Here is a 107,905-nt window from a genome sequence, read left to right as displayed (position 1 = left end):
TGATGGTGATTTTGATGATGCAGGAGAATTGGTTGGTACCAGCCCGGTTATTAACGGGGATGGAGTAGGTACTTTGAATGTATCGATACCAGCTAATCTCACTGCTGATAATTATGGGGTTCTCCGGGTAATTGTGCAGGAAACAGCGAATGCCGGGGATGTAGCGCCCTGCGGGGCTTATGGTAAGGGACAAACGCAGGATTACCGCCTACGTTTTTCCATTCGCTCGAATGATGTAGGGGTAACCACCATTACGGCACCCTATGGTACTGGCTGTGCCAATGCCACACAGTATGTAACTGTACGGTTGAAGAACTTTGGCGCCAGTGCCAAATCCAATATTACATTAGCAGGTACTGTGAAAGAGGGCGCTAATCTAATAACTACCTTATCGGGTACTTATGCACCCACGCTGAATACGGCAGGTGAAGCGGAATATACTTTTCCTGGAACCTTTGCCTCTGCTGCCGGCAAAACGTATACGATCAATGTGAAAGCGGTTATTGCAGGTGATCAGCAAACGGATAATGATGAGCAAACGATAACGCTGGCGGTGAAAGCAGCGCCGGCCAATCCGATTGCGCAGGCAGAGATCTGCAATAATGAGCAGGTATTCTTTAATGCTACGAATGCGGGAACGGATCTCCTGTTGTGGTATGAAACGGGCATCAGTGAAAAATCAATTGCAACAGGAAGCCCCACCAGCAGTACGGTCATCAGGGCCGATAAAACCTATTATGTAGGCAAGAATGATCAGGCTGGAAAGGCAGGGCCTGCCACGAGGGATGAGCTGGGTGCGGGCGGTTATAATTCCTTTGTAAATAATTTTGTCAAGTTTACCAACCTAGTGCCACTAACGATCGACAGGGCGCGATTGTATATAGGGGCCCCTGGTAAGATAGAATTTACGTTAGCGGATCTGGGCACTGTTACCGGTACCCAATATACGTATAACCCCCTCTATACCACCACGATTAATGTGTATGCAACAGGCACTTCACCCACAGATGACCCGGGGGCTGTATTTGCTCTAAACATACCGGTACCGGTTGCTGGCGATCATATCATCATTATCCGTTGCCTGGAAGGAGCAACCATTTACAGGAACAATAGCGGTACGCAAAGCAACCCTTATCCTTATCCATTTACAATACCCAATGTATTTTCGATCACGGGCAACAATGCGGTTGATAATAGTACTACGCCGGATCCCAATTACTATCAAAGATTCTATTATTTCTTCTATGATATGCGGGTTAGCCTGGATGGCTGTCCCAGCAGCAGGGTGCCTGTTGTGGCTACGATACCGGTTACGCCGGTGATCATTTTGAATGACAATGTTTTCACCAGCAATGTAGCCAGCGGCAACCAATGGTACGTAGATGGTACGCTGATACCTGGCGCTACGGGGCAAACGCATACTGCAACGGTTAGCGGCAAATACCAAAGTATCATCCCCTCGGCGCTGGGCTGCCAAAGCCGTTCCAACGAAATTAATTTTGCGGTAACGGGTATACCGAATATTGACCCTTCGGAGATTGGCTTGAAGGTGATGCCCAATCCGAACGATGGGCGTTTTATGCTTGACTTTTCTGTGAGCAAGAAAGCCGATCTGGCTATTATGATAGTAAATGCCATCGGTCAAAGGGTATTCACCAGCCGTACACCGGGCTTTATTGGCCGTTATACCAGGCCGGTAGATGCTGGCAAACTGGCGCCAGGAGTGTACCTGCTGCAAGTACAGCATGACCACAAGAGTTATCTGAAGAAACTGGTGGTGCGGTAGAAGGCAAGCTATGAGCTGCGAGCTGCGAGCCTGGATACTCAACGAATAGTAAAGGCCCTTCACAAACGAAATTTGTGAAGGGCTTTTTTGTTATTTCAATTCGCCGGGTATAACGGTGAGTGATACTTTATGTCCGCCGCGCAATACCTGTAATTGTGTGCGGCGGCCAATGACCTGGTCATTTAATTGCTGGTGCAGGTCATCAACAGAAGCTACGGTTTTATCGCCAAAGCCCACAATAATGTCGCCAGTACGCAACTCATTATTGTATACAGGACCATCGGGCACGATCTCAAAAACATATACCCCTGTTTTTGCGATGAGCTTATTGGCAGCGCGCATCCGCTCGGTGAGGTTAACGGATTGTCCGGCAATGCCGAGCCAGGCACGTTTTACAGTGCCCTGAATGATAAGCTTCCCGGCCACATAAGCGGCGAGGTTGGAGGACACGGCAAAGCAGATACCATGAGCGGTAGGTATCATGGCGGTATTTACACCTATCACCTGACCGAGGGAATTGACAAGGGGTCCGCCAGAGTTGCCAGGATTGAGGGATGCATCGGTTTGAATGATATCATCGATCAGGCGGCCATTGGATGCCCGTAAGGTTCTCCCTAAAGCGCTGACCACGCCTGCGGTAACGGTATGTTGCAAACCCAATGGATTGCCTATAGCGATGGCAATCTGTCCGGGCTGGAGCTGACCGGAATCGGCAAAGGTCAAGGCCTTCAGGTTGGTTTCATAGATCTTTAAAACGGCGATATCGGTGGAAGGATCGGCACCTTTCAATTCGGCGGTTACCAGCCGGCCATCGGCCAGGGAAGCCTTGATGGTAGTAGCATTTTCAATCACATGGTGATTGGTAACAATGAAACCATCGGATGAAATGATGAATCCCGAACCGCTGCCGGGTGTTAATCGTTCCTGCCGGGTTTGCCGGTCCAGCACTTTCTTAGTAACCTGTATATGCACTACGGCTTCGGCGATTGTATTGACTACACTGGTAACTATATTTGAATAGGTATCCAGCAGGGCGGCATCGGTATGCTGTACTACCTGTACGGGTATTGCGTTTTCCATATACTTATACGGTCAAATAGGCTACCAAATCTTTTTCTGACAGGCTGGCATTGGAGCCGGGGGGTGGGGCCAGGGTCGTTAACGTGTTTTTAACAATAAGGAATCGGCACGCTGGAGGGTTTGCAATATCTGCGTTTTTACCAGGTTTACCTTCTCCTTTTCTGATTCGAGGTATTGTATACGCAGGGGTTCATTGCCCTTAGCGGAATCATCTTTGTATTCCTGCATCCAGATATTCATTCCATTTTCAGCACTTTTCAGGTCGCCTTGTAAGGCAATCAAAGCTTGCAGGTATGTCTTATCCTGTTGTTTAACAGGCAGTTTATTAAGGCTATCGGTTTGTTGTTGTATCTGAGCCAGGTACTTGCGCAAACGGCCCATTTTGCCATCCCCACATCATGACCTTCCATGACCTGGTGGTGGAGGGAATCTTCTTTGGTTTGGGGTTTTGCGCTGAATCCATCAGTTCTTGGGGTATCGGTCGGGTTATCATTACAGGCAATGGTAAGGATGGCGGCAATGGCAATAAATAATTTTATCCTGCTATGCATAATTCTTTGCTTTTAATGTGTCTGATAGAATGTAAGGACAAAATTACAATCCATATTAATGAAGGTTTACACTATTTTAGTAGCACAATACCGGATGTTTATGAAAATGCGCCGTGTGGGTTTTCTTATCCTTCTTTTGATCCCAATGATTGGTTCCTCGCAAATTAAATCCACGTATAGTTACCGGTTTGGTGCACAAATAGCATTTGGCTTGTCAAAGATCACAAACAATAATGTGGGCATTGGCGGGCTGGCAGGCGCAGAACACCGGTTTTCAAGAACTTTGCAGCAGAAGTAGAAGCCAGTTATGTTTATTTTACAGGCGACAAGGTGACTTATGAAGCTGCCAAAAACAGGGCATTCGCGCTGCCCCTGTTGGTAGGTATAAAAGCCTACCTGGCACCTGAAGCGTATGTATCGCTGCGTGGGGGCTCAACTGGTTTTGATGAATGATATGCGGGCTGCTGCTTTCCGGCCAGGATATGGGATAGCTGGTGGACTTAATTTGCCGAAAAACTTTAACCGGATCAATATACAATTCGGCTGGACGGGTTTTGGTTACCAGCGTACACAAAGGGGTTATGCCACGCTGGCGGCCTCTATAATTATCAATTGATTTGCTATATGAATAAACTTGCTAGCTATGTAACCGGACAATGGATCACAGGCGACGGAACCGGACAGGCCTTGTATAATGCCGTAAATGGCGCTTTGATAGGACATGCCTCGACACAGGGGCTTGATTTTGCCAGCATTCTTGACTATGGCAGGCAAACTGGCGGTTCGGCATTACGGAAACTTACTTTTCATGAACGGGGCCGTATGCTGCGCGCGCTGGCACTGCACCTGCGGAATCATCTTGACAAGTTTTACCAGATCAGCTACCAAACAGGCGCTACAAAGGCGGATAGCTGGATAGATATTGAAGGGGGTATTGGCAACCTGTTTTCCTATGCCTCTTTGCGCAGGCAATTTCCGGATGAAACTTTTTGTGTTGATGGAGAAGGTATAGGATTGAGTAAAAATGGTTCGTTCATGGGCCAGCATATCCTGGTGCCCAGAGAGGGGATTGCCATCCATATTAATGCATTCAATTTCCCGGTATGGGGTATGCTGGAAAAGATTGCTGTTAATTTACTGGCAGGCATGCCTGCGATTGTAAAACCGGCCACGGTCACTTCCTATCTCACTGAAGCGGTGGTAAGGGAAATTATTGCTTCCGGTATTTTACCTCCTGGCGCCCTTCAATTATTGTGCGGCTCGGCAGGCGATATACTGGACCATGTGCATGCACAGGATGTGATCACTTTTACGGGTTCGGCTACTACGGGCTTAAAGCTAAAATCGCACCCCGGGTGCTGTCGGAAAGTGTGCCTTTTAATATGGAAGCCGACTCGCTCAATTGTATTGTATTGGGTGGGGATGTGGAACCCGGAATGGCTGAATGGGACCTGTTTGTTAAAGAGGTAAGGAAGGAAATGACGATCAAGGCAGGACAAAAGTGTACAGCCATACGCCGCATCTTTGTTCCGGAAAATAAGCTGGAAGATGTATGGAAGGCAGTGGGCAAAAGCGCTTGGGCAAACTACGATTGGCAATCCATTGAATGAGCAAGTACGTATGGGCGCCCTGGCAGGGCAATCGCAACGAGAAGAGGTAAAAAGTCAGGTACAAAAGTTGTTGGCCTCCTCCCAAATAGTTTTCGGGTCGCTGGACAGTGTACAGGTATTGGATGCTGATGCAGAGAAAGGAGCTTTTATGAGCCCTTTATTACTGCTGAATGAAAAGCCTTTTGAAAGTGCAGCGGTACATGAAGTGGAAGCCTTTGGCCCGGTAAGTACGATCATGCCTTATAAATCATTGGCGGAAGCTACTGAGCTTGCCAGAAAAGGGAAAGGTTCGCTGGTATGTTCTATCGTAACAGCAGATAAAAGTATTGCGCGTCATTTTGTATTGGGAGCAGCCGCTTATCATGGCCGCATTTTGGTATTGAATAATGAATGTGCGAAGGAAAGTACAGGGCATGGATCGCCCTTGCCCTTGCTGGTACATGGAGGGCCCGGCCGTGCCGGCGGCGGAGAAGAAATGGGTGGGGTACGTGGCGTAAAGCATTATATGCAGCGGGTAGCGCTCAGGGCTCTCCTCGATGATCACAGCCATCACGAATGTATACCAACGAGGGGCCGCCGTAAAAGAGGATGAAAAACATCCTTTCCGCAAATACTTTGAAGAGCTGGCGATTGGCGATACGGTAATCACGCATAAACGAACGGTAACAGAAGCGGACATTGTGAACTTTGCCAACGTGAGCTGGGATCACTTCTATGCACATACAGATCATACCTCGCTGGAGGGAACGATTTTTGAAAAACCGGTAGCACATGGCTATTTTATACTGAGTGCGGCTGCAGGACTGTTTGTAGATGCCAAAAAGGACCGGTATTGTTGAACTATGGTTTGGAAGAATGCCGTTTTCTGAAGCCGGTATATGCAGGTACAACGATTGGGGTACAGCTTACCTGTAAAGAGAAAACGGTACAGGAAAAGAAAGAAGGGGATGAAGTGAAAAAGGGGATCGTAAAATGGCTGGTGGAAGTAACGGATCAAATGGGTGAGCAGGTGGCTGTAGCTACTATATTAACGATGGTGAGGCTAAGAGAGGAGGAGGTGAAAGAGAAAAAGAGGGAGTAACAAGGAGGGGAAGGCGGGGGATAAGAGAGGAGGAGGTGAAAGAGAAAAAGAGGGAGTAACAAGGAGGGGAAGGCGGGGGATAAGAGAGGAGGAGGTGAAAGAGAAAAAGAAGGAGTAACAAGGAGGGGAAGGCGGGGGATAAGAGAGGTGGAGGTAAAAGAGAAAAGAGGGAGTAACAAGGAGGGGAAGGCGGGGGATAAGAGAGGAGAAGGTGAAAGAGAAAAGAAGGAGTAACAAGGAGGGGAAGGCGGGGGATAAGAGAGGTGGAGGTAAAAGAGAAAAAGAGGGAGTAACAAGGAGGGGAAGGCGGGGGATAAGAGAGGAGAAGGTGAAAGAGAAAAAGAAGGAGTAACAAGGAGGGGAAGGCGGGGGATAAGAGAGGTGGAGGTAAAAGAGAAAAAGAGGGAGTAACAAGGAGGGGAAGGCGGGGGATAAGAGAGGTGGAGGTAAAAGAGAAAAAGAGGGAGTAACAAGGAGGGGAAGGCGGGGGATAAGAGAGGAGGAGGTAAAAGAGAAAAAGAGGGAGTAACAAGGAGGGGAAGGCGGGGGATAAGAGAGGTGGAGGTAAAAGAGAAAAAGAGGGAGTAACAAGGAGGGGAAGGTGGGGGATAAGAGAGGTGGAGGTAAAAGAGAAAAAGAGGGAGTAACAAGGAGGGGAAGGCGGGGGATAAGAGAGGAGAAGGTAAAAGAGAAAAAGAGGGAGTAACAAGGAAGGTGGGGGATAAGAGAGGAAGAGGCGAAAGAGAAAAAGAGATAAGTAGTTAATGTGATTTGATAAAGAAAGACCAATATTATGGAAATGAACCAGCTAACCGGCACAATTATAGAGTCGTGCATAAAAATACATTCCACTATTGGACCAGGCTGTTTTGAAAGGGTCTATGAAGAAATATTACATCATGAAATTCAAAAGAGAAATATACCGATCCAGCGGCAATTGTTAATGCCGATCTACTTTGAAGACTTGCAAATAAATGATGCTTACAAACTTGACCTACTGGTTGATGGCAGGCTAATAATAGAGATCAAATCAGTTGAAAATGTTCTGGCATTACACTACAAGCAGCTACAGACGTACCTAAAGCTAATGAAAATAAAAAACGGGCTATTGTTAAACTTTAAGGTAGATCTGATGAAAAACGGTGTTCACAGGGTATTCAATAATTTGGGGCAATAAAAAGATTATATAATATAGTGGGTAAATATGGAGGCATGCTCCTGGTCCTCGTTTTACTCTTTAAACGCTTAGTTTTATGATCCATGAAATTAAAAATGGCTATGTAAAAACAGAAACGCACAATGCGGTGACAACAATTGAGTTTTTTCATCCGCAAAGTAATTCGCTTCCACACCGGATACTGGAAGAACTGGTGCATGCTATTCACGGGGCCGGCAATGAGCGGGATACACGGGTAATTGTGTTGCGCTCGGCAGGCGACAAATCCTTTTGTGCCGGGGCTTCTTTCGATGAACTGGCGGCCATCCATACCAAGGAAGAGGGGTTACAGTTTTTCAGTGGCTTTGCCCATGTGATCAATGCCATGCGCAAATGCCCTAAGTTTATTATTGCCCGCATTCAAGGCAAATGTGTAGGAGGTGGTGTAGGCCTTGCTGCTGCAGCCGACTATGCGATTGCCACGGAAGGAGCAGATATTAAATTAAGTGAATTGGCTGTGGGTATCGGCCCCTTTGTAGTAGGTCCTGCGGTAGAACGCAAGATCGGCCCGGCAGCCTTTGGTCACCTGGCCATCGACTCCACCATGTGGCGCAGCGCCGACTGGGCTAAGCGAAAAGGCTTGTATGCCGAGTTGCACAACAATGTTTCGGATATGGATGAAAGTGTTTGGAGGTTATCGCATACGCTGGCACATTCCAGTCCGGAAGCAATGCTGGAGTTGAAGCATGTATTGTGGAAAGGCACGGAGCATTGGGACCAACTGCTGATGGAACGTGCTTCTATTAGCGGTAAGCTGGTATTGAGTGCTTTTAGTAAAAATGCCATTGCTTCGTTTAAGGCAAAAAAGGCATAGAGGTGTGAATCGACAATCGGCAATCGCGAAAAGCTTTGTTTAGAAACACGTGGCAACAAGAGTAGTAGTAGTCAGTTATGAGTGCGGTTAAGATACAAGATAAAGGGCGAGGCACCTTTGGAAGGTGACCCACCCTTTATTTTATCAGGCTTTCCCACGCGTGGGCGGGACTCAGGCAGCCAAAAGCTCTTGAAGGTCATTATATATTCAGTCCACCACAGGTACTGATAACCTGGCCGGTAATGTAAGAGCTAAGATCAGACGCGAGGAATAAAGTTGTATCGGCTACTTCTTCGGCCTTACCAAAACGGCCTAAGGGAATTTTTTCCAGGAATGATTTGGAGGCATCGCCATCTTTCAGGTAATGGGTCATATCGGTTTCAATGAAACCTGGAGCAATGGCATTGCAACGTACATTGCGGCTACCGAGCTCATGGGCTATAGACTTGGTGAAACCGATAATACCGGCTTTAGAAGCTGCATAACTGCTTTGTCCGGCATTGCCACGGATACCGATGATAGAACTCATGTTGATGATAGAACCTTTCCGGGCTTTCATCATGGGGCGAATAACCTGCCTGGTCATGTTGTAAACGCTTTTCAGGTTCACATTGATCACATCATCCCATTGATCGGGGCTCATACGCAGCAGGAGGTTGTCTTTGGAAATACCGGCATTGTTTACGCACACATCTACGGTTCCAAATTCTTTTACCACATCATTTACAAAAGTTTCGCTGGCTGCAAAATCAGCCGCATTGCTTTGGTAAGCTTTTGCTTTTACACCGAGTGCTTCTATTTTTGTTGTAATGCTTTTGCTTTTTCAGCACTGCTATCGCTAACATAGGTAAATGCGATATGTGCGCCTTGTTCAGCCAGTTTAAGGGCAATGGCCTCCCCGATCCCCCGGGCAGCACCTGTAACTATGGCCACTTTGTTCTCCAGTAATTTCATATTGATAATAAATTAGGGCCCGAATGTATTAAAAACATCTAAATCCTGCAATTGTGAGTTGGGAACAGCCTGTTGTGAGTGGATCTGCCAGTCCTTCGCCGAGCAGGGAAGCAAGGAGTTGAAAAGGTATTAAGCTGAGCTATTGGTTGGCAATAGTGATTATTTCTTCGAGGTATTTACGGTCATTGCATAAACGGGGCACTTTGTGCTGCCCGCCCAATTTACCTTTGCTTTTGAGCCAGGTATTAAAGATGCCTTTTGCAGGGATCGCAGCAGGGGCATGCGCAAGGCCATATCCTTGTGGCGCTTGGCTTCATAATCGCTATTGATGGCTTTAAGGGCTGCATCGAGGGTCGCAGTAAATGTGTCGATATTATCGGGTTCTTTTTCAAATTCCACCAGCCATTCATGGGCGCCATTGCCATGATCGCTAAAATATATGGGTGCGGCAGTATAATCATTAACGATGGCCCCGGTTCTTTCGGAAGCAATGGCCACTGCCCTATCGGTATTGTCTACGATCACTTCTTCGCCAAAGGCGTTGATATAATGCTTAAGGCGGCCGCTTACCTTAATCCTGAAGGGGTTGAGGGAAGTAAACTGTATGGTATCGCCCACGAGGTATCGCCATAGGCCACCATTGGTGCTTATAACCAAGGCATAATTTTTTCCCAATGCTACTTCAGCCAGGCCAATGGTTTCGGGCTGGGCTTTGCCATATTCTTCAATGGGCATGAATTCCATGAAAACACCATGGTCAACAAACAGTAGCATTCCTTCTTCGCCTGGTATGTCCTGTGCCGCAAAGAAGCCTTCGCTGGCATTGTACATTTCAGGTAATGGATGGGCTTGCCAATGAGTTTCTGGAACTGCTCTTTATAAGGGGTAAAGGAAACGCCTCCATGCATGTATAGCTCAGGTGGGGCCATACTTCGGCCATGGTGTTTTTGCCTGTAATTTCCAATATGCGGCGAAACAAGACCAATGTCCAGGTAGGCACTCCTGAAATAGAGGTTACATTTTCTTTAATGGTACTTTGGGCCAACAATTCAATTTTGGATTCCCATTCATCCATCAATGCAATGCTAAGATCGGGAGTACGCAGCCAGTGGCCCCAGAAAGGAGAGTTTTGTAGCAATACGGCGCTAAGGTCGCCATACTGTGCCTCCTGGTTAAGGGGATTGATGGTATGGCTACCGCCCAATACCAGGCCCTTACCTGTGAGGAGGTCAGAATCGGGATTGAACTGGTAATAGAAAGTAAGTACATCCTTGGCTGCCTTATAATGGCAGTCTTCCAGGCTCTCATCGCTTACGGGAATAAACTTGCTTTTATCGCTGGTGGTGCCGCTGCTCTTGGCAAACCAGTAAATGGGGGTATTCAAATGATATGCTGCTCGCCTTCCATGGTACGTTGGATATAAGGTTTCATATCCTCGTATTCATGAATAGGCACGGTTTGCTTGAAGGACCTGATGTTGAATAGCCCGGAAAAGTTGTATTTGCGACCAAACTCGGTATTCTGGGCAGAGGTTACAAGGTCTTGTAATACTTCACGTTGCGCATCAGCAGGATTGTTTTTCCAACCTTCAATGCGCCATAACCTCATACGGGCCAGTGATGATATGGCAGGCGACAATAGTTTCACTGGCAGCAAAATAAAGAATAATCATGATAGAATAGCCGGCCATGAAGGGAAGTCGGCATTTATCACTGTTTTTAATGAATTGGGTTATTCTATACCTTCTATTTCATTCAATGCCGACATATTTTGCTGGCCTTTCATGGCTTCTTCGTGGAGATAGTCTTTACGCTTGAGCTCGAAGTTGCGCCCCAGGTATAAGCGCCGTACCTGTTCATTTTCGGCCAGTTCTTCGGCTGTACCGTGTTTAAATATTTTACCATCGATGAGCAGGTAGGCCCGGTCGCAAATGGAGAGGGTTTCATTTACGTTGTGGTCGGTGATCAGGATACCAATATTCCTGTATTTTAGACGGGCTACTACGGTTTGGATATCTTCTACAGCAATGGGGTCTACACCGGCAAAGGGTTCATCAAGGAGGATAAACTTGGGATCTACGGCCAGGGCCCGTGCAATTTCTGTACGGCGACGTTCACCACCGCTTAGGCTATCGCCATTGTTCTTCCTTACGTGGTGCAGGCGAAACTCATCAAGCAAGGCTTCGAGTTTTTCTTTTGCTGTGCCTTTTTCAGTTTGGTCATTTCCAATACGGCCATGATGTTCTCCTCTACGGTGAGCTTACGGAATACGGAAGCTTCCTGGGGCAGGTAACCAATGCCCAACTGGGCCCGCTTATACATGGGCAGGCGGGTAATTTCTTCTGTATCGAGAAACACCTGGCCTTCATCGGGCTTGATGAGGCCTACGACCATATAGAAGGTGGTGGTTTTACCAGCTCCATTGGGGCCTAGGAGCCCTACAATTTCCCCCTGTTTTACACTAACCGATACATGGTTTACAACGGTACGGTTGCGATAGATCTTTACCAGGTCGCGGGTATGAATTTCACTGATCACGTGTTATTACGTTTAGGAACAAAAATACCGGAACTAATCCATTTGAATTGGCTGTAAGTCCGGATTCGCTACAAAATAATGTTAAACAGTATGTGTAACAAGTATTTGCTATCCGGGATTCGTTGATTATGTTTGCAGGCAATTTTGAAGCCGGACGGCTGAGAATTGAAATATACCAGTTATAACAGCTAATTAATGAAAGTAATTGACCATATCAAGCAGGCCACGAAGCCGTTGATCTCTTTTGAAATATTACCCCCGCTGAAAGGAAAACGATCAACTCTATCTTTGACCACCTGGATCCGCTGATGGAGTTCAAACCTTCCTTTATCAATGTTACTTATCATCGTAGTGAGCATGTATTTAAAAAGAAAGCTGATGGCACTTTTGATAAGGTAGAAGTGCGTAAACGGCCGGGAACGGTAGGTATTTGTGCGGCTATTATGAACCATTACCGGGTAGATGCGGTACCTCACCTGATCTGTGGGGGCTTTAATAAGCGGGAAACTGAGGATGCCCTGATCGACCTGAATTTCATTGGGGTCGACAATGTACTGGTACTGCGTGGGGATGCGGCCAAGAATGAAACGGTATTTGAACCGGAACCTGGTGGCAACCGTTTTGCGCTGGACTTGCTGAAACAAGTGATGAACCTGAATAATGGCATTTACCTGGAAGAAGATATCCGGGATGGATTCCGTACGAAATTCTGTATTGGTGTAGCTGGCTATCCAGAGAAACATTTTGAAGCGCCCAATTTACAAAATGACCTCTCCTACCTCAAAGCCAAAGTGGAAGCAGGTGCGGAATATGTAGTGACTCAGATGTTCTTCGATAACCAGAAGTATTTCGACTTTGTAAAACGCTGCCGGGAAGAAGGCATTGAGATACCGATTATTCCGGGACTGAAGCCGATCACGAATAAGAAGCAGTTGAGTGTAATTCCCCGCACTTTCCATGTTGACATCCCAACGGATCTAAGTAACGAGATATTGAAAGCAAAAACGGACCTGGATGTGGAGCAAATAGGTACAGAATGGTTGCTGCAACAATCGAAAGAGTTGAAAGCGGCGAATGTACCTGTATTGCACTATTATACATTGGGTAAGCCAAAGGTGATCTTTAATGCGGTAAAGGAGTTGGTGTAGGGAAGCTGCAAATGATATAAAAAGGTGGGTCGCTTTCAATAGCAACCCACCTTTTTCTTTTCGGGATATGCCGGGACGGCATCCAATATATTGATCTTAATGGGGAGGGTTTTCACTACCGCCTCATTGATCTTTAAAGGGTATTTCTTTTTCAGTTCAGCAATCCATTTATCTTCAAGGGATGCCTGGTAATCATTGATCACAAAACCGCGTGCATCATTAAAGTCGCGGGGCTCCCTGTCGCGGTATACTTTGATGATATAGGCAAAAGTGAGGCTATGATCGGTTTCATTTTTCACAGATGCGGTTATGAGGCCCGGTTGAAAATTGGTACGTTCTACTACTGGTATCTGTCCCAGTTCAAAGCGTCCGGAATCGGCCTGAATTGTACCGTCGCTGTTTTCGAGTATTTTTTCCAACTCTTGTAATCGATCTGCAGCTTTTTCTTCGCCTCTTCGGCAGCCGCTTCGGTAACTGCTGTAAGAATAACGGCCTCCGCGCTGGCTTCCCACCAATAGTTGTTCTTATGTGTTTCGTAATGCTTTATTAAACCCAAACTGTCAATTGCGGCTTTATCCCATATATTCCGCTGCATGATCTCAAACAGCAGGTTCCCTTCCTTAAATTCATTTAATTGGTAAGCGAAGTCTTTGTTATAAGTTTCGAGGTTTTCGCGGTAATAGTCAAGTGCAGATAACCCGATGAACTGATCCAGCAATTGGGCATTGGTTTTCCGGCCCGCAGATCCTCTACGCCCCTGATGGATTCGAGATAGGCCAGCCAGTCTTTTACCCGGAATGTTTGTTTGCCCACGATAAATAAGGGAGTAAGTGCTGTAAGGCCTGCCGGAAAGGGTGCTGGTTTATTCGCAATGATGTTGTCAGTATATAAAGACAAGCTTTTCTCATTGACGGGCAATTTCTTAAAGCCGGTAGACTGCAATACTTTTTGTACAATACTTTTTGGATACTTCCATGCGATCGCTCTGGAGTATTTGTTGCTTTATTTCATCCTGCCATTGTTTATTGGTCTTATCGCCCAGGGCGGGCAGGTGTTGTAATCGTTTTATAATATGGTAACCAAATTCGGTCAAAACAGGCCGGGATATATCACCATCTTTTTCCAATGCCATTGCGGCATTTTCAAAAGCGGGGGCGTAGCGGCCTACGCCAAAGGCCATCATTTCGCCTCCGGTTTGGTAGGTAAGGTTATCGTTGCTGAAAACAGCAGCCAATTGTTTAAAATCGCTGCCCTGCTGCAAAGCAGTATAGAGTGAGTCGGCTCTTTTTGAAATAATTTGTTTCTGCGTCTCGGTAGCGTCGGGGGTAAAAGAAAGCAGTATCTGGGCGGCTCTCATTTTGCCAAATGCTTTGCGTTCGCCCAGGATCTTAAAGATGTGGAAACCGTTCTTGCTGCGTGAAGGTTCTGTAAACTTGCCCACCGGGGTATTGTAGGCCAGGTTTTCCAATGGATAAGGGAGTATAAAAACGGTAATGAATCCAAGATCACCTTTGTTACTTTGAACAGCAGGATCTTCGGAATAAGCAAGTGCTGTTTTGGTAAAATCATCGCCTGCCTGCAAGTGTGCATAGGCTGCCTTGATCTTTTGTTGGGCCGTTTGTACCTGTCCGGCGGTGGCATTGGGGCCGGCCGCTATGAAAATATGGGCAATATGCCTGTCTTTTTACTCCGTTCGATGGCTTCGTCCATCAGCAGGTTAACGCTGGCCTCATCATTCATATAATTCTCCACTACCTGGTTGCGAAAGGCAGCCAGTTCTGCCTTCTGGCCGGGCAGGGTATCCAGCCTGGCATCCAATGCAGCCTGCACTTTGATCTTAAAACGTGTATAGAGATCGAGGTATTCGCGGTAGGATTGTTCGGAGGGATTGGTTTCTGTGTTGTTTTTGTTATAGGCCTTCAGGAATTCGTCTTTAGAGACGGACCTGGCACCATAAGTAAACAGGGATTGGGCATTGGCTGTGGCCAGGCAAGCAGTACATACTGATGCGGTTATAATTTTTCGCAGGAAAGGCATAAGCTGATCAGTTGGATTTTGAGTTTTTAGTTTAAGGTTTATGACTTCATCCAATTGCTGGTAATCGAGTTTTTGGCAATAATGCGTTTGTCTTTATCCAGCAAATAGAGAATGGGCGTTTGGTAAATATCGTATAGCTGGCGGTAACTTGCTTTGCCGGCAGTGGCTTCGGCCTCTTTTTGGGCAGGCAGCTGGTACACATGCAACCAGTTTTTGAGGCCCCGATCATGGATAAACTGTAACCAGAGATCCTTGCCACCGTCCACCATCACTCCATATACGGTGACGCCGAGTTTTTCCATTTGGCGTTGTATATCGAGTCTACTTTGGGTACTACTTCTTTACAATGGCTACAGGTAGGATCCCAGAAACAAATGACCACCATATCGCTTTGTACATTATATAGGGAAGGGGTTTATCCAGTGTATCGACCATTTCCATATTGGCTGCGGGCTGGCCAATGAGGTTGGCCATGAGGCTGTAGGCTCTTTTGACCATGTGTTCTTTGTACTGATCGGTAAAGAAATCGGCCTGCCCGGTATTGATGTACTTTTCAAAGAGGTGAACAAATACAGCATCCTGCCCCATGTATTGGGGATTGATGTATTTCTGTACAAAATGTACCAGCAGGAATTTGAACATTTCCTTATTGGTCCTTGCGTAAAGCAGCATATGGTCTACTTCGCGGTTAATGGAATCGGGATTGGGGGATACCAGGTCCTTATAGTATTTTTCGAGCTTGGGTTCAAAAAAGGGTGTTCTGATCAACCGTTCATCGGTGAGGGAAACGCCATCCCAGTAATGGGATTTATAATAATAGAAAGCATAGGCTGAATCGTATTTCCCTTTGGGGTGTTTGGCAGCCGGAGGTACTACAGGTTCTTTCATGGCCAACAGGAGGGCCGAAAGGATTGAGTTGGGTTGTTTATTGGTAATGCTATCCCGGTGTTGCTGCATTTTATCGGAAAAGGTTTTAACCCTGGCGGTTATGGCAGCAGAGTCTTTACTATTCCGAGCGGCAGCATACTCCCCATTGATCTTGCTGATGGCCATGCCAGTGGTATTGGCAAATTTTGTATAGCCCTGAAAGGCTGTATTGTCGGGCGAACCAGTAAATACAACGCTATTGGGCAAGCCGGCGCTATCGGCTTTTATGGAAAAAGTTTGTTGTTTATCGATCAGTAGCTCAAAGAGGATCTCTTTACGGGGAGATACGACGAAATAGATACCGGCGGGCAGGGCGGCTTTCCCTTTGAAGACGCCCTGGCTGTTTTCGTCCAATAAAGTTGAATCGGCCAGGGCTTTCATTTTACCATAATGGTACCCCAGGTAAACATAGGTGTTCTTGTAGGGCTTAAGGGTTATGTTGATATTATAGCCAGTCTGTGCTTTTGCCAGGGTAATAAGGGTAGACAGGCATACGAGGGATACTATTTTCTTCATGGTCGGAGGCACTAAATTTATTCAAAATAAAGGCAAAACTTGTTAATTCATGGTTATGGGGGAAGTAATTATCGCTTTCGATTGCTATACGGGCTTTCTATAGTTAAGGGTTTACTCCATTAGCCGGGGTAGCTGCAGAACAGCCTGGTCTCAGGCATAAACGGGTTTTAAAAAGGAATAGTCTATGGACAGGGGCAATAAAAAAGGTGGCACACTGCTGGGAGAGTGGTCCACCTTTCCGCGTAAATATATGAATTATTTTACTTCGTTAAGTTCTGCATTGATGGTTACTTCCACCTCTTTTCCTACCACCAGGCCGCCAGCTTCGGTAGCGCGATCCCATTTAAGGTTGTAATCAAAACGGTTGATGATGGTTTTGGCTTTAAAACCGGTTTTAGCACCACGCTGGGTATTGATGGTACCGCCATAGGTAACATCAAAGCTTACGGCTTTGGTTATGTCTTTTACGGTCATATTGCCTTCCAGTTTGTATTTGTTGCCTCCCAGGGGTTTGAAGGCGGTGCTTTCAAACTTTATTTGGGGGAATTTTTCAGCATCAAAGAAATCGGCGCTTTTCAGGTGTTTATCCCTGTTCTCATTATAGGTATTGATGGAGTTGGCATCGATGGTAAAAGTTACTTTAGCATCAGAATAATCGGCCTTGGTATGTTCCAGGGAGCCATCGAAGGTAGTAAAGGCGCCATCCAGTTCTGATACTACATTGTGGGTGATGGTGAACCTTACGTTGGAATGGGATTTGTCGAGGGTCCATTTTCCAGCCCTTGTTTCGGAGGCTATTGCTGCCAATTTACCTGGCAGGGAGGAAGCAGGGCGAAAAGCAACCAGGGCAAGGGCTGAGGCGGCAACTACGGCAGTGGCAAGGAATAATTTCTTCATAATGCAGATTGTTTTAATGTTTAAACGCCAATAAAGGTAATTATAATACTATTTTGAATGGGAATACGGCAAAAATATTCCGGGGTTTGGTGGAGGTGGGTATTTTACTCAAAAGTATTAAAATGGCAGTCATATAGAGAATATTTAAAATCAAACGCTTGCATAAAAAGCGCTCTTATTATTAAGTTGCGGCCTGATTTGAGTAACAGGCAACCAGGTACCCCTCCAATTCCCTTGAAATTCCCCGTTCAGTAGCTCTATAATCGCTAATAGTAATTGACCTGGCTTTCCTTGTATAACCATATAAAAAAATGAACGTTTCAATCAACATGCATCCATTTAACAAGCTCTCCATTGTAATTCCAGCGTATAATGAAGGGCCCACGATTCACCTTATTCTGGACAGAATAGCAGAAGTGCAGCTATTGAATAATATTCAGAAGGAAATTATTATTGTAAATGACTGTTCGAGGGATAATACGGAAGAGGCGATCCTTAAATATCAAGCCGAGCACCCCGCGCTGAATATCCAGTATTTTAAGCATGAAGTAAATCAGGGTAAGGGAGCAGCTTTACATACCGGTATTACAAAAGCAACGGGCGATTATACGATCATTCAGGATGCGGATCTGGAATATGATCCGGAAGAATACAATGACCTGATTAAGCCCATTTTAAAAGGCAATGCGGATGTGGTATTTGGCTCCCGCTTTTTAGGGGAAATGCGCATCGTATCCTGTTCTTTTGGCACTCGATCGGTAATAAGATGCTCACGATGGCATCGAACATGTTTACCAATCTGAACCTGACGGATATGGAAACTTGTTACAAATTGTTCCGCACAAATATTATTCAACAGATACCTCTCAAAGAAAAGCGCTTTGGTTTTGAGCCGGAAGTGACGGCCAAAATAGCGCGTGTAAAAGATATCAGGATCTACGAGGTGGGTATTTCATATTATGGACGTACTTATGCGGAGGGCAAGAAGATCAACTGGAAAGACGGATTCCGGGCGATCTATTGTATAGTAAAATACAATCTCTTCAGTCGATGACGGCGCCGGCCCACTTCCATCAAACGGACCCTACAGGTTTACAAACATTAGAACGATTTGCAGCGGCCACCCACTTTAACCGGTGGTTATTTGATACGGTTCGCCCGTATTGTAAAGGGCATGTATTGGAGGTAGGTAGCGGCATTGGCAATATATCTAAATTGTTCCTGGAAGGGAATTTCCAGCTTACGGTGAGTGATCTCCGGCAGGAGTATGGTGATTTGCTGCAACAGCGACTTGGCGATCATCCCCAATTGGCTGGTGTAACGCTATTAGACCTTGTGGCACCTGATTTTACGGAAGGCTATAGGCATTTACTGCAGCAATTTGACACTATCGTAGCACTGAATGTGGTGGAACATATTGAAGATGACAAAAAGGCCATTGACAATTGTGTTCAACTGTTAAAACCAGGCGGACAATTGGTAGTGCTTGTACCTGCCTTTCAATCCTTGTATAATTTGTTTGATGAAGAGTTGGGGCATTACAGACGATATACAGCGCGCACGCTTGGTCAATTGCAAGAGGGGCAGGGCTTACGGTAATACATCAGCAGTATTTCAATGCAGCAGGTATTATTGGCTGGGTCATTGACGGGGGCTTTTAAGGAAGCGGCTTATTCCCCGGAAACAATTAATGGTTTATGACAAGCTGATGCCTGTCATAAAGTTTGTGGATACAATAAGTTTTCATTCAATTGGATTATCTACTATTTGTGTTGGCCGCAAAACTCACTAAAAGTGTTTAAATTTTTTATGGTGCAACCTACTTATTCTCCGATCAAGGCTACGGTTTCAAATTTGTTCAAGCTGGCTATGTTTGCCATGGCCATGGTATACCTGGCGGGTTGCTTTACTCCATTACATATTCACTTTGATTCGATCCGCTACTATAATATCAAAGATTGCATTGAGTTTGGCTGCACACCGGGTTCCTTTGCAGCAACGGACTATCTTCCTTATGGCTATACAGGACTGCTGATAGGGCTTTCAAAGTTGGGTATCCTGAATTCTTTCTCTATTGTATTTGTTAATTGTCTCTATGTTTTTGCCGGGCTGTATTTTGTGTATAAGATCTTCGCCGGACAGGTGCATCCCTTTGTATTTGCTGTGCTGGCATTGTTCAATTGGACGGTGATCAAATTTGTAACGCATCCGCTTTCGGAGATGCAATATATCTTTTTCTCCTGCGCCAGCTTGTATTGCTTCCACCTATATATCAAGAAGAAGAGTTACCTGCAACTGGCACTGGCCTTCTTATTCTGCATTTTAACGGTGTTGACAAGAACGGTAGGTATATCCCTGTTGCCTGCGCTGGTATTGGGAATTGTGTGGCAATACCGGGCGGAATTAAAACGCATCGTACAAAAGAATAAATTATTGTTGCTGGGCATTGTTGTATTGGGCATAGCAGGTATTGTTTTCTCGGCCAGTAAACTGAAGATCACGGATTATACGAACCTGCTTAAAGGCCCGCTGGAAAAAGGGGTAGGTAATTTTATTGGTGAGAATCTTAAGAATCACTTTACGGAACTGACGGAGGTATTTTTTAATATGCCTTCCAGCAAATTAATGGGCTACCTGCCGGGCTCTATCGGTGCAGGTTTGTTTGTAGTATTGGGCATCCTGCTTTTTGGATGGCTGATGTACAATACGTTTAAAAAAGATAGTCTTATTCCTTTCCATATCAGGATGTACCTGTTGTTTTACTCGCTGATCATTATGAACTGGCCTTATTATGACCCCCGTTTCTGGGTACCGGTACTGCCTTTACTGGTAGTAGTGATCCTTCAAACTCCTTTAATAGCAAAGGCTGGCTAAAAGGCTTAAGCCGGGTGTACCTGGCAGGTTACCTGGCGTTGGGTGTTTTTGCGGCAGGTTATTCATTGTACGTGGGGTTGGATAAAGGGCGTTTTGCTCAAAAGCAGGCAAGTGGGGTATACCGGAATGAATATGAGACGAAGTTCTTTGGTAAGCCGCAATCGGATACGGCAACGCATGTGGACCCGGAGGTATTGAATATTTTGAAGAAGTACGATTAGGAGGAAAGTCCGGAAGTCGGAAAGACCGGAAGTCGGAAAGAAATAGCCTCTTAACCTTCGGACTTGCAGACTTCCCGACTTTTGACTTGATTTCGTTTCTGTATTTTTGGGTTATGAAACTTAGCCATTTATCCGAAACGCTTATTGGTTCGGAAATTGTGAAACTAGGCGGTGAGATCCGCGAGAAGATCAGTAAAGGGGAAAAGATATACAATTTTACGGTGGGGGGACTTTGATCCTTCGATTTTCCCCATTCCCCAGGCGCTTGAAGATGAAATAGTTACTGCATACCGGAAACATTTTACCAATTATCCGCTGGGAGAAGGCAATACGGACTTGCGGGAAGCGATTGCTGCATTCCTGAGAGACCGTGAAAAGCTGGATTATTCGATTGCGGAGATACTGGTAGCATCGGGTGGCCGTCCGCTGATCTATTCGTTATTCAGGGCTGTATGTGATGCAGGGGATAAGGTAATCTATGCGGTACCCTCCTGGAACAATAATCATTATACACATTTTGTAGGCGCTCAGCATGTGGTGGTAGAAGCCACTGCTGAGAACAACTTCATGCCTACGGTTGAACATATCCGTCCGCACCTTAAGGGGCTACTTTGCTGGCTTTGTGCTCACCTCAAAATCCTACAGGTACCACTTTTACGAAGGCCGACCTGGAAGCGATCTGTGATATGGTGTTGGAAGAGAATGGCAGCAGAGGAGAGGGGGAGAAAAATTATACGTGATGTATGACCAGATGTACTGGCAGCTCACTTTTGGAACGATCAGGCATTATGACCCTGTAAATCTACGGCCGGCAATGAAGGCCTATACGGTGTATATTGATGCGATCAGTAAAGTATTTGCAGCTACGGGGGTACGGGTGGGCTGGGCTTTTGGTCCCCGCATCATCATGGATAAAATGAAGGCTATCCTTAGTCATGTAGGCGCCTGGGCGCCGATGGCAGAGCAAAAGGCGGTAGCGAAATACCTGTACATGCATGAGGACATTGATGCCTACCTGCATACATTCAGGGCCGCTGTAGAAGCCCGCCTGCGTGGTATTTATGATGGTTTGCAACAATTAAAAACGAAGGCCATTCTGTAGATGCCATAACACCGCAAGCGGCAATATACCTCACTATTAAAATAGACCTGGCCGGAAAAACAACCGCGGATGGTAGTTTACTCAAAGATCAAAGTGATGTAACGGCTTACCTGCTCAATGAAGCTAAACTGGCTATTGTACCTTTTATGCTTTTGGTGCGGATCGTACTTCGCCCTGGTACCGCCTGAGTGTAGGTACCTGTAAGGTAGAGGAAATACCCGCCATGATCAACCAGTTGAGGGCAGCATTGAAGAAGCTGGCCTAACTGACTGACTGGGATTTTTTGATTATGGCTTACTTATAGCGTCCTATTGCTTTGAATTTTTTTTTGAAAAGGAACCGGATGTATCTGGTTCCTTTTCCTTTGAATATTCTTTTGTTCTTTTGCCAGAGGTGCCTGTCGGCATTTTTTCTTCTGTTCTTTTGCCTTGATGCAAAAGAACCAAAAATCAAGTCTGGCCCGATCCCTCCGGGCGGCCAGACGGGCTCACTCCTCCCCAGTTGTAGCTTTGGCTATTTACTTTAGACGACCTGTTGGTTTGAATGCCTGGTTGGTTTATCGGTTGGGCACAAGGTACCCTTCCGTACAAACCGCTGCCGCATACGCCAATTATGGCCAGATATGGAAATGCTTTTGCCTGGATTATCAAATGTTCAATACCCAATGCTCAATTTTCAATGACAGCACACAAGTCACCCGATCAAAGAACTTTGTGAAGCTGTTGCCCGCGGTGCAACCTATCTACATCCATTGTTGCTTTGGGTGGGAGGCGCCAGCTTCCCTGCCACTTTGTGCAAAAATGGGCTGTTTTTGTGTTTAGTGCTATTAGCATACTCTATCTATAGGGAAGGTATACTGAAGCTATAGAGAAGCTATACTGAAGGGATAGGGGTCTTTCTTTTCTTTTTCAGTAACACTGCAGGGCAAACGTACGACAAAGGCCAGGTCATTTCCAAATGCCCTATGACAGTTATCGAAATTTTCGTGAGAAACGATGCATAATGGTTGATTTTCTCAATCAAAATAACCAGAAACAAACGAAAATTGCGATATCGCTCATACCAGATTTGGAAATGGGTATTTGCATGTTGTATGTTTGTCTCTGATTCATTGTTTATGACTTTTTTGAATTCCTGGAATTACTCTATGGTCTCTTCGGTTTGTAACACCTCTGTACAAACGTACAACACAGGATATGTCATTTCCAAATATGTTGTTGTCGTTTCGGCTATTTTATGTCGAAAGCGCTATAAGTCGACGTAATTGACGTCGATTTATAGCCGAAACGACAGAAACCGGCAATGGGGTATTGGAAACGGGTAGGTGGATGTTGTATGTTTGTAATCGCAGATAGAATCGCAGATTTAATCGCTGATTAAGGGATTAAAGTGATTTCGCGGATTGAATCGCAGATGCAAGGATTAAATGGATTACACGGATTATGAACTTTTGCTTCGTTGGATCTCTTTTGAGGGGTTTGGCGGAGTATACATAAAGAAGCTGATCGACTGTGTGGACGGGGCCCCTAAGCACGGTTGATGTATGAGGAGTGTTGTGCAACACGAATTGAGGCGTTTGGATTTCAGTATGGGCACAAGTACGCCAGCACACATTTGCTGAGCTGCAAACTTGCGCCAGGGCTGCGAGCTGCGAGCATTGAACAGTCAACCATCAAAGGTTGAAGGTTTAATGTTAGCTATCAGCTGTTAGCAGCCAGGATTTAGCGACCAGGTTGGCTATTAGCGGTTGGGTTTTAGCAGTTGGCCTTAAGGTCTCGCCATTAGCAGTTTGTTGATGGCTACCGGCTGAGGGCTATTGCCACTGATTTTCATTTTGCTGCTGTGATCTATGAAAGGCTTTGGTGAGCCAGCCACCAGGGCTCGACGACATGAGTACGCCTGGCATAGTTGCCGGGCTACCTATTTGCGTCAGGAACGGATGCAGCGGGGAATGGAAGGCAGGTTTTGGCCGGGACAAGGGCCTTGGCTTGAACTGTTAGGAGCTAACGGTGATGTAGCCATTTTTTCAACATTTCGATGTATGGTACCCATATACAGCAATGCATGCAATCACCTGTATTGACCTGGTGTTCTTATGCAATGGCCCCGTTCGTGAGAGCGGGGCTATTTTTTTGTCCAGTCCTTCTATGTTCATGCCTCCCACATCGCTATTTGCATTTGTTCATATTATCATGTATAGTATTTAAGATTCAATATCGTTTAGTTAAGAAAATTTATGCCAGTTACAGATCAGCTTATCCAATGCAGGGCTGTTGTATAAATCCAGATTTTGCCTTACCGCCTGCTCTTTCCACTGTATTTTGAGGGTTATCCGCATCCTGTCTAGCCCTTCTATTTTCAATCCTCCGAGGATTGCTATTTGCAGTTGTTCATACTGCCATGTAAAATATTCAGGGTTGTCTGTATTGAGTTCAGGGTTGTTTGTCATGGAGACTGTTTTAGATGAAAAGGACTGGCTTTGAACCAATCCTTTAGATATTTAAAATCTATACAGGTGACAAGTTGGACACTGCACAAGTACCCTAAGCGCTGAGCCGGGCCGGATAGCGCCAGTTAGGGGAAAAAGGGAAACATTGTTGCTTCCCTTCAATAGTTGTTAACAGTAAAAGGAGTTGACAGTAATCAACTCCTTAATAAATCTTAAACTTCAACACAATGCTACTTATTCTTTCTCATTTCTAATATGTAGGGGTCCTCTAATAGATAATATATACTGTCATTTTTTTGACCAGGAACAAAGAATCATTCGATCCGTCTGGAAATATTGCCATTGCTTTGACTGCTAATATTTGTCCTTGGTATTCGGTTTGGCCACTCATAAAATAGCTGAATGATTTTTCATTGGAGACCGGAAACTTATCAATGGTAGATCTGAAGAAACTATCGGTCAAAACCCTTTTAACGGAGTCAACACACATTGGATCTATGTATATTTTCCTGCTTTTTATAACCACTTTTTAGTAATACAGCTATTGCAAAAATTTGTTTTTCGTTCGACATAGCTGTTAGAAAAATAGCGCTATTCACGATGGTATACTCACCGTCGGTAGAGAATTGATATTTATTTCGTTGGCAGGTTAAGTAAAGAACACTTGTGAATGCTATTAAAATATAGGCCTTTTTCATTTACTATTTTTGAGGAATTTCTGATTTCGGTTTCTCATTTTCTTTTTGTATGTTATCATAAACCTTTTCCCAGCTTTTTTGCTCATATTTTGAATAGTCAATCCCTGTATACTTGCCGAATAGGGGAAACAAATTACGCATTAACAAGCTTGACACATTATCTCTTACTGTAATTACCCTGTAGAATAGTGTCTTCCATAAATTTAGTATATGTTTTGACTTCGGAATTGAATTTTGTAATTATAGATAAATAAGACGCTATCAGAAATAATGATATGACAATCAATAATCTTAAATCCCCTCTTTGTATGCCAATTCCCAAACCGATTAAACTCAACACATAAAAAAACGACAAAATGATTACACCGGTCTTAAATGGACGGATTATGATACTGATAAAAGTTTTAGCCTTACTCTTGTCCTCCCAAACTTGCCCTTTCATTATGGGGAGAAGGCTTGTTTTTCCATAGGTTAATCCATACTTCCCCATTACTATTGTAAAAGAAGTGTTTGAAATATCACCCTCCATCACTCTATTATTAATTGCTTTACTTAGGCTCAACTCCCAATCTTTTTCCTTGGTGTTTTGTTTTAGTCTATCCGAAATCTCATTCTGACCAACATCAGTTTCATAAAAGATTCGTAAAAAGGGCGTTATTTTCATTAATAATAATTTTAGTGAACTTTAGAAACCTCTCAATTTTGGTGTGTCATTTTGTGAGCTACCTGTGTCAGTGGTGCTCGTTGCTTTTTTACGAGCTCCGTTCTGCTGGAGGGGGCGTTGGGTTGTGTTGGTTTTTTTAGCCTGTTTCCCGGTCGATGGTTGATCCTCTTTTTCACTTGCTGAGGTTTACTAGGAGGCTTTTGGCTTGGCAAAGGAGTGGGAGTATTTATTGGTTGTTGGTTTACTTCAGAGGATTGATTGTTATCTATGTGGATTTTCTTTAACGCCTCTTCAACGCTTACAATGTATTGTACAAAATTTTTATTTGGTCATCAGTCATGTCCACATATTTTTTTATTTTGTCATATACATTCTGAGGAATATCCTTAATATTAAATTCTAAACCGGGTATCGGTGTTGTACTAGAATAGTCTACATGTACTTCTGCACCTCCTGGGCCGAAACTTCCTACTTTATATCCCATAGTGGTTCCTAATTTGATACCCGTTACCTGATTTGTGATTGCATCCTTTTGAACGGATGTATTTAAGTCTAATCCTAGTGATATTCCAGGTATACCCACATTCGCACCGAAATTAAATCCGTCTCCCATTATTTGATCCATGGTAGCCAGCGGGTAAATCGAGGCGGATAACCCTCCTCCTGCAAAAGCTCCGAGGCCAAGCCCCGCACTCCATGAATAAAATATTTTCACATTACCATTATAATCAATTCCTGCGCCAATATTTACGCTACCGTAATGAAGATAGCAGTAACTCTATAGCCATAGGATAGTATTGCAGATTCTAATCCATCCAGGTCAACTGCCCGAATTGGAGTGTTACTTGCAAACTGATATGGCGTCAATTCCAGATAGCTTTTAGCTATCGGGGCCGCGCTCAAAAACCTCGCCACTCAAGGTGATAAGTTGTACACTGCCGGAACAATACTAGAATTTAACCTTACTTCGTAAACCCATATTCATTTCCAAACATTCTCCCATTCTCCTTACTACAATTAATAAAAATTGTTTGAGGGGATGCTATCTTTAAAGCTTATGGTCGTTGTCTCATTACACTCACCAAACTCATCTCTGAATACCAGGTTTTGCCCCGACACCTTAGGGACATCTGTTGATCCTATATCGTAACGCCCAATAGCCTTGTCGTTTTGTCAAAGAATACCAAATAAGAGTTGGCTTGAGGTGTTTCGTTTCCGCTTAAAACGGTCTTATATAGCACCTTTAAAATATCACGGTTGCTCTTTTTTAAGCTACCAATATAAGTAATACTGTATTGCAAAATGTGTTTATCCATTACTACCTCAAATCGATATTCTTGACCAGCGTTGTCTTCGCTGATAACCAGATCCTCGATTTTATTGGTAAACTCTTGATGTACCTCCTGGTCAGCTTTAGGTGTACAAGAGATTAGAAAAATGATACAAGAAGAATACTGTTTGCTATCTTTCGCATGATGATTTATTATTAATAGTCGCTAGGGGTTGCAGCTCTTGACTCATCAACCATTTTCTTAATATACATTTCATATATGGATGGATACTTTCGATCTTTCTTTTTAATTCCGAGCGTATTTTCTACACCCCATCCGTTATAGTTTCCGGTAGCCCTAAGCCAGCCTTTGAAAACGTACCCCCTCCACTGGTGCAAGTATGCAGGGTTGGCTTGTGTGGCAGCGTACTTGTGCCCTTTACTTTAAAATCGGATCTATCAGCAATAGTTCTATAAGCCCTTTCCCACCATAATAATCTTTAGCACTGCTAAAGGTATATTCTTCCGACTTTTCTACAATCCCGGCTAATACCGGGTTACGATGTATATAATCCAACCTTTGATGTTTCCTTTCTGGGGTAGTAAGCTCTATCGGATGATTGTCCTGCTGCCACAACTGAAAACCGCTGTTATTGCTATTGGCGGTACCGGCTCTGCCCATTAACTCTAGCAACCATTCCTTGCGGCTTTCACCAGGGTGGCGCTGAATTGCGGCCCTTAACTTCTCTGAAGTATGTCGCTTCATATCCCGCATTATGTCTTCCAGCTTTTCACCATGAGAACCAATGATCAGGTGCCCATGGCTTGTCATAATACACCAGCCATACAGCTCCATACCTTTATTGGCTATGCAATGCCGCCAGCTATCCAGCATAAAATCCTTGTATTCATTGCGTACAAAGAGGTCAATCCAGTACACCAAAGCAAACGTTTCGAAATACAGTTTTCCTGATCCCCAAATTTGTATTTGGAGCTCATAGATATTGAGATTATCAATAAAAATAACAAAATCTATGTAACAAAAAGACCGCTGATATTACTGCCAGCGGTCAAGTTATTTATCCAGGCAGTACCCTGCCGCACAAGGCTAGACCCTGCATAGCGCCAGTTAGGGATCCGGGCGCCTGCTTATCAAAAGGTCGTCAAGGTTGCCCTGCCCACTGCCGTTAGCTTTTAATACTGGTTGCTATTTCGTTATCGCGCCCTTTGTATTCTAGAACGCCAAGACTTGTTTCATTAAAGTCTAAGTCATTTTCAAAAACCTTCAGAAAAGACGCAGCTAAATAATAAACTTCTTGCCCACTCGATATTTCAAATAAATGCTTGTTGTCATAGCTTAGATATTCCGTTACTGAGTTGTAGTTAGTGATTTCATTTTTATCTATTTCACTTATAGAAACACCATAAAGCATAGTATACAGCTGAATATATCTTGTACTAAAAAAACTATATCAATATTATGGGAATACGTTTCATTTTTCTGTGCCCGCAATAAAAGCTGCCCATGGCTCACATAAACATCAAATAAGGTAAAATATCTGTTGGCCAACAGTACGATCCTGCTCAATACCATCAGCAGATTGCAACTGCCAGGGCCAGCCGGACAGCCACCAACAAGAAAGCCGCTTGTTGCTATGGCTTTTAAGTAAGCCAACTGTAAGCAGACTTTTTACTGGCTGGTCTTCTTTTATCAATAGCCCGGCTTGTGCTTTTGAGACCCAGCTTAGTCAGAGGATGTTCAAGATTACACTCCTTTGTCTTACCCGCCGGTTGAAAATAAAACAGACCGACACAAAGAGCTTCGTTAACTCTATATGCTGGCCTGTTTCTTTGTACAGGTTCACCTTTTAAGTGCACCTTACAGTGTAAATCTTATTTTTCCGCGATCCGGATATCCGGATCGCTAATCGTCAACACGTTGTGAAGGTTGCCGGGCACCGATTACCCTATTACAACCTATTGAGTAATTTTTGTTCGTACATTTTCGCAATCAGCTGACTAGGTGTAATCCGTTTTCCGCTTTTATTAACCATGGTAATAACATTGCTTTTCAGTGAACCATTTAGCTCAAGAATTTCTATTTCAAAGCCCTGCTCAGATTTCAAAAAACAGAACACCGCAATTTGCTCCAAAAATACTGGTACAATGTATTCCCTTAATGATGTCATCCTGCAACATGCCAGGATTTAGCTTACTTCTGTTTGTTTTCTTGCGTGAGCAAAAATCGTCAATACGATCATTCATATTCTTAATAAAATCCTGCCCGACATCAGGTGTAACAAAATCCATCGAATGAACCATCTGGTATAACCTTTCATTGCAGAGGTAGTAATCGTAAGTATTTTCATCAGACAAAGTAAAAAACTTAATCTGCCCGAAGTCGAACAATAACTTATTGTCATCAGTTCTGTATAATACAAAAATTCGATCCTCCTTTTCATAAATCTTATCCTCCACTGTGTCCCTTCTCAATTCTTTATATAGCGCAAGTTTATCCTTTGCAATTGCTTCTTCTTTTTCGCTTAACGAGAAGACTACATGGCCGTTTGGAAGATTTATCTTTTTCATTTCTTGTGCTTTTGCAGTTGCAATATTAAATATGCAAAAATGCAACCAGTGTTTTAATTGTCGTCATATGTTGCTGGATCTGGGTCTGAAGCATCTGAGCTCTGAGTATTGGTTACTTCTTCCTTTTTAACAGGTTTATACTTGTTTACTTTCGCCATTTTTGCAACTTCCGCCACTGTAAGATTTTTGCCATTTTGATAGATGTATCCCATATTCATAGCATGGGCATCACTCACAGAAAACTCATTAGTTTCCTTATCGTACATAAGAATTGAAACTTTGATTAATATACTTCTATCCGCAGCAAACTTCAGCAAGTCATCAGATATCTTCATATCCTGTGTTACAATAAGAAATAGTTGACCAAAAGTTGCGCCATTGTCGTGTCTTTGCTTCCCTAACACTTCTATCATTCCTGACAACTGAGATCTTCTATTTTTTTGTATTGGTTGCGCCAGTGAGTTTGGCCTCGTAGAAAGTTGGAATTCTTTCAAGGGTAATTGGTCGTGGACCTTTTTTGAGTTGCGACTCCGAGTTTGCCAGCTATCGCGTCAGGACGAACATCTATCGGCTTTACGCCAGCATTTACTGTTCTTTTGTAGTCGCTCGGAAAATTGAGAAAAGTATTATGCACGACAAGTTTGTCTCCTTTATGTAATGATGTAACTACTAACTTCTCATAAAAATCCCCAACTTTCTTATTTGTACTCAAGCCCAATTGAGTTTGAGCATAATTCTTAAACCATGTACGCAAAAATGGTTCGGGATACTCCCCAAGAAAATCGACTAAATAAATAGGGCTATTTGCTCCAAAGCTAAAGGGTGAAAATTCGGGCGAATCGCCTGATCTAGGATCAACGGAGAAGAACCTGCCTAGTCTGGGATCATAAACCCTAGATCCAAAATCTACTTGCCCTCCATACCCCTTCACCTCATTGTCATTCTCCTTACCATTAAACCCAAACTTGTATTTAGCTGAACTTCCAACCGTCCTGCTCAACATCCCAAAGGGATAATAATCATTGGCCGCCAGCATTTCCGGTTCATAGTAATTGACCACGGGGATGGTAAATCCGCCTGGCAATGTCAAAGAGCCATTCGAATATACACCTATTTTCCGGTCGCTGATGGTGGTCAGCACATTGCCCAGGTGGTTGCTCAGCTCATACTGCCGGTTGCCCCGGTAAAAAGTGGTGCCCCGGTAATCCGGGTTGATCCAGGGGCCACTATTGGTTTGGGCATTGTCCACAACACTGTTTTGCGGGAACAAGCTACCCAGCCGGCTGCTGCCATACAACTGTACGTCGGCCTGCGTCAGGTACAGGCTATCCAGGTTCCCTCCTGCCGTATCCGTATTAACGGTCGTGTAGGTGCTCAACAAATTACCCTGCGCATCCCGTACATACCAGCTATACTTCAATTCCCACCGGCTACTGTCTTTGTTATAATCCTTCCATACCTTGCTGATCCGGTTGCCCTGCGCATCATACGTATACCGCGTGCGCGTAGTGGTCACCTGGTCGTATTGCGTAACATTCCGGTTGATCTCCGTGATCTTTCCATACACATTCCACTTGATGCTCGTGATCTTTTCCGCCTTATCGGCTACCAGGTTGCCAATGGAATCATAGATATAGTTGCTGTCCACCTGGTTGTCTATATCCAGTATCACATCCCAGCTATTGCCATAAGCATTATCAGCTACCTGGTCTGTTACCCGCTTCAACCTGTTGGTACCGGGATAGTATTGATAGCCCAGCTCATCCATTTTAGATGGGCCCGGGTTGATACCATACCGGTCATAGTTTTGAATATTGCCATTGGCATCGTACCCTACCTGCTCTTTGTAGGTATACACAGATTCCCAGGTACCGGTATAGCTGTTTGCGTTCTTGTCAAACCTGAAGTAATTGTCCTGCCCTTTATACCGGTTCAGCTGGTCATACCGGTAGTTCGTAGAAATACCGTTGTATGCCCCTGCGATTCAAACATGCGGATATTGTAGGCCATGCTGCTGATATTGCCATTGTACAGCGGGCGGTATTGCTGGTCTGGCAACCCGGTTCCCGCAGTCTTGTAGGCCGGGAAGGGCGTCACCCCGCATTGATGGGCTTGTAGTCACCCAGTGGAAATAATTCAGGTTAAAGCCCAGCGCATCGCGGCCCACATACTGGTTGATGTGGCCTATACGGCCATCCCCCCTATATCATGCGTAGCCGTAGCCCCCGTACTGTTCATGCCTTTCAGCCAGCCTTGCAGCGTATAGGCATAATCAATACCCTGTACCTGTTGCTGGCCGATCGTGGTGCGTGCCAGCGGCCCATGCAGGTAGTATTCATATTTGGCTTCCTTTTCCCAGGTATAGCCATCCAGGCTGGTCTGCACTTCCGTCAGCCTGTTCTCCGCATCATAAAAATACCGGTGGGTAAACTGGTCGCTGTACTGCGGCTGGTATTTTACCTGTTCACCTTGCCGCTGATCAGGTCATACTCATACACCACCTTTTTCCAGCGGTTGGCATTTTTGTTCATCAGGTTGGCCCGGCTGTCCGACCGGCCATAGTCCTGCAGCAAAGTATCTACATTACCATGGATATCATAACTGTAAAAGCTGGCATGGTTGAACGAGCTGGTAACGCCCGGTGAATCCGTATACGTCACCCCGCCGGTGGCGGGGCAGGCGTCACTCACCCGGTTGCGTACATTGGCCTGGGTTCCTTAGTGCACAGCGCTGTTTCTGTAAGCACTATTAGGTAGCCAGCTCCAGTGCTGCTATTCAGCCGCCGTTGTGTCACTCTCTTGTACGTCCGGTTCATTATTCATCTATATGTCAAAGAGCGTTTGCAAATATACAAATGTGCTGCGCTGTTAGTAATGTAAGTAGCTAAAAACAATTCAAATAATTATCAATAAGCGGTCCCCGATGCCTGAAGCAAATTTCCATTTAGAAGAAGCTCCTGTACTAAACAAGCAAGCAGTCCTTAGGCTACATGCCTGCCCCGCCAGCCATGCCCACTGCCCTGCTCCTTCCCGCCGCTGCACCTGGCCACCATCCCTTGCCTATACAGCAGCAGCAAAAAGCTGCAGCACAGCAAAGGTAGGGCGGCATCCTTGCCCGCAGAGGCCGCCAAAAGGTACGGCATAAAGCCCCTGTGCGTGTTCTGCATGGAAGCCTGCACCAGCTTCAGCAAGCCATTCAGCTGCATCCATCCACCCATTTATTCCGCTCTCCTTTTGGCTTTGCGCCCATGCCGCCCTGCTTGCTGCCCTGCAGCTTATGCTGCTCGTTTTTTTACTTAACTGTATCGTCTATGCAAGTTTATTTAGTGGCCAGTTCCAGTTGCTGCCTCGTCGGTATTGAACAGTGCCGCGCTTACATTGTCTTTCCCGCCCAGCAGGCCGCCTTCCTGCGGCAGTATGCCGGCTGCATTCTGCTGGCGGGCTGCTCCTTCAGTTCCCTGCCGCCGGTTACTATCTATGTGTACAATAAGGGCTCCTAGCCCTTGTTGATTTTGGTATTGTACCTTGTAAACATCACAAGCTTCCGTACATGAGCTACTTGCTGCTTCTTGCACATAACTGGTCAGAAGTAGCCAAATGAAGTCATCTTAGCCGGTAACGGCCGAAAGTGTACAAGTCCAGATAGAATAACCTCCCTGATTAAGTAAATTGCCCTTGATGGGAGGGAAGCTGTAGGGTAGCTGAAGGGTAGTTATAGGGTAGTCGAAGGGTAGTAATAGGGTACAAATAGCGTTCATTGATAAACAGCCTTTTTGCTTAAAACGGCAGGGTGATTCATGCACCGGTAAGCGGAAGTAAATTACCTACGGCAAATGGAATAAAATAATCCTTTTACCCCTTATGCCAGATCAACTATCAACACCCACACATCCCGGCGAAGTCTTTTGTTTTTATCCCATCGAGATCCCCATTAATAATGCAGAAGATGCATACCTTTTTATTGCCGTTGATGCAGTTTCTGCCTTTTTGTTTCAGACAGGTATGGAGCGCGCCAATGACATGCAGGCAGTATTGCGCAACATACAGTTGCTGATGGAGCAGGACCTGTTCAAACAAAGTAAGGCTGCTTCTTTTACATTGGTCTTGCACAAATGCCAACCCTACAGAGCACAAATAGAAGCCATTGTCAGTCCACACGGAGGTTGTGTTGTATTCGATGATACTTATGTGGCAGCCATTGTTACCCCGCCCATGCGGTTCCTGTTTGAACAAATGGCAAAAGGATAAGTGATAAAAATTACCCTTTATTTCCATGTAATCCCCACAACCAAAGTATTCCCGCTGTCCCTATGTCGCATCCCTTACCCGCTTCCCCGCCGGGAGGTAAGTTATCGTATCATCCCTTCATATTGCTGGCCTTTTTCTTGGGTATTCTTCCGGAACTTGTATTTAGAGCTCATAGATATTGAGATTATTAATAAAAATAACAAAATCTATGTAACAAAAGACCGCTGATATTACTACCAGCGGTCGAGCTATTTATCCAGGCACAAGTACCCTGCCGCACAAGGCTGGACCCTGCATGCGCCAGTTAGGGAGAGCGGGGCCACTTTTTTGTCGTTACCCGTCCGGATATCCTGACGCCTTATTGTAGACAGATCGTAAAGGTTGAAGTACCCTTTATCTGAGTAAATAAGTAATTGTTGTTGAGAAAAAGTCGCACCATTTCTCATTGTGAAAGCCAATCTCGCCGGGCAAGTCATTTTTTTTGAGGGCCTGATTGTAGATGGTTAATTTATCAAATAACTCCATACATCTTTCGTGGATATAACGAAAGTCCCTATAATAATATTCAAAAGCTCCGAACGTAAACAATTGGCTCATTGCATCTGCAGTAGTATCGGAAATTCTCCCATTTGTTTGAAGTTCAAATCGTATAATATCCATGCATAATAAAAAACGAAGCTCGAAATGGTAAAGAATAGGGGGCTAAAATAACTAAGAGTGTCATCTTTTTCTTTGATCAAGTTAATTACCTGATCCATCATTTTTAAATCATTTATTATCATTCTTCTGATACAGTTTTTATATTTTTTTGCAGTTCGGTGCTGAAATATTGTTTAGTTTTTGTAGATCGAATTGTTGTTTCCAAAACCGTCGTTCTCTGTGTTACTTCATAGGTTACTAATTTATAGCCCATTGCGTTTGCAAAGCCTACCGATAGCGCCCCAGCATCGGCGCCATAAGCATCTGTATAAAAATGTTTTTCTGTTTCTATAGCCCCATATGTTCTTTCGAATCTCCAGACTTTAGTCCCAGCTTCCAATACGATTTCCTTCACGGGTTTATTAAACTCTATAGTCTGCATTAAAGAGGTTATTGCGCGTTCAGACTTGCCCGTAGCCCTGAAAACCTTTAATGCAAGCTGTTTTTTAGGTCAGATTTACTTACGGTGTTGGCCACAAGCGGCTCTATAACTCCGCTGTTTGCCTGTGCTACGGTTTTAGTAGTTGTGTTAGAACTTGCAGCATTAGGAGTTGTAAGGACCGGAACTTCTAGTTCGGCATGTGGGGTTGAAGAAACCCCTGTTTGAGGTGCCTTACCCATCGTTGTACTATTACCAGGTGAAACAGGAAGTTCAGTTTCGACATGGTGTTGAAAATTCATCGGCATATACATATACTGACCTGTATAACTCCACACCCCTGCTGCCGCTGCCCATCCTAGTGCTGTTCCATTTGTTGTTTTTCACCAACCACAGGCACATGACCCATATTCATTTGATATCCAATTGATGCGTCTCGTGCAAAATCAGTTGGAGTATTATACCATTTCTTGAATTGTAGCCATTTTTCAAAAATCCAGAAGCCCGTTCTGGTTGAAGGTTCAGCGCCATCTAAATCGATTGCCTGAATTGGAGTATTTCCTGCAAACTGATAGGGAGTATACCATGGATAATTCTTCGTCAACGGATCCACACTCAAAAACTTTCCAATCCTCGGATCATATATCCGCATGCCATAATCCTGTTGATTTTGCCATCCCTTAACCTCATTGTCAGCCTCCTTGCCATTAAACCCAAACCTGTAGGAAACTCCCGTAGAGGATTGCCCCACCTTGCTTACCATCCCAAAGGGATAGTAATCATTGGCGCTCACCATGTCCGGCTCATAATAGTCTATCAAAGAACCAATACCTCCTGAAGATACACCAAATTTCTTATCGCTGATGGTGGTCAGTACATTGCCTAAATGGTTGGACAACTCATATTGCCGCCAGCCTCGCTCAAAATAGCTGCCGCTGTAGAATTGACGGCTTACAGGGCCTCCATCCACATTGCCGCCAAAGGCATACATACCCAGCCGGCTACTACCATAAATGTTTTGTTCAACCAAGTTCACACCCAGGTTTTGCAAGGTAGTCGTATCAACACTACCACTGGCCTTATAGGTTGCCACCAAATTGCCTTGTGCATCTCTCACATACCAGGTAAAGTCTTTAACGGTACTGCCGGCCTTTTCCACGACCTTGCTGATGCGGTTGCCCTGCACATCATAGCTATATGATATACGCGTAGTGTTGACTTTATCGGAGGCACTGGCACTGCGTGTTATTTCTGCAATCTTACCATATACGGTCCATTTGATATTGGTGATCTTCTCCCGTTTGTCCTGGATCAAATTCCCTATCGCATCATACACATAATTACTGCTATCCAAATGGCTATCAATATCCAAAATTATGTCCCAGCTATTGGCCCCATAACGATTGGAATCCACTTTGTCCTCTATCCTCTTTAACTGATTGCCGGCTGGGTAATACTGATAGGTGAGGTCATCCATCAGGTTATCAAACTCTCCACCCGCATTGCGGCGGTAAGTAGAGATATTGCCATTGTCATCATAACTTACCCGCTCGCGGAACATATTGGAGGATGCCAGTGATGAATAACTGTTGGTGGATGTATTAAACCCTTTGTATACATCCTGCCGCGTTAACCGGTTGAGCTGATCGTATTTGTACACATTCAACTGGGCAGGTTCGGCTCCTTCAAATCGCCGGATATAGGTAGCCATGCTGCTGACATTGCTATTGTACAAAGGCCGGTACATACTATCAGGTAAGCCACCGGTAGTAAGGGCATAATATTTGGGGAAGGGTGCTACTGTACTGTTGATGGCTGCATAATCTCCTCCAAAATAGTTGAGGTTGAAGCCCAGGGCATCGCGGGCCACATATTGATTGATATCGCCCACCTTTCCATCACCACCCATATCCTGGGTAGTTGTAGCGCCGGTACTGTTTACACCTTTCAGAAAGCCATGCAAAGTATAGGCATAGTCTATACCCTGTACCAGCTGATCGCCCAGGACGGTACGGGCCAGTGGCCCATGCCGGTAATATTCATAACGGGCATCTTTTTCCCATACCAGGCTGTCATTGCTGGTCTCGACTAAAATAAGCCTGTTCTCCGCATCATAGCTATACCGGTGCAGCCACATATCGTTCCAGCCATTCTGGTACATCATTATATTCACCTTGCCGCTCAGGTCGTATTGGTAAGCAAACTTCTTACGGGCATTCCCGTTCCTGTTCATCATATTGTAGGTTGCCAGGGTACCGCAGGTACCGCAGCCATAATCCTGCAACAGGGTGTCCACATTACCCAATATATCATAGGTATAAAAAGTAGCCTGGTTGTAGGCAGAAGGGTTACTGTTTTCAGTATAGGTTACATAACTCACCCGGTTGCGCATGTTCCTTTGTGCTATTACGGTACTGGGGTCAATCACTCCTACAAAGCCGCTGTAGGGCTGGTCATAAATTGTTTGTGTGATCTGTTCCCTCCTGTTATTGAGTGCTAATAACCAATTGTCGAGCAAGGTCGGATTCCGGCTCAGGGCATTGGTCATTATACCGTTGGAACTGGTATTTTTAACTGCCCAACTTCGGTAATACGGCCAAGCGGATCATATTTTGTGTAGCTGTACAGCTTGTCCTGGTCATTGCTGCTGCCTACCGCTTTTTGTTTGGCATTTTGAGATACAGCCAACCTTCCCAGTCTATCGTACCAGAAATTGGTAAGGCCGCCATCGGGCGATCGCTGCGCCACCACCTGGTTCAGTGTATTGTACCGGTAATCGGTGAGCAATCCATGGTTGGGTTTTAATACCTGCCGGTTGCGACGGGCGGTTTTTACTGAATCGCTGTAGCTGGCCGCCCAGGCAAATTTGCTTACATCCACTCCTGCCGGCGGAATAGTCTTCACCAGGTTACCCACCTGATCATAGTAATACAGGGTATAATGGTATTCACTGATGGGCTGATCTACTGTAAAGCTCTCCCTGTACCGGGCATTGAGGCATTTGGCCAGGTAACGGTTGTCGAAACTATTGATCAGCGAATCGCGGTAGGCTTCATACAACAGGGTTCCTTTGGATACGGCAAACAAATTAGCGTCATCACAAGGCGAATGCTGGTGCAGCGCCACCGGCGGGAATACTGGTTCTGTACGACCGCAAAGAGTAAGGGGTGTTTCATATTCGGGACAATCGCCCAGTTGGATGCCACAGGTACTACTGTAAATAGCCTGTATTTGGCTATAGGTATAATTATTCCCTGTACGTTGGTTGAAATGGCTTACAAAACCCGGTTGGCAGCCCAGGCACTCTGTGGCTGGTACCGGGCGGGCCAAATGATAAGGATCTTCAAATTCCTCTTTATACAAATACCTGCCCGAGGTATCATAGATCCTGATATAGTCTATCTCCCCGGTTTGGGCAAACTGTTTGATGGTCCATCGGTGGATCCTTGTCATCGGGGCATCCAACACACGGGTATTAACCAGCATGGAGTCTATGTAAAAGCTGAAGTTGCGTCCCCTGAACTGCAGCCTGATCCTGCGCCACACATCCATGGGCAGGTGCGGTACATTCTCTTCTATACATTGTTTTTTTGAATCGTTTTGATGGATGCAAATGGCAGCTCCCTTTAGTGGGATTAAGTTTGAGGGAAACCAGCAAAGCACCCGACGTATTGCTATCCGATCCCAGTTCAATCCACCATGAATCCTGAAAGGCATTCGTGATCACCTCATTATCGGGTAGCCTCATCCGTATATCAAAAGTGAAACCTGCGGCATCCAGGCAAATAGTATCCCGGATCCGGTCAAAATCAACATCATTGTAAGGATGAACATTCGGCAACGTATCGGTATAATAATTGGGCAATTTCCAGATACCATTCCTGATGGTTTCACCCAGGGGCACACCTGCTGTATAATTCCATCCGCCAAAATCAACTTTCCAGTTGGTGGTATCAGCGCCGCTGGCATCCAGGTGGGGTATGCCGCCATATTTTTTATATTCGTTGAGGATATTTTGCAAGGAATCACACACCACGGTGCTGCCTCCACCTGTGCAGGCACAGGTATTGGTTACACCTACCGGATCTGTACCCGTGTAGGATATTTGGTTCGCAGCAAGCCATACCGGGTCTAGCATATCTTTGAGTGGAGAACTACCCAGGTAGCCGTCATTTTGCAGGGCTTTATCGACAATGGATAAGTCCTGGATGCTTTGTGTACAGGTATCCTTGCTGCGCAGGAGGTAATACCCCATCAGGTTGGCCTGAGGTGTTAAGCGGGTATTGAGATTGGCAGCGATCTGGGCCGGTGTGCGGGCAATATTCCACACTCACTTCATCTATCCAGCCGTTGAAAGCAGCTGGGGTATAAGATGCTACTTCAGTGGCTGAATCATATCCAATGTACCAGGGTCCATTGGTGGAAATATTACGCTGAGAAGGTGGTGTAGTTACAGGTCCTGTACAAACAATGGAATAGGATAATTTAATGCCATCAATATACATTCCTAAGGAATCGCCCTGCCTGGAAACCGCTACATGATGGGGCTTACCATCAAATACATTGATGCCGCCGGTGCTGGTGGTTTGATAATTGTAACAACCTTCCAGGTTGATCAAAAGTTTGCCATCGTTTTGCATGAGAAAGCTAAAGCCATTGCTAAGGGACCCGTTGGTATAAGTTCTATTGGACATGATCTCATTAAACGGGCTATGGGTCTTGGGCTTCATTCTTACCTCAAATGTAAAATCGCCGGTACCCAACTTGAGGCGATTATTGCGTACGGGAATGGTAACCCTGCGTTTACCGGCCATACCATTAAATGACAGGGCCTGGTTGCAATATTTATCGGAGGTATTCGTACAGGAATTAATGAAATCGAGGTATTCGGCTGTCTTTTTACCAAATCCCAGATGGGTGTTCATATACCTTTCAAACAGGTTATTGTACACCCGCTGCAGGCTATCAACATCATCATAGGTAGGAATGGCTATTGGAAACTCTTGTTTGTAACTGGCGTACAAAGGATCCACCATTTCGCAGGTTGCACATACTTCTTTTCCTCCACCACATTGAAGAACTGGTGGCAGACTTAGCGGCTCCTTCAAAAGCTGCAATTAATAGTGCCATCACACACTTTGCGCAGCGTGTCCAGTACCCCTTCGTAGATCCTGGTGTTGGTAGTACGATAGATATAATCGGAAAAACTGGCATCCCTGGCTGCTACCTGGTATTGGCTATATAAATTGCCGATGGTAGCGCATTCGCAGCTATCGGGTTTTTGCATGATGGGTTTATCATACAGGATGGGCTGGTTTTCATAAGGCCTTGGTGCAGTAAGCAGGTATACATTACAAGTAGTATTGTAATTGCTGCCCGCATAGGCTTTTAAGACCTGCTCAAAACTTCTGTCGAGGTTGGTGCTGGCAGGTTTTACGGTGCTGGCGCCGAATAGATGAGCTTCGTCACCACCTTCTTTACACACCTGTATCAGCCTGTTGATTATAGCTGCGGAGTCGCTTTGGCTAAAACTGCATGGTTTCAGCTCCTGCCACCATTGCATGGCATAGGCGCGGCAATTGTCCAAGATAAAGGAATTGATGCTGTCTTTCCCCTCAGCTTCATCGTCGACTAATCCACTCAACTGGCCTGCCGCTGCCATAGCGGGACTCATAAAGGTAACAGCATGGCCGGAAGCAAAAAGGCGTGCATAGTATCCTGGATCATTTTTTATTCCTTCAGCGTAAGCATTTAGCTGGGCATCGATGATCTCCCGTTTCTTTTGCAGGTAAATTTCCCTGAAATAGCGCCAGGCAATATCCAGTTCGCCTGAACAGGAAGCATCCATGGAGAATGCCTGGTTGATATTAGAATAAGATTGCCGGCAAGCTTCATCTTTATCCGGACAATGGGCCATGATGGTGGCAAAAGACCAGGCATTGATATTGGGTTCCGACTGCAGTTTGACCGCATTGAACAGGGAATCCTGCATAGCTGCTTTTGCAGAAGTAAGGAGACTAGTAAACAAGGGATCAGCCTGAAGGGGTTGATGTGTATATTTTGCGTTGGCAGGCAGGCCGGTAAAGTTGGCCGGGTTGAGGTAACCCTTAGCAATAGCCTCCTGATAAGTTTCGGTATTTTCAAAGCGCAGATCCCACTCATGGCTGGCTTTCCATTGTTCAAAAGCTGCAGTTTGGGGTATTCGGGATGCAGGGTAAGTAATGTATTGGCCCATGACTTTTTGAATTCGCGTGAAAAATCAACTACACTCAGTCCCTGGGGGTTCAATGGATCATTGAATCCATTTCCATCGAGGTAGGACAGATTTTGGTAAGGTCGTTTGCCGCTCGCATCGGCCAAAAATATTGAATATCCATCCGTTGTTTTTCCGGATCAGCATATTGACCATCAGGGGCGGTAACATCGGCCAGCATCTGATCCCGATAGCTTTTATCCAGACTTCTGCCTATGCATAACTCTTCGCAATCTGCTGACAATTTTTGCCAGGCCAGAAGGGCTGCAGGCCTATATGCGGCTGAGTCACTCACTGCGATACCCATTTGTTGCATATAGTTGGGACGGAAGGTTGCCCAGGTGCCGAGGGCAGTACTGCAGGAAGCGCAGGTTGGTTGGCATTGGATGTTGAGGCTTGCTTTCTGCTCGGCAATGAATTGATCCAATGTTTTGCAGGTATTGCGACGCAGGAAAATGTCGCGGTAGGTATCCATTGCTTTTTTGCGGATGGTCAATTTCTTAGCAACCAGGTAGTTTCCTTCACGCAGGTAGACAGACTGGTCTACACCAGGGAATGGTGTATTCGCATTACAGGTGGTATCAACGGTAAGGTTACTGGCTGTAATCTTATACGGAATCCCGCCGGGTAGTGTAGAATTGTTACATTCATCGGTAATGGTAATTTCAAGGTCATAGCTGCAATCGTAGCAAATGGAGGTATCCTTGCAATCCTTAATGCTAATGCTATCGGGTAATAAAGAATACTTGAAACGATGGTCGCCTGCCTTCGTTACCACCAGTCCTTTATTGATTCTATACTGGTGCCATTGATAATATTGGTGGTACTATCAATCAGCTTTTTAGTAAAATAGAAGGATTTGCTGGAAGCCAGGGTATCCATTTTGGTGACCGGTTTGCCCGCCAGTGCTGTGGCAATGGTACGGCCATGCATGTCAACATAACTGATGCTATACTGACCATTGGCATCGCGCACCATGTTCTTAAAATAATGAGAGGCGTTGCCCACCTCGGTTCCGAAGAGCACATCCAGCTCTTCCTGGTCGGCGGCACTGTAAAAGTAGCGTGCAGCCCTGCCGGAATCAATCTGAAAATCGGCGCCTACCCCACTTTGCAGACTTACACGGCTTGTATTGTCGGGTGTATACCTTGTTTCGGCAAAGGGATACCCTTTGGCATCGGGTATGTATTTATGAAAACTGGTATTAACCAGCGGATTGGCAGGCGAATAATATCTGGACGCTCCACTCAGGGTTCCCATGGCTGGCGCTCCCTGCTTGCAATAGCAAGAGTCGGCCAGTAATCCATCGTACCGGTCCTTATCGTATTCAGCTCCGTTGACAGGCAAGTTAAAATTGGGTGTGTATTTTATGAGGCTGCTGAGGGAGGGTGATGGCAATACCTGTATAGCGGGGCGCCCCTGGTAATCGTACAAGGTTTCCGCAACAAGGGTGGTATCGGTTGTATTGTCTTTGGTTACTGTTTGGCGATTGCGTAATGACCCATCAAAATATTGAACTACGACCTTTCGTTTGCCTTCTTCTGCAAAGCTGGTAGAGGCCTGCCAGTTTAATTTATTCTCATGGCCCGTAAAGGAATAGTCGCCCAGGCTCGTGCTCCAGATGGATTCAATACGTTGATTGTTTGCCTTGGTTTGCACGGCCCTGACCCGGTAAAAAAAGATGGCCGCTGCCATCATACAGAAGGGGTATGAAATAACGGCTTTGGGTGATGCTTACTCTTGTAGCGTTAAACTTAAAGATCTTTAAAGCATCAAAATTAGCTGTGCTGCCTGGCATGTAATAATTGGCAATTGCGGAATCATCTATATAGGTCCATTCGAGGTCGTATTCATCGGCTGCCCGTTGGCTGCTCCAAGATACATCCAGCTCTCCCTTATCAGTATTGTACGCAGGGGCATAGAGTGAGGAAACCGCATTATTGGTACAGTCGAAGGCATACTCGCGCGTTACAAATAGCTCATTCTCCAGCATCAATGAATTCTCCACATTCGCCAGGTTGCCGCTAATCACCGTCATACTGGTAATTTTCACCTGCGCCTGGTGCCCCCGGTAAAAGTGTACACCGCCTTTGGCGTATAGCGGCCACTCTTATAACTCTTGATATTGAGGGAAATGATGCCGGTGGAATCGGATACGGGACTGCTGCCTACGTTACGGATAAAATACACTTTGAAGTTTACGGTAATATCAAAGGTGTCCGGCAGTTTAAGATTGGCAAACTCATTGACCTTAAAGGTAACGAGGTTACGCACTTTAAAGGTTGTTTGCAGTGGCTTTAAGGTTGCATTAAAGTAAACGGTATCCTTTACCAAATTGAAGGAGTCTTTACGCAGCTGATTACCTTTGAGTGGCATTGCTGCATAGGGCTCATTGCTGGCAAAGGCCATCCCTGGTAAAGATAAACCGGCGATCAGCAACAGGCTAAAAACTATAATATTTTGTAAGCGTTTCATGCTAGTATATTTATTAGTATGCACTGACATCAACGATTTCGTAGGTGGAATAGGCTGGCGTCAGCACATAGACCCCATTAATACGTGTATAGTATTGGTCGGTCGGATAGGTTCCGCCAGAACAATTCGTTCCATAGCCACCAATAAATTGAATCACTACTTTATCATAAGCGCTTGTGCCGCTTCCGTTCTCCAATTTTCTGACACAGGTTACCTTTTGGGGTTTAATGTAGCTGTATCATAACTTAAGCTATAAGAAAGGTAGGGGGACTCGGGCTTGAACGCCGCTTTAATGACCTTAAATCCCAAAGAGTCGATAGCATACATTCGCTCAATATTGTCCTCTACAAACTGAGGATCTAACAGGTCTAATTGGAAAAAGCCTGCATCACGCTGATGCGCTTATTTATAACGATTAGTTTCGTGCTGTCTTCAACAACAATATGCTCCCCGTCATTTTGAATATGGATTTCGCCTTTATAAGTAGGAGGGGCGCCGGGATTAGGATACATTCTTGTATAAGCAAGTTTGAAGTTGGAGTTGTAAGCTGAATACGTTGCTATGTAGGTAGAGTCCCTGATCAGTAACCCGGAAGAATCGACATATTCTCTAAAGTAGGAGATCCAATCAAAAACGCAGTTGTTATCAAGCACGGATTTCAGGTCCTTTAGGGATTCATTGGCATCTGAAGTATCTACCCGCATATTGTCCGGAGCTGCTAACGCGCTGTTGAGACAGGCGGCCAGCATGATCAACAGGCTAAGTTTTAATATTATTTGTTTCATATACTCAGTTAGTTATTTGATTTTTGGATGGCGCTCCTGGTTTCCTTGATGGTTTTTATTCCCCGCTCTGTTTCTTTTTAACCCGGATGAGGGTTCCCTCATCATCATATTCATAGAAAGTAGCGTGGTTGTTCTCATCCAGCTCGGCCATCAACCGCAGGTTGATCGGGTCATAGGCAAAGGACTTCATATTGCTGTTGAACGGATGCATGCGCAGGTCATCAAAATAAGCCGCAGTAGAAGTTGCTGTTTCCAGGAATACATTCATTTCTGTAACATTTGCCGGAATATCCACTACTTCTTCTATGCGCTGCCATCCTTCAATAATATTTCCTTTGGGCTTTAAGGTGTAGGTAACGCCGCTGCCATTGTTGAACGTAAGGCGAACTCTTCCGCTGTTGTAACTGCTTCCGGCAGGACAGGGTATCTCTTCTTTTACCCAGGCGCTGAATACCATTTTACTTCCCTGCAAGGGAGAGAACTTGTTGTGAATGGCGTTGACTGGTACCGGGCTCCTGAACTTAACGCACCAGGTGGTATCGTTGACCACAGAGCCGTTGGCTTGTGCCGCCGTCTGGTACAGGCAACTGGCAGGAATGGGTACCTGTAAACCAACATAGCCGTTACCCCATGTAAGGTCAATGCCCCCATCACCATCCCCGTTTTTCATCAACACTTCTATATCATAGAGCTGTCCGGCGTTGAGTCGCATAAAAGGCGAGAACCGGGTTACAGGCCCCACGCCCGTATAACTTATAATGGTAACGCCTCCGATCTTCAGGGTAATTTCATCGTCCACTGTTACCTTGAAGGTATAGTTGCCGCTATATTGGGGTTGTAATTTACCTGTCCATTTTACGGCGAAATATTCTTTGGCACATATCTGCGATGGCCCCTGCCCCCGTTTCCAGGAGTCCTTGGGCAAGGTGATAGCAGTTGTGGGAGACCATTCAATGGTAGAACCTGTAATATTGTGCCCTACGCAGGGATTGATATTCAATGCGGGGCGTGCCCTGTATATACCATACTGGGTAAGCAGGCCATTTCCTTTAGGAGTGACCGTTTGCGTAACAAGCGGCAGGGAATCTACTTTTAAGGAGATACGGGTAGAAGCAGTATCAGCCTGACTGGTAGCGATGGGCACTTTGGTTACTGTACTATTGGAGCCGTATACTTTATAGCTATACCGGCCGGTATGGCTCATGTAGTCTGTTCGGCCTGCCACGGTATAATCGGCCAGTTTTATCCAGCCATTGTCGTCGCAGGTAGCGCAAGGACTGGTTTTATAATCCCTGTCCTCAAATCCATCAAAGGTAATTTCCCGGTGCCGGCTGTTTTGCGCTACTGCTACCGGCAAGGTTTTATTGTATCCATATAAGCCGGCATTGTAGCGGTTGAGGGGATCAACGTTTTCCATTTCAACGCCCTTACCGTTGACGAGGGTGGTCTTACTATTCCATACCCAACGGGTGGAATCAGGAACGAGCTTCATGAACCCCGATTGTAATGCCCAGAAAGGAACAAACCCTTTAATGGCCCCATCGGTCCGGATATTTGTAGCTGCTGCAAAATCGGATTGTTTTCTGCCGGCATAATAGGTAAAGGAAGTATCTATGCGCCAATTGCCCAATATGCCATAGCGGTAGGGATTCAGTGTATCATTGTTGACGACTTCGAGCGGCATACTTTGTACCGTACCTCATTAGGCACGAGATAGGAAACCTGTATAGTTACGGGACAAGGATTGGCGCAAGGGATGATCGGATTGCACACTCTTGATACGTTATCGACGCCATAAAAACTCATGAACCGAACTGTTTTATTGCCACTACCGATGCGGGCTTCTGTATTCAGTTTTAAGACCAGGTTGCGGTATTCGGGCGCCAGTGACTGCATGCTTTGTATGATGGAAGTCACATCTATGTTCCCATAATTTTCGCAAGAGTTGATGTAGCCTCTGGTTGGAAGCGCTGCAGTGGGGCCGGCAGCATTATTAAGGCTGGTCTCGTTGGCCCAGGGCACCTGTTCGCTTCCATAAAATGGATACGGATACCGGAATAGTACGCCAGCTGTATATTCTCCTATTCCTTCATAAGAATAATTCAGGGAATTCCAGGGGCTATGTCCCCACATATTCAAGGGAGGGCTTCCATAAAAATTCATTTTAGCGCTTTGGATAATGGCGCCATCGGGAATACCTTCCCATTTCAGTTTAAGCAATGCCCTGGTACGGAACTCATCATTGCCATAGCGCTGGTAGCTGGCAACCAGTCTGTTAAAGTTATAATCTGTTACATTGGTAAGCTGTCCGTTGCCACTCCTATGCTGGCGTAGCAAAACCGGCGTGATCCTTATACCGCCTTTAATGCCTTGTGTATATTCAATAGCAATGCTATCATACTCCTTCCAAACATTGTCTATTTTCCACATGTCTTTAAAACGTGCTGCACTGGCGGCTATCACTTCGGTTGTAGAATCAATCACAATGCGGTCTTTTCCTGCCACGTTTTTAATGGGGTTTACCATGGTGGTTACTGTCCCCAGGGGCGCTGCTGATAAATTGCGTTTACCGGAGCGAATGATCTTCAGTGTCTCAATATCTCCATTATAAGGGCGGCCTTCAAAATCTATAAAATTGATGCCTTTGTGCTGTTGAATACCTCTGCCGGCATCGATGGCCCATAATCTGTTGGGCTTGAGTTCATCTTTATAGGTATAGAAAAAGGGCGAACAGCTATCGGTTACAGTTGAATTTCGTTGGTCGCGGGCTGATACCAGTATTTCATCACCACTTTCAAAATAACGGTCGGCATTGAACCTTGTGCCATCGGTATTGAGCATAATTCCCTGGCGTACTATTTTCTTAACCAGTGTAACGCCTATATTTTTATAGGCAGGTCCCATACCGCTGTAAGCCCAATGTGCCGGATAGTTAAAGTTGTACAGCGGATCATCAAATTCATTGTTGGTTTGGTTGAGTAGGGCCTGTCCTGTTTCGGCATCGTATACCAGGTCGCGGGTAGTGACCCTGCTTCCTTTTTCAATATGCAGCACACTGTCCAATATACCATACCGGTTTACCACCTTGGTAACAGCTACTGACCTGTATTGATTGGTTTCCATGGTTGGTAAGGGGATCATTGGCAACCAGAAAATAGGTGGCCAGGTATGTACGAAATCAAGGTTGGCTTCCAGGTTGATACCGGTGGTTGTAGAAACCTGCTCCCTCAGATCAATCATCAATTCTACTTCCTTGCCTATTTCCGCATTGTGGCGGATAACGCCATTAGCAGAGTCAATTACACTTACCTTATTGGATAATTTTTGCCGCAAAGCAGCATTGTTTTCCAGTTTATAGTAATTATAGGTATAACTGATATAGTGAGCTGTGTCGGTTTGGGCGTAGGAAGCCTGTGATCTTAGCTTCCCGTGCATATCATTCAGCTCCACCTTGAAGCCCTGGGATAACGTGACATTATTCCGGGCATTGAATTTTAATGCATTGGCGATGGGTGGATTGAATGTTTTCTTGCTTTCATCGTCCAGGGAGTAAATTCAACGATAGACGGAAACTCCCTGGCGGTGTAAAACTCAGTTACATCAAATCCGTTGGCCGATTTCTTTGTTTTATGAATGGTTTGCACTTTCACCCGGCTATAACCAATCATGGGCGCCGGGAAAAAGTCTCCGCAAAAGGTTCTTCTGTATACACATAATCTACAGGCGCCAGGGCCCCTACTTTTTCGGTATATACTTTATGCGGAACGCGGAAGGGGTTTTCATCATTGCCCACAGCCGGTTCATAAACAGCCACCCCACTACTAACAGTGACAGGTGCACCATCCACATCAATAGAAGTTGTATAGGAATAATCCTGTCCATAGGTAGCTTCTACCTGTTGTCCGGAGGTCATGCTGTTCCAGTTGTCTTTTACTTCTACCCTTTTTACACGGAGACCGCCACCGAACTTTTTATATACCGGATTGTTGAGCCGCACAAACGATTTGTCCAGTACTACATTATTTATCCAATTGCCTTTACGGGCGTTGTTGGGGAAACCACTTACTGTATTGCTAATATTTCCAGCCACAGAGGCCAGCATGCCCAATACATTCTTAAGACTGAAGTTGTCACCCGGTTCGGAATAAGGATAAGCCTTACTGGGAAGGTTAAGGCGCAGGAACTGGACGGCTGCCGTGGCCATGGGGCTCTTGTTACCGTCCAGTGCTTTTACTTTTATCCAGATCATCTTGTTTCCGGATCCGGCTTTCACATCATAGTCTTCGATATCTGCATAGCAGGGAACCACCTCATATCCTTTACCCCATATATCATCCGGCATATTGACCGCCAGTTTAAAGAAAAGCTGGCTCACACCTTCCAGGTATTTGCGTTTGATATCGGCTTTATCCGCAACAGCCTCTGATACATTGGCCAATACATAGAGGTAGTCGTTGGAAGTAGCGCCCGGCTGGTGCAGGTTGTTACTACCTGTGGCACCTGAGCTGGCAGCAAACCCAGCTCCTGCCAGGGAGAAAAACTGCATGGCTCTTTGTCCTGCACGTAGGCATAATCATCGCTTTCATAAGTAACTTTTATTTTACCACCAGAGGGTAACTTAATCTCTGATAACGTCCAGGGAGCTGCATTGGCGGCTGCACTGTCGGCATTCCATTGAGTGCCTTCCTGCAATGCATAGGCATAATCGGCATTGGTGAGTGGCTTACCGCTACCCGGATTTTTTGCCGGGTTCTTGTAGCTGCCCCAACGGTCGGTAGCGCCGCTTTGGTAATCGGGGTTTTTAGGATGGTAAGTAAAAACATAAGGGTTTAAAGCTCCTTTGTTGTTTTTATTATAGGTAAACCACACTTTCTTCAGGGTAAGCTTGCCGGAATCGTTTAATGATCCTGGATTTTTTTACACAGCTCGTAGCTGTATTCAAAATGTACAGATTTAATGGGTTTGGCATTGGCAGGGCCATTCTTTGTATAATCGGCCTTTGCATAGAGGTTGATCTGTTTCAGGCGGTATAATTTCTGTGCAGCATCCTGGCCTCCATCTTTGGACAGTACGCCATAACCATCGAGCCTGGGTGTGGCGGTTTCCAATACAAAAGTGGCAATCATGGTTTTGGACTCTACGGAGTTGAGGTACCATATCTCTTTTTCGCCATAGGTATAGCTTCCGCGTTCATCGCGGTTATCGGTTTTGAGGCCTTCGTTATAAGCCGCCTTGTTTTGCTGGTAAGGGGCCCGCCATTTGTAAGGGGCATTGCTGTTGTAGACCTGGCTATAATTGAATTTTACAGCATCTCCATTATCATCTTCGGAAACACCATCGCCGGTAAGATCAGCATAGTCAGGCGATACAATGGCCGATAACAAGAACGAATGCGCATAAGCGGGCATTTCTTCCCTGTTGAAATAGCCATCTTTACCCCGGCTGTTGTCAACCGAATTGTCGCTGCCAGTATAGCCCACCAAACCTGTAGTAGTACTACCTGTATCGGTAGACATGGTTACTTCTTCCTGGCGGGTATTGTATACGGGGATACCATAAACATAGCGCCTGCCATCGCCATTGAGCACGGTTATTTCTGACAGGTGGTTGGGCTGTCTTTTGTTGTCAATTCTTTCGAGGGTATTATAATTAATACCACAGTAGTTGTTGGGAAATACGTTGACGGGATAATACTTAATGACCTTATCCATGCCCACGATAGCGGCTTCGCGGGCGGTGAGGTAGGAGATCACCTGTGTTCTTTTATCCCGTTCCTTTCGTACGGTATTACCTGTTAAGAGGACTTTTCTGTCCATCCGGGCGGCATTGAAAACGGAGAGTGTACGGGTAGCAAAGTAAGAAGGAAGCTGCTGTTTGTCGAGTGGAGAGAGGTCAACCCGGACCAGGCTATCGCCTCCAATGGCATTGAGAAAACCGGAATTGATGACGGTCTTTTCTCCCGGGTTTTTAAAATATACATTTTCGAATACGGTATCCTGCTGCCTGAATGCAGTTACATCCTTCAGCGTATTTTCAGACAGCCATGGGCCAGTGGAGGTGGTTGAATTGCTATTGATAAAATCAATGCCTCCATGCACAACAGTACCCAATCCAATATCGACCGATAGGCGGTCGCTGTTGCTTTTTGTGGCCATGGTATGATCATGGATAAAACCAATATCGCCCCGATAGGGTCTGAACATACCTCCTGTACCTTCTCCGGTTATAGAATAGGTATCATAAGTATATATGGGTACTGCTATATGGGGCGTTTGTTGGTTAAATGCCACGTCCTTTTCGCGGTTAAAGTCCAGCAATACGTTCTTGTTGGCGCCTCCTTTTTCATAATTGAGGTATCCATAGGCCGGAATTTTGACGGTGCGGTCGTCGGTAGCTATTTTCTGGGTAGAGCTATAGCCACGTATATAACCATTTGGGTGCAATGCCCAATGTTCGGACCCCACTTTGGCTGTAAAAGATACCTGGGAGGAGGTGTAAGGCACTAAAATGGTAGGAGTATAAGAAGGCTTTGAGAAGGATATATAAGAGGGAATGGCCACCCCAATGCTATAGTTTTGTGAATGATAGCTGGCCACATGCTGCTTGACTTGTCCTGTGATCTGCAGGTCTTGTATTCCCGAGCGGGAATTGTAATTGGTGCCAATGGTCAGTTCGCCCCTGGTCTTGCCTTCATTTTTGCTAAGGTGGTAACCAAAGGAAGGGCTTACATCGAGGCCATTCTGCGAGTTATTGGTGATGGATAAAGCACTGGTGAGGCCACCCGCAGCGCCAAGGCCAGAATTGATGCTCACATTGAGGCCGGTTTCAGTACCCCACCCTTTATAGGTATTGTGAAAAACGCCTAAGGAAATACCCACTGTTCCCGGACGTCCCTTCACGGGGTCGGGCTTACCGGCAACCTGGGAAAACTGGCTTTTACCCAATAATTCAATATTACCGCCAACGGTGATACCCACGGTTTTATTGGGTTTCATGCTGATGGTTTTGGTTACGGCATCTTCTCCGCCCTGGAAGTCATCGGGCAATCCGCGCATGTTTCGGGTGATCGTGCCGGGGTTGATATTCCACCCGAGGCCCACCCAACTGGCCTCCTGGTCCATTGATATGCCACTTCCATAGCTTAGGTTGACCGGATAGCCACCTACATCGAGTAGGGGAATATTATAGGAGAAATCGCCGGTGAAGAGGTCTACCATATTACTGGCGTTGACGGACTGGAAGCTTTGCATTTCGGGTTGGGTAGGTCCGGTGGTAAATTTTTGCTTCGCTGAGCCGGGTCCTCTCTTCTCCACTGACCCGGCAGGGGCTGGCATGGGTGCAGGTAAATTGTGCAGTTTATTAAGTGGCAGAGGCATAGCAAGACCACTTTTAATTGGAAGACCTGCACCGGCCATTGGCCGGAAGGCAGGAGCATGAATAACGGGCCGGCTTACTGCGGCCCTTGCCATCACGGGGGTAATGATCAACTCCAGGTAAAAGAGTCCTGCCAAAAACCAGGCAATGGACTTTTGATAACGCGCAAGGGTAACTAACATGCAAATGATATTTTAGTCGTGAATCGTCTTTTATTAATTGGCTGGTTGAAAACAGCGAATGGTAAACAGTTAGGGAGTCCTGTATTCAAATTTCAGGTACCATTTTTCTCTCCGTGCATTGATCAATTCCAGCAGGTACATATGCTTGTTTTTCATGTCATTGTTTTGACGTAAATCCATCTGCTGAAAGTTCTGACCGAATTGTACGGGTATTTTGGTGGAATCCAGCTGTACCTGTTTACGGCCGGCATCGCTGATATCGACAATGCTCACTTCTACATGCGGTTCATTCAACTCATGGAGGTATTCAAAGCGCAGTATGCCGTTGCTGATCACATAAGCCGCCTCTTCGGTACGGGTTAATTTTGAAAAATAGGGACCACCGACTATATTGATATTGCTGTCAACACCAAACTGTTTTACCCTAAAGCTCCATACCTCACTATTGGCAATAGGCGCCATGTTGTTCTTGGCGGTTATGCGCCAGGCATACAGCTTGCTGCTGTCCAGTTCGGGCGATGAAAGGGGATACTGAAAATTGGTGAATGAAATATTTTGCCTGCTCAGCAGGGGTACATTTTGCTGGATGGCATCGGCCGGACTTTGGGTTGCCTGTACTTCTACCAGTGTCCAGTCGTACAGCAGGCCGGTCAGCGTACTGAATGGCGAAGGAGGTATCCAGGCAAAAAGGGCCGGGTAATGGTTACCTGTTCTTCATCCATCGGTATCATCAGCTGGGGCGGGCTGACCGGTTCTATCTCGATCGTTTCACACTCCTCGCCCAGCCTGTCTACCGCATCACTTTCTATGCGGATAGCTGTATAACAAATATTGAACAACCCAATGGGTAAAAAGCCTTCGGGTGAAGGATCTACTGCATAGCCCGCACTGCCCGGATTGTAGGTAATGGGTATCACATCACTTAGCTGTACCTGCTTTAGCCCCTGGGCAGGTGGATCAGTTTGGAAGTGCCCGTCAATACCCGCTGGTTGGTGGCCACATCTGTCATTATCATTTCAATACGCACCTGCATATCCTGCTGCGACGTATTGATCAGCGATAAGTTCCACAACTGTGGTTTGATGGTCAGGCCCAATGGCGGTAACTGCAGGTTGAGCACTACCTGTGTGTTACCGCTTAGGCCCAGTGCAATCAATGCCGTGAATAAAAATATCTTTCTCATAAGTCTTATTTCGTAATTCATTATTGCCTCTTCCTCCATCTGCGCAATCCTTCTCATCTGCGTAATCTGCGTTCCCGCTGCGTAACCTGCGATTAAAAACTCTTCTCCCCCTGGCGCAAGGAACTGTCATCCAAATTTTATTTGTTTGCACCCTGGCGAAAGGTGGGTCGCTCTGCAGACTGGCAAATGCAGCGTTGTAGAGCGGCTCACCTTCATCAGGAAAGAGGTGACACCTTTCCCTTACCACGAAAACGAAAAGGTGTCACCTCTTAGCCCCTGGCGCAAGTAGGCAGCCAGGCCCCGTGTACCGGCGTACTTGTGCCCTTCCTGCAATCCTTCTTTGCTGCGTAATCTGCGTTCCCGCTGCGTAACCTGCGATTAAAAGCTCTTCACAAACTGCACCGTCGCCATTTCATTTTGTATCAACCCTTTATTGAATCCAGGCAAATAACCCGATTCATAACTAAGCGTAATAAAATCCTGTTTGTATACCCTCAGGTTGACATTTACATACCCCCTGTTTTTACCAGTTGATCATTCAGTGCATTGATCTTTACCCCAAACCCGGCTGATCCCAATTGCCTCAGGTTCCATTGTATCCCTTCGTCCATCACCACCAGGCGGTAACTGGAATTCTTTGTATATGAAATAGCTACCTGCGTGGTAAACTTGTTGAAGTAGAATTGCTGCGCCCAGAATACATGGGTGGCATTGAAGTACACAAAACCTGTATCCCGGCCGCTATTGTAAAATTTGTTGAGTACCAGCGTAGAGGCCGTACGCAGGGTACCTATATGATAAGTATGGTAAGCGCTGCCATTCAATACCTGGAACCGGTTTTCGATCACCACACTGTCCAGCGCCGTTAGCTGGCTCATGGGCTGGTAGCCCACGGTAATTGCCGGCCATTTGCGCATTTTGAAGGTAGCCGTCAGGCTTTTGAATACCGTATTGCTTTTATAATCCTGTGGCAGGAAGGGATTGGTAAATTCATTTTTACGCAGGGAGCCTGTCAGCCGCAATTTGCGTTTGAAGAATCCTTGTTCTGCTTTTACCATCCAGCTTTCCAGGGCATTGTTGGTTTGAAAACTGCTGAAGGATTGGAAATTGGCGCCTGTATGTTTATAATAGCCTTCCAGGCGTGTGCCAGTAGAAGGTATATAGGAAAATGCTTTGACGGAATAAGCCTGGTTACTCTTATCCGAGAGCGAGAACTTGGTATTGCCCTGTGAAGGATTGTGTCTGAAGTCGGGCGCCAGTGATTTGGCTATTTCAGCGGTTATATAACTGGTACGGTTTAGCTGCATCTTGGCTTCAGCACTAAAACCGGTGACCGTAATAGAAGACAGCCGGGAGCCATTGGAGGGGAACAATTGTTTCTCACCCCGGAAGGCCGAGAGGATAAAATAGTTCTTTTCCAGCCGGCCAATACCCGCCCTTACCAGGTACAGGTATTGCGGTTTTTTATTCGACCCGTTCACCACAAAATCGCGGTAGCGGTAATCCACCAGGCCGGCACTCAATGCCAGGTAATACCAACTATTGTATTCAAAGTTGATCCCGTTAACGCTGGTATTTTTTACCGTCAGCTCACTGTAGTTCGTTACACTTCCTGCCCACGCTGAATTGCCGGAATCCCATCAGCCAGCGGTATTTGGCAGGCACCTGCACCTTGCCCATGCCATATTCCTGCAGTTTATCCGTCCAGCCACGTGTAGCCGTCAGTTCTTCCCAGCGTCCGCCCACCAGTTGTTTGAAGCGCTGCACTTTCTGCCGGTTTTGTTCGTAAGCCCCTTTCAGTGAATCCACCTGCCTGGTCAACCGGTCATATTCCCCCTGGTTTTATCGTAAAGGTCCAGGAATAAACCCGCTACTTTTTTGAGTGAGTCTTCCCGCGCCTGGTTCACACTGTCGGGCAGGCTGGGCGTCCAGGTAATGCGCGGCACCCGCAGGGTTTCATGCGCTTCTACCAGGTCTTGCGGTGAGAAGGAACGCAGCATGCCTGCTTTCAGGCTATCCAGTTGTAATTTTTTTAACCCATATAACTTTTCTGTCAGCGAATCGCGCAGGTTGGGCGCCATGGCCAGTAAACGTTGCCTTAGCGAGTTTTGTAATTGCTGTTTATAGGCTGCCCCGTCAAAAGACACCTGTACATCTGTAATGTCACGGAAGATCCTGAATTGCTTTGGCGCGACCACCAGGTCACCCGCACCGGTAAATGCCCGGCCAGGGTGAGCGACAGGTTGCCCGTAATATTATGCTGGGCAATATTCTTTTCTACATACGGCGTGTCAATAGCCGTGCGGTAGTTGAACTGGTAGCTCACATAACCGCCATTTAATTTTACCAGGGGTTTGGCCAGCAATAATTTTTGAACGGGTTGTGTACATCAAAACGTAGCGAGTCCTTAGATAGCAGGTCCTTTCCTTTGGGTAAACCGGGCGCCGTTGGTAATAGGAGCGTTTTGACTTGATGGATTTTTCAGCTGACTGCCCTGGTATTGGCCAGTTGTTTCACGCCTTTAATGGCGGTATCGGTGAGAGAACGAACGGAATCGGTGATCTTGCGTAAAGCCTGGGGGCCGGCCTGGATGTATCGGCGGCAGCTTTGTTTGATTGTTCCTGAGCCGAAGCAGTGGTCATGATTAGGACCAATACAACAGTCAGGGCATAGGAAGGTATGTACGAATATGGCTTTCCCATATACGCAGTAAGGTTTTGGGCTGGGTTTACAAAAAAGAAATTGATTCAGGCTCTTCGCCTGGATATGGATCTTTATAGTAAGTTATACAAAGGGGGATACATTAAAGCAGTGCAAATAAAGGAAAGTGCTTTTGAATGGCCTAGCACAAACCAGCAGGTGTGCAGATTTGCCCGATAAGTGTGTTAAAATCGAGCAAAACCGTGTAAGCAAGTATGCGTTTTTAGGAGGAGGGACAATAAAAAAAGATGACTTACTCAGTCATCTTTTTCAGTTATATCAGAAACGTTGTTCTTAGTTCTTATTGCAGATAAATACAAATGGTTTCAACTCGGGCTGGTTGATCATCTTTTGAATAACTTTCGGCTGATGAATGATCCTGTATTTGTTCATATCAAATACTTCATGGGCCATGCAAAAGTTATCCATGGTTTCAAAATAGAGCAATAACTGGTTTAATTGTTCCAGTTCATTTTCCATAGCATCCTTATCAAGACCTTCGTCTTTCATTAGGACAAGCAAATCGCGATTGGGCGTTTTCATTTTCTATCAGGATATTAATAGCCAACAAATCCTTTGTTCAGGCCACAGCCACATTTTTTGGATGAACCACCCATACCTCTACCTGAGGTGCAAGCTGTCATTAGTACACTCAACACTATGGCCAACAAAACCAATTGATATTTAATCTTCTTCATACTGATCTTTACTAAATTAAACTATTTTACACACAAAATTATTATTTAAGGCCGGTGGTATCTTTAAATTTTAACAGTTCTACGCGAAAACCCTTAGTGCTGGTTTGTCCGCTGGATTGGGGATTGGGCCATACTACCCGTTGCATCCCACTGATCCGGCAACTGATGGGCCTGGGCTGTGAGGTTATTATCGGCTGTAATTCAACGCAAAAGGAAATATTATTCCTTGAATTTCAGGATCATTGCCGCTATATCCACCTGGCAGGATATGGTATCCTGTATGGCAAGACCCGAGGCGCCACTCTAGCCAGGCTAATGCTCCAATCGCTTAAAATTTTGATCCGGATCAAGCAGGAAAACCGTTGGTTAAGAACGTTTTTGTTGCAGGAAGGAGTAAATGCTGTCATTTCCGACAATCGCTTTGGCTTGTACGCCACTGGCCTCCCTTCTATTTTTATTACGCATCAATTACAAATCAAAACAGGACTTGGGCAGCGGGCAGATGCCCTTGTGCGTCGGTGGAATTACCGTCATATTAACCGGTTCACGACTTGTTGGGTACCAGACGAGGCGGGTGCCCCCTCTTTATCAGGTGAGCTATCCCATCCCCGGATAATGCCTTCGCTGCCGGTGCGGTACATCGGAGCGCTATCTCGTATGGCAACTTGTTCTGTAGCAGGTAAAGGCCTATTACTAATTATTCTGTCGGGGCCTGAACCGCTGCGTAGTATTTTTGAACAGGTATTACTGGAACAATTGAAGGATTATACGGGCCAGGTGGTGATGGTAAGAGGACTTCCATTAGCTACCGCTTTGCCTACCACTCCGGATCATTGCAAGTTATTGAATCATGCCCCGGCGGATATGTTGCAGGCGCTGATCTGTGAGGCAGAACTGGTGATCAGCCGCTGTGGGTATACTACAGTAATGGATTTGTTTTTGATGGGGAAGAAATCGATCCTGGTGCCTACACCGGGACAGGCGGAGCAGGAGTACCTGGCGCATCACCTATTGCAACAACAGTGGGCCTATACGCTGCCGCAAAAGGGATTTCAACTTGACCGGGCGTTGGAAGAAGCAGGAAAATTCACTTATAAAATACCTGATCTGCCGAAGGATGCGTACAAGGAAGTAGTGCGGGAATTTGTGGAGGGGATGGAGCGGCCGGCAGTCGGCAGTCGAGAATCGTAAGTGCTTTTGTTTCGCATTTGGGTTGGTATATGAAAAAGAGACAGGGCAGGCTTTGGAAGGTTGCCCTGTCTCTTTTTCATTTTTGTAGAACTATATCTTATTGTTTTACGATCTTATAGGTTTCTGTTGTTGATCCACTACGGGCCTTTAGATAATACATTCCTTTGGGCAGTTGTGTAGCAGGGAGGTTAATTTCTGTAGCTCCGGATGCATATATGCCACTCAATCCGGCTATTTTCCTACCGCTCATGTCGGTCACTTCTACGATCACTTTTTGTGTTATCTCTACATTGATATAGGCCACTATATTATTGGTAAATGGATTGGAGGCTGGGATGATGAGTTGCCGAAGCCCTTGCCTGTTAGCAATCGTTTTTGTACCCAGGTATTGCTTGTCTCCGTCGATATCGGCTTGTACCAGTCTGTAATAGCTGAGCTGGGGCAAAGGTTTTTCATCGCTATAGTCATATTGTTTATCTATCCCTGAATTGCCGCTGCCCTTCCTGGTGGCCAATGGCATAAAGCGGCCATCACTACCTGCACGTTCAATGATAAAGGAAGCATTTTCGGTTTCAGAAGTAGTGGTCCATTGCAGGAGTACTTTACCTGCTGTTAACCGGGCTGAAAAGTTTTTAAGACGTACGGGCAGGGTGCTGCGGCTATGTTGAAGCAACCATTGGTAGAGATTGGGGCCACCTGCGGGGGTAAATAAGGGGCTATACAAAGCCAACCAGGTATCATGAGGAAAGGGCCTGCAATAGAGCAATTGCTGAGATAGGGGGAAAGGGAAGGGCTGGGGATTGGGCGTTTGATCGAGCCTTGAATACCTGGGAGCTATGGCACCGGGCTGGTTGTTGATGGCATTGACCCATTCATCGGGCCAGGCGACCACACAGGGATTATCGAGGGCACAATGAACAAACCAGGTGGGCAAACCAGCATTGGCAATATTGGCTGGACCGGCAGGATTAAGGGATAACCGCCAACACATGGAGCTCATGGCTATGGCAGCAATGCGCTGTGCGCGGCTTGCACTGCTGGAAACATAATCAATAACATGGTTGGCACCACTGCTCATACCGGTAAGGTAAACCCGGGTAGGATCAATACGGTAGGCCGACATGGCATAATCAATGAAGGCTTCTATTTTATCGGCATAATAGGGAGGCTCGCTGTATCCTGTATATTGGGGCATCAATACGATATAGGAATGGGTTTGCCCATTTACAGTTACGGTAGTGGGAAATTCGTTGGATTCAATCTTACCGGGTAGGGCGGAGGCGCCATCCCCAATAATCTTGCACAGTGCGTCTTGTGAGCCATCGCCCGCAGCCTGGTTGCCATGAAAATAAATGATAACAGGATATTTTTTTGTGGGATTGGCAGCATAGTCGGCTGGCAGCAACCTTAGCAATCCCTTAATATAGCCATTGCCAATCCACTCATTGGAGGGTAGGGATATTCTTTCCAGGTTGACCGGGGTACACTGTGACGAGGCAGTATACTCAATTAATAACATCGCAATAAAGCAGATCGTTTTTTGCACAAGAGCAGGTAGCCGTAATGGCATAGATAAGATTTTACCAGTAAATAAATAGTGGTATCAAAGGCTGAGATTGGATGTATAGCCTTCAAAGGAAGTTGAATAGGTGTGGTGGTAAGTTGGTGAACCGGTTTTTTATAGGGTGCGAATCGGGGCGGGCTTCCTATAAATAGTAAGCCAATCTATTCATATCAGTAAAAATCGTGCCATCCGGAACGATGTAAACTGGCGGGTCTTAAACTGATAAAGATTTGGGATAATCAAAAAACCAAAAGGTTTTAGGCGCCTCTTTAAAGTGAGCCCAGTTTAGGGTATCTACCTGCGCGCCAAAGATAGCACATGTAGGCATGTCATCAATCCTTACTTCTGTAAGCATGTTTACAAATTCAGTAATGCCGGGATTGTGTGAAAAACAGCGATGGTATTGGCTGATGACGGCGCCCTGGCAATTGTTTCGTAGAAGTTGGCCGGAGAAGCGTGGTATAATTCAGGAACAAGAAGAATATTTTCCTTGTGGTAGTTGAATTCTGCAGCAAAAAGGGCGGCTGTTTTCCGGGCGCGTTTTGCCGGGCTGGCGATAAATGCATCAATAGTGATGGAACGAGCCAGCAGGCGTTGGGCCATTTGCGGACTATCTTGTTTACCCCGTTCGTTCAATGGGCGGTCAAAATCATCCTGGGACGGATCGGCCCAGCTACTTTTGGCGTGCCGGATAATAAGGATATGCTTCATAGAAAAATTTAAGGGGAATACTCCCCTTAAAGTACTTAATAAGTTTCAATCAAAGGAATCAGACAATATTAAACAGGCCTGTTTTAGTGGTGGTTCCCCATAGGAAGCTAAACGGTCGGCGAGTAATTACAAGCAAAATCTTTGCCAGAACTGGGTATTTTTAGCACAAGGGGGATTAAATGAAATTATTTTTGCTTTTTCCAATAATTTGTCAACCCTGTCATCAGAGGCCACTTGCATTGATGTAGTTGATCAGGGAAGCTGTATTTTTCACTTTAAGTTTTTGAGGATATTATGCCGGTGAACTTCCACTGTTTTGATAGCGATATTCAGCCTGGCAGCAATTTCTTTGGATGCCAGTCCATCTCTAATGAGGTTAATAACCTCAATTTCACGCTCGGACAACTGGTTCAGTCCAGGCAGGCTCTCTTCATCGCCCAGCATTTGGACGGAAATAATATTCTTTACTTCCTGGCATACGTAAATTTGACCGTGATATACCTCGTTGATAGCATCCAACATTTCCTGACGAGGTGAGTTTTTGGTGACATAGCCGCGCGCTCCCAGGCGTAGCATTTTTTTGCGTAAGCGGGTTGAGAATGCATGGACACGGCTATTACTTTTGAGCCAGGAGAAAGCTTACGGACCATTTTTAAGATATCAAAACCATTGAGGGGGGACATATTTATATCCAGCAGGATTATGTTGGGCCGTTTATCGCGTGCAATTTCTATTGCCTGTTGTCCATCGCCTACTTCGGCAATCACTTCAAACCCTTCGTTGCGTCCCAGGAGAAATGACCAGGTTTCACGGATAAGCGTATGATCATCTACAATCATGATTGAAATTCTGCTCATAAGACTTTCTTTTTACTATGGCGTATTAGAGTAAGCAAAAGGCACACTTTACCTGAAAGATAGGAACTATCTTTTTTACTGCTGGTGGTGCTACTAATGTTTAGGCCTCACCATGATAACAGCCTTCTTCTACAGAATAAAACTTATGCCCCAAAATGGTATATGATATTATGATTTTTTCTGAATTATTCAATTCCATTTAGGGGGTAGCTGAAGATAGTGCTTATAGAAGTAGTGTTCTTATGCTTAGTGGCCATCACAACCTGACCTGTTCCGGGCATAAAAAAGCCCCACCTGGAAAAGCGGGGCGACACTAATCAAATACGTTAACCATTAAACCTTATCCTTTTAATATTATAACAAATAATCCAGGGGTTAGTACTAAAAGCGGGTGCAGAAAAATATTTTTGTTCAAATATTTTCGAGGGATTTACTTAACGGGTTTTACAGAAAAGTAAACGGCAACTGCAAACAGGTGTCTGCAACAAAGTAGCGTATCCACCAGGAATAGTAAATTTTCTAATCCAGGGAAGCCGGACAGGTTATGCTCTATTTGCGCATTAATACCCCCTAACGTTCTTTCCTTCCATGAAGTTGATGAATGCCTTATTGACCACTCTATTTCCACCTGGTGTGGGGTAATTGCCGGTAAAATACCAATCGCCGGTATTGGTAGGGCAAGCGCGGTGTAAGGATTCAATGGTTTGGAAAATTACCTGTACTGGAATTTTAAGGCCCTTGGGAGTGATGAGTTGGGCAATTTTGTCTGACACCTCTTCCGGAGTAAATGGCTTATAAACAAGGCGCACCAGATTTTCTGTATGCAACTGATCCAGGCGCTGCAATTCCTTGCACTTTTCATAGATCTCCTGGAGGTTGTTTTCTTTGCCCTTATCTTTCATTAATTCGATGGCTGCTCTGAAGGCTATGAAATCGCCGAGTTTACTCATGTCAATACCATAGCAATCGGGATAGCGTATTTGAGGGGCAGAAGAAACTACGATGATCTTTTAGGCTCGAGTCTGGCCAACATGCGTACAATACTTTCTTTGAGGGTAGTACCCCGCACAATTGAATCGTCAATAACAACAAGGGTATCTTTTCCTTTCTCTACTGTTCCGTAGGTGATATCATATACGTGTTGCACCATTTCATTACGGCTGGTATCGGCAGTAATGAAAGTGCGCATTTTCACATCCTTGATGGCCACTTTCTCAACGCGGATCTTCCGATTGATCATTTCGGATAACTTATCCCCGGTAATATCTTTACCCCAGGATAATATACGCTCGATCTTGACTTTTTAAGGTAATCATCGAGGCCTTTTTGCAATCCGTAAAAGGCTACTTCGGCGGTATTGGGTATAAATGAGAAGATGGTATTCTTCAGGTCATGATTGATAGCGGTGAGTATCTGATCGCTGAGATTATACCCCAATGCATTTCTTTCCCGGTAAATCTTTTCATCGCTGCCACGGGAAAAATAGATGCGCTCAAAACTGCAGGCACGGCGCTCTTTGGGTTCCAGGATCTGATCTACTGCAATCTGGCCATCAGCTTTAACGATGAGACCCATTCCAGGCATGAGCTCCTGTACTTCATTTTCTCCTACATTGAATACTGTGCGGATAGCGGAACGCTCAGAAGCCGCTACCACTACATCCTCATCAATATAATAATAAGCCGGACGAATACCATTGGCATCTCTAAATACAAAGGAATCGCCATTTCCGATAAGACCGCCAACGGTAAAACCACCATCGAATAAAGGAACGGCTTTGCGCAATACCTTGAGCACATCCAGGTTGCCGGGAGATTCTTCATCGGCTTTAACGGCAAAATGATGAATGACTTCCATCATGGCCGCCAGGTCGCTTTGTTTTTGAAATCGCCAGGCTCCACATTGATGAGTGCAAACAACTCATCGGTATTGACCAGGTTGAAGTTTCCCGCTAACGCCAGGTTGCGCGCCGGGATGGTATTGCGTTTGATAAAAGGATGGCAAAATTCTACGTTGTTTTTGCCCTGGGTACCATAGCGGAGGTGCCCTAACAACAATTCCCCAATAAAGGAGATATGGCCCTTCATGAGGCCTGGATGTTTGAGCAGATCGGGCTGGTATTGCTCCAGTTCCTTGACCTCGTTATTGATCTTGGTAAAAATATCGGCTATGGGCTGGTTGGCATTGCTGCGGATGCGGTTCAAAAAGGGGTAACCAGGTTCCACATTCAGTTTAACTGCTGCTACACCGGCCCCATCCTGACCCCGGTTGTGCTGCTTTTCCATGAGGATGTACAGCTTATTCAGGCCCCACATTACTGTACCGTATTGCTGTTGATAATAGGAGAACGGCTTGCGTAAACGTATGAATGCCAATCCGCATTCATGTTTTATTTCATCACTCATGGATTACTCCTGGTTAAGGGCGCAAGGTAAGGATTGTTTCTGGTTTTTAATGAAATGGCTAGGAGGGGAAAGGGAGGGGCTAGGAGGGGAAGAGAGGAAAGAGAGGGGCTAGGAGGGGAAGAGAGGAAAGAGAGGGGCTAGGAGGGGAAGAGAGGAAAGAGAGGGGCTAGGAGGGGAAGAGGAGAAAGAGAGAAAGAGGGAGGGAGGGGCTAGGAGGGAGGTAAAAAAAGCCCCCAGTTTTCATAGGAACATGGGGGTGGTTCTTTTCAAAAGGATTGGATTTGGTGCTAATACGGTTTATGACGGTTCAAAACCAATAGATTAGCTTTTTTTCATAGAATTGAGGTTATACTCAGGATTTAGGGCCTGGGTCATAACAGGCATTGATTTCGATGCAAGATGCTTGATTTCAGTCAATGGATAGCTAAACGGGTCATTGTTTTTCAATGACCTATGGAATTTTTCAGTTTTCTTTACGGGTATACCCTTAGCTGTCAGTGATTTACCGACAATGTGGCTTGCCAAATAGGATGGAAAAGGGTGATTATAAACTGGTTGCGAGGTTGTTGATATAGTTGACCAGGGAAGCTGCATTTTTCAATTTGAGCTTCTTGAGGATATTATGGCGGTGAACTTCGACTGTTTTAAGGGATATTTTGAGAATGGTAGCTATTTCTTTGGAAGACTGCCCCTCTTTAATCAGGTTAATGATCTCTATTTCACGGCCGGTAAGGGCATTCACATTGGGCATCTCCTGCTTATCATCCAGTACCAGTTCAGAGATATTATTCTTGATCTCATCGCAAATATATTTGTTCCCGCTATGAACAGAGAGGATGGCCTCAATCATTTCATCCTTGGAAGAGTTCTTGGTTACATAACCCCTGGCTCCTATTTGAAGCATTTTTTTGGCATAGGCGGGTTGGGAGTGCATGGAAATCCCAATTACTTTGGAGCCTGGTGATAGCTTCCTGATCTTTTCAGTGGCTTCAAATCCAGAAATGGGGGCAATGTTAATGTCCATGAGGACAATCTGGGGCTTTTGTTCTTGGCATGCTCTACGGCCTCTTCCGAATCGCCACATTCGGCTACGACCATGAATCGTGGGTCGTTATTCAAAATGTAACTCCAGGTTTCTCTGATCAATTTATGATCGTCGGCAATTAGGACACTGATCTTTTCCATAAGTTAAGGTGTTTTGCTTTTTATAGCGGTACATTGATAGTAATGGTACAGCCCTCTCCAGGAGCTGTGGTTATATTGATGGTTCCATTAAATAAGTGCACACGGCTGGCAATATTTGATAGGCCTACGCCTTTTTTGCCTTCACTTTTTCAGGTTCAAATCCCTTGCCATTATCCTGTATGATCAGGTTAATTATGCCAGGATGGACTGTAAGACCAATAATTGCCCTATCAGCCCCTGCATGTTTCAAAACGTTATTGACCTGTTCCTGGATGATCCGGAAAAGCATGAGCTTCCTTTTCTCATCAATCGTTGCATCAATATCGCCCTGGTGGCTAAATTCCATTTCCAATTGCCTGGTTGCATTCACATTTTCTACCAGGTCTTGAATAGAGACTACGAGCCCCAGATCGCCGATACTGGCGGGCACCAATGATCTAGAGATACTACGGATCTCATTGATCGCGTCGGCGATATTATCGGAACAACGATTGATGAGTGGCATACGCTCTGTTTCCTCATGTTTTGCCATTTCGAGGTACAGTTTGGCGGTAGTAAGGATCTGGTTTACATTATCATGAAGATCCTTCCCGATATCAGCTCTTTCTTTTTCCTGTGCGTTCACTACGGCCTGGGCAATCATTTTTGTTTGTCCAGCTCCTGTTTCAGCAATTGCTTTTCCAGTTCTCTTTTTTCGGTTACATCTTGCATGGAACCAACCATCCGGTTAATCTTTCCTTCCTGATCAAAAATAAGAAACCCACGATCATGAACCAGTGCATATTCTCCATTAGCTTTTTTAAACCGGTATTCATCTTCCCAGATCCTTGATTTATTACCGGTTATGAACTGATCCAATCTTTTAATTACCCGCTCACGGTCATCGGGATGGAGGCAAGATTCCCAAAAACCATTTGTTTTACGGATATAGGCAGGGGGTAGCCGAAAAGGGCATAGAAACCATCGCCCCAATGCATGTTATCATTATTCAATATATCCCAATCCCATATAACATCATTGGTAACGCGTGTAACCAGGAGGTATCTTTCATGACTAGCGCGTATACGTACTTCGGCATTCTTATTTTCGATAATAACACGCAACAAATTGGATACCCGTTCTAATACGGACAATTGGTCCTGTTCTGGCGCTTTGGCAAACTTATGATAAGCTGCAATGGTAGCTAATACCTCTCCCTGGCTATTGATTATAGGCAATGACCAGCAGGATCTAAGGCCGAAACGATCGGCGAGGTAAAGGTATTTCTCCCATAAGGGGTCTTGATAAATATCAACGGTAATAACAGGCTCTTTTCGATAAATGGCAGTGCCGCAGGACCCAACAGCAGGCCCAGGTTTTATATGCCGTATGAGGCTGGTATATTCGGCAGATATACTGGGGGCAGAAAGATGGGCCAGGCCTCCATCATCGGGATCGATTGTTAGTACTGAGCACAACATTCCCGGGAAAAACCTTCAATACCTTCGAGGAAAAAATCGGTGATGGTTTTAAGTGATATGCCAGGCAAGGCATTCATTTCCAGTACTTGTTTTTCAAGCAGGAGGAGTTGCTCTTGTTGTTTCCTGGCAGTTTCGGCCTCGCGCAGGGAGGTGATATCACGATGAATACCAGCAATACCTATGCGCCTGTTTTCATGATCCTTAATAAAAGCCAATGAACAGTTCATGTAGATACGTTTCCCATCGGCCCGATCATAATAGGCCAATCCTTCCCATGCGTCTTTCAGGTATAGTTCATGTAGTGCTTCCTCTCTTGTGCATTCAGGGTATTTGTGGTCAATAAAATCACGTATAGAACAGCCTATTATTTGTGCCGCTTTAATGGCGTACATACTTTCCGCTGCTTTATTAAATACGGTTACTCTAAATTGGAGGTCGGTAGAAATGATCACATCTGAAACATTATTAACAGCCTGTGCCTGCATGAAGCTCTCTTCACTGGCTGTTTTATGTTCATGGATATCTGTAGTCGTAATGAGGTACCCTTCAAAAACAGCCTGGGCTGAAAACCGGGGATGCCTGTATCCCGTACCCATCGATAAATAGAGGCAACGGTTTTAAGCCTGTATTCGAACGTAATGGGTATACGAATCTGCATTTGCTCCTGGATGCTATTGAGGATACCGGGCAGATCTTCGGGATGAACTACTGCCTGCCAACCAAGGGTCTGCAACTCTTCCCGGGCAATCCCTGTGTACTTTGTCCAGCACTTATTTGAATAAAGGAGTTGATGCTGCGCATTGGAGAAACGTACCATGGCAGGCATGTTGTCGAATGATGAGAATATATCAAGTGGCGATAGCACAGGTTCTTCGATAAAATGGTCAACCAGTGGTTGTTGGCAAGCATTTTTCCCCGCGATTGGCGTACTGTTAACTGAAGCAGCTAAAATACAGTCGTGCGCATCAGTAAACAGCCTGAAGGACTGACCTTCAACGCGCCTGGGATTTGTAGTCTGCTGTAGCATTACGGGTAGTAGTCCACTATATTCATTTCCGGAGGGATACGGCAATGACCATAATGGTAAATACCTACCAAATTACTTTAAAGGGACTGGTTATTTAGCAAGTAACCTTACTTTCTATCTGCCATAAGTGTTTACACCTATTTAACTGCTTTGGCAGCATATTGATACCAATTGCTGAGGTTGGCACAATGGGTAAAGTCACTGTCTACCATGAGGTAATAAGAAGGGATTTTTGAAGCGAACCACTTTTCGAGTGCCTGTTGTTTCTTTAGTTCCAGGGCTCTTTGGGATACCCTGTCATAATCATCTTTCAGGTTTTCGCGGTGGGGTTGTGATCTTGATTTAAGGTAAACGATACGGACACCCTGTTTTTTTCGTTCATCAGAAAAGGAGGTGGGTTTTGAGAATTCACCCGGTTTCATATTCGTCTTACTCATCATTTCTACCATATCCTTGTCCAGTTGATCGATGGTTACAGGAGGATGCATCCCCCTGTGAATTTTGAGTTATCGTCATCACTGTATTTGTTAACAGCTTCTCCAAAAGTAAGTGTACCAGCGATAAGTTTGGCCCGAACTGTATCGAGTCTTTCAATGGCCTGGTTTGTTTCGGCCTCAGTGATCTTAGGGATGCGCAGGATATGACGCACGATGGCATCGTCACCGGAACGGCTTTCCATGTAAATGATGTGGTAACCAAACTTGGATTTGAATACAGGAGATATTTGCTTTTCTTTCAGGCGAAATGCATTGTTGATAAATGCAGGATCCCAGCTTTTTCGGTACGGTTGATAGCATAGCGCCCGCCTGTTTCTTTACTACCCGGATCGTCTGTATACAGTCTTGCAAGGGTTTCAAATTTCTGCCTGCCGGATTCCACCTGTTGTTTAAAATCATTCAACTCATCCATGGCCAGTTTTTCCAGGTCACGGCTGGGTTTTGGGTAGTTCACGATCTCTCCAATTTCCACTTCGGATTCGTAAAACAACAGGCTATCTTTCGGTATTTTATCCCAGTATTCTTTTACTTCCTGGGGGTGATCTTCAGGTTTCCTACGATCTTATCCCGCATATTCTCCGCCATTTTACCTTCTTTGATGGATTGGCGGAAATCTTCTTTGATCTGGTAAATGGTCCGGCCAGCAATTTGCTCAAGGTTATCTTTACCGCCATACATTTGGATGAAAGCGCGGATACGGTTATCCAATAAAGCTTCGAGTTCATCATCGGTTATCAGTAAAGAGTCTTTCTCGGCTTGCAAAACCAGGGCTTTCATGCCGAGGATCTGCTCAAGGATCATGCATTCAGCATTTTCAGGCACGGCTTCCTGACGACGCTGCCTATCGAGTATTTCATTGTATACATCGGAACGTAATATGATCTTATCACCTACTATACCTACAATTTTATCGGCTACTACTTTACGGGGAGCCTGTGAAAAGGCTGCAGTTACCAACAAGAGGGCTGTAAATACGGTAAAAAGTTGCTTCATATTAATCGGGATAAACTCAAAAATACTTTTTGGGCGAGATAAACAGCAACAGGGTGCCTGTTAATTAACAAAAATTTGCCTGACTTGGGCAGGCAACGGAAAGCAGGAATGAACTCAACAGTGAGCCGCCTTTAAAAGGCGACCCACTGTTGAGTATTCTATAATGTTCTTTTAACTTCTTCTTCTTCAAAAGCTTCGATGATATCACCAACCTGGATATCGCTGAAGTTCTTCACGGTTAAACCGCACTCCATATTGGATGGAACTTCTTTGACATCGTCTTTAAAGCGTTTAAGTGATGCCAGTTCGGCACTTTGACCTTCGCCTTTGGGATATGCTACGATACCGTCGCGGATAACGCGGATCTTTGAGTTACGCAGGATCTTTCCATCGAGTACGTAACATCCGGCCACGGTAGCTTTATCAAATTTGAATACGTTGCGCACTTCGACATTGGCCACGATCTTCTCCTGTATCTTGGGTTCCAACATCCCTTCCATAGCGCTCTTGATCTCATCAATGGCGTTATAGATGATGGAGTACAGTTTGATCTGCACGCCTTCGCCTTCGGCCAGGCGTGCAGCCTGTGCAGATGGGCGTACATTGAAACCAACGATGATGGCATCGGAAGCGGTAGCCAGCAATACATCGCTTTCTGTGATGGCACCCACCCCTTTCAATACCACGCTCACCACGATTTCCTGTGTAGACAGTTTCTGCAATGAGTCGGTCAAGGCTTCAACCGATCCATCCACGTCACCCTTGATGATGAGGTTCAACTGTTTAAAGTTGCCCAGTGCCAGACGGCGACCGATCTCATCGAGGGTAATATGTTTCTTGGTGCGAATACCTTGTTCACGAAGGATCTGTGCACGGCGGTTGGCCACTTCTTTGGCTTCGGCCTCATCGACATACACTTTGAATTTTTCACCAGCCTGAGGGGCACCATTCAGACCCAAAATGAGTACGGGTGTCGAAGGAGGTGCATCGTCCACGCGTTTGTTACGTTCATTGAACATGGCTTTAACGCGGCCAAAGTGCTGACCGGAAACAACCAGATCGCCCTGTTTGAGGGTACCATTCTGTACGAGTACAGTGGCTACGTAACCACGACCTTTATCAAGAGTAGCTTCAATGATGGTACCACCGGCTCCCTTGTTGGGATTGGCTTTGAGGTCCAGCAGTTCGGCTTCGAGCAATATTTTTTTCCAGCAAGAGGTCTACGTTGAAGCCTTTTTTGGCGCTCAGTTCCTGGCTTTGGTACTTACCGCCCCATTCTTCCACGAGGAGGTTCATACCGGCCAGTTGTTCGTAGATCTTCTTAGCGTTGGCGCCGTCTTTATCTATTTTATTGATCGCAAAGATCATGGGTACGCCGGCGGCTTGTGCGTGGCTGATGGCCTCACGCGTTTGTGGCATCACGGCATCATCGGCTGCGACGACAATCACTGCAATATCTGTGACTTTGGCACCACGGGCCCGCATGGCGGTAAACGCTTCGTGACCAGGAGTATCGAGGAAGGCGATCTTTTTGCCATTTGCCAGGGTAACTTCATAAGCACCGATGTGCTGGGTAATACCTCCGGACTCACCGGCGACCACATTGGCGCTACGGATATAGTCGAGCAAAGAGGTTTTACCGTGGTCAACGTGACCCATGATGGTTACGATGGGGGCGCGTGGCAGGAGGTCTTCTACATTGTCCTCCTCTTCTTCCTCCTCCATTTCCATTTGCTTTTCCATGTCAATGAACTCTACATCATATCCGAATTCATTGGCTACCAGTTCGATTACTTCCGCGTCGAGGCGTTGGTTGATGGACACCATCAATCCAAGGCTCATACACTTGCTGATAACTTCGGCAAAGTTCACATCCATCAGGGTAGCGAGCTCGCTTACGCTGATAAATTCTGTTACCTGCAGTTTGTTGTCCTGCATATCATCCGCACCCTGATCGGCATGTTCCTGGCGTTTTTCGCGACGGTATTTAGCCTTGAGGCTCTTACCGCGACCACCGGTACCGGCCAGTTTGGCCTGGGTTTCGCGTATTTTATTCTGGATCTCTTTTTCGTTGATCTCTTTGGGCTCGCGGGTAATGGTAGGACGTCCCGGACGAGGGCCGCTATGGCCTCCACGGTTTTGACCTGGCCTGAACTGACCGCCGCCCTGGCCTTGCTGACCACCATGACCTTGTTGCCCATGCCCACCACCTTGCTGGCGTTGTTGGGTACCCTCGGGCTTTTGAACAGGTGCTGTGCGCGTTGTTGTGGCGTTTGAGTATCCTTCTTTTCAATAGGGATGCGTTTACGCTTGCGCTTTTTCTTCGCTGTTGGCACCTGCTGCTCCCTGATTTTGAGCCTGGGGCTGCTGGCTTTGTGGCTTGGGGCGATTATCCCCGCCGATGGGTAACTGGATCTTGCCAAGGATCTTGGGGCCTTCCAGTTTTTCGGCTTTAATATTTTCTATAATGGGTCCTGTTTCTTCTTTTTCTTCTGAAACTACCGGTTTCGGCTCTTCCTGGGGTGTTACCACTTCGGGTATTTCAGCAACTACCTCTTTTTCAATCACTGGCTCGGGCTCTTTCTCCTCTTGTTTCTTTTCTTCTTGCTTTTCCGGTACGGGTACTTCCTCTACTACAACGGGTGGTTCTACCTTTTCTTCGGGCTGCGGAACAGGTTTTACCTCTTCCTCTTTTTCTTGACGCTCTTCTTAGGCCTGGTAGAAGAGTCGATGGCAGACAGATCGATCTTGTCGATTATTTTGGGCCCTTCTATTTCTGGCGCTTCTACTTTCACTACCTCAGGTTGAACAGGCTCTTCCACTACCACTACGAGCTTGGGTTCTTCCACTACTGGCGCCGGTGGCTGGGGTTGAGGCTGGGGCGGTTGCTCGTCCTTCTTTTCTTCTTCTTTTTTGGGAGCCGGTGTATCCTTTTTGAATACAATGGTTTCCTCTTCTTTCTTTTTCTTGGCCTCCAGGCTTCCTTTTGGAAGATCGATCTGGTCGCTCTTGAGCTTCGCCACCTTATCGCTCTGGAACTCCTGTTGCAAAGCGCGATACATATCCTCCGTCAGCTTTGACGTAGGCTTTAGTTCGTCTTTGTCAAATCCCTTGCCCACCAAAAAGTCCACCAGTGTTTCTTTACCGATGTTAAACTCCTTGGCTGCGGCCATCAATCTGGGTGTTAATAATTCTGCCATTCGTTATTGTAAGACAATTTTTTGTTTTGTTTGCTGTTTGGCAATGAAAATTAATCAGTCAAACAGGCATTAAAGGTCTTAAAAGTTCACCAATCTTCAGGCGTCATAAAAGTCATTTCCTGAAGATAGCTTGCAAAAGTGGCCACAAGTTAGGCCAACTGCATGGTTTAAACTTCTTTTGACCTGTTTAACATCTCAACTATTCTTTGTCAAACTCGGCCTTCAACACTTTCCGAACCTCATCAATTGTTTCTCTTTCCAGGTCTGTTCTACGCTCCAGCTCTTCGGCGGTAAGGTCCAATACGCTACGGGCTGTATCGCAACCAATGCGTTTGAACTCATCAATGATCCAGGTTTCGATCTCATCGCTGAACTCTTCGAGGTCGATGTCGAACTCCTGGGGTTCGCCTTCGGTATCACGATAAACGTCTATGCTATAGCCAGTTAACTCTTGTGCGAGCTTAATGTTGACCCCTTTTTTGCCGATAGCCAGGGATACCTGGTCGGGCTTAAGGTAGACATTCGCCTGCTTCTTATCGTTGTCCAGCTCCATGCTGGTAATTTTTGCTGGCGTTAAAGACCGCTGGATCAGCAACTGAACGTTATTGGTCCAGTTGATAACGTCGATATTCTCATTTTTCAGTTCCCGTACGATACCATGGATCCGGCTACCTTTCATACCTACGCAGGCACCTACAGGGTCAATACGGTCATCGTAAGATTCGACTGCAACCTTAGCCCTTTCACCGGGCTCGCGGACTATTTTTTTAATAACAATTAAGCCATCAAATATTTCCGGCACCTCAATTTCCAGCAATTTAGCCAGGAAAGAAGGAGAAGTACGGGAAAGGATGATGACGGGTGAGTTATTTTTAGTTCTACTTTCTTTACTACAGCCCGTGTATTTTCACCTTTTTTGAAATAATCCTGGGGTATTTGTTCTGATTTGGGTAGTATTAGCTCATTGCTTTCTTCATCCAGCATCAGGATCTCTTTTTCCATACCTGGTATACTTCTGCGCTGATGATATCGCCTACCCGGTCGCCATATTTCTTAACCAACACATTTTTCTTCAGGTCACTGATACGGCTGGCCAGGGTTTGTTTGGCAGCGAGGATAGCACGACGACCAAAATCCAGGATATTTACTTCCTCATATAGTTCTTCCCCTACTTCAAAGTCGGGAGCTACTCTTACGGCTTCGCTGTAGGCCACTTCTGCCAGTGGATCCTGTACAGCGCCATCTTCCACAATAGTACGGCGACGCATGATTTCCAAGTCACCCTTTTCAGCGTTTACGATAACGTCAAAATTTTCATCGCTACCAAACTTCTTGCGCAGCAATGTTTTAAACACGTCTTCTACCACTTTCATCATTGTGGGACGGTCAATATTTTCCGCTTCCTTAAACTCCTGGAAAGCCTCAATAAGGTTAATACTTGCCATATACTACATTTTTAAACCTTTGTAGCCACGAATTTAACCATGAATTACACGAAAAGCGGGGATTAACACACGTAAAGTATCAGATAAATGTGTGTGTGCCCTGGTTTTTCGGTGCACCCTGGTTGATGGGCGGCTTTGTTAAAAACTATTTGAATTTTAGTTGATTTGATCGCATCAAAAGGTAAGCGGTGTACTATCACTTCTTTCTTCTTGTTCTTTCCTTTGGTTTCTTCTACTACGATTTCCTGGTCCTGTACCTCCAGTAGCTTTCCGTCTACTTTAATACCATCCTTCAGTAACACTTCTACCAACCTACCCGTATTCTTTTTATACTGGCGGAACATTTTAAGGGGCTCATCCAGTCCGGGCGAAGAAACTTCGAGGGAGAAGTCATCACCAGGAAAAAGGGCCGCCTCTTCCAGTTTTTTGTATAAAGCGCGGTTAATGCTAATGCATTTTTCAATTGTAATGCCGTGGTCTCCGTCCAGGAAGACCTTCACATTGTTGGTGGGCTTAATCCTGATTTCTACCAGGAAATGTACGGGATCATCGGCCAGTATGTCTCCCACCATTTTTTCAATTGTCGAAACTTGCGTATCCATAATCATAACCAGCATAGGAAATAAAGAAGGGAACGGACCCCGTTCCCTTCTCTTTTCGTCTTTTTCCGATGCAAATGTAAGGTAAATAAACTATTCGCACCAAATCCTGAAAAGTTGGGTAATGCATTTGGCAGTATCCAGCTAATTATATCCACTGGTTTGGGAGGGTGTAGCCACCAAGGACCGGTATCAATAGACGAGTTACCACTCCGGTTGGGTTGCAGCCAACTGGCCAGGGTATTGCCTAACCAATGCCCAGGTATTGCCCAGATATTGCCCAGGTATTGCCCAGGCGGGTAGTATTCCTATAGCGTGTGTTGGGAATACGTAGGCAGCAACTGCCTGAATCAGAAGATATTCAATAGTTTGCAGGTATTTTTATTCAACAAAACCGGGTAATGGCTGTTATATCGGTTTAACAGTTTATTCAATCATTAGATAGTACATTTGCAAATATTATGTTACGTGTTATTCTCTGGATATTGCTTGGTTATTTCGTGTACAGGTTTGTATTCAGTTTTCTGCTGCCCATTTTCAAGGTTTCCCGCCAGATGAGAAGGCAAGTAAAGGATTTTCAAAACCATATGCAGCAGGCTCAGAATGAGCAATTCAGGCAGCAGCCCTACCAGCAGTCGGCCACTGCCCAACAACAATCCACCACTCCTCCCAAAGAGAAATCCGGCGACTATATTGATTTCGAAGAAATAAAGTAAATACTAGCTGCGAGCTTTGAGCAACGAGCTGCGAGCATTTCCTGCGGCTAAGATTTGCTACGTGGCCATCTGTATCTCCTTAAGTAAAGATTCAGGAGAGTAATTTTCCACCTATTTCCAATACGGTTTTACCGGGTTCCAAGTGATAAGCTTGCATACCGGCAGCCCGGGCGCCTTCAACATTGACCAGTGCATCATCAATAAACAATGTTTCATGCGGCGCCAATTGTGCATCCTGTAATACATATTCAAAAGCTTGTACATCGGGCTTGCGCCGGTTGATGGAGTGGGAATACCAGGCTTTTTCAAAGAGGCTATCCAACTGGTTGCCGCCAAAAGAATCGCTATATGTTTTCTGAAAGGCGGTCAAGTGGATGGCATTGGTATTACTGAAGAGGAAGAGACGATACTTCTTTTTAGCTGGATGAGTAATTCAATGCGCTCTGTTGGAAAATCGCGCAACATGGCATTCCATCCTGCTACAACGGCTGGCCGTTCAAGCTGAAGACCTGCCAGGTTTTGCAAGGCGGTAATAAATTCATCATCGCTGATACTGCCTACTTCGTATTCTTTAAAAAAGGAAGCGGCATGTCCTAATGCAAAAAAATCTTTGAAGTTCTTTACGCCCATTTCGGTGAAGGCGTCTTCTGTTTTTTGGATGTCGAGGTTGAGGAGTACACCGCCGAGGTCGAAGATGATGTTTTGTATTGGTTGCATGGATCAAATGTAAGAAAAGCTGGGAGCTTAGGGCTAGGTGTAGCGAGTCTTTTGCCTCGATTTATTAATAAGATGACAAGTGTGTAGTGTGCAAATTAATTACCTAGCATCGAAATCAACGACAACTTTTTCTGTGTGTGGGTGGGATTGGCAAGTTAGTATAAAACCCTGTTCTATCTCTTCCGGCTCCAGGGCATAGTTGATATCCATTTCTACCTTACCTCCCACCAGTTTAGCGCGACAGGTGGCGCATACACCGCCTTTACAGGCAAAGGGCAGATCGGCGCCTTGTTGTAATGCAGCATCCAGGATGGACTGGCCACCAAATGGCAGGTTAAAGTCAAAGGAAATGCCGTCAAGTTTTACTGTAACCTGGCTTATTTTCCCAGCGGTCTGAAATTGAGCATCAGGCGTACTATTTCCAGCTTCGAGTTTCCAGTTTCGCTCTCCGGGGTGGAAAACAATTCAAAATGAATTTTCTTTTTTTCAAGTCCTTTTGTTTCCAACCATTCTTTGACGGAGAAGATCATGGATTCTGGTCCACAAATAAAGACCTCATCCATGCCTGCGACTGGAATGAGCTTTTCGAGCTGTCTACACTTTTCCTCATTAATGCGACCATGGTTCAAGGCGGTATCTGTTTTTCCCTGCTCAAAATATGGTGCAATGTAAAGCGGTCCATATACCGATTCTTAATTGCTTCCAGTTGTTCTTTGAAAATAATGGAAGCCCGGTTGCGATTGCCGTATACAAGGGTAAAACTGCTGTGGGGCTCTATGGCAAGGGTTGTTTTAATAATGGACAGGATGGGAGTAATACCGCTTCCTGCAGCAAAAGCCAGGTAATGTTTTTATGGACAGCGTCCAATTCTGTAAAAATCGACCACTGGGAGGCAGCACTTCTACGCTATCGCCCTTATTCAAATGGTTATTGGCCCAGGAAGAAAACCGGCCATCTTCTACGACTTTGATGGCGACCCTCAGTTCGTTATCAAATGGGCTACTACAGATGGAGTAAGAACGGCGTATTTCTTCGCCATTAAGTATGGTCTTGAGGGTGATGTTCTGACCCTGTATAAATTGGTAAGCTGTTTTGAGTGCTTCAGGTACTTGAAAAACGATGGAAATGCATTCCGGAGTTTCTTTCTGTACGGCAGCGATGGTTAGTGTATGAAAATGGGTAGCCAAGAGAAATTGTTTTAATGAAATGGGGTGCTGAATACCTTATTTCTTCAATCCTTCAACGAGTATCATGACCATATTATCTTCCAGCACATTACCCTCAATCTTTTTGGTGCTGCGGTGCCAGGATTCTATTCCGCTTACGGCGTGGAGCATGATCAGCACAGCGGTTGGCGCATCAATAGGCTTGACCTCCCCTTTCCGGATACCATCTTCAATAATAAGTGCAATCCTTTGCCGGTAGGCGCGGCGCTGGCTTTGCATGTTTTGCATGTAGGGCTCTGTTAGGTGCTTCCACTCGCGGTCGCTCACATACACTTCCTCATAATGCTCTACCATTTGCCGGATATGGAACCGCAGGATCTCCTCAATTTTTGCAATGGCCGATAGGTGGCTGTTGTCAACTTCCTCAATATGGGTCATAAACTGGTTGGCCACCTTGAAGCAGATCTCCTGTAGTATTTCGGCTTTGGAGCTGATGTGGTTATACAGGCTGGCAGCTTCTACGCCCACATGCTCTGCCAGGTCACGCATGGAAGTAGCGCTGAACCCTTTTTCACGAAACAATTTAGCAGCCTCGGCAATGATCACTTCTTTGCGGGTGCTATTCCTATTATTTTTAATCTTTGCCATATATGGTGAATGGGCAAAGATAACAAAAGAACTAACACCCGTTAGCAAAAAAATCCTAATTATCCACAAAATGGTTAAACATTCTGGCTAACGACCTTTAGGCACTGGCGATGGCCTCCAGAGCAGGACGGGCATGGGGATTGGATTGAGTGTAGAACAATTAAGTGAGGTGCTGGTTTCATAGCCTCCGGAATTTCGTGTAGGTTTGCGCGCTGATTATTAAAACATTTAAAATTTCAACCTTACATTATGTCTTTGATCTCCGTAGGTACGATGGCCTTTGACGCTATTGAAACACCATTTGGCAAAACAGACCAGATCATAGGTGGATCGGCCACTTATGTAGCTTATGCTGCCAGTAATTTTGTACGGCCTATTAAGCAGGTGTCTATCGTAGGGTTCGATTTCCCAAAGGAAGAAATGGACGAATTGACGAAAAGAGGTGTAGAGCTGGATGGTGTAGAAGTGATAGCTGACAAGAAATCTTTCTTCTGGAGTGGCCGGTATCATATGGACATGAATACGCGGGATACGCTGGTTACGGACCTTAATGTATTGCTTGACTTTGATCCAGTATTGCCAGAATCTTACCAGGGAGCCGAATTTCTGATGTTGGGTAACCTGGACCCGGTGATCCAGAAAAAGGTGATCACGCAGTTAAAAACCCGCCCCAAGCTGATCGTTATGGATACGATGAACTTCTGGATGGAAATAGCGATGCCTCAGTTGGAAGAGACGCTGAAGCTGGTAGATGTGCTGATGGTGAATGACAGTGAAGCCCGGCAATTGAGCGCGCAGTTTTCGCTGGTAAAGGCTGCCAAAGAGATCATGAAGATGGGACCTAAATACCTGATCATTAAGAAAGGGGAGCATGGTGCGTTGTTGTTCCATGGAGACCAGGTGTTCTTTGCGCCTGCGCTGCCACTGGAAGCGGTGTTTGACCCTACAGGCGCGGGTGATACTTTTGCCGGAGGTTTTATGGGTCATATAGCGCGTACGCGTGATATCTCCTTTGAGAATATGAAAACTGCTATTATTGTTGGCTCGGCGATGGCTTCTTTCTGTGTAGAGAAGTTTGGCCCCGAAAGGTTGAAGGAAATTACGCAGGCAGATATAGATCAACGCATCCAGCAGTTTGTGAACCTGGTAAATTTTGATATAGAGCTAACGCATTAATATGGCAGTTGACTGTCAAAAAAGAGAGCTGCCCGAAAAGCAGCTCTCTTTTTATATGTTAACAGGATTGCTATTCGAGGGTTACGCTCACGCTTACGCGGGTACCATCATAGAACAGGTTGAGTGTGGTTGGTCTGGCGCCTGCTGGTATTTTATAAACAACCTCAGCAAGGTCTTTTGTGGACTCAGGCTCAACGTTTACGCTGGTACCAGAATGTTGTGTGATATTGTTACCATTGTCGAGTGTCAACCGGGATTCGCTGGATACTAAGTAAACATTATAACCTCCCATAGCGGCTTTGTTGGTAACTTCTATATCAAATGTAAGCTCGATCCCTTCGGATTTACCATCGGGGTCTTGCAAAGCCACGGCTTTGGCATTTTTAACCTTCACAAATGCTTCCTTTTTCTTACCCAGGTAAGCGGTATCAGGCGCAAAGGTTACTTTATAGGTCTTGGGTTCGTTGGCAGCGGGCTTGGTTTCAGTTGCTGGTGTAGTTTGCTCTGCAGCAGGAGTAGTTGCTGTATCGCCACCTGCCTCTTTTGCTTTGTCCTTACAGGAGAATAATGCCAGGGTTGATACGGTTGCAAAGGCGAAAAATGTCTTTTTCATGCAGAAGGTGGTTTTAATTTTTAATATTAGTTAAAAACGTCGTATTAATGTTACAGTATTTTTAATTTTTTTGTTTTGCCTTGGCCATTGAATATTTCGGCCAATATGATATAGGTGCCGAGGGGCAGGCGACGGCGGTTATTGTCCAACCCATCCCATCTGAAAACGCCCTCTTTACCCAGTGTGGCATTGCGTGCCAACTGGCGTACAGGTATGCCCCCTGCATCAAAGAGGGTTATATTGGCCACATAACCGGGTTCTGCCAATAGGTATTGAATGGTAGCAAAATCGTCAACCCCGTCATTATCAGGCGAAAACACGGTAGGCGTAACAGTAATGGTACCCTTTGCCTGCAGATCGGCCCTGAACTGGGAGTTGCGGTAACCGGGGTACCGAACCCTGCTGTAGAAGCGGCCGACATCCAGTTATGGCTATCCTGTGCCGGCTTGCTATAGTCTATTCTTTCCAACGCCACCCCATCTTCGTTGCTGATGAGTGAAAAGTGCCAGCTCCTGTTGTACTGCAATTCATCTACCACTTCTTCCTGCAAGTTAATCAGCACGAGGGTACCCTTATCATCTGGCAGGGAAGGCAAAGCAGGCAGTTCCAGGATGGTGGCTGGTTCTTTAACCTGGTATTGTTGCTGCAGCCAACGGGCATCCTCCGTTAGAACTATATGCTCGCCCGGAAAAAACAAACGGGATGACGATGACAATTGCTGTAAACCAGCCAGTGCACCAGATGCAGAACGATTGGCCACATACAATTGTTTTACATCTAGCACATCAGGGCTGCGATTGTACAACTCTATATAATCAAATCCTCCCGGAGGGGGTTAAATAACAATTCATTAATAATAACTGACTGGTTATTGGCTGCTACGGGCAATCCGGCTTTGACATTGTTCATCATACCAATGGCATTGCCACTACAATCAGTTAGCTCCCTGGTGACGAGCTGATACTCCTGGCTTGCCTGTAGGGGGCAGGTAACCTGAGTATTACTTCGTTGAATAAAGGAGTCTGTGGTTCGGCCGATACAGGATGGCCTATGGCCTGGTTGAAGGTATAGTGATGGGTTGATGCAGCAACAGTACTATCCAGGCTCTCATCAAATACAGCTACAATGGTTATACTATCGATCGTGAAGGTTCGTAGCAATGCCGGGGGAATATCATCGGGATTTTGGGCGGTTACAGAATTTTCTTTACCAGGGTACCGCCCAGTGGATCTATAGCAGCTTTCCAGTTATCTGCCCCCGTACACGGGTTGTGTGGATCAATCATTTCCAGGGTCCAGCCGCCGCCTGCTTTCAGGCTGTTGCGGTACCACTGATCGGTATAAGGTACTGCATGTATGGTATTTCCTTCGGGTGAAGATAAGGTGATGATATCCTCCTCATTGTTCAGAGATGGGAAATTGCTCACACCTACGGCGGTACCATGGATCGCAAACAGGGGTAGGGCCGAATTGGAGCAAATGATGATAAAGCTATCCGGCCGGACTTCAATATTTGCCTGAATGGTAGCTGTTGCAGAACGATCGCTCAATTTCCATCCCTTCAGATTGATGGTGTGGCCTGACACATTTTTCAATTCTACAAATTCATGGTTGGGTAATGCTACAGGCGGAGTAGGATCGGGAAAAAGTTCGGTAATTACTATATCAAATCGCTGGGGTGTTTGGGATTGCAGGCTGGTAAACGGCACAAGCAGCCATACAACAAGCAGTTTTAAATTCATTGGTTTTTATTGTTTTTCAGAAGGATATGACGGTTAGCACAAACCGCATACGGGGAATGAAAGTAAAGACAAAACATTATATAATAAAATAATTTGTTGTGAAGAGCAAGCAACGAGCTTTGAGCTGCGAGCAACGAACAATACAGGTTCCCAATTAAATGAGCCTGGTTTAAACTACTGGTTGTTAGTTGTTTTATTCCTGCTATTGTAGCGGGCTATGCCTTGGGAATTTTCAAGGATTATCAATAAAAATTTGTGGATTCTGCAATTGGGAACTACTTTTGTTGCTCGTTATGCAAAAATGATGAAACATACAAAGCGCACGAAGAAGCATTCCAGACGTTGGGAAGGTTGAGTACTGCTTTGTATAACAGGATATTCAAAACGGCCTTCCCCACCAGGAAGGCCGTTTTGTTTGGCACCTGCTGACGAGAGAACTTAAAGACATTATTGTTAATCTATAAACAAGCAATCAACAAACCATGAAAGTTGCAGTAGTAGGCGCCACGGGCCTTGTAGGCACCAAGATGTTACAGGTATTAGCCGAACGTAATTTCCCGGTAACGGAACTTCTTCCGGTAGCATCTGAAAGATCAGTTGGCAAGGAAGTAGTGTTCAAGGGCAAGGGATATAAGATCATTAGTATGACGGATGCTATTGCAGCCAAACCTGCTGTGGCTATTTTTTCTGCGGGCGGCAGTACTTCGCTGGAATGGGCGCCCAAATTTGCTGAAGCGGGCATTACTGTAATTGATAATTCCTCTGCCTGGCGCATGGACCCTTCCAAAAAACTGATCGTTCCCGAGGTCAATGCGGATGCGTTGGGTAAAGATGATAAGATCATTGCGAATCCCAATTGCTCCACTATCCAAATGGTGGTAGCGCTGAACCCATTGCACAAGAAATACAATATCAAAAGAATTGTAGTGTCTACCTATCAAAGTGTAACGGGTACTGGTAAGAAAGCGGTGGACCAACTGATGGGAGAACGCAGCAAGGCGGAAAAAGGCAGCAATGGCGAATATCCGATGGCCTATAAATATCCTATTGACTTGAATGTGATACCTCAAATTGATGTGTTCCTGGACAATGGATATACGAAGGAGGAGATGAAAATGGTGAATGAGACAAAGAAGATCATGCGCGACGAAGCGATCCGTGTTACTGCAACAACGGTACGTATCCCGGTAATGGGAGGTCATAGTGAGAGTGTGAATGTAGAGTTCAGTGATGATTACCAACTGGAAGATGTTCGCAATTTATTGAGCAGTGCACCGGGTGTAGTGGTAGTAGATGATCCCGCCACTCAGCAATACCCCATGCCTAAGGATGCACACGACCGCGACGAAGTATTTGTTGGTCGCCTGCGGCGTGATGAAACGCAGCCGAATACGCTTAACCTTTGGGTTGTGAGTGACAACCTGCGTAAGGGGGCTGCAACGAATGCGGTACAGATTGCGGAATACCTGGTTTCTAAAAACCTATTATAGTATTAAAAGGGAAGGTATAGCCATACTCCCGGTCCCGCCGTCTCACAGGGGCGGGACTTTTTAATCGCAGATTATACTGATTGACGCTGATTTCGCAGATTGAAACGCAGACTACGCGGATTATTATTGATTGCGCAGATTCCGCGGATTAGGGCAGATTACGCTGATTAATTGCTATTCGTCCAATGCACGGTTAATGAAAACGATCAGGGGCTGCAGGGCTTCAAAAGCCGCCACTGTTTTCTTGACCAGGGTATCTGAGGTAAGGTCACTGTCTTTCAATTTTTCCATGGCCAGCCAGCTTTTAAGCTTCAGGTAGTCGGCTGCCGGGTTGTCTTTTTCAAAACCCTGGGGTACGCGGGCCAGGGAATACTCTACGCCCAGGTCTAAAGCTCCATATACATCTTTGAATTTCTTATTGGCAAGGATCTTCTTGAATTCATCGAAGCAGTAATCTATTTCCTGCCTTATTTTCTTTACTTCCGGGGCATGGGCATCCAGATGCCTCCACCCACAAAAGCTTCACCTGGCTCGCAATGAAAATAGTACCCGGCATAGATAGACTTTTGCCGCCCCGGTTAATGCTGGCGCCCAAGTTGGTTTTATAGGGGCTTTTATCTTTTGAGAACCGCACATCACGGTTAATGCGAAACATGCAACTCTTTGCTGTCAATTCTTTAATGGTAGCATCCTGTTTGCTGTGCTTATCAATAACGGCTTGAATGAACTGTTCAAAGTCTTTTTGGCGGCTTCATACTGTGGGCGATGGGCATCGAACCAGGATTTATCATTATTTTTTTGAGGTCTTTCAGGAATTTGATAGTAGCAGGCAGCAGCATACGTTTTATTTTAAAGGTATGTATGGGTATTGAGTGGGACAAAAAGATAAGTGGTGTGTAGATGCTCGCTCACATCTGTGCACACCACTTATACTACATTTTCCGGTAATGGGGTTTAGATCCTGCCCCAGTTCTCACCACTTTTAATGCGGTACATCGTCATTTCACTGACGCCATATTTTTCCGCAAGTTTTTTGATGGTGATTTTCCGGTTCTTGTCTGTTAGGACTTTTTTAATGCTCTTCACCTGATTAGCATTCAGCTTAAGACCTTCGGTGCGGTTGGCCTGCACTTTCTTGTAAGCGATCTTAGCCGGGCTGTTTTGTTGGTGAGAGATCATTTCTTCCAGTGAGGCCCATTTCAAGTTCTTCACTGTGTTGTCGAGTTTGTTGTGATTCAGGTGAATCACATACTTGTTTTTCGCCGAGGGCTTGCCCAGGAATAGCCGGGCAATTTCGCGGTGAATGTACAGTGTGCCATTGTTTCCGGGTCTGTGCAGGTTCAAGGTCCGGTAACCGGTAGTTAATGAGCCCTGCAACAATTTACCATCATCAATAACATCGTCTGTGTAGCTGGCTATGCGGCCATGTGATGACAGCGCATACTTTTTTCTAAGGTGCTTCCAGCCTGGAAACTGTAAAGGTTTCCACACCTCGTTGGGGAGTTTTTTTATCATCGCCTTTTCCTTTTGGCTAAAGTTACAAAAGAATGATATGCGAAAATCAAATCATTTGTAAGAAAGATGTGAATTAGCGGTTAACCAAGGTCAGGAACTCGGCCTCATTAATGATCTTGACGGAGGTGATCTTCTTGGCTTTTTCCAACTTGGAACCAGCCTCTTCGCCAGCCACCAGGTAGGTCAGTTTACTGCTCACGCTACCCAATAGCTTACCCCCATTGGCTTCCACCAAAGCTTCGGCCTCATTACGTTTCAGGGTAGGCAGGGTACCGGTGAACAAAAACGTTTGTCCTGTGAGGTTGCCGTCGACAATTATATCTTTTTATCATTTTTCAACTTTAATCCCAGGGCCTCCAGTTGCTGAAGCATTTTAATGTTATCAGAATCACGGAAATACTGGTAAACGCTACCTGCCACCTTGGGACCAACATCCTCCAGGGCCTGTAGTTCTTCAAGTGAAAATTGAGCAAAATCAAGCAGGTGTTTTACAGCATGGGCAAGGGTTTTGGCGGTTGTTTCGCCTATGTATCGTATACCAAGGGCGAATATGAGTCTATGGAGCGGCTGTTCTTTAGAGGCAGTGATAGCCGTTTGGAGGTTGGTAATGCTTTTTCACCAAAGCCTTCCAGGTCTCTTATTTTGTCAAAAGGAATAGCATATATTCCCGGTATGTCCTTCAAAAGCCCAGGTCGTAGAACTTCTGCACGATGGCTTCTCCCAGGCCACGTATATCCATGGCGTCTTTACTGGTGAAGTGGAAAATGCGCTGTAAGACCTGTGCTTTGCAGTATTTATTCACGCAGCGCCAAACAGCTTCCCCGGGGGGTTTGACCAATTTTTGGTTGCAAGACGGGCATACGGTAGGAAAAATAATGGGTTCTTCTTTTCCAGTTCTAAGTTCTGGTAGTGATTTTACTATATAAGGGATCACGTCTCCGGCGCGTTCTACGAGGACTGTATCGCCCGCCATGAGGTCTTTTTCCTGGATCACCTCTTCATTGAACAGGGATATAGAGCCTACGGTTACGCCTCCAATGGGAACGGGTTCAATTTTAGCAACGGGTGTAATGGAACCGGTACGGCCTACCTGGAACTCTACTGTTTTTAATTTGCTGGTAGCCTGCCTGGCCTGGAACTTATAGGCAATGGCCCAGCGTGGGTGGTGGGTGGTCATTCCCAACTGGTCCTGTAGTTCCAGTTTATTGACCTTGACAACCATTCCATCTATTTCGTAGGGCAGGTCGTCACGTTTTTCCTCATATTCATGGCAATATTTGATAACGGCCTCTATGCCTTTGAATACCATTTTTTTCTTTCATGGGGCTACGGAAACCCAGCTCCCACAACAGTTCGAGGGAGCCGCTATGTGTTTCCAGCAGTTTAGGGATTGTGGCTTCCGGAAGCAATACATAGTGGCTGATATTATACAGGAAGGCTTCGAGGTTACGCTTACTTACTTCCCTGGGGTCTTTGATGCGTAAGGAGCCTGCAGCAGCATTGCGAGGATTGGCCAATGGCGCCAGGTTCTGCTCTATTAGTTGATTATTGTATTTCTTGAAATTGGCCTTGGTTAATAATACCTCTCCTCTTATTTCCAGTTGCTGAATCCCGTAAGCTGAGAGTTTTACACTTAGTGGAACAGAGCGGATCTGTTTGATATTGGTGGTGATCTCATCCCCTCAACGCCATCGCCCCTGGTAGCTCCCTGGCCAATATATCATCTTCATAGATCAGGGATATACTGGCCCCATCAAACTTGGGCTCCACGCAATATTCAATCTGGTCCACCTTGGCTAGTTCCCGCGCCTTACGATCCCAATCTACCAGATCCTCCTCATTGTATGAGTTTTCGAGTGAAAGCATGGGTACCAGGTGGAAAACCTTCTGAAAATCTTTGGTAAGGTCTTTGGCCACCCGTTTCGTAGGTGAATCGGAGGTAATCAGTTCCGGCTGCCGGGATTCTATTTTTCCAGGGCTTTGTACAGCTGATCGTATTCAAAATCGGCCACCAGGGGATCGTTCATGATGTAATAGCGGTATTCATGAAAGCGAAGTACCTCCCGCAGATCATTTATATCCCTGGCAGGATCTAACTTACTCTTAGTGATCTTATCCAATAAAGTGGTAGAAAGCTGTTGTAATGCTTTGGTTTGGCCGGCAGCGTACATAAAAGGTTGGTTATGTGTTTGTGGGTAAAATTAAGGAAGAGCTACGAGCTTTGAGCGATGAGCTGCGAGCGAATACAGGGAAAGGGAATTGCCGTAATGGGAGCTGGGAAATAGCGGGTTGGCCTGGCAAAATGGAAAAGGGGAAATGCTCCGGGGCTATCCGTTATCTTTGCGCCATGAGAAAAAGAATGTGGTACTGCAAAAAATGGTGGTACAGGATTATGCGGCTAAGGGCAAAGCGCTGGCTAAAATAGACGGGAAGGTGGTTTTTATTGAAGGAGCGGTACCGGGTGATGTGGTAGATGTACGCCTATCGAAGAATAAAAAGGAATGGGCAGAAGGGAAAGCGGTGCATTTTCATGAGTTTTCCCGGGACCGGGTAGCTCCTTTTGCGAACATTTTGGTGTATGCGGGGGTTGTAAGTGGCAGATGCTGCCTTACAACAAGCAATTGGAGTACAAGCAGCATGAGGTGGAACAGCACCTGCGGCGTATTGGCAAGATAGCTTTGCCTGGTATTGCTGCCATCGTTGGGTGTGAAAGTACTGTTCGGTACCGGAATAAGCTGGAATTTACTTTTAGCAACCGTCGTTATCTCCTCCCGCAGGAAATAGCCGGTGCAGGTACTATAGACCAGGAAAACGCATTGGGCTTTCATGTGCCCCGGCTGTTTGACAAGGTGATTGATATCAATACCTGTCACCTGATGGCAGAGCCTACTAATACGATCAAGAATGGGATTCGCGGGTTTGCCATGGAGCATGGATATAGTTTTTACGATATTCGTGAACACCAGGGTTGGTTACGTACGCTGATCATCAGGGTTTGTACTACGGGAGAAATAATGGTCAATGTTTGTTTGGGGCATGATGATCAGGAGGCAAGGAAGGAATTATTCGACTATCTGCTGAATCAGGTGCCGGAAATTACCACGTTGTTGTATACTATTAACCCTAAAAGAACGATACGATTTATGATCTTCAACCACAGGCATATTATGGAAAAGGATATATTACAGAAAAACTGGAGGACCTGCAGTTTAAAATAGGCCCCAAGTCGTTTTTTCAGACGAATACAAGGCAGGGGGAAAGGTTGTACCAGATAACCCGTGATTTTGCTGAATTAACGGGAAAGGAAACGGTTTATGACCTGTATTGTGGTACTGGCAGTATTGGATTATTTGTGAGCAGGCTGGCAGGAAAGATCATCGGGGTTGAAGTTATTGCCGAAGCTATTGAAGATGCGAAGGAAAATGCGGCTTTGAACAATTTAGAGCACGCACAATTTTTCGCCGGAGATGTTATAGATATTTGTGATGATGCCTTTTTGCACGTCATGGAAGGCCGGATGTGATCATAACCGACCCCCGAGGGCTGGTATGCATGAAAAGCTGGTACAAAAAATATTGGATATGGAAGCGCCGCTGGTGGTATATGTGAGTTGTAATCCGGCTACTCAGGCCAGGGACCTGAATAAACTGGATGAGAAGTATGTGGTGACGAAGGTGCAGCCTGTGGACATGTTCCCCCATACGCATCATATTGAGAACGTGGTGCAACTAAAGATCAGAAAATAAGACTTTGCAATTGTAAAACCTAAAAAAGCATACTAGTGTATTCGAACAGAATGTTTCTGCCCATGACGCCCGTAGTTAAGAACCTGCTGATCGTTAATGCTCTTATTTTTCTGGCGCAAATGACTTTTCAGAATAAGTTTCCTGTAGACGAGCTGTTTGCCCAGCATCACTTTTTGTCGAAGGATTTTCGCCCGCACCAGTTCCTTACCTATATGTTCATGCATGGCTCTTTCCAGCATTTGTTTTTAATATGCTGGGGGTGTATTTTTGGTACGAAACTGGAAATGGTGTGGGGCGCCAAGCGTTTCCTGACCTTTTACCTGATCTGTGGTATAGGAGCCGGGCTGATCAGTGGCCTGGCTACGCTGGTAGAGACGTATCCGGTAATCAGTGACCTGAATTTTTACAGGAACATCCTACGGTACGGAATTTTAATATGCTTTTAAGTAAATATGATTGGGTGAGGATGAGCGTTCCTTCCGAGTTTACGAATTTGTTGAACGCAAATCCCGATGATCCTATCGCACCCAGGGCGATATTCAATATGTCTGACCAAATAAAGGCGGCAGCCACCGGCAGGCAAATGGTAGGTGCATCCGGGGCGCTTTTTGGCATCCTGGCAGGGGTGGCCTATTTATTCCCGAATGACCAGGTGATGATCTACTTTCTTTTCCCCATCAAAATGAAATGGCTGGTATTGATCTATGGCGGCCTTGAGTTGTGGGCGGCTATCCAAAACAACCCGCAGGATCCTGTGGCACACGTTGCCCACCTTGGCGGCGGCCTGGTAGGCTTTTGATAGTATATTTTAGCTACCGCAGGGGTAATCGACGTAAATTATTCTAAGGGCAACATTAGGACCTATTTGACTGTTAATTAATTACCAATATCGTAATGCCTGGGGAAGGCGTTGTGAGCAGGGTTTTGTACATTCACCAAAAATATATTTGTGTTGCGGGAAGATCGATACAGGAAACGCATTTTGCTGGGCCAGGATGGTAATGCATTGGTTTTATTACTGGCTATATTGGCCATTGTGTTCTGCCTTTTCAAGTTTTTGTGGATTGTATACTGGATGTCGGGCACCAAAGAACCGGTTTTTGATGCGGAGATCCTCAACTGGTTTATTTTACCATCCAATCTAAGCACGCTAGCTACCCGCCCCTGGACGATCTTTACTTATATGTTCATGCATACAGAGCCCATGCACCTGATTGGCAATGTGTTGTGGTTGTGGGCATTTGGCTATATTTTACAAGACCTGGCCGGGCCACGGAAACTGATCCCTGTTTTTATATATGGCGGACTGGCCGGGGGGTATTTTATGTTATCAGCTTTAACCTTATTCCTGTACTTTCCGGAGTGGCGCCCTATAGCAAATTACTGGGGGCTTCGGCTGGGGTAATGGCGGTAGCAATTGCCACCACTGCATTGGCGCCGGGTTACCGCATTTTCCCATGATCAATGGGGGTATCCCTTTATGGGTGTTGACGCTTGTTTTTGTGGTGCTTGATTTTGCCATGATCACGGGCAGTAATACCGGTGGGCACCTGGCGCACCTGGCAGGCGCCGCTACGGGTTTTATTTTTGTGTACCAACTGCGCCGGGGCGCGACTGGAGTGCCTGGATGAACCGCTTTTTTGACTGGGTCAATAACCTGTTCAATCCCGACAAGCGGAGCTGGAAAAAGACAGCCAAAGAGGAACTGCATTATAAATCGAAGGGCACTCAGCCATATAAAAAGATTCCCAATATTACGCAGAAACGAATTGATGAAATATTGGACAAGATCAACCAACAGGGATATCGCTTCCTCACAGAAGAAGAGAAAGAGATCCTGAAGCGGGCCTCGGAGGATGAAGAGTTGTAAATTTAATCATGGCCATACGAACCATCGCAAAGCGTTTTTTATCATCTCTCACATTGGTATAGTAGCACTTTTCCTGCTTTCCTGTGCCAATGCGTTTCTGCATCCTGAAAAATGGTGGTTTTTTGCGCTCCTGGGTCTAGCCTTTCCTTTCCTGCTCATATTGGTGGTCCTCTTCCTCCTTTTCTGGTCTTTATTCCGCTCCCGCTGGGCTTTTCTTTCACTGGCAGCATTACTGCTGGGTTATACCAATATCAGGGCACTCATTGGATTTCATCCTGGCGGCTTTACCCCTACCAAGCAGGAGAAAAGTATTCGTGTTCTGAGTTGGAACGTGCGGTGGTTTGACGAGCAGAAACGAATCACCAAGGGTGCATATCCCAGCCGTAAGCAGATGCTGGCCTTTATCAAAGAGCAGGACCCTGATATCTTATGCTTTCAAGAATATTTTGAAACAAACAAGGTTAATTACAGCAACTTAAAGGATATTCAAAAGATGAATTATCCTTATTTCTATAAGGTGATCGATTATGGTCGTAAAGGCGGCCCATTGGAAGTGGGCGTGGCCATTTTTTCCCGGTTTCCCATCATTGATAGCCTGCAGATCAAGTATCCCGGTCCGGTCAAATTAAGGGCCGCAGAAAGCCTTATATCCTGCGATATTACAGTAGGGGGCAAACGTTGCGGGTATTTAATACGCATCTTCAATCGGTCTTGTTCCAGAAAGAAGATTATGAGCGATTGCGCATTATCAGAACGGCCGATGACAGTATCCTGGATGCCTCCCGGTCGATATTGAAAAAGCTGCGGCAAGGGTATGCTTCGCGGGGCACTCAGGTAGATATTGTGCGGGAACAGCTGGATAAAAGTCCTTACCCGGTTATTATATGCGGGGATTTTAATGATGTGCCCAATTCCTACACGTATTTTCACATCCGTGGTAGCCGGCAAGACGCCTTCATAGCCGCCAGTAATGGGATTGGGCGTACGTACCGGGATATAGGCCCCACGCTTAGAATTGATTATATCATGGCGGATAAAAAGTTTGAGGTGGTTCAATGCAAACGGTTTGAAGTACCCTATTCAGATCATTACCCAGTATTGGCGGACCTGAAGCTGAAGGCCGCTGAATAAAATCCCTATATTTGCCTTATGGCGTCCCCGTTCTTCTTCCCCTGTTGTTTTCCCTGTCCTGTTATCACAGGATAAATCTATTTTTGTGTGCCGTACTAATTATCCCATTTTTACTTAATTCGCAGACTGACATCAACGATTTTTTATGAGTGAACTGAAAGTTCTGAATTCTTATAGCAGACAGAAGGAAGTATTCACCCCCTTACACCAGGGCATGTGGGCATGTATGTATGCGGCCCTACTGTAAGTGGTGAAAGTCATCTAGGCCATGCCCGGCCTTATATCACTTTTGATGTGGTGTATCGCTACCTGACGCACCTGGGATATAAGGTAAGGTATGTACGCAATATTACGGATGCAGGCCACTTTGAAGAGGAGGGGCGTGAAGCAGAAGATAAGATTGCTAATAAAGCGGTACTGGAAAAGCTGGAGCCAATGGAACTGGTGCAAAAATATACCAACTTATTCCATTGGGCGATGTTGGAGTTCAACAACCTGGAACCGAGTATTGAACCTACGGCTACAGGGCATATTGTGGAGCAAATTGAAATGATTAAAAAGATCATGGCTGATGGATATGCTTATGAGGTAAATGGTTCGGTATACTTTGATGTAAAGAAATATGCAGCACATTATCCATATGGGAAATTGAGTGGACGGGTATTGGATGAGCAATTGGAAACGACACGGGATCTGGAAGGGCAGGATGAGAAAAGGAATAAGCAGGATTTCGCTTTATGGAAAGCAGCGCCCCCGCAACATATCATGCGTTGGGTAAGTCCCTGGGGTGAAGGTTTTCCGGGCTGGCATATTGAGTGCTCGGCTATGAGTGCCAAGTACCTGGGCACGGAATTCGATATTCATGGAGGAGGAATGGACCTACAATTTCCGCACCATGAAAGTGAGATTGCACAAAGTACGATTTGTAATAAACATGTGCCGGCGCGTTATTGGATGCACAACAATATGATCACGGTGAACGGCAAAAAGATGGGTAAAGCCTACAATAACCAGATCAAGCTAACAGAGATGTTTGCAGGTACGCATCCCTTGCTGGAACAGGCCTATAGTCCTATGACGATCCGTTTTTCGATCCTTCAAACGCATTACCGTAGCACGCTTGATTTTAGTAATGAGGCGCTACAGGCTGCAGAGAAAGGACTGAAAAGGCTGTGGGAAGGGTATGAGCATTCGAAGAATTTAGAATACAGAATACAGAATACAGAATCGTTTGATCAGGAATTAGATGCGAAGGTTAACAAGTTGCTATCGGAGATGGATGACTTTATGAATGATGATTTCAGTACGGCCAAGGTGTTGGCTAACCTGTTTGAAATATTGCCGGTCATTAATTCTATGCGGGATAAACTTATTGCGGTTACTGCTATTTCTCAAAACAGCTTCAACCGCTTGCAGCAATATTTCAAGGCTTACCTGGAAGATATACTGGGTCTGAAAGGGGAAACGGCCAATGAAGATGGCAAGCTGACTGGAGTATTGGATCTGTTGATTGAAATACGGAAAGATGCACGCGGACGCAAGGATTTTGTTACTTCTGATAAAATACGCAACCAGTTACAACAGCTAGGCATTTTATTAAAGGACGAGAAGGATGGACGGGTAAGTTATTCTTTTGATTAATCTTATCGTTAGGATAATGTCAGCCACCTGCTTCGGCGGGTGGCTTTTTTATTGACAGCCTTGTGGTTTAAGTCTCGTGACCCGCAGCTGGTTTTACTGCTCTTACCATTTCTCTTTTACCATGTGGACCGGGTATTTTATTCACGACAAATCCTGCCGCCATCATCGCACGCCGCACATCGCTTTTGGAACAGTAGGTAACCAAAATACCTCCTGCTGTTAGCATGCCGAATAAATGGGTAAAGGCATCTACGGTCCACAGCTCCGGCTGGGCACCAGGAGCGAAGGCGTCATAGTAGATTAGGTTGACAGGCTGGGGAGTTGCCAGATTGAAAAGGCTGGAGTGGTACTTTTGAAATGCAAACCAGGATGTAAGGCTAATGGGAGTGTTCCAAGGGGAGGTATGCAAATGTTCAAAAAGGGGGTGCAGGTCAGGTTGTTGTAATTGTTCGCAGTAATTAAGTTGGGCTACGATGGTAGTTTCTAATGGAAAAGCCTCGACTGCCTGGTAATGTATTTTTGTTGTTGCTTTTCAGCTTCCACGAGTGTAAGAAGGGCATTTAGACCAGTACCCAATCCCATTTCAAAAATATAAATGGTTTGTTGACTTTGCAACAGGGGTTTCAATCCGGCTTCAATAAATACATGACTGGACTCCTGGATGGCGCCGTGTTTAGAATGGTAAGTAACTTTCAGTTCTGGTATAGCGATGGTGACAGATCCATCGGCGGTTATCATGATTTCCCTTTCTACCATGCTGCAAAGCTATTGAGCGGGGATAGCACGGACAAAATTTATTAATTTAGAAACCTAAACACTTGTTACATCAAACCTGATCTATGGTATACAAAGAGCATTTAAGCAAGGATAAGCGTTTCAAAAGCTTGTTGAAACGCACGAGGGGGTTACCTTAAAGAAGCGCAAGAACATCTGCATTTATCTCTGCGCTTCTATTATGAGCCAGCAGTTATCTACCAAAGTGGCGGATGTGATCTACCAACGCTTTCTTAATTTATATGATGGCAAAGAACCCACGGCTGAACAGATCCTTAATACACCATTGCCTACATTAAGAAGTATTGGCTTATCGAATGCCAAGACAATGTATGTGCATAATGTGGCGCGTTTTTCAATAGAACAGGGAATGGACCATAAGAAATTGTACAGGATGGAGAATGAGGAAGTGATTGCCTATCTTACTCAGATAAAAGGGGTGGGTCGCTGGACGGCAGAGATGTTGCTGATGTTTGCGCTGGGCCGGGAAGATGTATTTTCTATAGACGACCTGGGTATACAAAATGCTATGATCGGGATATACAAGTTGAAGCGGGAGGACAAAAAGAAGTTCAGGGCTGACTTGCTGCGCATTTCCGGAAAATGGAGCCCGTACCGCACGTATGCCTGCATACATTTATGGCATTGGAAAGACAATAGTCCAGAGAAATAAATAAGGGGTATAAACCTATGAACGTTTTTTTTCTTTAATAACCCTGGTTTCGGTCCACTGATCATGAAAGGGGCTACCTACGCAAGCGGTAAAATATTCCAGGGGTATCATACGCATACAGCCTCTTCTAAAGGCATCGCGCCAGCTAAAGGAATCTGTACGTAGATGCACTACCCGGGTGCGGGTAATCAATTTGCCCAATGTTTTGCCTTTGAACACGCCTTCTACAAGCAGCATATAAATCCCATAAAGTACATGGAGTAGTACAAAGTCTGATATATCAGACATGCTTTCTATCACTTGAAAGACTTTACTTCCATAGGCAGTAAGGGCTATCAGGATGATGCAAATTATTACAATAGTATAAAAGCTAAGGAGGTCTATAACGTAGTTGACAAAGCGCAATTGGGCTTTGGCATCTTGTGGGGAAGTTAATTCCTGTTCAAGATCCTGCAACAGGTTTTCACTGACGGTTGGGCTCATGGAACGGGATTGGTTGGGTTCGACTTTCTCCCTACAAGTAACGTAAATAAATTGATATATGAAAATGTGGAAACGCTTAGTTTACTGAATCCAAAATAGAACTGTGTATACGCAATAAAGAAACCCTGCAGTCGTTGCCGGATGGCCACTGCAGGGTTTGACAAAGATCAATTTTCAGGGCTATTTCACCAATTTCAACTCCTTAATAATGTTGGAAGCTCCGCCCAATTTATCAATGCACCAGAGTACATAGCGTACATCGACGCAGATTGTACGATTGTATACTGGATCAAAGGCAATTTTATGGCTAAGGGCTTCATAGTTACCGTCAAATGCCAGGCCAATGAGGTTACCATTGCCATCAATGACCGGGGAACCTGAGTTACCGCCGGTAATGTCATTGGTGGTAATAAAGCCTACCACCAGGTCTTTGCGAACAGGGTCGATATACTGACCAAAATCTTTCTTTTTCGCTAATTCGAGGAGTTTGGCTGGCAGATCGAATTCATAATCACCAGGTTGGTACTTTTCCAGTACGCCGCTCATGGTGGTTACGTAATCATATTTTACAGCATCACGAGGCTGATAGCTTTTCACATTACCATAGCTTACGCGCATAGTAAAGGTGGCATCGGGATACATTTTTTTGGCTTTGACGGTATCCATTTGCAAGATGCCCTTGAGGTAGATACGGCCCAATTCGGCATTCTTTGCATTGAATTGTTGGGATTGGGGCAGGTATTTGCCAATCCAGTTCTTTACAAAGGCGGTAGCTGTGGCATAGGCAGGATCGGCCTGTAAAACGGTAGCATCGGGATTATTGCAGAAGGCATTCCATTTGTTGTCGTCCAGGATCATGGTGTTGGTAAACAAGTTGTTGGCAAACTTTTTATAGGTGGCCTCGTCCTTCAGATCACCAAAGCTGCCCCGCAGGCTTTCAAAGAAGCTGATGGGATGTTGACTTTTATCAACATCGTTATAAAACATCATGAGGACAGTACCTACAATTTGCTGATCGGATGTCTTGTTTTCTCCTTTGAGGAAATTGGTCCTGGCTTCTTTAGCTGCATCGACGGCTTTCTTGATGTCGGCAGAGCTTCCTTTTTTACAATGGCATTCTCTACTTGTTGCAGGCTGGCTGCAAAAGCAAGCAGGGGGAGCCGAATATTCCTTCATTCAAATACACCTGGTGTTTGCTGTAGGGTCTCCAGGCATCATAGGCAGTTGACCAGTCGGAGAAGAGGTTTTGAAATTCGGTTTTACCATTGGCCCATTGCTGGAATTTGGCTTCAGCTGCTTTCTTCTGATCGTAGATATTGTATTTGATCAATTGTTTTGTTTCGCCATCAAAAAACTTCCAGTAATTGGCAATGGAGGCATAGTTGGAAGCGAGCTGTAGCTTAATAGCGGGATCGTTTTTCATTTGCTCAAACATGTATTTGAGTCGTATATCGCGCAGCTTGACCAGTGTTGGATTGCTAATGTCGATCTTTTGCTTTACGCCAAAGGAGGATTCGTAACGATTGGTACCACCGGGATAGCCATAGATCATGGCGTAATCACCATCCTTGATGCCTTTGATGGAAACAGGCAGGAAATATTTAGGCTTGAGGGGTGTATTATCAGTGGCGTAAACGGCAGGCTGGCCGTCTTTACCATATACACGGAAAACTGAAAAATCGCCGGTGTGACGTGGCCATTCCCAGTTGTCGGTATCGCCACCAAACTTTCCAATGCTTTCGGAGGGGGCACCTACGAGGCGGATATCGGTATATCGCTGATAAACAAAAACCAGGAATTGGTTCCCTTTGAATAAGGGGCTTACGCGGGCAATTATACTTTTGGACTCATCGGAGTAACGTTGGTTAACGGCAGCAATGGCTGCATTTACCTTGGCAATACGGTCGGCACCGGATGCATCTTTGGCAGCATCTTCAATTTCTTTAGTTACATCTTCGATCTTAAGGAGGAATTCAACATACAATCCCTGAGAAGGGATCTCTTCGCCCTTAGTTTTTGCATAGAAACCATCTTTGAGGTAATTGTTGGTTACGGAGCTGGCGCGTGCAATGGCATCATATCCACAATGGTGGTTGGTAAAGATGAGGCCTTCATTGCTTACAATTTCGCCGGTACAACCACCATTGAAAATGATGATGGCATCTTTGATGGAGGCTTTGTTAATATGGTATAGCTGGTCTTTGGTGAGTTTAAGGCCACGTTTTACCATGTCATTATAAACTTGTTGTCCCAATAGCAGGGGCAACCACATGCCTTCATCGGCCAGGGATCGGAATACGGAAATCATTAAAGCAATCGCTATGAAAAGCTTTTTCATACAGAGATTAATTTAGACGACAAACGTACTTGAAAATTTTGTAATGGGGTGATTTTTTGCGGAATAATGCATGGGCTGAAAGTGAGAAGGGGCAAAGGATACGGGGAATCCTTAATAACCCGCAGCAAAAAAATTATTGCTGCTGGTTTTGCACTTTCGTGTAAAGGGAATCGTTTATATTTAACAGGTATCCCCTATTCAAACAACTGCTGTGTATGATAAACACAGCGCACCCAACCAAATAGTATGTCTCACCGTCAACTGTTTTACTTATCTGTTGTCTTTCTTTATATTTTGGCAGGCTGTAGCAAAAGGATGGGGTCTCGGATCCCCCGGCTGTAGTCATTAAAGCTCCACCTGATCTTGGTTTCAAGGTGGTTGGATATTTCCCATCGTATAGGGACGCGAATGCAGTACCGGATATCAAGTTCCGTATGACGAATGTGGTAAACTATGCGTTCTTTACGCTCAATGCTGCCGGCACGTTGGTAGTCAACAATCCCGCCACTTTTACTGCAGTGGTGGCCAAGGCAAAAGCCAACAATGCCAAGGTGATGATCAGTATCAATGGGGCATCGGCCGATTTCCGTACGATGGCTGCCACGGCTACTGGTCGCAATGGTTTTATTAAGCAGGTCATAAACCAGGTTCGCAACTACCAGGTACATGGTGTAGATGTAGACTGGGAATTTCCCAGTACTGCTGATGGATCTGATATTATGTTTACGAATTTAATGAAGGAGTTAAGTGATAGCTGCCACCGGGATGGTAAGTATTACCTTACTGCTGCTATTACAGCAGGTAAATATGCGGGAAGTTACCGGGACGCTATTAAAGGAGAATTGTTTACTTATGTAGACTGGTTCAATGTTATGGTGTATGATGATTTCAGTACTACGGCAGCTTATAAACACCATTCGGATATGGCGTTGGTACAAACCTGTATGAACTACTGGCTTACCACCCGCAGCATGCCCAAATCGAAGTTTGTATTGGGCTTACCAGCCTATGGAAGGCCATCGGGCATTACACAATCCAATACTACCCTATCCTATAACAGCATTATTGGCCAGGGTGGCAACCCATTGTCTGATTCGGCTATGGTAACGGCATCGGGCTGGCCTACGGCTTATATGATCTATTACAATGGTACTTTTACCATTAAAAGAAAGCTGCACTTGCCAAACAACAGGCCAATGGCATTATGTTGTGGGAAAAGGGGCAGGATGCGCATGATGGCAACTCCTTATTAAAGGCAGCTTGTGATACGATTGGAAGAACGTATTGAGGGGCAAGTGGCAGCCGGGAACGGCAGTCGGCAATGGCCCGTAGACATATGTAAATTGATGCAGGAGACAACTGTAAAAACAGTTGCCTCTTTGTTATTCAAGGCTGTGATTAGCTGGCTTTCTTTACGACGATCTCTTCTATTATTCTTGTGCTGGTATTTACTTCAAAGGTTTGTACCTGATTGCCTTTAAAGGGTCTAATAATAAACCTGAGTTTATCGGAGAGCGGCTCTGGCAACTGAAATCTTTTATTGAATTTTCTATCGGTATAGTTATCCTGGAATAGTATAGTGTCGTCGATACTTTTGATGATCAAGGAAAATCTATCGCCGGCCTGGTTATCGTATTGCACCTGAAATACGACATTGCCTTTGGTATTGCCGATATGTGTTACACTGGCTGTTTCGATAAGGGGCTCTCTAACAGCTACGGCCCTGGTTTGAGCGACGGAAATCTGGGTCAATAGGATCATTGCTGTTGTAATTGCCAGGAATCTTGTTAACAGGATGGTTTTCACCACATACATGGATTGCTTTTTCATACAAAAAGGAATTAAATAAATGATTAATAGTTGTATGCGCAAGCAACGCTGTGGATAGCAATCAAGGAGGCAGCACAATCAGGGGAAACAATCATTGGAGGGATAAGTAACGTATAGTATAAAAGTAGGTCATTTTATTTAATGCAGCAAATAAAGCAGGGCCTGGAAGGGTTAAGTCATCATTATGTTTCCATGTAGAAACACTGAAACGGAATGGAGTAGCTTTCATTGAAAAGACACTAAAACAGACAACAGGGTGAGCCGCCTTGCCATGCAGCAGAGCAGCGCTGCAAGGCGACCCACCCATAGTTGAAAAGAGGTGACACCTTTCCCTAGCTGCGTAAATGAAAGGTGTCACCTCTTTATGTAACCTCTTTATAAACTTAAGGTGTCATTCTTTTAATAAGGGCCTGTAGTTTAGGTTGTATCAATAAGCGGTTATCCATTCGTTTGAGGGTAGTATCGGAAATGAACCAATTCATGGCATAGGGAATTTCTTTGAGGGTATCGCCCCGCTTCCTTTCTTCCTGTTTTTCAGCAAGGTCTTTGTATAAATGCAGGGGATAGTATTCTGCGCTATTACAAGTGGAGTCGCGGTCAATGTCTTTGAGGAAGTTGATCAACCGCTTATCGTTTACGGTAGTTTGCATATCATAGGCGCCCATGATGGTAAGGATGGGTGAGGAGAGGTCATTTTTCAAGGGGCCAACGGCTCCCAGTGGCGCTACGCCTACGGGGCTATTGGTAATGTGCAGTACGACGAGGTGGAGTTTGGCGACTCTTTGTTTGAATACCAGGTCTTTGGAGGTATCAGCCTGTATAAGCATGGCCCGCATCATTTCCTGCACCACACCTGCACCAGAGTTATCGAAATACCCGCCATCTACAAAATAGTGAATCAGCATACTGTCTGATTTCTTCACACGTGTTCTTTCGGGCAGCCACTGGTCTATCCGGCCTGCCGGGCTGATGTAAGGGAAACGGGCACCCAGTATGGAGGCGGTACTGAGGCGCATATCGAGGGTATCGTTGAGTACATCCAGTACATCTTCGCGGTTATTGAATATCTCTTTGTTTAAACGGATATTGGTTACTACTGCCGGGTTGCCATCCTGCACACGGGTGGTATTGATGCAAAGCACGGGCAGGTTATAAGGCTGGTTGCGCAGGGCAATCATTTTTGAAAAGGGTTGATCCATTGGAGCACGCAAGGTATCATTCACGGTGCGTGCACCGGCTTCAATGGTTTCTTCCAGGGCACCGGCCCTGTCGGAAAGATCATCGTTGTTGATGTGAAAGATGTATTTAAAGTAATCGGGCCCCAGCATATGGGCCAGGGTATGGGTTAGAAAGTCCTTTTTAAGGAAGAGGCGGGCAGACCTGAGGTAGGATACATTCACATTGCCCGACATTTTACTCCTTTCATAAAGCAGGGAAAAGAAAGTAGCTACGCCTACTCCTCCTCCAGAGGTTCCGGAAAGGCAAAATACGTGGCGGGAAAAAGGGTCGGGGGTATTGGTTGTAGCGTCTTCCAGTTTGCCGAGTACGGAAGCGGTCCAATAACCAGAGCGGGAAGCGCCACCATTGGCCAGTACATAATATACAGGATAGCTGCCTTTGGCACTGTCGATCGCTGCACCGCGGTCTGTAATCCAATTCCGGGTATAGGTTTGTATATCCTGGCGTTGGTTATAGATGCCATGTTGGGCGGGGTATCAAACTGTTTGGTGCGTACGTAATGGGTTTCTTTTGACCCAAGGAGGAAGGCAATGATAAAAATGATGAAGTGGAGGTTGATATTGGTCTTTACGGAAAGGGCGGTAAGGATATTGCCAAACCCCAGTAATACGGCGAAAGCCAGGAGCACAAAGGGAAAGGGGCCCAATTGCCAGGAAACAGGAATGGAATTGATGGCCAGGAGGTAAACGATCAAACCAGCTACGGCAACAATATTGAACCATTGAAAATACCCGATCTCTGTACGGGGTATGCGCAAGAAATCCATTAGCACATACATGCAGCGGGTAATAATAAACGGCTTGGTCTTAGGAGGATTGGGCACTATTTTTTTGCGGAGGTTGATGTACAACAGGAATACAGCATGGAGGAGGAGGAGTACCCACAGTAATGACAAGATAGATCCTTTGGGATTGCTGATCACAAGGGTAGCCGCCAGCAGAAAGATGGCCAATAGAACATAAAAAGGATGCGGGATAGTTTTAAGTGCTTCTCTGCAAAATCACGTACAATGTCATCAAGGCCCCAGGAAATAACCATACCCAGGAAGAAGTACAAAGCAGCTTTGCCGGGCGCCATGGCATCGGCGCCTAAAACGGGGGATTGTAATACGGCCAGTTCAATCACCAGGAGGCAGGCATAGCCGATAATATGGGGAAAGATATGCAACCATACAGGAGGCAGTTCAAAATATTGTGTATTGGTTATTTTCCTGGCTACTTCATCGGGTGTGCAGGTGCCCATGATCTTTAGTATCCTGTCTTCCTGTTTACTTTTTTTGAGGTAGGCCACTACTCTTGCGGAATACCAGCTTACGTAGATCCAGAAGGCAATGGCAATAAAAAGAAAGCTTTTGCCTGGTGGTTCTCGGTAAAGGCCACAATGATGTCTTTGCCCTGGCCGAGGGTCCAAAAGGTCCACATGCCCAATACAAGGAACAGGATGCCAGGAAAGAAAAGCCAGATAGACTTGAGGAGCCGTGAAATGAAAAGCAGGATGTGTGTAAGGAGATACCAGGTAGTTCTCCAGAACTTTGAGTCAACAATTGACATAAGACAGGCATTGGTTAGTAAGATACCAAAGCTAAGGAATTAATAGGGAGTGGTTAGTGAGGGAGAGAATTATTGATTATTGATTACTCATTATTGGGGCAGGTAGTTGAGGGTGGTTATGGAAGGGTGAGAACGAAACAGCCTCCGGTTGGAGGCTGTTGGTATGATATATACTTACTCTTAGATCTTGTTGTTTTCTTCATTCAATACTTTCCAGAGGAGGTCTTTCAGTTCGGGGATGCCCTTTTGTATAACCGAGGAAATAAAGAGATGGGGACGCCCTTGGGAAGTTCTTTTTCAATGGCTTCTTTGAGCTCGTCATCCAGCATATCGCTTTTACTGATGGCTATGATGAATTGTTTATGGAGGAGTTCGGGATTGTATTGTTCGAGTTCATTGACGAGGATCTCAAACTCTTTTTATGGTCATTGCTATCGGCGGGGATCAGGAATAGCAATACGGGGTTGCGTTCAATATGACGCAGGAAGCGGTGGCCCAGGCCTTTGCCTTCGGCGGCGCCTTCAATGATACCTGGCAGATCGGCCATACAGAAGCTGCGGCCATTGCGGTATTCTACCATGCCCAATTGGGGAATAATGGTAGTGAAGGCATAATCGGCAATTTTGGGTTTGGCAGCGGTCATTACGGACAGGAGTGTAGATTTACCTGCATTGGGAAAACCCACGAGTCCCACATCGGCCAGTACTTTGAGTTCCAGTACTTTCCAGGCTTCTTCGCCGGGTTCGCCGGGTTGGGCATGTTCAGGAGCCTGGTTGGTGGGGGTAGCAAATTCGGCATTGCCCAATCCGCCACGACCGCCCTTGATCCAGACGATCTCCTGACCATCTTCCAGTATTTCGGCTTGTGTTTCTTCAGTTTCTTCATCCCGGGCCACGGTGCCCAGGGGTACTTCTATAATAACATCTTTACCGCTGCGACCGGTGCAATTGTTGCCGCTGCCGGTTTCGCCGTTCTCGGCCAGTACGTTCTTATAGTAACGAAGGTGTAATAAGGTCCAAAGGTTCTTGTTGCCCCGTAAAATGATGTGGCCTCCCTACCGCCATTACCGCCATCGGGGCCAGCCTGGGCATTGAATTTGGTACGCATAAAGTGCTTACTGCCAGCACCCCCATGCCCACTGCGGCAAAATATCCTGATCTGGTCTACAAAGTTTGTCTTTTCCATTGCGAGGTGCAAAGATAGGGCAAATTGTTCCGGGTTTGGGCCGGGTATAATAAGGAGGGAATTAAGGGGCCATTGTGCGTATAAACCGTGCAAAAGAGTTGTTAGCTATTCGGACTGGTCTTTTATACTATTCCAGGTTTTGTAGAGCACTTCCTGCACAGGCCTATCATGGGGTATTTCGCGCAGGGGTTCACAAGGCTCCCATTGTTCCTGCATTTCGGCGGGGAGGGCCTGATATAGGCGGGTACCGGCGGTTTTCCAGGTAATCATTTCATCGCTTACCTGTTTTACGAGACGGGCGGGATTGCCCATCATTAAGCTACGCGGGGCAATTTTTTCATTGGCCTTCACAAGGGACAATGCGCCCACCACGCATTCATCACCCAGTTCCACATTGTCCATAATAACGGAATTCATACCAATGAGGCAGTTTTTGCCAATAGTAGCGCCATGAATAACGGCGCCATGGCCAATATGCGCACCTTCCTTCAGCAAAACGGTCACGCCAGGGAACATGTGAATGGTACAGTTTTCCTGAATGTTACATCCGTCTTCAATGATGATGGCCCCCAATCGCCCCGGATGGCAGCGCCCGGGCCTACGTATACGTTTTTGCCAATGATCACATTGCCTGTTACGGCGGCTTGTGGATGGATGAATGAAGATGGATGAACGACGGGAATGAAACCCTTGAAGGAGTAGATCATTGTTGATTACTGATTATTGATTATTGACCAGTCTTTATGCTTCACCGGGTATGGGTGGTGCGCCTACAGCGCACAATACTCTTTGAATACGTTTTTCTACAAAGCTTAGGCCCCTAAAGGGGCTAAAAACACCCCTCAAAGAAGGACAGCTTAAACGACATGATCCTCCCGTCTTTATACTTCGCCGGTGGTGAGCTCAACAGGTATCAATTCCTTACCGGTTCTGAAGCAGGTGCCTTTGAAAACAGCTACGGGCTGGTTGTTTTGATTGGTAACGCTGATGAGGTAGAGGCCAGTACTCCGGCCATTGTGCACTTCTTTGGCTTCAGCGGTAAATAGATCGCCCGGCAAGCCGGATTTGGTAAAGGTGATGGACACATCCAATGCCAGGGAAAGGTTATTGCGGTTGTTACAGGCAAATGCCAGGGCGCTATCGGCCAGGGAAAAGGTAATGCCGCCATGTATAACACCAAAGCCATTGAGCATTTCATCTCTTAGGGTCATTTGTAGCTTGCAATATCCTTCACGCACTTCAATTACTTTGATGCCCAGCCATTGGCTAAAAGCATCTTTCTGCATCATTTTATCGACTACCTGTACGGCCAATTGATCTGCCTGCATATTGTTTATTCTTATATAGTTTGACTATTTGCCTTGGAAAACGGGTGTTCTTTTTCCAGGAATGCGTTGACGCCTTCTTTGTAATCGTCGGTAAGGGCTGCAGCTTGTTGTAATTGATCTTCCAAGGCCAGTTGCTGTTCATAATTGTTGGTGAAGGATTGGTTGAGGGCCTGTTTGGTGAGGGCCAATCCATGGGTGGGCATTTGAGCAACCTGCTGTGCCAGTTGCAATGTGGCAGATGCAAATCCATCGCCGGCAATTACTTTATAGATCATGCCCATACGCTCAGCTTCGTCGGCCGCTATTTTATCGCCCAGCATAGCAAGGGCGGATGCTTTTTGCCAACCGATGAGGCGAGGCAGGAAAAAGTGCCCCCGCTATCGGGTATGAGGCCCAGTTTGGAAAAAGCCTGTATGAAGGAGGCGGATTGAGCAGCCACTACGATATCACAACACAAAGCGATATTGGCGCCTGCGCCTGCTGCAACGCCATTTACTGCTGCAATTACAGGTTTTGCCATTTTGCGAATGCGGTCGATAATGGGGTTATAATGTTCGCTAAGGATCTGTGTCATGGTGGGGCCATCAGTCGCTACGATCTCGGCCAGGTCCTGACCGGCACTAAATCCTTTGCCAGCGCCGGTCATGTACACGCAACGCACTTCCTGTAAGGATGCGCACTCATCCAGCTTTTGCTGGAGGAGTAAAGCCATTTCGCGGTTAAACGCATTGAGCTTATCAGGGCGATTGAGGGTGATGATGGCTACGTTGTTGTCGATCTGAAACAGAATAGAAGGCATGTTGATGGATTGAAGAATAAAAATAGGTATGTTTTTAATGGCATTTAAAATAGTCGAAGGGTTCCTGGCAATCATTGCACTGATAAAGTGCTTTACAGGCGGTGGAACCAAACTCGCTGATGCGGCGGGTATGGAAGGAACTGCACAGGGGACAGGCAACGGCTTCGTCTTCGGCAAACAGTTGTACATTACAAACCTGCTGTATGGGGTTGGGGGTGCTATGCCATAAGCCAGGAGTTTTTGTTTGCCTGCCTCGCTCATCCAGTCGGTGGTCCAGGCTGGTGATAATACTTGTTTGATGTTGATTTTTTTGAATCCTTTTTCCAGCAACAGGAGGCGGATACTGACGGTTATAGCGTCGATAGCGGGACAGCCGCTATAGGTGGGGGTGATGGTGACCTCTACTTCATCAGCCGCCGCTTTTACCTCACGCACAATGCCCAGGTCGATAATTGACAGTACCGGCACTTCCGGATCGGGAACCTGTTCCAGTAAGGACCAAATCTCTGGGGTTGATATGTTTGTAGTTGTAGTCAAATGCTCTATGCTCAATATTCATTGTTCAATAAACGGGTTTACCATTCGGCGCCTGGATAGGCACGTTGGAGGTATTGCATTTCGGCCAGGATGTAACCCAGGTATTCGGTATGGAGCCCTGTTTTACCTCCGGTATGCATGAAGGGCTCCGCTGGAGGAAAAGGCAGTGTGGCTTCCTGAAAGATCTCCTGCACTTTATTGCGCCAGGATTGTTGCAAGGCAGGAACATCCACGCCAATGCCGGCAGCGGCCATGGCCGTCTCGTAGCCGGCCGGTATAAAGAATTCGCCGGTATAGTTCCAGAGGGCATCGAGTGCCTTGAGCATACGTGCATGGCTTTCATCGGTGCCATCACCCAACCTGATCACCCACTCACTGCTCCAGCGCAGGTGATAGGTTACTTCTTTCATAGATTTCTCTGCAATGGCAGCCAGGGTAGGATCGCTTGATCTTTGGAGTTGCCCGTACAGGAGGTACTGGTATGCACTGAAGAAGAACTGTCGGAGGATGGTTTGCCCCCAATCGCCCCTGGGTAATTCGGTGATCAGGCAGTTTTTGAAATGGCGTTCATCACGCAGGTAAGCCAGGGAATCTTCAGTGGCCTCGCCGCGGCCCGGAGATCGGTTGTTATCAGCATTTGTTAAGGCAGCCGCGTATTGGTACAGGCTACGCGCCTGTCCAATAAGATCGAGAGAAATATTGGTGATGGCAATATCCTGTTCCAGTACGGGGCCATGGCCGCACCATTCGCTGTTGCGCTGGGAGAGGATCAGGGTGTTATCGGCCAGATGGGTGGTATAGTTGATTAAAGTCTGGTTCAAATGCTGAATATTAAATGTTCTAATGCTCAATTTTCAATGCCCAACTCTCACTGTTCGATCTTCGATGATAAGCCGCTACATGTGCTTCAACTCATCGGGCAGGTCATAGAAAGTGGGGTGGCGGTATATTTTATCATTGGCAGGTTCATAGAAGGCGCCGGCATCATCGGGATTGGAGGCATGGATGTATTTGCTTTCTACGACCCATATACTGATGCCTTCTGATCGGCGGGTATATACGTCTCTGGCATTCTCAATGGCCATTTGTGGATCGGCAGCCTGGAGGCTACCTACATGTTTGTGATCAAGGCCCTGCTTGCTGCGGATGAATACTTCCCACAGGGGCCAGTTGGCAGTGGATGTTTTGCTTTCAATGGCACCGCTTCCATTCTCTTCAGGTATGTCACCGTAATAGTATTTTGTTACTCGTAAGTTCATTGTCAATTATTAATTAATCAATAATCAGGCGGCTTTTACTTCTTGCCGTGCTTTGCGTTTTTCGGCGTGGGCGGCAGCGGCATCGCGTACCCAGGCGCCTTCGGTCCAGGCATTGCGGCGTGCTTGCAGCCGTTGTTTATTACAAGGTCCATTGCCTTTGACGACATTCCAGAACTCTGTCCAATCAATTTCACCAAAATCGTAATGGCCTTTTTGGGCATTCCATTTCAGGTGGGGATCGGGCAGGGTAATATTCAATATTTTGGCCTGTTCCGCAATCATGTCAACAAATTGCTGCCTCAGTTCATCATTACTTTTGCGTTTTATTTTCCAGGTCATGCTTTGGTCGGAGTGGGTAGATTCGCTGTCTTTAGGACCAAACATCATGAGGGATGGCCACCACCAACGATTGATAGCATCCTGGCACATGGCCTGTTGTTCGGGCGTACCTTTGGAAAGAACGAGTAATATTTCAAATCCCTGGCGTTGGTGAAAGCTTTCTTCTTTACATATACGTACCATGGCACGTGCGTAGGGGCCATAAGAGGCGCGGCAAAGCATCACCTGGTTAAGGATCGCCGCCCCATCAACCAGCCAGCCAACAGCGCCCATATCGGCCCAGGTGAGGGTGGGATAATTAAAGATGGACGAATATTTGGCCTTGCCGCTGTGCAGGTCTTCAATGGTTTGATTGCGGGTAGTGCCCAATGTTTCCACGGCGGAATACAGGTATAGGCCATGGCCGGCCTCATCCTGTACCTTGGCGAGGAGGATGGCTTTGCGTTTGAGGCTGGGTGCGCGGGAGATCCAATTGCCTTCGGGCAGCATACCAACGATCTCGCTATGGGCATGTTGGCTGATCTGACGCACGAGTGTTTTGCGGTAAGCATCGGGCATCCAGTCTCTGGGCTCAATCTTTATTTCCTGGTCTACTTTATGCTGAAAAATTTTTTCCAGTTCCTGCACAGACATGGTAACAAGTTTTTAGGTGAATCAAAGGTAATTATAATTTGCCGCTTTGCTAACGGTTGTTAGCTTATTGTTTTATTGTATTTTGGGTGGCAAAGCAGCCAAGAAAGGGACTGGATTGTCGAGTTAAGGGGCTGCAGGAGGTGTATTGTTGTGGGGTTGGAGAAAGGGTACGGGCCTTTGCCTTTTATGGGGGTTATAAACGATTGTATTGACCTGCTTGTTAACGATTGCGTTTATGGAGTATTCACAGGATCATGATCTTGCGCATATTGAACCAATGTTACGGAAAGTAGCGAAGGGGGACGAGCTTGCATTTCGCGAGTTGTATCATCTATTTAATAAAAGGCTGCATTATTTTGCCCTGGCGCTGGTAAAAACGAAAGAGGCGGCAGAAGAGATCGTGGAAGATGTGTTTATCCGGCTCTGGAATCAACGGGCTACGGTTACGGGAATCAATAATCTTAGGATCTATCTCTACACGGCTACCAAGAATACGGCGCTCAATTATTTGTCGCGCAAAGCCAAGGAGAGCATTATTGAGCCTTTTGACAATATTGACATTGCACTGCAGGAAACGGGGGTATCGCCGGAGCAGATCATGATCACGGCCGAGACGTATCAAAAGATCAGGCAGGCGGTAGAAGGGCTGCCGCCACGTTGTAAAATGATCTTTAAGCTGATCCGGGAAGACGGGCTTCGTTATAAGGAAGTGTCGGAAATACTCAATATCTCCATCAATACGATTGATGCGCAAATGGCCATTGCTATCCAACGGATCACGGAAGCCGTCCGGAAAGAGTTTGAAAAATTCCCCGACGCTCTACCAAAAATCATAAGGTTTTCTTTCTCTTCCTGCCATTATTGCAGTATTTTTACAGTCATAAAAGGGGCTTGTTTTTTATGACTTCTTTCCCACTCCAAGAAGCTATCCAGCACATTGCCGGGACAATTTATTTCCGGCCTGGGCGCCTTCGTAACAAGGAATTCACCTTTTCACTTTACTTTCGGTTTACTTCAAGTTTACTTTAAGTTTACTTCCGGTTTACCCGATAGATGGCAGATCTGCGGCTGAAAGGCGGCTGATCTATAGCTATGCTATGGAGCTGCTTTACTTATGATGTTTCGGCGCTCTTCCAGAAGGGGCTAAAAAACCTGCCATTTTTACAGGTTCTTCCAGGCTTAAAAATCTTCAAAAAAGATACGAGCGGCTTAGTAGATGAATTTAAAATGGTTGTCTTATTGTACAAAGCTTGCCATTGAATGCCTCAACAACGCATTTATGAACTGATTGCCCGTAAGTTATCCGGGGAAGCCACCCAGGCCGAACTGGAGGAACTACAGACTTACCTTCAAGAAAATGGCGGCGATCAATACCTGTTTGAAATTCTTTCTTCGTACTGGCAGCAGGCCCCGACCTGCAACAGGAAGCAGGAGCTGATGAAGAAGAAAGATTCCAACGCATCCTGGATGCTACTTCCCCACCAGCAATACCCACTATAATAAATGACCCGGCCCCTACCGGCCGGATAATCGCTTTGCGCCGTTGGCTAGCTTATGCGGCAGCCATCATCGTGATAACGGGTAGTACTTTTTTATTTACAGGTACCAGTCTGGAAAAGAACTGGCCGGGCCCGATAC

Annotated in this window: 158 protein-coding genes and 4 pseudogenes (1 of these 162 running past the window's edge); 44 read left to right on the top strand and 118 right to left on the bottom strand. The window is 45.7% G+C overall.

What is annotated here, in order from left to right:
• A protein-coding gene (locus tag RS881_RS02365; RefSeq protein ID WP_315819616.1) for a GEVED domain-containing protein crosses the window boundary here: on the top strand, positions 1 to 1,786 show its 3' portion. It extends 413 nt beyond the left edge of the window; the window shows 1,786 of its 2,199 coding nt (coding positions 414-2,199); its start codon lies beyond the left edge, outside the window; its stop codon occupies positions 1,784 to 1,786.
• A gap of 90 nt (positions 1,787 to 1,876) precedes the next feature.
• Here RS881_RS02365 and RS881_RS02360 read toward each other — a convergent pair whose 3' ends face one another.
• Both RS881_RS02360 and RS881_RS02355 read right to left on the bottom strand, forming a co-directional pair.
• Positions 1,877 to 2,866, bottom strand: a complete 990-nt coding sequence (locus RS881_RS02360) for a S1C family serine protease (RefSeq protein ID WP_315819615.1) — start codon at positions 2,864 to 2,866, stop codon at positions 1,877 to 1,879.
• Positions 2,867 to 2,944: 78 nt separating this feature from the next.
• Positions 2,945 to 3,238 carry a hypothetical protein gene (locus tag RS881_RS02355; protein WP_315819614.1) on the bottom strand — a complete coding sequence of 98 codons (294 nt, stop codon included), beginning with the start codon at positions 3,236 to 3,238 and terminating at the stop codon, positions 2,945 to 2,947.
• Between the two features lie 26 nt (positions 3,239 to 3,264).
• On the opposite strand from RS881_RS02355, the gene RS881_RS02350 reads away from it, so the two are divergent.
• From RS881_RS02350 to RS881_RS02300, 11 genes are all read left to right on the top strand, one after another.
• Positions 3,265 to 3,399 carry a hypothetical protein gene (locus RS881_RS02350; RefSeq protein WP_315819613.1) on the top strand — a complete coding sequence of 45 codons (135 nt, stop codon included), beginning with the start codon at positions 3,265 to 3,267 and terminating at the stop codon, positions 3,397 to 3,399.
• 76 nt (positions 3,400 to 3,475) lie between these two features.
• Positions 3,476 to 3,715 carry a hypothetical protein gene (locus RS881_RS02345; protein WP_315819612.1) on the top strand — a complete coding sequence of 80 codons (240 nt, stop codon included), beginning with the start codon at positions 3,476 to 3,478 and terminating at the stop codon, positions 3,713 to 3,715.
• Positions 3,716 to 3,747: 32 nt separating this feature from the next.
• Positions 3,748 to 3,870: a hypothetical protein gene (locus RS881_RS02340; RefSeq protein ID WP_315819611.1), complete on the top strand. Its 123-nt coding sequence runs from the start codon at positions 3,748 to 3,750 to the stop codon at positions 3,868 to 3,870.
• Positions 3,863 to 4,033, top strand: coding sequence for a hypothetical protein (locus RS881_RS02335; RefSeq protein WP_315819610.1), 171 nt, complete (start codon positions 3,863 to 3,865; stop codon positions 4,031 to 4,033). Before RS881_RS02340 ends, RS881_RS02335 begins: the two co-directional genes overlap by 8 nt.
• 8 nt (positions 4,034 to 4,041) lie before the next feature.
• Entirely contained in the window at positions 4,042 to 4,887 is an 846-nt protein-coding gene (locus RS881_RS02330) for an aldehyde dehydrogenase family protein (RefSeq protein ID WP_315819609.1), read from the top strand.
• 78 nt (positions 4,888 to 4,965) lie between these two features.
• On the top strand, positions 4,966 to 5,619 hold the full coding sequence (locus RS881_RS02325) for an aldehyde dehydrogenase family protein (RefSeq protein ID WP_315819608.1): 654 nt from the start codon (positions 4,966 to 4,968) through the stop codon (positions 5,617 to 5,619).
• The gene (locus RS881_RS02320) at positions 5,564 to 5,866 is read left to right on the top strand and encodes a MaoC/PaaZ C-terminal domain-containing protein (protein ID WP_315819607.1); all 303 of its coding nucleotides are present in this window, start codon (positions 5,564 to 5,566) and stop codon (positions 5,864 to 5,866) included. The genes RS881_RS02325 and RS881_RS02320 overlap by 56 nt, the downstream gene beginning before the upstream one ends.
• On the top strand, positions 5,860 to 6,108 hold the full coding sequence (locus tag RS881_RS02315; RefSeq protein WP_315819606.1) for a hotdog family protein: 249 nt from the start codon (positions 5,860 to 5,862) through the stop codon (positions 6,106 to 6,108). Before RS881_RS02320 ends, RS881_RS02315 begins: the two co-directional genes overlap by 7 nt.
• Positions 6,109 to 6,319: 211 nt before the next feature.
• Complete coding sequence (locus RS881_RS02310; protein ID WP_315819605.1) at positions 6,320 to 6,460, top strand: hypothetical protein; 141 nt, start codon at positions 6,320 to 6,322, stop codon at positions 6,458 to 6,460.
• Between the two features lie 447 nt (positions 6,461 to 6,907).
• Positions 6,908 to 7,285: a GxxExxY protein gene (locus tag RS881_RS02305; RefSeq protein WP_315819604.1), complete on the top strand. Its 378-nt coding sequence runs from the start codon at positions 6,908 to 6,910 to the stop codon at positions 7,283 to 7,285.
• A gap of 76 nt (positions 7,286 to 7,361) precedes the next feature.
• On the top strand, positions 7,362 to 8,138 hold the full coding sequence (locus tag RS881_RS02300; RefSeq protein ID WP_315819603.1) for an enoyl-CoA hydratase/isomerase family protein: 777 nt from the start codon (positions 7,362 to 7,364) through the stop codon (positions 8,136 to 8,138).
• A 199-nt stretch (positions 8,139 to 8,337) separates the two neighbouring features.
• On the opposite strand, the gene RS881_RS02295 is transcribed toward RS881_RS02300, so the two are convergent.
• From RS881_RS02295 to RS881_RS58930, 7 genes are all read right to left on the bottom strand, one after another.
• Complete coding sequence (locus RS881_RS02295; RefSeq protein ID WP_315824999.1) at positions 8,338 to 8,937, bottom strand: SDR family oxidoreductase; 600 nt, start codon at positions 8,935 to 8,937, stop codon at positions 8,338 to 8,340.
• Positions 8,934 to 9,092 (bottom strand): SDR family NAD(P)-dependent oxidoreductase, encoded by a 159-nt coding sequence (locus RS881_RS02290; protein ID WP_315819602.1) that lies wholly within the window; start codon positions 9,090 to 9,092, stop codon positions 8,934 to 8,936. The genes RS881_RS02295 and RS881_RS02290 overlap by 4 nt, the downstream gene beginning before the upstream one ends.
• A 159-nt stretch (positions 9,093 to 9,251) precedes the next feature.
• Entirely contained in the window at positions 9,252 to 9,923 is a 672-nt protein-coding gene (locus RS881_RS02285) for a GH3 domain-containing protein (RefSeq protein WP_315819601.1), read from the bottom strand.
• 1 nt (position 9,924) lies between these two features.
• Positions 9,925 to 10,476 carry a GH3 family acyl-acid amido synthetase gene (locus tag RS881_RS02280; RefSeq protein ID WP_425476342.1) on the bottom strand — a complete coding sequence of 184 codons (552 nt, stop codon included), beginning with the start codon at positions 10,474 to 10,476 and terminating at the stop codon, positions 9,925 to 9,927.
• On the bottom strand, positions 10,473 to 10,739 hold the full coding sequence (locus tag RS881_RS61470; protein WP_425476417.1) for a GH3 family acyl-acid amido synthetase: 267 nt from the start codon (positions 10,737 to 10,739) through the stop codon (positions 10,473 to 10,475). The genes RS881_RS02280 and RS881_RS61470 overlap by 4 nt, the downstream gene beginning before the upstream one ends.
• An 84-nt stretch (positions 10,740 to 10,823) precedes the next feature.
• Entirely contained in the window at positions 10,824 to 11,270 is a 447-nt protein-coding gene (locus RS881_RS58935) for an ATP-binding cassette domain-containing protein (RefSeq protein ID WP_350340082.1), read from the bottom strand.
• Positions 11,240 to 11,629 carry an ATP-binding cassette domain-containing protein gene (locus RS881_RS58930; RefSeq protein ID WP_350340081.1) on the bottom strand — a complete coding sequence of 130 codons (390 nt, stop codon included), beginning with the start codon at positions 11,627 to 11,629 and terminating at the stop codon, positions 11,240 to 11,242. The genes RS881_RS58935 and RS881_RS58930 overlap by 31 nt, the downstream gene beginning before the upstream one ends.
• 308 nt (positions 11,630 to 11,937) lie before the next feature.
• On the opposite strand from RS881_RS58930, the gene RS881_RS02270 reads away from it, so the two are divergent.
• Positions 11,938 to 12,777 carry a methylenetetrahydrofolate reductase gene (locus RS881_RS02270; RefSeq protein WP_315819600.1) on the top strand — a complete coding sequence of 280 codons (840 nt, stop codon included), beginning with the start codon at positions 11,938 to 11,940 and terminating at the stop codon, positions 12,775 to 12,777.
• A 35-nt stretch (positions 12,778 to 12,812) separates the two neighbouring features.
• On the opposite strand, the gene RS881_RS02265 is transcribed toward RS881_RS02270, so the two are convergent.
• From RS881_RS02265 to RS881_RS02230, 9 genes are all read right to left on the bottom strand, one after another.
• Positions 12,813 to 13,076, bottom strand: a complete 264-nt coding sequence (locus RS881_RS02265) for a hypothetical protein (RefSeq protein ID WP_315819599.1) — start codon at positions 13,074 to 13,076, stop codon at positions 12,813 to 12,815.
• A 41-nt stretch (positions 13,077 to 13,117) separates the two neighbouring features.
• Positions 13,118 to 13,495: a hypothetical protein gene (locus RS881_RS02260; RefSeq protein WP_315819598.1), complete on the bottom strand. Its 378-nt coding sequence runs from the start codon at positions 13,493 to 13,495 to the stop codon at positions 13,118 to 13,120.
• Positions 13,408 to 13,719, bottom strand: a complete 312-nt coding sequence (locus tag RS881_RS02255; RefSeq protein ID WP_315819597.1) for a hypothetical protein — start codon at positions 13,717 to 13,719, stop codon at positions 13,408 to 13,410. Before RS881_RS02255 ends, RS881_RS02260 begins: the two co-directional genes overlap by 88 nt.
• Entirely contained in the window at positions 13,700 to 14,434 is a 735-nt protein-coding gene (locus RS881_RS02250; protein ID WP_315824998.1) for a peptidylprolyl isomerase, read from the bottom strand. Before RS881_RS02250 ends, RS881_RS02255 begins: the two co-directional genes overlap by 20 nt.
• The gene (locus RS881_RS02245; protein WP_315819596.1) at positions 14,431 to 14,814 is read right to left on the bottom strand and encodes a hypothetical protein; all 384 of its coding nucleotides are present in this window, start codon (positions 14,812 to 14,814) and stop codon (positions 14,431 to 14,433) included. Before RS881_RS02245 ends, RS881_RS02250 begins: the two co-directional genes overlap by 4 nt.
• Before the next feature lie 38 nt (positions 14,815 to 14,852).
• Positions 14,853 to 15,116: a TlpA family protein disulfide reductase gene (locus RS881_RS02240; RefSeq protein ID WP_315819595.1), complete on the bottom strand. Its 264-nt coding sequence runs from the start codon at positions 15,114 to 15,116 to the stop codon at positions 14,853 to 14,855.
• Positions 15,083 to 15,199, bottom strand: coding sequence for a YbbN family protein (locus RS881_RS58925; protein ID WP_350340080.1), 117 nt, complete (start codon positions 15,197 to 15,199; stop codon positions 15,083 to 15,085). Before RS881_RS58925 ends, RS881_RS02240 begins: the two co-directional genes overlap by 34 nt.
• Positions 15,148 to 16,257: a DUF5106 domain-containing protein gene (locus RS881_RS02235; protein ID WP_315819594.1), complete on the bottom strand. Its 1,110-nt coding sequence runs from the start codon at positions 16,255 to 16,257 to the stop codon at positions 15,148 to 15,150. Before RS881_RS02235 ends, RS881_RS58925 begins: the two co-directional genes overlap by 52 nt.
• 255 nt (positions 16,258 to 16,512) lie before the next feature.
• On the bottom strand, positions 16,513 to 17,154 hold the full coding sequence (locus tag RS881_RS02230) for a YceI family protein (RefSeq protein ID WP_315819593.1): 642 nt from the start codon (positions 17,152 to 17,154) through the stop codon (positions 16,513 to 16,515).
• A gap of 329 nt (positions 17,155 to 17,483) precedes the next feature.
• On the opposite strand from RS881_RS02230, the gene RS881_RS02225 reads away from it, so the two are divergent.
• The 8 genes and pseudogenes from RS881_RS02225 to RS881_RS02195 all read left to right on the top strand — a co-directional run bounded on the left by RS881_RS02225 (position 17,484) and on the right by RS881_RS02195 (position 21,351).
• A complete protein-coding gene (locus tag RS881_RS02225) occupies positions 17,484 to 17,957 on the top strand; it encodes a glycosyltransferase family 2 protein (protein WP_315819592.1) in 474 nt (157 codons plus the stop codon).
• Complete coding sequence (locus tag RS881_RS02220) at positions 17,930 to 18,208, top strand: glycosyltransferase family protein (RefSeq protein ID WP_315819591.1); 279 nt, start codon at positions 17,930 to 17,932, stop codon at positions 18,206 to 18,208. The genes RS881_RS02225 and RS881_RS02220 overlap by 28 nt, the downstream gene beginning before the upstream one ends.
• Positions 18,205 to 18,753 carry a class I SAM-dependent methyltransferase gene (locus tag RS881_RS02215; RefSeq protein ID WP_315819590.1) on the top strand — a complete coding sequence of 183 codons (549 nt, stop codon included), beginning with the start codon at positions 18,205 to 18,207 and terminating at the stop codon, positions 18,751 to 18,753. The genes RS881_RS02220 and RS881_RS02215 overlap by 4 nt, the downstream gene beginning before the upstream one ends.
• Positions 18,754 to 18,963: 210 nt before the next feature.
• Positions 18,964 to 20,028, top strand: a complete 1,065-nt coding sequence (locus RS881_RS02210) for a glycosyltransferase family protein (protein ID WP_315819589.1) — start codon at positions 18,964 to 18,966, stop codon at positions 20,026 to 20,028.
• A 14-nt stretch (positions 20,029 to 20,042) separates the two neighbouring features.
• The gene (locus RS881_RS02205) at positions 20,043 to 20,249 is read left to right on the top strand and encodes a hypothetical protein (RefSeq protein ID WP_315819588.1); all 207 of its coding nucleotides are present in this window, start codon (positions 20,043 to 20,045) and stop codon (positions 20,247 to 20,249) included.
• Positions 20,250 to 20,420: 171 nt separating this feature from the next.
• Positions 20,421 to 20,792, top strand: a pseudogene (locus tag RS881_RS58920) (aminotransferase class I/II-fold pyridoxal phosphate-dependent enzyme); the annotation flags it as partial.
• Between the two features lie 68 nt (positions 20,793 to 20,860).
• The gene (locus tag RS881_RS58915) at positions 20,861 to 20,989 is read left to right on the top strand and encodes an aminotransferase class I/II-fold pyridoxal phosphate-dependent enzyme (protein WP_350340369.1); all 129 of its coding nucleotides are present in this window, start codon (positions 20,861 to 20,863) and stop codon (positions 20,987 to 20,989) included.
• Positions 20,989 to 21,351 carry an aminotransferase class I/II-fold pyridoxal phosphate-dependent enzyme gene (locus tag RS881_RS02195; RefSeq protein WP_315824997.1) on the top strand — a complete coding sequence of 121 codons (363 nt, stop codon included), beginning with the start codon at positions 20,989 to 20,991 and terminating at the stop codon, positions 21,349 to 21,351. Before RS881_RS58915 ends, RS881_RS02195 begins: the two co-directional genes overlap by 1 nt.
• 2,224 nt (positions 21,352 to 23,575) lie before the next feature.
• Here RS881_RS02195 and RS881_RS02190 read toward each other — a convergent pair.
• The 8 genes from RS881_RS02190 to RS881_RS02155 all read right to left on the bottom strand — a co-directional run bounded on the left by RS881_RS02190 (position 23,576) and on the right by RS881_RS02155 (position 30,879).
• On the bottom strand, positions 23,576 to 23,800 hold the full coding sequence (locus tag RS881_RS02190) for a hypothetical protein (protein ID WP_315819586.1): 225 nt from the start codon (positions 23,798 to 23,800) through the stop codon (positions 23,576 to 23,578).
• A gap of 855 nt (positions 23,801 to 24,655) precedes the next feature.
• On the bottom strand, positions 24,656 to 25,162 hold the full coding sequence (locus tag RS881_RS02185) for a hypothetical protein (RefSeq protein ID WP_315819585.1): 507 nt from the start codon (positions 25,160 to 25,162) through the stop codon (positions 24,656 to 24,658).
• A gap of 298 nt (positions 25,163 to 25,460) precedes the next feature.
• Complete coding sequence (locus RS881_RS02180; protein ID WP_315819584.1) at positions 25,461 to 25,877, bottom strand: hypothetical protein; 417 nt, start codon at positions 25,875 to 25,877, stop codon at positions 25,461 to 25,463.
• 994 nt (positions 25,878 to 26,871) lie between these two features.
• On the bottom strand, positions 26,872 to 27,414 hold the full coding sequence (locus RS881_RS02175; RefSeq protein WP_425476416.1) for an REP-associated tyrosine transposase: 543 nt from the start codon (positions 27,412 to 27,414) through the stop codon (positions 26,872 to 26,874).
• Positions 27,415 to 27,619: 205 nt separating this feature from the next.
• Positions 27,620 to 27,865, bottom strand: coding sequence for a hypothetical protein (locus RS881_RS02170; protein ID WP_315819583.1), 246 nt, complete (start codon positions 27,863 to 27,865; stop codon positions 27,620 to 27,622).
• A gap of 682 nt (positions 27,866 to 28,547) precedes the next feature.
• Positions 28,548 to 29,021 carry a hypothetical protein gene (locus RS881_RS02165; RefSeq protein ID WP_315819582.1) on the bottom strand — a complete coding sequence of 158 codons (474 nt, stop codon included), beginning with the start codon at positions 29,019 to 29,021 and terminating at the stop codon, positions 28,548 to 28,550.
• A 53-nt stretch (positions 29,022 to 29,074) separates the two neighbouring features.
• Positions 29,075 to 29,515: a hypothetical protein gene (locus RS881_RS02160; RefSeq protein ID WP_315819581.1), complete on the bottom strand. Its 441-nt coding sequence runs from the start codon at positions 29,513 to 29,515 to the stop codon at positions 29,075 to 29,077.
• Positions 29,512 to 30,879: an RHS repeat-associated core domain-containing protein gene (locus RS881_RS02155; RefSeq protein ID WP_315819580.1), complete on the bottom strand. Its 1,368-nt coding sequence runs from the start codon at positions 30,877 to 30,879 to the stop codon at positions 29,512 to 29,514. Before RS881_RS02155 ends, RS881_RS02160 begins: the two co-directional genes overlap by 4 nt.
• Positions 30,880 to 30,992: 113 nt before the next feature.
• On the opposite strand from RS881_RS02155, the gene RS881_RS02150 reads away from it, so the two are divergent.
• Positions 30,993 to 31,139 carry a hypothetical protein gene (locus tag RS881_RS02150; protein WP_315819579.1) on the top strand — a complete coding sequence of 49 codons (147 nt, stop codon included), beginning with the start codon at positions 30,993 to 30,995 and terminating at the stop codon, positions 31,137 to 31,139.
• A 66-nt stretch (positions 31,140 to 31,205) separates the two neighbouring features.
• Here RS881_RS02150 and RS881_RS02145 read toward each other — a convergent pair whose 3' ends face one another.
• The 4 genes from RS881_RS02145 to RS881_RS02130 all read right to left on the bottom strand — a co-directional run bounded on the left by RS881_RS02145 (position 31,206) and on the right by RS881_RS02130 (position 32,595).
• The gene (locus RS881_RS02145) at positions 31,206 to 31,406 is read right to left on the bottom strand and encodes a hypothetical protein (protein ID WP_315819578.1); all 201 of its coding nucleotides are present in this window, start codon (positions 31,404 to 31,406) and stop codon (positions 31,206 to 31,208) included.
• 71 nt (positions 31,407 to 31,477) lie between these two features.
• Positions 31,478 to 31,711 carry a hypothetical protein gene (locus tag RS881_RS02140; RefSeq protein ID WP_315819577.1) on the bottom strand — a complete coding sequence of 78 codons (234 nt, stop codon included), beginning with the start codon at positions 31,709 to 31,711 and terminating at the stop codon, positions 31,478 to 31,480.
• 290 nt (positions 31,712 to 32,001) lie between these two features.
• Entirely contained in the window at positions 32,002 to 32,226 is a 225-nt protein-coding gene (locus RS881_RS02135) for a hypothetical protein (protein ID WP_315819576.1), read from the bottom strand.
• A gap of 117 nt (positions 32,227 to 32,343) precedes the next feature.
• Positions 32,344 to 32,595 (bottom strand): hypothetical protein, encoded by a 252-nt coding sequence (locus RS881_RS02130; RefSeq protein ID WP_315819575.1) that lies wholly within the window; start codon positions 32,593 to 32,595, stop codon positions 32,344 to 32,346.
• 286 nt (positions 32,596 to 32,881) lie between these two features.
• On the opposite strand from RS881_RS02130, the gene RS881_RS02125 reads away from it, so the two are divergent.
• Positions 32,882 to 33,268 carry a hypothetical protein gene (locus RS881_RS02125; protein ID WP_315819574.1) on the top strand — a complete coding sequence of 129 codons (387 nt, stop codon included), beginning with the start codon at positions 32,882 to 32,884 and terminating at the stop codon, positions 33,266 to 33,268.
• Between the two features lie 778 nt (positions 33,269 to 34,046).
• Here RS881_RS02125 and RS881_RS02120 read toward each other — a convergent pair.
• The 24 genes from RS881_RS02120 to RS881_RS02005 all read right to left on the bottom strand — a co-directional run bounded on the left by RS881_RS02120 (position 34,047) and on the right by RS881_RS02005 (position 55,841).
• Positions 34,047 to 34,322 (bottom strand): hypothetical protein, encoded by a 276-nt coding sequence (locus RS881_RS02120; protein ID WP_315819573.1) that lies wholly within the window; start codon positions 34,320 to 34,322, stop codon positions 34,047 to 34,049.
• Between the two features lie 382 nt (positions 34,323 to 34,704).
• On the bottom strand, positions 34,705 to 36,894 hold the full coding sequence (locus tag RS881_RS02115; RefSeq protein WP_315819572.1) for an RHS repeat domain-containing protein: 2,190 nt from the start codon (positions 36,892 to 36,894) through the stop codon (positions 34,705 to 34,707).
• Positions 36,894 to 37,832 carry a hypothetical protein gene (locus RS881_RS02110; protein ID WP_315819571.1) on the bottom strand — a complete coding sequence of 313 codons (939 nt, stop codon included), beginning with the start codon at positions 37,830 to 37,832 and terminating at the stop codon, positions 36,894 to 36,896. Before RS881_RS02110 ends, RS881_RS02115 begins: the two co-directional genes overlap by 1 nt.
• Before the next feature lie 698 nt (positions 37,833 to 38,530).
• Entirely contained in the window at positions 38,531 to 39,382 is an 852-nt protein-coding gene (locus RS881_RS02105) for a LamG domain-containing protein (RefSeq protein WP_315819570.1), read from the bottom strand.
• Positions 39,383 to 39,450: 68 nt separating this feature from the next.
• A complete protein-coding gene (locus RS881_RS02100) occupies positions 39,451 to 40,581 on the bottom strand; it encodes a hypothetical protein (protein ID WP_315819569.1) in 1,131 nt (376 codons plus the stop codon).
• Positions 40,582 to 40,630: 49 nt separating this feature from the next.
• The gene (locus RS881_RS02095; protein ID WP_315819568.1) at positions 40,631 to 41,377 is read right to left on the bottom strand and encodes a hypothetical protein; all 747 of its coding nucleotides are present in this window, start codon (positions 41,375 to 41,377) and stop codon (positions 40,631 to 40,633) included.
• The gene (locus RS881_RS02090) at positions 41,371 to 42,258 is read right to left on the bottom strand and encodes a DUF6443 domain-containing protein (RefSeq protein ID WP_315819567.1); all 888 of its coding nucleotides are present in this window, start codon (positions 42,256 to 42,258) and stop codon (positions 41,371 to 41,373) included. The genes RS881_RS02095 and RS881_RS02090 overlap by 7 nt, the downstream gene beginning before the upstream one ends.
• Positions 42,227 to 42,637 carry a hypothetical protein gene (locus RS881_RS02085; RefSeq protein ID WP_315819566.1) on the bottom strand — a complete coding sequence of 137 codons (411 nt, stop codon included), beginning with the start codon at positions 42,635 to 42,637 and terminating at the stop codon, positions 42,227 to 42,229. The genes RS881_RS02090 and RS881_RS02085 overlap by 32 nt, the downstream gene beginning before the upstream one ends.
• 11 nt (positions 42,638 to 42,648) lie before the next feature.
• Positions 42,649 to 43,074, bottom strand: coding sequence for a hypothetical protein (locus RS881_RS02080; RefSeq protein WP_315819565.1), 426 nt, complete (start codon positions 43,072 to 43,074; stop codon positions 42,649 to 42,651).
• 368 nt (positions 43,075 to 43,442) lie between these two features.
• A complete protein-coding gene (locus tag RS881_RS02075; protein WP_315819564.1) occupies positions 43,443 to 43,859 on the bottom strand; it encodes a hypothetical protein in 417 nt (138 codons plus the stop codon).
• 55 nt (positions 43,860 to 43,914) lie between these two features.
• Positions 43,915 to 45,543 carry a PA14 domain-containing protein gene (locus tag RS881_RS02070; protein ID WP_315819563.1) on the bottom strand — a complete coding sequence of 543 codons (1,629 nt, stop codon included), beginning with the start codon at positions 45,541 to 45,543 and terminating at the stop codon, positions 43,915 to 43,917.
• Positions 45,510 to 47,309 (bottom strand): hypothetical protein, encoded by a 1,800-nt coding sequence (locus RS881_RS02065; protein WP_315819562.1) that lies wholly within the window; start codon positions 47,307 to 47,309, stop codon positions 45,510 to 45,512. The genes RS881_RS02070 and RS881_RS02065 overlap by 34 nt, the downstream gene beginning before the upstream one ends.
• A gap of 44 nt (positions 47,310 to 47,353) precedes the next feature.
• Positions 47,354 to 47,527, bottom strand: a complete 174-nt coding sequence (locus RS881_RS02060) for a hypothetical protein (protein WP_315819561.1) — start codon at positions 47,525 to 47,527, stop codon at positions 47,354 to 47,356.
• Complete coding sequence (locus RS881_RS02055) at positions 47,524 to 48,297, bottom strand: hypothetical protein (protein ID WP_315819560.1); 774 nt, start codon at positions 48,295 to 48,297, stop codon at positions 47,524 to 47,526. Before RS881_RS02055 ends, RS881_RS02060 begins: the two co-directional genes overlap by 4 nt.
• Complete coding sequence (locus RS881_RS02050) at positions 48,231 to 48,728, bottom strand: hypothetical protein (RefSeq protein ID WP_315819559.1); 498 nt, start codon at positions 48,726 to 48,728, stop codon at positions 48,231 to 48,233. Before RS881_RS02050 ends, RS881_RS02055 begins: the two co-directional genes overlap by 67 nt.
• A gap of 29 nt (positions 48,729 to 48,757) precedes the next feature.
• The gene (locus RS881_RS02045) at positions 48,758 to 51,415 is read right to left on the bottom strand and encodes a hypothetical protein (protein ID WP_315819558.1); all 2,658 of its coding nucleotides are present in this window, start codon (positions 51,413 to 51,415) and stop codon (positions 48,758 to 48,760) included.
• A 69-nt stretch (positions 51,416 to 51,484) separates the two neighbouring features.
• Positions 51,485 to 51,877: a hypothetical protein gene (locus RS881_RS02040; protein WP_315819557.1), complete on the bottom strand. Its 393-nt coding sequence runs from the start codon at positions 51,875 to 51,877 to the stop codon at positions 51,485 to 51,487.
• A gap of 188 nt (positions 51,878 to 52,065) precedes the next feature.
• Positions 52,066 to 52,332: a hypothetical protein gene (locus RS881_RS02035; protein WP_315819556.1), complete on the bottom strand. Its 267-nt coding sequence runs from the start codon at positions 52,330 to 52,332 to the stop codon at positions 52,066 to 52,068.
• Positions 52,333 to 52,352: 20 nt separating this feature from the next.
• Positions 52,353 to 52,598, bottom strand: a complete 246-nt coding sequence (locus RS881_RS02030; RefSeq protein ID WP_315819555.1) for a hypothetical protein — start codon at positions 52,596 to 52,598, stop codon at positions 52,353 to 52,355.
• Positions 52,599 to 53,104: 506 nt separating this feature from the next.
• Positions 53,105 to 54,121: a hypothetical protein gene (locus RS881_RS02025; RefSeq protein ID WP_315819554.1), complete on the bottom strand. Its 1,017-nt coding sequence runs from the start codon at positions 54,119 to 54,121 to the stop codon at positions 53,105 to 53,107.
• A gap of 67 nt (positions 54,122 to 54,188) precedes the next feature.
• Positions 54,189 to 54,419 carry a hypothetical protein gene (locus tag RS881_RS02020; protein ID WP_315819553.1) on the bottom strand — a complete coding sequence of 77 codons (231 nt, stop codon included), beginning with the start codon at positions 54,417 to 54,419 and terminating at the stop codon, positions 54,189 to 54,191.
• Positions 54,416 to 54,745, bottom strand: a complete 330-nt coding sequence (locus RS881_RS02015) for a hypothetical protein (protein ID WP_315819552.1) — start codon at positions 54,743 to 54,745, stop codon at positions 54,416 to 54,418. The genes RS881_RS02020 and RS881_RS02015 overlap by 4 nt, the downstream gene beginning before the upstream one ends.
• Complete coding sequence (locus RS881_RS02010; protein ID WP_315819551.1) at positions 54,697 to 54,963, bottom strand: hypothetical protein; 267 nt, start codon at positions 54,961 to 54,963, stop codon at positions 54,697 to 54,699. Before RS881_RS02010 ends, RS881_RS02015 begins: the two co-directional genes overlap by 49 nt.
• A 629-nt stretch (positions 54,964 to 55,592) precedes the next feature.
• Positions 55,593 to 55,841 carry a hypothetical protein gene (locus tag RS881_RS02005; protein ID WP_315819550.1) on the bottom strand — a complete coding sequence of 83 codons (249 nt, stop codon included), beginning with the start codon at positions 55,839 to 55,841 and terminating at the stop codon, positions 55,593 to 55,595.
• Positions 55,842 to 56,092: 251 nt separating this feature from the next.
• Between RS881_RS02005 and RS881_RS02000 the strand changes: the two genes are divergently transcribed.
• Complete coding sequence (locus RS881_RS02000) at positions 56,093 to 57,187, top strand: glycosyltransferase (protein WP_315819549.1); 1,095 nt, start codon at positions 56,093 to 56,095, stop codon at positions 57,185 to 57,187.
• A 97-nt stretch (positions 57,188 to 57,284) separates the two neighbouring features.
• Here the strand turns inward: RS881_RS02000 and RS881_RS01995 are convergent, their stop codons facing one another.
• From RS881_RS01995 to RS881_RS58910, 14 genes and pseudogenes are all read right to left on the bottom strand, one after another.
• The gene (locus tag RS881_RS01995) at positions 57,285 to 58,706 is read right to left on the bottom strand and encodes a carboxylesterase family protein (protein WP_315819548.1); all 1,422 of its coding nucleotides are present in this window, start codon (positions 58,704 to 58,706) and stop codon (positions 57,285 to 57,287) included.
• A 402-nt stretch (positions 58,707 to 59,108) separates the two neighbouring features.
• Positions 59,109 to 59,462 carry a SixA phosphatase family protein gene (locus RS881_RS01990; RefSeq protein ID WP_315819547.1) on the bottom strand — a complete coding sequence of 118 codons (354 nt, stop codon included), beginning with the start codon at positions 59,460 to 59,462 and terminating at the stop codon, positions 59,109 to 59,111.
• A 270-nt stretch (positions 59,463 to 59,732) separates the two neighbouring features.
• Positions 59,733 to 59,906, bottom strand: coding sequence for a LuxR C-terminal-related transcriptional regulator (locus RS881_RS01985; RefSeq protein ID WP_315819546.1), 174 nt, complete (start codon positions 59,904 to 59,906; stop codon positions 59,733 to 59,735).
• A gap of 20 nt (positions 59,907 to 59,926) precedes the next feature.
• Positions 59,927 to 60,319 (bottom strand): response regulator, encoded by a 393-nt coding sequence (locus tag RS881_RS01980; protein WP_315819545.1) that lies wholly within the window; start codon positions 60,317 to 60,319, stop codon positions 59,927 to 59,929.
• 560 nt (positions 60,320 to 60,879) lie between these two features.
• Positions 60,880 to 61,269, bottom strand: coding sequence for a hypothetical protein (locus RS881_RS01975; protein ID WP_315819544.1), 390 nt, complete (start codon positions 61,267 to 61,269; stop codon positions 60,880 to 60,882).
• A 47-nt stretch (positions 61,270 to 61,316) separates the two neighbouring features.
• A complete protein-coding gene (locus RS881_RS01970; RefSeq protein ID WP_315819543.1) occupies positions 61,317 to 61,559 on the bottom strand; it encodes a hypothetical protein in 243 nt (80 codons plus the stop codon).
• Positions 61,556 to 62,179: an amidophosphoribosyltransferase gene (locus tag RS881_RS01965; RefSeq protein WP_315819542.1), complete on the bottom strand. Its 624-nt coding sequence runs from the start codon at positions 62,177 to 62,179 to the stop codon at positions 61,556 to 61,558. The genes RS881_RS01970 and RS881_RS01965 overlap by 4 nt, the downstream gene beginning before the upstream one ends.
• Complete coding sequence (locus RS881_RS01960) at positions 62,176 to 62,724, bottom strand: class II glutamine amidotransferase domain-containing protein (RefSeq protein WP_315819541.1); 549 nt, start codon at positions 62,722 to 62,724, stop codon at positions 62,176 to 62,178. The genes RS881_RS01965 and RS881_RS01960 overlap by 4 nt, the downstream gene beginning before the upstream one ends.
• Positions 62,725 to 63,268: 544 nt before the next feature.
• Positions 63,269 to 63,748 (bottom strand): LuxR C-terminal-related transcriptional regulator, encoded by a 480-nt coding sequence (locus RS881_RS01955; RefSeq protein WP_315819540.1) that lies wholly within the window; start codon positions 63,746 to 63,748, stop codon positions 63,269 to 63,271.
• A gap of 285 nt (positions 63,749 to 64,033) precedes the next feature.
• Positions 64,034 to 64,552: a sensor histidine kinase gene (locus RS881_RS01950; RefSeq protein WP_315819539.1), complete on the bottom strand. Its 519-nt coding sequence runs from the start codon at positions 64,550 to 64,552 to the stop codon at positions 64,034 to 64,036.
• Positions 64,549 to 64,881, bottom strand: coding sequence for a PAS domain-containing protein (locus tag RS881_RS01945; RefSeq protein WP_315819538.1), 333 nt, complete (start codon positions 64,879 to 64,881; stop codon positions 64,549 to 64,551). The genes RS881_RS01950 and RS881_RS01945 overlap by 4 nt, the downstream gene beginning before the upstream one ends.
• Positions 64,776 to 65,369 carry a GAF domain-containing protein gene (locus RS881_RS01940; RefSeq protein ID WP_315819537.1) on the bottom strand — a complete coding sequence of 198 codons (594 nt, stop codon included), beginning with the start codon at positions 65,367 to 65,369 and terminating at the stop codon, positions 64,776 to 64,778. The genes RS881_RS01945 and RS881_RS01940 overlap by 106 nt, the downstream gene beginning before the upstream one ends.
• Positions 65,351 to 65,965 carry a PAS domain-containing protein gene (locus RS881_RS01935; RefSeq protein ID WP_315819536.1) on the bottom strand — a complete coding sequence of 205 codons (615 nt, stop codon included), beginning with the start codon at positions 65,963 to 65,965 and terminating at the stop codon, positions 65,351 to 65,353. Before RS881_RS01935 ends, RS881_RS01940 begins: the two co-directional genes overlap by 19 nt.
• Positions 65,966 to 66,000: 35 nt before the next feature.
• Positions 66,001 to 66,186, bottom strand: a pseudogene (locus RS881_RS58910) (PAS domain-containing protein); the annotation flags it as partial.
• Between RS881_RS58910 and RS881_RS01930 the strand changes: the two are divergent.
• Entirely contained in the window at positions 66,170 to 66,358 is a 189-nt protein-coding gene (locus tag RS881_RS01930) for a hypothetical protein (protein WP_315819535.1), read from the top strand. The pseudogene RS881_RS58910 and the gene RS881_RS01930 sit on opposite strands and share 17 nt — an antisense overlap.
• A gap of 175 nt (positions 66,359 to 66,533) precedes the next feature.
• Here RS881_RS01930 and RS881_RS01925 read toward each other — a convergent pair whose 3' ends face one another.
• The 12 genes from RS881_RS01925 to rimP form a co-directional block, all read right to left on the bottom strand.
• Positions 66,534 to 66,884 carry a hypothetical protein gene (locus RS881_RS01925; protein WP_315819534.1) on the bottom strand — a complete coding sequence of 117 codons (351 nt, stop codon included), beginning with the start codon at positions 66,882 to 66,884 and terminating at the stop codon, positions 66,534 to 66,536.
• A complete protein-coding gene (locus tag RS881_RS01920) occupies positions 66,869 to 67,075 on the bottom strand; it encodes a peptidylprolyl isomerase (protein WP_315819533.1) in 207 nt (68 codons plus the stop codon). The genes RS881_RS01925 and RS881_RS01920 overlap by 16 nt, the downstream gene beginning before the upstream one ends.
• A 56-nt stretch (positions 67,076 to 67,131) precedes the next feature.
• Positions 67,132 to 67,383, bottom strand: coding sequence for a peptidylprolyl isomerase (locus tag RS881_RS01915; protein WP_315819532.1), 252 nt, complete (start codon positions 67,381 to 67,383; stop codon positions 67,132 to 67,134).
• 35 nt (positions 67,384 to 67,418) lie between these two features.
• Positions 67,419 to 67,886, bottom strand: coding sequence for a SurA N-terminal domain-containing protein (locus RS881_RS01910; RefSeq protein WP_315819531.1), 468 nt, complete (start codon positions 67,884 to 67,886; stop codon positions 67,419 to 67,421).
• A 158-nt stretch (positions 67,887 to 68,044) separates the two neighbouring features.
• Positions 68,045 to 69,085 carry a translation initiation factor IF-2 gene (locus tag RS881_RS01905; protein ID WP_315819530.1) on the bottom strand — a complete coding sequence of 347 codons (1,041 nt, stop codon included), beginning with the start codon at positions 69,083 to 69,085 and terminating at the stop codon, positions 68,045 to 68,047.
• Entirely contained in the window at positions 69,018 to 69,824 is an 807-nt protein-coding gene (locus tag RS881_RS01900) for a translation initiation factor IF-2 (protein WP_315819529.1), read from the bottom strand. The genes RS881_RS01905 and RS881_RS01900 overlap by 68 nt, the downstream gene beginning before the upstream one ends.
• Positions 69,800 to 70,222 (bottom strand): hypothetical protein, encoded by a 423-nt coding sequence (locus tag RS881_RS01895; protein WP_315819528.1) that lies wholly within the window; start codon positions 70,220 to 70,222, stop codon positions 69,800 to 69,802. Before RS881_RS01895 ends, RS881_RS01900 begins: the two co-directional genes overlap by 25 nt.
• Positions 70,191 to 70,454 carry a hypothetical protein gene (locus RS881_RS01890; RefSeq protein WP_315819527.1) on the bottom strand — a complete coding sequence of 88 codons (264 nt, stop codon included), beginning with the start codon at positions 70,452 to 70,454 and terminating at the stop codon, positions 70,191 to 70,193. Before RS881_RS01890 ends, RS881_RS01895 begins: the two co-directional genes overlap by 32 nt.
• A 110-nt stretch (positions 70,455 to 70,564) precedes the next feature.
• Positions 70,565 to 71,086 carry a hypothetical protein gene (locus RS881_RS01885; RefSeq protein WP_315819526.1) on the bottom strand — a complete coding sequence of 174 codons (522 nt, stop codon included), beginning with the start codon at positions 71,084 to 71,086 and terminating at the stop codon, positions 70,565 to 70,567.
• 199 nt (positions 71,087 to 71,285) lie between these two features.
• Positions 71,286 to 71,888 (bottom strand): KH domain-containing protein, encoded by a 603-nt coding sequence (nusA, locus tag RS881_RS01880; protein WP_315819525.1) that lies wholly within the window; start codon positions 71,886 to 71,888, stop codon positions 71,286 to 71,288.
• Between the two features lie 181 nt (positions 71,889 to 72,069).
• Positions 72,070 to 72,531, bottom strand: coding sequence for a NusA N-terminal domain-containing protein (locus RS881_RS01875; protein ID WP_315819524.1), 462 nt, complete (start codon positions 72,529 to 72,531; stop codon positions 72,070 to 72,072).
• Between the two features lie 62 nt (positions 72,532 to 72,593).
• Complete coding sequence (gene rimP, locus RS881_RS01870) at positions 72,594 to 73,103, bottom strand: ribosome maturation factor RimP (RefSeq protein ID WP_315819523.1); 510 nt, start codon at positions 73,101 to 73,103, stop codon at positions 72,594 to 72,596.
• Between the two features lie 488 nt (positions 73,104 to 73,591).
• On the opposite strand from rimP, the gene RS881_RS01865 reads away from it, so the two are divergent.
• Complete coding sequence (locus RS881_RS01865; RefSeq protein WP_315819522.1) at positions 73,592 to 73,846, top strand: DUF4834 family protein; 255 nt, start codon at positions 73,592 to 73,594, stop codon at positions 73,844 to 73,846.
• A gap of 91 nt (positions 73,847 to 73,937) precedes the next feature.
• On the opposite strand, the gene RS881_RS01860 is transcribed toward RS881_RS01865, so the two are convergent.
• The 7 genes from RS881_RS01860 to RS881_RS01835 form a co-directional block, all read right to left on the bottom strand.
• Entirely contained in the window at positions 73,938 to 74,216 is a 279-nt protein-coding gene (locus RS881_RS01860; protein WP_315819521.1) for an HAD-IA family hydrolase, read from the bottom strand.
• The gene (locus RS881_RS01855) at positions 74,213 to 74,563 is read right to left on the bottom strand and encodes an HAD family hydrolase (RefSeq protein ID WP_315819520.1); all 351 of its coding nucleotides are present in this window, start codon (positions 74,561 to 74,563) and stop codon (positions 74,213 to 74,215) included. The genes RS881_RS01860 and RS881_RS01855 overlap by 4 nt, the downstream gene beginning before the upstream one ends.
• A gap of 99 nt (positions 74,564 to 74,662) precedes the next feature.
• Entirely contained in the window at positions 74,663 to 74,872 is a 210-nt protein-coding gene (locus RS881_RS01850) for a 2Fe-2S iron-sulfur cluster-binding protein (protein ID WP_315824995.1), read from the bottom strand.
• A 68-nt stretch (positions 74,873 to 74,940) separates the two neighbouring features.
• The gene (locus tag RS881_RS01845) at positions 74,941 to 75,192 is read right to left on the bottom strand and encodes a ferredoxin reductase domain-containing protein (RefSeq protein WP_315819519.1); all 252 of its coding nucleotides are present in this window, start codon (positions 75,190 to 75,192) and stop codon (positions 74,941 to 74,943) included.
• Positions 75,189 to 75,359: a ferredoxin reductase domain-containing protein gene (locus tag RS881_RS58905; protein WP_350340368.1), complete on the bottom strand. Its 171-nt coding sequence runs from the start codon at positions 75,357 to 75,359 to the stop codon at positions 75,189 to 75,191. Before RS881_RS58905 ends, RS881_RS01845 begins: the two co-directional genes overlap by 4 nt.
• Entirely contained in the window at positions 75,355 to 75,750 is a 396-nt protein-coding gene (locus tag RS881_RS01840) for an FAD-binding oxidoreductase (RefSeq protein WP_315819518.1), read from the bottom strand. The genes RS881_RS58905 and RS881_RS01840 overlap by 5 nt, the downstream gene beginning before the upstream one ends.
• 36 nt (positions 75,751 to 75,786) lie before the next feature.
• Positions 75,787 to 76,377, bottom strand: coding sequence for a TetR/AcrR family transcriptional regulator (locus RS881_RS01835; protein ID WP_315819517.1), 591 nt, complete (start codon positions 76,375 to 76,377; stop codon positions 75,787 to 75,789).
• Between the two features lie 249 nt (positions 76,378 to 76,626).
• On the opposite strand from RS881_RS01835, the gene RS881_RS01830 reads away from it, so the two are divergent.
• The gene (locus RS881_RS01830; RefSeq protein ID WP_315819516.1) at positions 76,627 to 77,553 is read left to right on the top strand and encodes a PfkB family carbohydrate kinase; all 927 of its coding nucleotides are present in this window, start codon (positions 76,627 to 76,629) and stop codon (positions 77,551 to 77,553) included.
• 70 nt (positions 77,554 to 77,623) lie between these two features.
• Here RS881_RS01830 and RS881_RS01825 read toward each other — a convergent pair whose 3' ends face one another.
• The 5 genes from RS881_RS01825 to RS881_RS01805 form a co-directional block, all read right to left on the bottom strand.
• A complete protein-coding gene (locus RS881_RS01825; RefSeq protein ID WP_315819515.1) occupies positions 77,624 to 78,166 on the bottom strand; it encodes a hypothetical protein in 543 nt (180 codons plus the stop codon).
• A 50-nt stretch (positions 78,167 to 78,216) separates the two neighbouring features.
• On the bottom strand, positions 78,217 to 78,486 hold the full coding sequence (locus RS881_RS01820) for a flagellar hook assembly protein FlgD (RefSeq protein ID WP_315819514.1): 270 nt from the start codon (positions 78,484 to 78,486) through the stop codon (positions 78,217 to 78,219).
• Entirely contained in the window at positions 78,402 to 78,950 is a 549-nt protein-coding gene (locus tag RS881_RS01815) for a hypothetical protein (protein WP_315819513.1), read from the bottom strand. Before RS881_RS01815 ends, RS881_RS01820 begins: the two co-directional genes overlap by 85 nt.
• 154 nt (positions 78,951 to 79,104) lie before the next feature.
• A complete protein-coding gene (locus tag RS881_RS01810; RefSeq protein ID WP_315819512.1) occupies positions 79,105 to 79,326 on the bottom strand; it encodes a hypothetical protein in 222 nt (73 codons plus the stop codon).
• A gap of 32 nt (positions 79,327 to 79,358) precedes the next feature.
• Entirely contained in the window at positions 79,359 to 79,907 is a 549-nt protein-coding gene (locus tag RS881_RS01805) for a lamin tail domain-containing protein (protein ID WP_315819511.1), read from the bottom strand.
• 482 nt (positions 79,908 to 80,389) lie between these two features.
• On the opposite strand from RS881_RS01805, the gene RS881_RS01800 reads away from it, so the two are divergent.
• A complete protein-coding gene (locus RS881_RS01800; RefSeq protein WP_315819510.1) occupies positions 80,390 to 81,397 on the top strand; it encodes an aspartate-semialdehyde dehydrogenase in 1,008 nt (335 codons plus the stop codon).
• 476 nt (positions 81,398 to 81,873) lie between these two features.
• Here the strand turns inward: RS881_RS01800 and RS881_RS01795 are convergent, their stop codons facing one another.
• From RS881_RS01795 to RS881_RS61465, 8 genes are all read right to left on the bottom strand, one after another.
• Entirely contained in the window at positions 81,874 to 81,957 is an 84-nt protein-coding gene (locus RS881_RS01795) for a DUF2461 family protein (protein ID WP_315824994.1), read from the bottom strand.
• Positions 81,958 to 82,351: 394 nt separating this feature from the next.
• Positions 82,352 to 82,912 carry a helix-turn-helix domain-containing protein gene (locus tag RS881_RS01790; protein ID WP_315819509.1) on the bottom strand — a complete coding sequence of 187 codons (561 nt, stop codon included), beginning with the start codon at positions 82,910 to 82,912 and terminating at the stop codon, positions 82,352 to 82,354.
• A 73-nt stretch (positions 82,913 to 82,985) separates the two neighbouring features.
• Entirely contained in the window at positions 82,986 to 83,195 is a 210-nt protein-coding gene (locus tag RS881_RS01785; protein ID WP_315819508.1) for a BRCT domain-containing protein, read from the bottom strand.
• A 32-nt stretch (positions 83,196 to 83,227) separates the two neighbouring features.
• Entirely contained in the window at positions 83,228 to 83,440 is a 213-nt protein-coding gene (locus RS881_RS01780) for a helix-hairpin-helix domain-containing protein (protein ID WP_315824993.1), read from the bottom strand.
• Between the two features lie 151 nt (positions 83,441 to 83,591).
• Positions 83,592 to 84,221: an NAD-dependent DNA ligase gene (locus tag RS881_RS01775; protein WP_315819507.1), complete on the bottom strand. Its 630-nt coding sequence runs from the start codon at positions 84,219 to 84,221 to the stop codon at positions 83,592 to 83,594.
• Complete coding sequence (locus RS881_RS01770) at positions 84,178 to 84,564, bottom strand: hypothetical protein (RefSeq protein WP_315824992.1); 387 nt, start codon at positions 84,562 to 84,564, stop codon at positions 84,178 to 84,180. The genes RS881_RS01775 and RS881_RS01770 overlap by 44 nt, the downstream gene beginning before the upstream one ends.
• A 22-nt stretch (positions 84,565 to 84,586) precedes the next feature.
• The gene (locus RS881_RS01765; RefSeq protein ID WP_425476341.1) at positions 84,587 to 84,829 is read right to left on the bottom strand and encodes a hypothetical protein; all 243 of its coding nucleotides are present in this window, start codon (positions 84,827 to 84,829) and stop codon (positions 84,587 to 84,589) included.
• A gap of 47 nt (positions 84,830 to 84,876) precedes the next feature.
• On the bottom strand, positions 84,877 to 85,083 hold the full coding sequence (locus tag RS881_RS61465; protein ID WP_425476340.1) for a DNA ligase LigA-related protein: 207 nt from the start codon (positions 85,081 to 85,083) through the stop codon (positions 84,877 to 84,879).
• A 145-nt stretch (positions 85,084 to 85,228) separates the two neighbouring features.
• On the opposite strand from RS881_RS61465, the gene RS881_RS01760 reads away from it, so the two are divergent.
• From RS881_RS01760 to cysS, 12 genes are all read left to right on the top strand, one after another.
• Positions 85,229 to 85,588 (top strand): TRAM domain-containing protein, encoded by a 360-nt coding sequence (locus RS881_RS01760; RefSeq protein WP_315819506.1) that lies wholly within the window; start codon positions 85,229 to 85,231, stop codon positions 85,586 to 85,588.
• Positions 85,534 to 86,130: a class I SAM-dependent RNA methyltransferase gene (locus RS881_RS01755; RefSeq protein WP_315819505.1), complete on the top strand. Its 597-nt coding sequence runs from the start codon at positions 85,534 to 85,536 to the stop codon at positions 86,128 to 86,130. The genes RS881_RS01760 and RS881_RS01755 overlap by 55 nt, the downstream gene beginning before the upstream one ends.
• Positions 86,052 to 86,435, top strand: coding sequence for a methyltransferase domain-containing protein (locus tag RS881_RS01750; RefSeq protein WP_315824991.1), 384 nt, complete (start codon positions 86,052 to 86,054; stop codon positions 86,433 to 86,435). Before RS881_RS01755 ends, RS881_RS01750 begins: the two co-directional genes overlap by 79 nt.
• Before the next feature lie 58 nt (positions 86,436 to 86,493).
• Complete coding sequence (locus tag RS881_RS01745; RefSeq protein WP_315819504.1) at positions 86,494 to 86,658, top strand: hypothetical protein; 165 nt, start codon at positions 86,494 to 86,496, stop codon at positions 86,656 to 86,658.
• A 35-nt stretch (positions 86,659 to 86,693) separates the two neighbouring features.
• Positions 86,694 to 87,104, top strand: coding sequence for a rhomboid family intramembrane serine protease (locus tag RS881_RS01740; protein WP_315819503.1), 411 nt, complete (start codon positions 86,694 to 86,696; stop codon positions 87,102 to 87,104).
• Between the two features lie 20 nt (positions 87,105 to 87,124).
• Positions 87,125 to 87,457, top strand: a complete 333-nt coding sequence (locus tag RS881_RS01735) for a rhomboid family intramembrane serine protease (RefSeq protein WP_315819502.1) — start codon at positions 87,125 to 87,127, stop codon at positions 87,455 to 87,457.
• Positions 87,458 to 87,607: 150 nt separating this feature from the next.
• Positions 87,608 to 88,063, top strand: coding sequence for a rhomboid family intramembrane serine protease (locus tag RS881_RS01730; protein ID WP_315819501.1), 456 nt, complete (start codon positions 87,608 to 87,610; stop codon positions 88,061 to 88,063).
• Positions 88,064 to 88,115: 52 nt separating this feature from the next.
• A complete protein-coding gene (locus tag RS881_RS01725) occupies positions 88,116 to 88,289 on the top strand; it encodes a hypothetical protein (protein ID WP_315819500.1) in 174 nt (57 codons plus the stop codon).
• The gene (locus RS881_RS01720; RefSeq protein WP_315819499.1) at positions 88,286 to 88,528 is read left to right on the top strand and encodes a DUF6576 domain-containing protein; all 243 of its coding nucleotides are present in this window, start codon (positions 88,286 to 88,288) and stop codon (positions 88,526 to 88,528) included. Before RS881_RS01725 ends, RS881_RS01720 begins: the two co-directional genes overlap by 4 nt.
• Positions 88,515 to 89,324 (top strand): endonuclease/exonuclease/phosphatase family protein, encoded by an 810-nt coding sequence (locus tag RS881_RS01715; protein ID WP_315819498.1) that lies wholly within the window; start codon positions 88,515 to 88,517, stop codon positions 89,322 to 89,324. The genes RS881_RS01720 and RS881_RS01715 overlap by 14 nt, the downstream gene beginning before the upstream one ends.
• Positions 89,267 to 89,659, top strand: a complete 393-nt coding sequence (locus RS881_RS01710) for an endonuclease/exonuclease/phosphatase family protein (RefSeq protein WP_315819497.1) — start codon at positions 89,267 to 89,269, stop codon at positions 89,657 to 89,659. The genes RS881_RS01715 and RS881_RS01710 overlap by 58 nt, the downstream gene beginning before the upstream one ends.
• 222 nt (positions 89,660 to 89,881) lie before the next feature.
• Complete coding sequence (gene cysS, locus RS881_RS01705) at positions 89,882 to 91,300, top strand: cysteine--tRNA ligase (protein ID WP_315819496.1); 1,419 nt, start codon at positions 89,882 to 89,884, stop codon at positions 91,298 to 91,300.
• A gap of 67 nt (positions 91,301 to 91,367) precedes the next feature.
• Here the strand turns inward: cysS and RS881_RS58900 are convergent, their stop codons facing one another.
• Entirely contained in the window at positions 91,368 to 91,709 is a 342-nt protein-coding gene (locus RS881_RS58900; RefSeq protein WP_350340079.1) for an MnmC family methyltransferase, read from the bottom strand.
• 74 nt (positions 91,710 to 91,783) lie between these two features.
• Positions 91,784 to 92,056 carry a hypothetical protein gene (locus tag RS881_RS01700; protein ID WP_315819495.1) on the bottom strand — a complete coding sequence of 91 codons (273 nt, stop codon included), beginning with the start codon at positions 92,054 to 92,056 and terminating at the stop codon, positions 91,784 to 91,786.
• Positions 92,057 to 92,255: 199 nt separating this feature from the next.
• Between RS881_RS01700 and RS881_RS01695 the strand changes: the two genes are divergently transcribed.
• Positions 92,256 to 92,747, top strand: a complete 492-nt coding sequence (locus RS881_RS01695; protein ID WP_315819494.1) for a DNA-3-methyladenine glycosylase family protein — start codon at positions 92,256 to 92,258, stop codon at positions 92,745 to 92,747.
• 15 nt (positions 92,748 to 92,762) lie between these two features.
• On the opposite strand, the gene RS881_RS01690 is transcribed toward RS881_RS01695, so the two are convergent.
• The 3 genes from RS881_RS01690 to RS881_RS01680 all read right to left on the bottom strand — a co-directional run bounded on the left by RS881_RS01690 (position 92,763) and on the right by RS881_RS01680 (position 95,568).
• The gene (locus RS881_RS01690; protein WP_315819493.1) at positions 92,763 to 93,230 is read right to left on the bottom strand and encodes an RDD family protein; all 468 of its coding nucleotides are present in this window, start codon (positions 93,228 to 93,230) and stop codon (positions 92,763 to 92,765) included.
• Between the two features lie 180 nt (positions 93,231 to 93,410).
• Positions 93,411 to 94,406 carry a S46 family peptidase gene (locus tag RS881_RS01685; protein WP_315819492.1) on the bottom strand — a complete coding sequence of 332 codons (996 nt, stop codon included), beginning with the start codon at positions 94,404 to 94,406 and terminating at the stop codon, positions 93,411 to 93,413.
• The gene (locus RS881_RS01680) at positions 94,351 to 95,568 is read right to left on the bottom strand and encodes a S46 family peptidase (protein ID WP_315819491.1); all 1,218 of its coding nucleotides are present in this window, start codon (positions 95,566 to 95,568) and stop codon (positions 94,351 to 94,353) included. Before RS881_RS01680 ends, RS881_RS01685 begins: the two co-directional genes overlap by 56 nt.
• A 374-nt stretch (positions 95,569 to 95,942) precedes the next feature.
• Between RS881_RS01680 and RS881_RS01675 the strand changes: the two genes are divergently transcribed.
• Positions 95,943 to 96,821 carry a glycoside hydrolase family 18 protein gene (locus RS881_RS01675; RefSeq protein WP_315819490.1) on the top strand — a complete coding sequence of 293 codons (879 nt, stop codon included), beginning with the start codon at positions 95,943 to 95,945 and terminating at the stop codon, positions 96,819 to 96,821.
• Positions 96,822 to 96,966: 145 nt separating this feature from the next.
• Here RS881_RS01675 and RS881_RS01670 read toward each other — a convergent pair whose 3' ends face one another.
• The 13 genes and pseudogenes from RS881_RS01670 to paaA form a co-directional block, all read right to left on the bottom strand.
• Positions 96,967 to 97,398, bottom strand: coding sequence for a hypothetical protein (locus RS881_RS01670; RefSeq protein ID WP_315819489.1), 432 nt, complete (start codon positions 97,396 to 97,398; stop codon positions 96,967 to 96,969).
• Positions 97,399 to 97,781: 383 nt separating this feature from the next.
• Entirely contained in the window at positions 97,782 to 98,810 is a 1,029-nt protein-coding gene (locus RS881_RS01665; protein ID WP_315819488.1) for a hypothetical protein, read from the bottom strand.
• Positions 98,811 to 98,851: 41 nt separating this feature from the next.
• On the bottom strand, positions 98,852 to 99,589 hold the full coding sequence (locus RS881_RS01660) for a hypothetical protein (RefSeq protein WP_315819487.1): 738 nt from the start codon (positions 99,587 to 99,589) through the stop codon (positions 98,852 to 98,854).
• Positions 99,556 to 99,927, bottom strand: coding sequence for a hypothetical protein (locus tag RS881_RS01655; RefSeq protein WP_315819486.1), 372 nt, complete (start codon positions 99,925 to 99,927; stop codon positions 99,556 to 99,558). The genes RS881_RS01660 and RS881_RS01655 overlap by 34 nt, the downstream gene beginning before the upstream one ends.
• A gap of 20 nt (positions 99,928 to 99,947) precedes the next feature.
• Positions 99,948 to 100,187 carry a hypothetical protein gene (locus RS881_RS01650; protein WP_315819485.1) on the bottom strand — a complete coding sequence of 80 codons (240 nt, stop codon included), beginning with the start codon at positions 100,185 to 100,187 and terminating at the stop codon, positions 99,948 to 99,950.
• Positions 100,188 to 100,533: 346 nt separating this feature from the next.
• Positions 100,534 to 101,294 (bottom strand): annotated as a pseudogene (gene cgtA, locus RS881_RS01645) (Obg family GTPase CgtA).
• A gap of 183 nt (positions 101,295 to 101,477) precedes the next feature.
• The gene (locus tag RS881_RS01640; RefSeq protein ID WP_315819484.1) at positions 101,478 to 101,888 is read right to left on the bottom strand and encodes a DapH/DapD/GlmU-related protein; all 411 of its coding nucleotides are present in this window, start codon (positions 101,886 to 101,888) and stop codon (positions 101,478 to 101,480) included.
• Complete coding sequence (locus tag RS881_RS01635) at positions 101,873 to 102,079, bottom strand: hypothetical protein (RefSeq protein WP_315819483.1); 207 nt, start codon at positions 102,077 to 102,079, stop codon at positions 101,873 to 101,875. The genes RS881_RS01640 and RS881_RS01635 overlap by 16 nt, the downstream gene beginning before the upstream one ends.
• 174 nt (positions 102,080 to 102,253) lie before the next feature.
• Positions 102,254 to 102,700, bottom strand: a complete 447-nt coding sequence (locus RS881_RS01630; RefSeq protein ID WP_315819482.1) for a PaaI family thioesterase — start codon at positions 102,698 to 102,700, stop codon at positions 102,254 to 102,256.
• An 11-nt stretch (positions 102,701 to 102,711) separates the two neighbouring features.
• Positions 102,712 to 103,967 (bottom strand): annotated as a pseudogene (locus RS881_RS01625) (enoyl-CoA hydratase-related protein).
• 107 nt (positions 103,968 to 104,074) lie between these two features.
• Positions 104,075 to 104,857, bottom strand: coding sequence for a 1,2-phenylacetyl-CoA epoxidase subunit PaaC (gene paaC / locus RS881_RS01620; RefSeq protein ID WP_315819481.1), 783 nt, complete (start codon positions 104,855 to 104,857; stop codon positions 104,075 to 104,077).
• Positions 104,858 to 104,932: 75 nt separating this feature from the next.
• Entirely contained in the window at positions 104,933 to 105,295 is a 363-nt protein-coding gene (paaB, locus tag RS881_RS01615; protein WP_350340078.1) for a 1,2-phenylacetyl-CoA epoxidase subunit PaaB, read from the bottom strand.
• A 24-nt stretch (positions 105,296 to 105,319) separates the two neighbouring features.
• Positions 105,320 to 106,267 (bottom strand): 1,2-phenylacetyl-CoA epoxidase subunit PaaA, encoded by a 948-nt coding sequence (gene paaA / locus RS881_RS01610; RefSeq protein ID WP_315819480.1) that lies wholly within the window; start codon positions 106,265 to 106,267, stop codon positions 105,320 to 105,322.
• Positions 106,268 to 106,502: 235 nt separating this feature from the next.
• On the opposite strand from paaA, the gene RS881_RS01605 reads away from it, so the two are divergent.
• Complete coding sequence (locus tag RS881_RS01605; protein ID WP_315819479.1) at positions 106,503 to 107,171, top strand: RNA polymerase sigma factor; 669 nt, start codon at positions 106,503 to 106,505, stop codon at positions 107,169 to 107,171.
• Positions 107,172 to 107,527: 356 nt separating this feature from the next.
• On the top strand, positions 107,528 to 107,767 hold the full coding sequence (locus tag RS881_RS01600) for a hypothetical protein (protein WP_315819478.1): 240 nt from the start codon (positions 107,528 to 107,530) through the stop codon (positions 107,765 to 107,767).
• The last annotated feature ends 138 nt before the right edge of the window (positions 107,768 to 107,905 follow it).

It is taken from the genome of Paraflavitalea speifideaquila (assembly GCF_032395985.1).
Taxonomy (GTDB): Bacteria; Bacteroidota; Bacteroidia; order Chitinophagales; family Chitinophagaceae; genus Paraflavitalea; species Paraflavitalea speifideaquila.
Note: the sequence above shows the minus strand (reverse complement) of the source record. Positions and strands in the feature narration are given on the sequence as shown.

Bases quoted from the DNA above. Each gene is read 5' to 3' on its own strand.
- RS881_RS02360 (WP_315819615.1), bottom strand. From the start codon at position 2,866: ATGGAAAACGCAATACCCGTACAGGTAGTACAGCATACCGATGCCGCC.
- RS881_RS02350 (WP_315819613.1), top strand. From the start codon at position 3,265: ATGACCTTCCATGACCTGGTGGTGGAGGGAATCTTCTTTGGTTTGGGG.
- RS881_RS02345 (WP_315819612.1), top strand. From the start codon at position 3,476: ATGAAGGTTTACACTATTTTAGTAGCACAATACCGGATGTTTATGAAA.
- RS881_RS02335 (WP_315819610.1), top strand. From the start codon at position 3,863: ATGAATGATATGCGGGCTGCTGCTTTCCGGCCAGGATATGGGATAGCT.
- RS881_RS02330 (WP_315819609.1), top strand. From the start codon at position 4,042: ATGAATAAACTTGCTAGCTATGTAACCGGACAATGGATCACAGGCGAC.
- RS881_RS02325 (WP_315819608.1), top strand. From the start codon at position 4,966: ATGTATGGAAGGCAGTGGGCAAAAGCGCTTGGGCAAACTACGATTGGC.
- RS881_RS02320 (WP_315819607.1), top strand. From the start codon at position 5,564: ATGATCACAGCCATCACGAATGTATACCAACGAGGGGCCGCCGTAAAA.
- RS881_RS02305 (WP_315819604.1), top strand. From the start codon at position 6,908: ATGAACCAGCTAACCGGCACAATTATAGAGTCGTGCATAAAAATACAT.
- RS881_RS02300 (WP_315819603.1), top strand. From the start codon at position 7,362: ATGATCCATGAAATTAAAAATGGCTATGTAAAAACAGAAACGCACAAT.
- RS881_RS02290 (WP_315819602.1), bottom strand. From the start codon at position 9,092: ATGAAATTACTGGAGAACAAAGTGGCCATAGTTACAGGTGCTGCCCGG.
- RS881_RS02285 (WP_315819601.1), bottom strand. From the start codon at position 9,923: ATGTACAATGCCAGCGAAGGCTTCTTTGCGGCACAGGACATACCAGGC.
- RS881_RS02270 (WP_315819600.1), top strand. From the start codon at position 11,938: ATGGAGTTCAAACCTTCCTTTATCAATGTTACTTATCATCGTAGTGAG.
- RS881_RS02245 (WP_315819596.1), bottom strand. From the start codon at position 14,814: ATGCCTTTCCTGCGAAAAATTATAACCGCATCAGTATGTACTGCTTGC.
- RS881_RS02240 (WP_315819595.1), bottom strand. From the start codon at position 15,116: ATGGAAAAACTCGGCGTCACCGTATATGGAGTGATGGTGGACGGTGGC.
- RS881_RS58925 (WP_350340080.1), bottom strand. From the start codon at position 15,199: ATGGTGGTCATTTGTTTCTGGGATCCTACCTGTAGCCATTGTAAAGAA.
- RS881_RS02235 (WP_315819594.1), bottom strand. From the start codon at position 16,257: ATGAAGAAAATAGTATCCCTCGTATGCCTGTCTACCCTTATTACCCTG.
- RS881_RS02230 (WP_315819593.1), bottom strand. From the start codon at position 17,154: ATGAAGAAATTATTCCTTGCCACTGCCGTAGTTGCCGCCTCAGCCCTT.
- RS881_RS02225 (WP_315819592.1), top strand. From the start codon at position 17,484: ATGCATCCATTTAACAAGCTCTCCATTGTAATTCCAGCGTATAATGAA.
- RS881_RS02220 (WP_315819591.1), top strand. From the start codon at position 17,930: ATGGCATCGAACATGTTTACCAATCTGAACCTGACGGATATGGAAACT.
- RS881_RS02215 (WP_315819590.1), top strand. From the start codon at position 18,205: ATGACGGCGCCGGCCCACTTCCATCAAACGGACCCTACAGGTTTACAA.
- RS881_RS02210 (WP_315819589.1), top strand. From the start codon at position 18,964: ATGGTGCAACCTACTTATTCTCCGATCAAGGCTACGGTTTCAAATTTG.
- RS881_RS02195 (WP_315824997.1), top strand. From the start codon at position 20,989: ATGTATGACCAGATGTACTGGCAGCTCACTTTTGGAACGATCAGGCAT.
- RS881_RS02190 (WP_315819586.1), bottom strand. From the start codon at position 23,800: ATGACAAACAACCCTGAACTCAATACAGACAACCCTGAATATTTTACA.
- RS881_RS02185 (WP_315819585.1), bottom strand. From the start codon at position 25,162: ATGAAAATAACGCCCTTTTTACGAATCTTTTATGAAACTGATGTTGGT.
- RS881_RS02170 (WP_315819583.1), bottom strand. From the start codon at position 27,865: ATGCTTTATGGTGTTTCTATAAGTGAAATAGATAAAAATGAAATCACT.
- RS881_RS02165 (WP_315819582.1), bottom strand. From the start codon at position 29,021: ATGAAAAAGATAAATCTTCCAAACGGCCATGTAGTCTTCTCGTTAAGC.
- RS881_RS02150 (WP_315819579.1), top strand. From the start codon at position 30,993: ATGCCCCTGCGATTCAAACATGCGGATATTGTAGGCCATGCTGCTGAT.
- RS881_RS02135 (WP_315819576.1), bottom strand. From the start codon at position 32,226: ATGCAGCTGAATGGCTTGCTGAAGCTGGTGCAGGCTTCCATGCAGAAC.
- RS881_RS02125 (WP_315819574.1), top strand. From the start codon at position 32,882: ATGCCAGATCAACTATCAACACCCACACATCCCGGCGAAGTCTTTTGT.
- RS881_RS02115 (WP_315819572.1), bottom strand. From the start codon at position 36,894: ATGACCAATGCCCTGAGCCGGAATCCGACCTTGCTCGACAATTGGTTA.
- RS881_RS02110 (WP_315819571.1), bottom strand. From the start codon at position 37,832: ATGCTGGTTAATACCCGTGTGTTGGATGCCCCGATGACAAGGATCCAC.
- RS881_RS02105 (WP_315819570.1), bottom strand. From the start codon at position 39,382: ATGGTGGATCCTTTGTACGCCAGTTACAAACAAGAGTTTCCAATAGCC.
- RS881_RS02100 (WP_315819569.1), bottom strand. From the start codon at position 40,581: ATGGGCCAATACATTACTTACCCTGCATCCCGAATACCCCAAACTGCA.
- RS881_RS02085 (WP_315819566.1), bottom strand. From the start codon at position 42,637: ATGACGGTGATTAGCGGCAACCTGGCGAATGTGGAGAATTCATTGATG.
- RS881_RS02080 (WP_315819565.1), bottom strand. From the start codon at position 43,074: ATGAAACGCTTACAAAATATTATAGTTTTTAGCCTGTTGCTGATCGCC.
- RS881_RS02075 (WP_315819564.1), bottom strand. From the start codon at position 43,859: ATGAAACAAATAATATTAAAACTTAGCCTGTTGATCATGCTGGCCGCC.
- RS881_RS02070 (WP_315819563.1), bottom strand. From the start codon at position 45,543: ATGCCGCTCGAAGTCGTCAACAATGATACACTGAATCCCTACCGCTAT.
- RS881_RS02060 (WP_315819561.1), bottom strand. From the start codon at position 47,527: ATGATTGGTTATAGCCGGGTGAAAGTGCAAACCATTCATAAAACAAAG.
- RS881_RS02045 (WP_315819558.1), bottom strand. From the start codon at position 51,415: ATGTTAGTTACCCTTGCGCGTTATCAAAAGTCCATTGCCTGGTTTTTG.
- RS881_RS02040 (WP_315819557.1), bottom strand. From the start codon at position 51,877: ATGGCGCCTATTGCCAATAGTGAGGTATGGAGCTTTAGGGTAAAACAG.
- RS881_RS02030 (WP_315819555.1), bottom strand. From the start codon at position 52,598: ATGAGAAAGATATTTTTATTCACGGCATTGATTGCACTGGGCCTAAGC.
- RS881_RS02005 (WP_315819550.1), bottom strand. From the start codon at position 55,841: ATGAAAACGCCCAATCGCGATTTGCTTGTCCTAATGAAAGACGAAGGT.
- RS881_RS01995 (WP_315819548.1), bottom strand. From the start codon at position 58,706: ATGTTATTAATTGAGTATACTGCCTCGTCACAGTGTACCCCGGTCAAC.
- RS881_RS01990 (WP_315819547.1), bottom strand. From the start codon at position 59,462: ATGAAGCATATCCTTATTATCCGGCACGCCAAAAGTAGCTGGGCCGAT.
- RS881_RS01985 (WP_315819546.1), bottom strand. From the start codon at position 59,906: ATGCTGGGCGATGAAGAGAGCCTGCCTGGACTGAACCAGTTGTCCGAG.
- RS881_RS01980 (WP_315819545.1), bottom strand. From the start codon at position 60,319: ATGAGCAGAATTTCAATCATGATTGTAGATGATCATACGCTTATCCGT.
- RS881_RS01975 (WP_315819544.1), bottom strand. From the start codon at position 61,269: ATGAGTAAACTCGGCGATTTCATAGCCTTCAGAGCAGCCATCGAATTA.
- RS881_RS01970 (WP_315819543.1), bottom strand. From the start codon at position 61,559: ATGATCAATCGGAAGATCCGCGTTGAGAAAGTGGCCATCAAGGATGTG.
- RS881_RS01965 (WP_315819542.1), bottom strand. From the start codon at position 62,179: ATGATGGAAGTCATTCATCATTTTGCCGTTAAAGCCGATGAAGAATCT.
- RS881_RS01960 (WP_315819541.1), bottom strand. From the start codon at position 62,724: ATGAGTGATGAAATAAAACATGAATGCGGATTGGCATTCATACGTTTA.
- RS881_RS01955 (WP_315819540.1), bottom strand. From the start codon at position 63,748: ATGGACATTAACATTGCCCCCATTTCTGGATTTGAAGCCACTGAAAAG.
- RS881_RS01950 (WP_315819539.1), bottom strand. From the start codon at position 64,552: ATGATTGCCCAGGCCGTAGTGAACGCACAGGAAAAAGAAAGAGCTGAT.
- RS881_RS01940 (WP_315819537.1), bottom strand. From the start codon at position 65,369: ATGTTGTGCTCAGTACTAACAATCGATCCCGATGATGGAGGCCTGGCC.
- RS881_RS01935 (WP_315819536.1), bottom strand. From the start codon at position 65,965: ATGGGTACGGGATACAGGCATCCCCGGTTTTCAGCCCAGGCTGTTTTT.
- RS881_RS01925 (WP_315819534.1), bottom strand. From the start codon at position 66,884: ATGCATCCTCCTGTAACCATCGATCAACTGGACAAGGATATGGTAGAA.
- RS881_RS01920 (WP_315819533.1), bottom strand. From the start codon at position 67,075: ATGGAAAGCCGTTCCGGTGACGATGCCATCGTGCGTCATATCCTGCGC.
- RS881_RS01910 (WP_315819531.1), bottom strand. From the start codon at position 67,886: ATGAAGCAACTTTTTACCGTATTTACAGCCCTCTTGTTGGTAACTGCA.
- RS881_RS01900 (WP_315819529.1), bottom strand. From the start codon at position 69,824: ATGCAGGACAACAAACTGCAGGTAACAGAATTTATCAGCGTAAGCGAG.
- RS881_RS01885 (WP_315819526.1), bottom strand. From the start codon at position 71,086: ATGGCAGAATTATTAACACCCAGATTGATGGCCGCAGCCAAGGAGTTT.
- RS881_RS01875 (WP_315819524.1), bottom strand. From the start codon at position 72,531: ATGGCAAGTATTAACCTTATTGAGGCTTTCCAGGAGTTTAAGGAAGCG.
- rimP (WP_315819523.1), bottom strand. From the start codon at position 73,103: ATGGTGGGAGACATACTGGCCGATGATCCCGTACATTTCCTGGTAGAA.
- RS881_RS01865 (WP_315819522.1), top strand. From the start codon at position 73,592: ATGTTACGTGTTATTCTCTGGATATTGCTTGGTTATTTCGTGTACAGG.
- RS881_RS01855 (WP_315819520.1), bottom strand. From the start codon at position 74,563: ATGCAACCAATACAAAACATCATCTTCGACCTCGGCGGTGTACTCCTC.
- RS881_RS01835 (WP_315819517.1), bottom strand. From the start codon at position 76,377: ATGGCAAAGATTAAAAATAATAGGAATAGCACCCGCAAAGAAGTGATC.
- RS881_RS01830 (WP_315819516.1), top strand. From the start codon at position 76,627: ATGTCTTTGATCTCCGTAGGTACGATGGCCTTTGACGCTATTGAAACA.
- RS881_RS01825 (WP_315819515.1), bottom strand. From the start codon at position 78,166: ATGAAAAAGACATTTTTCGCCTTTGCAACCGTATCAACCCTGGCATTA.
- RS881_RS01805 (WP_315819511.1), bottom strand. From the start codon at position 79,907: ATGAATTTAAAACTGCTTGTTGTATGGCTGCTTGTGCCGTTTACCAGC.
- RS881_RS01800 (WP_315819510.1), top strand. From the start codon at position 80,390: ATGAAAGTTGCAGTAGTAGGCGCCACGGGCCTTGTAGGCACCAAGATG.
- RS881_RS01790 (WP_315819509.1), bottom strand. From the start codon at position 82,912: ATGATAAAAAAACTCCCCAACGAGGTGTGGAAACCTTTACAGTTTCCA.
- RS881_RS01775 (WP_315819507.1), bottom strand. From the start codon at position 84,221: ATGGTATTCAAAGGCATAGAGGCCGTTATCAAATATTGCCATGAATAT.
- RS881_RS61465 (WP_425476340.1), bottom strand. From the start codon at position 85,083: ATGTACGCTGCCGGCCAAACCAAAGCATTACAACAGCTTTCTACCACT.
- RS881_RS01760 (WP_315819506.1), top strand. From the start codon at position 85,229: ATGCTCCGGGGCTATCCGTTATCTTTGCGCCATGAGAAAAAGAATGTG.
- RS881_RS01745 (WP_315819504.1), top strand. From the start codon at position 86,494: ATGGAAGCGCCGCTGGTGGTATATGTGAGTTGTAATCCGGCTACTCAG.
- RS881_RS01735 (WP_315819502.1), top strand. From the start codon at position 87,125: ATGAGCGTTCCTTCCGAGTTTACGAATTTGTTGAACGCAAATCCCGAT.
- RS881_RS01725 (WP_315819500.1), top strand. From the start codon at position 88,116: ATGATCAATGGGGGTATCCCTTTATGGGTGTTGACGCTTGTTTTTGTG.
- RS881_RS01720 (WP_315819499.1), top strand. From the start codon at position 88,286: ATGAACCGCTTTTTTGACTGGGTCAATAACCTGTTCAATCCCGACAAG.
- RS881_RS01715 (WP_315819498.1), top strand. From the start codon at position 88,515: ATGAAGAGTTGTAAATTTAATCATGGCCATACGAACCATCGCAAAGCG.
- cysS (WP_315819496.1), top strand. From the start codon at position 89,882: ATGTATGTATGCGGCCCTACTGTAAGTGGTGAAAGTCATCTAGGCCAT.
- RS881_RS01700 (WP_315819495.1), bottom strand. From the start codon at position 92,056: ATGGTAGAAAGGGAAATCATGATAACCGCCGATGGATCTGTCACCATC.
- RS881_RS01695 (WP_315819494.1), top strand. From the start codon at position 92,256: ATGAGCCAGCAGTTATCTACCAAAGTGGCGGATGTGATCTACCAACGC.
- RS881_RS01690 (WP_315819493.1), bottom strand. From the start codon at position 93,230: ATGAGCCCAACCGTCAGTGAAAACCTGTTGCAGGATCTTGAACAGGAA.
- RS881_RS01685 (WP_315819492.1), bottom strand. From the start codon at position 94,406: ATGAAGGAATATTCGGCTCCCCCTGCTTGCTTTTGCAGCCAGCCTGCA.
- RS881_RS01680 (WP_315819491.1), bottom strand. From the start codon at position 95,568: ATGAAAAAGCTTTTCATAGCGATTGCTTTAATGATTTCCGTATTCCGA.
- RS881_RS01670 (WP_315819489.1), bottom strand. From the start codon at position 97,398: ATGAAAAAGCAATCCATGTATGTGGTGAAAACCATCCTGTTAACAAGA.
- RS881_RS01665 (WP_315819488.1), bottom strand. From the start codon at position 98,810: ATGTCGGGCAATGTGAATGTATCCTACCTCAGGTCTGCCCGCCTCTTC.
- RS881_RS01650 (WP_315819485.1), bottom strand. From the start codon at position 100,187: ATGTCAATTGTTGACTCAAAGTTCTGGAGAACTACCTGGTATCTCCTT.
- RS881_RS01640 (WP_315819484.1), bottom strand. From the start codon at position 101,888: ATGTTCCCTGGCGTGACCGTTTTGCTGAAGGAAGGTGCGCATATTGGC.
- RS881_RS01635 (WP_315819483.1), bottom strand. From the start codon at position 102,079: ATGATCTACTCCTTCAAGGGTTTCATTCCCGTCGTTCATCCATCTTCA.
- RS881_RS01630 (WP_315819482.1), bottom strand. From the start codon at position 102,700: ATGCAGGCAGATCAATTGGCCGTACAGGTAGTCGATAAAATGATGCAG.
- paaB (WP_350340078.1), bottom strand. From the start codon at position 105,295: ATGAACTTACGAGTAACAAAATACTATTACGGTGACATACCTGAAGAG.
- paaA (WP_315819480.1), bottom strand. From the start codon at position 106,267: ATGTCTGTGCAGGAACTGGAAAAAATTTTTCAGCATAAAGTAGACCAG.
- RS881_RS01605 (WP_315819479.1), top strand. From the start codon at position 106,503: ATGGAGTATTCACAGGATCATGATCTTGCGCATATTGAACCAATGTTA.
- RS881_RS01600 (WP_315819478.1), top strand. From the start codon at position 107,528: ATGCCTCAACAACGCATTTATGAACTGATTGCCCGTAAGTTATCCGGG.